This is a genomic window from Gardnerella swidsinskii (assembly GCF_023277705.1).
GTDB classification, from domain to species: Bacteria; Actinomycetota; Actinomycetes; order Actinomycetales; family Bifidobacteriaceae; genus Bifidobacterium; species Bifidobacterium swidsinskii.
Map to the genome: position 1 here is coordinate 1,383,868 of NZ_CP083176.1, position 115,343 is coordinate 1,499,210.

95 protein-coding genes and 4 pseudogenes (2 of these 99 only partly in view) are annotated in these 115,343 nt (G+C 38.3%); 78 read left to right on the forward strand and 21 right to left on the reverse strand.

Features of this window, described 5'->3' with window-relative positions; all coding sequences use genetic code 11:
• From K9E37_RS05595 to K9E37_RS05675, 17 genes are all read left to right on the forward strand, one after another.
• A protein-coding gene (locus K9E37_RS05595; protein ID WP_248893212.1) for a DUF3159 domain-containing protein crosses the window boundary here: on the forward strand, window positions 1–410 show its end. 454 nt of this gene lie to the left of the window's left edge; only the last 410 of its 864 coding nucleotides appear in the window; its start codon lies off the left edge, out of view; the stop codon is at window positions 408–410.
• Between the two features lie 42 nt (window positions 411–452).
• Entirely contained in the window at window positions 453–1,853 is a 1,401-nt protein-coding gene (locus tag K9E37_RS05600) for a class I SAM-dependent RNA methyltransferase (RefSeq protein WP_248893214.1), read from the forward strand.
• 403 nt (window positions 1,854–2,256) lie between these two features.
• The gene (locus K9E37_RS05605) at window positions 2,257–3,162 is read left to right on the forward strand and encodes a 3'-5' exonuclease (RefSeq protein WP_102703422.1); all 906 of its coding nucleotides are present in this window, start codon (window positions 2,257–2,259) and stop codon (window positions 3,160–3,162) included.
• 236 nt (window positions 3,163–3,398) lie between these two features.
• Window positions 3,399–4,871, forward strand: coding sequence for an RNA-binding domain-containing protein (locus K9E37_RS05610; RefSeq protein WP_248893216.1), 1,473 nt, complete (start codon window positions 3,399–3,401; stop codon window positions 4,869–4,871).
• Window positions 4,872–4,932: 61 nt separating this feature from the next.
• The gene (locus K9E37_RS05615; protein ID WP_158245254.1) at window positions 4,933–5,160 is read left to right on the forward strand and encodes a winged helix-turn-helix domain-containing protein; all 228 of its coding nucleotides are present in this window, start codon (window positions 4,933–4,935) and stop codon (window positions 5,158–5,160) included.
• A 280-nt stretch (window positions 5,161–5,440) separates the two neighbouring features.
• Complete coding sequence (locus K9E37_RS05620; RefSeq protein WP_102703424.1) at window positions 5,441–6,574, forward strand: zinc ribbon domain-containing protein; 1,134 nt, start codon at window positions 5,441–5,443, stop codon at window positions 6,572–6,574.
• Window positions 6,564–6,776, forward strand: a complete 213-nt coding sequence (locus K9E37_RS05625) for a hypothetical protein (RefSeq protein ID WP_101896516.1) — start codon at window positions 6,564–6,566, stop codon at window positions 6,774–6,776. Before K9E37_RS05620 ends, K9E37_RS05625 begins: the two co-directional genes overlap by 11 nt.
• Window positions 6,777–7,373: 597 nt before the next feature.
• Window positions 7,374–8,009, forward strand: coding sequence for a restriction endonuclease (locus K9E37_RS05630; RefSeq protein WP_248893219.1), 636 nt, complete (start codon window positions 7,374–7,376; stop codon window positions 8,007–8,009).
• 95 nt (window positions 8,010–8,104) lie between these two features.
• Window positions 8,105–10,681 (forward strand): AAA family ATPase, encoded by a 2,577-nt coding sequence (locus tag K9E37_RS05635; protein ID WP_102703425.1) that lies wholly within the window; start codon window positions 8,105–8,107, stop codon window positions 10,679–10,681.
• Between the two features lie 853 nt (window positions 10,682–11,534).
• Window positions 11,535–11,828, forward strand: coding sequence for a DUF2089 family protein (locus tag K9E37_RS05640; protein WP_004110367.1), 294 nt, complete (start codon window positions 11,535–11,537; stop codon window positions 11,826–11,828).
• Complete coding sequence (locus K9E37_RS05645; RefSeq protein ID WP_004110365.1) at window positions 11,825–11,998, forward strand: hypothetical protein; 174 nt, start codon at window positions 11,825–11,827, stop codon at window positions 11,996–11,998. Before K9E37_RS05640 ends, K9E37_RS05645 begins: the two co-directional genes overlap by 4 nt.
• A 279-nt stretch (window positions 11,999–12,277) precedes the next feature.
• On the forward strand, window positions 12,278–12,739 hold the full coding sequence (locus tag K9E37_RS05650; protein WP_004110362.1) for a hypothetical protein: 462 nt from the start codon (window positions 12,278–12,280) through the stop codon (window positions 12,737–12,739).
• 12 nt (window positions 12,740–12,751) lie between these two features.
• Complete coding sequence (locus K9E37_RS05655) at window positions 12,752–13,303, forward strand: hypothetical protein (protein WP_076002703.1); 552 nt, start codon at window positions 12,752–12,754, stop codon at window positions 13,301–13,303.
• A gap of 187 nt (window positions 13,304–13,490) precedes the next feature.
• Window positions 13,491–14,144 carry a response regulator transcription factor gene (locus tag K9E37_RS05660; RefSeq protein WP_004110353.1) on the forward strand — a complete coding sequence of 218 codons (654 nt, stop codon included), beginning with the start codon at window positions 13,491–13,493 and terminating at the stop codon, window positions 14,142–14,144.
• 34 nt (window positions 14,145–14,178) lie between these two features.
• Complete coding sequence (locus K9E37_RS05665; RefSeq protein ID WP_102703430.1) at window positions 14,179–15,351, forward strand: sensor histidine kinase; 1,173 nt, start codon at window positions 14,179–14,181, stop codon at window positions 15,349–15,351.
• A 302-nt stretch (window positions 15,352–15,653) separates the two neighbouring features.
• Window positions 15,654–15,923 (forward strand): type II toxin-antitoxin system RelB/DinJ family antitoxin, encoded by a 270-nt coding sequence (locus K9E37_RS05670; RefSeq protein WP_004110348.1) that lies wholly within the window; start codon window positions 15,654–15,656, stop codon window positions 15,921–15,923.
• Window positions 15,916–16,191, forward strand: a complete 276-nt coding sequence (locus K9E37_RS05675; RefSeq protein WP_012913985.1) for a type II toxin-antitoxin system RelE/ParE family toxin — start codon at window positions 15,916–15,918, stop codon at window positions 16,189–16,191. Before K9E37_RS05670 ends, K9E37_RS05675 begins: the two co-directional genes overlap by 8 nt.
• Window positions 16,192–16,311: 120 nt before the next feature.
• Here the strand turns inward: K9E37_RS05675 and K9E37_RS05680 are convergent, their stop codons facing one another.
• Window positions 16,312–17,217, reverse strand: coding sequence for an IS3 family transposase (locus K9E37_RS05680; RefSeq protein WP_248893221.1), 906 nt, complete (start codon window positions 17,215–17,217; stop codon window positions 16,312–16,314).
• A 597-nt stretch (window positions 17,218–17,814) separates the two neighbouring features.
• Here K9E37_RS05680 and K9E37_RS05685 point away from each other — a divergent pair.
• The 3 genes from K9E37_RS05685 to K9E37_RS05695 all read left to right on the forward strand — a co-directional run bounded on the left by K9E37_RS05685 (window position 17,815) and on the right by K9E37_RS05695 (window position 20,128).
• Entirely contained in the window at window positions 17,815–18,207 is a 393-nt protein-coding gene (locus K9E37_RS05685; RefSeq protein ID WP_248893223.1) for a hypothetical protein, read from the forward strand.
• Between the two features lie 292 nt (window positions 18,208–18,499).
• The gene (locus K9E37_RS05690; protein ID WP_076002746.1) at window positions 18,500–18,985 is read left to right on the forward strand and encodes an NUDIX hydrolase; all 486 of its coding nucleotides are present in this window, start codon (window positions 18,500–18,502) and stop codon (window positions 18,983–18,985) included.
• A 510-nt stretch (window positions 18,986–19,495) separates the two neighbouring features.
• Entirely contained in the window at window positions 19,496–20,128 is a 633-nt protein-coding gene (locus tag K9E37_RS05695) for a helix-turn-helix domain-containing protein (protein WP_012913988.1), read from the forward strand.
• A 736-nt stretch (window positions 20,129–20,864) separates the two neighbouring features.
• On the opposite strand, the gene K9E37_RS05700 is transcribed toward K9E37_RS05695, so the two are convergent.
• Window positions 20,865–21,119 carry a type II toxin-antitoxin system Phd/YefM family antitoxin gene (locus K9E37_RS05700; RefSeq protein ID WP_004110957.1) on the reverse strand — a complete coding sequence of 85 codons (255 nt, stop codon included), beginning with the start codon at window positions 21,117–21,119 and terminating at the stop codon, window positions 20,865–20,867.
• Window positions 21,120–21,429: 310 nt separating this feature from the next.
• Between K9E37_RS05700 and K9E37_RS05705 the strand changes: the two genes are divergently transcribed.
• Window positions 21,430–22,416 (forward strand): helix-turn-helix domain-containing protein, encoded by a 987-nt coding sequence (locus tag K9E37_RS05705; RefSeq protein ID WP_004110953.1) that lies wholly within the window; start codon window positions 21,430–21,432, stop codon window positions 22,414–22,416.
• A gap of 21 nt (window positions 22,417–22,437) precedes the next feature.
• Window positions 22,438–22,674: pseudogene (locus K9E37_RS05710) on the forward strand (DUF4097 family beta strand repeat-containing protein); the annotation flags it as partial.
• Window positions 22,675–22,922: 248 nt separating this feature from the next.
• Here the strand turns inward: K9E37_RS05710 and K9E37_RS05715 are convergent.
• On the reverse strand, window positions 22,923–23,324 hold the full coding sequence (locus K9E37_RS05715; protein WP_012913990.1) for a hypothetical protein: 402 nt from the start codon (window positions 23,322–23,324) through the stop codon (window positions 22,923–22,925).
• Window positions 23,321–23,524, reverse strand: coding sequence for a helix-turn-helix transcriptional regulator (locus K9E37_RS05720; protein ID WP_004110950.1), 204 nt, complete (start codon window positions 23,522–23,524; stop codon window positions 23,321–23,323). Before K9E37_RS05720 ends, K9E37_RS05715 begins: the two co-directional genes overlap by 4 nt.
• Window positions 23,525–23,723: 199 nt before the next feature.
• On the opposite strand from K9E37_RS05720, the gene K9E37_RS05725 reads away from it, so the two are divergent.
• The 18 genes from K9E37_RS05725 (at window position 23,724) to K9E37_RS05810 (ending at window position 40,420) form a co-directional block, all read left to right on the forward strand.
• Complete coding sequence (locus K9E37_RS05725) at window positions 23,724–24,020, forward strand: type II toxin-antitoxin system RelB/DinJ family antitoxin (RefSeq protein WP_004110949.1); 297 nt, start codon at window positions 23,724–23,726, stop codon at window positions 24,018–24,020.
• 423 nt (window positions 24,021–24,443) lie between these two features.
• Window positions 24,444–25,016, forward strand: a complete 573-nt coding sequence (locus K9E37_RS05730; protein WP_004110943.1) for a hypothetical protein — start codon at window positions 24,444–24,446, stop codon at window positions 25,014–25,016.
• Window positions 25,017–25,191: 175 nt separating this feature from the next.
• Window positions 25,192–25,332 (forward strand): hypothetical protein, encoded by a 141-nt coding sequence (locus K9E37_RS05735; protein WP_004110941.1) that lies wholly within the window; start codon window positions 25,192–25,194, stop codon window positions 25,330–25,332.
• Between the two features lie 239 nt (window positions 25,333–25,571).
• The gene (locus tag K9E37_RS05740; RefSeq protein WP_004110940.1) at window positions 25,572–26,021 is read left to right on the forward strand and encodes a hypothetical protein; all 450 of its coding nucleotides are present in this window, start codon (window positions 25,572–25,574) and stop codon (window positions 26,019–26,021) included.
• Window positions 26,022–26,436: 415 nt separating this feature from the next.
• Entirely contained in the window at window positions 26,437–27,543 is a 1,107-nt protein-coding gene (locus K9E37_RS05745; protein WP_076002750.1) for an ABC transporter ATP-binding protein, read from the forward strand.
• Window positions 27,544–27,553: 10 nt separating this feature from the next.
• Complete coding sequence (locus K9E37_RS05750) at window positions 27,554–28,333, forward strand: hypothetical protein (protein ID WP_004110937.1); 780 nt, start codon at window positions 27,554–27,556, stop codon at window positions 28,331–28,333.
• Complete coding sequence (locus tag K9E37_RS05755; RefSeq protein WP_076002751.1) at window positions 28,330–29,268, forward strand: ABC transporter permease; 939 nt, start codon at window positions 28,330–28,332, stop codon at window positions 29,266–29,268. The genes K9E37_RS05750 and K9E37_RS05755 overlap by 4 nt, the downstream gene beginning before the upstream one ends.
• Window positions 29,269–29,689: 421 nt before the next feature.
• Entirely contained in the window at window positions 29,690–30,196 is a 507-nt protein-coding gene (locus K9E37_RS05760) for a GNAT family N-acetyltransferase (RefSeq protein WP_004110930.1), read from the forward strand.
• 5 nt (window positions 30,197–30,201) lie between these two features.
• The gene (locus tag K9E37_RS05765) at window positions 30,202–30,477 is read left to right on the forward strand and encodes a type II toxin-antitoxin system RelB/DinJ family antitoxin (RefSeq protein WP_076002752.1); all 276 of its coding nucleotides are present in this window, start codon (window positions 30,202–30,204) and stop codon (window positions 30,475–30,477) included.
• Between the two features lie 66 nt (window positions 30,478–30,543).
• Window positions 30,544–31,071 (forward strand): recombinase family protein, encoded by a 528-nt coding sequence (locus K9E37_RS05770; protein ID WP_231130971.1) that lies wholly within the window; start codon window positions 30,544–30,546, stop codon window positions 31,069–31,071.
• 19 nt (window positions 31,072–31,090) lie between these two features.
• Complete coding sequence (locus K9E37_RS05775; protein WP_012913997.1) at window positions 31,091–31,720, forward strand: hypothetical protein; 630 nt, start codon at window positions 31,091–31,093, stop codon at window positions 31,718–31,720.
• Window positions 31,721–32,267: 547 nt separating this feature from the next.
• On the forward strand, window positions 32,268–33,566 hold the full coding sequence (locus K9E37_RS05780; RefSeq protein ID WP_248893225.1) for a hypothetical protein: 1,299 nt from the start codon (window positions 32,268–32,270) through the stop codon (window positions 33,564–33,566).
• A gap of 269 nt (window positions 33,567–33,835) precedes the next feature.
• Window positions 33,836–34,015, forward strand: a complete 180-nt coding sequence (locus tag K9E37_RS05785) for a hypothetical protein (protein ID WP_012913999.1) — start codon at window positions 33,836–33,838, stop codon at window positions 34,013–34,015.
• 1,055 nt (window positions 34,016–35,070) lie between these two features.
• A complete protein-coding gene (locus tag K9E37_RS05790) occupies window positions 35,071–35,256 on the forward strand; it encodes a helix-turn-helix domain-containing protein (protein WP_012914000.1) in 186 nt (61 codons plus the stop codon).
• Between the two features lie 26 nt (window positions 35,257–35,282).
• Window positions 35,283–36,002 (forward strand): DNA-methyltransferase, encoded by a 720-nt coding sequence (locus K9E37_RS05795; protein ID WP_004110918.1) that lies wholly within the window; start codon window positions 35,283–35,285, stop codon window positions 36,000–36,002.
• On the forward strand, window positions 36,003–37,076 hold the full coding sequence (locus tag K9E37_RS05800) for a DNA cytosine methyltransferase (protein WP_012914001.1): 1,074 nt from the start codon (window positions 36,003–36,005) through the stop codon (window positions 37,074–37,076). It abuts the gene before it with no gap.
• A complete protein-coding gene (locus K9E37_RS05805) occupies window positions 37,069–39,030 on the forward strand; it encodes an McrB family protein (protein ID WP_076002754.1) in 1,962 nt (653 codons plus the stop codon). The genes K9E37_RS05800 and K9E37_RS05805 overlap by 8 nt, the downstream gene beginning before the upstream one ends.
• Window positions 39,031–39,043: 13 nt before the next feature.
• Entirely contained in the window at window positions 39,044–40,420 is a 1,377-nt protein-coding gene (locus K9E37_RS05810) for an LlaJI family restriction endonuclease (RefSeq protein WP_248893615.1), read from the forward strand.
• 53 nt (window positions 40,421–40,473) lie between these two features.
• Here the strand turns inward: K9E37_RS05810 and K9E37_RS05815 are convergent, their stop codons facing one another.
• The gene (locus tag K9E37_RS05815) at window positions 40,474–40,908 is read right to left on the reverse strand and encodes a CGNR zinc finger domain-containing protein (RefSeq protein ID WP_033888673.1); all 435 of its coding nucleotides are present in this window, start codon (window positions 40,906–40,908) and stop codon (window positions 40,474–40,476) included.
• A 1,224-nt stretch (window positions 40,909–42,132) separates the two neighbouring features.
• Between K9E37_RS05815 and K9E37_RS05820 the strand changes: the two genes are divergently transcribed.
• From K9E37_RS05820 to K9E37_RS05850, 7 genes and pseudogenes are all read left to right on the forward strand, one after another.
• Entirely contained in the window at window positions 42,133–42,918 is a 786-nt protein-coding gene (locus K9E37_RS05820) for an S-adenosylmethionine synthetase N-terminal domain-containing protein (protein ID WP_248893227.1), read from the forward strand.
• A gap of 14 nt (window positions 42,919–42,932) precedes the next feature.
• Window positions 42,933–43,718 (forward strand): annotated as a pseudogene (locus K9E37_RS05825) (ParB N-terminal domain-containing protein); the annotation flags it as partial.
• 17 nt (window positions 43,719–43,735) lie between these two features.
• A complete protein-coding gene (locus tag K9E37_RS05830) occupies window positions 43,736–44,593 on the forward strand; it encodes a phage portal protein (protein ID WP_286061233.1) in 858 nt (285 codons plus the stop codon).
• A 340-nt stretch (window positions 44,594–44,933) separates the two neighbouring features.
• Window positions 44,934–45,413: a DUF7689 domain-containing protein gene (locus tag K9E37_RS05835; protein ID WP_102155302.1), complete on the forward strand. Its 480-nt coding sequence runs from the start codon at window positions 44,934–44,936 to the stop codon at window positions 45,411–45,413.
• A gap of 21 nt (window positions 45,414–45,434) precedes the next feature.
• Window positions 45,435–46,202 carry a hypothetical protein gene (locus K9E37_RS05840; protein WP_102155301.1) on the forward strand — a complete coding sequence of 256 codons (768 nt, stop codon included), beginning with the start codon at window positions 45,435–45,437 and terminating at the stop codon, window positions 46,200–46,202.
• Between the two features lie 407 nt (window positions 46,203–46,609).
• Window positions 46,610–46,936, forward strand: coding sequence for an abortive infection family protein (locus K9E37_RS05845; protein WP_004110896.1), 327 nt, complete (start codon window positions 46,610–46,612; stop codon window positions 46,934–46,936).
• Window positions 46,937–47,058: 122 nt separating this feature from the next.
• Window positions 47,059–49,596, forward strand: coding sequence for a DEAD/DEAH box helicase (locus K9E37_RS05850; protein WP_102155299.1), 2,538 nt, complete (start codon window positions 47,059–47,061; stop codon window positions 49,594–49,596).
• Here the strand turns inward: K9E37_RS05850 and K9E37_RS06485 are convergent.
• Both K9E37_RS06485 and K9E37_RS06490 read right to left on the reverse strand, forming a co-directional pair.
• Entirely contained in the window at window positions 49,585–49,953 is a 369-nt protein-coding gene (locus K9E37_RS06485) for a hypothetical protein (RefSeq protein WP_205727498.1), read from the reverse strand. The genes K9E37_RS05850 and K9E37_RS06485 overlap by 12 nt on opposite strands.
• A gap of 179 nt (window positions 49,954–50,132) precedes the next feature.
• A pseudogene (locus tag K9E37_RS06490) lies at window positions 50,133–50,800 on the reverse strand (relaxase/mobilization nuclease domain-containing protein).
• Between the two features lie 758 nt (window positions 50,801–51,558).
• Here K9E37_RS06490 and K9E37_RS05860 point away from each other — a divergent pair.
• The 4 genes from K9E37_RS05860 to sstT all read left to right on the forward strand — a co-directional run bounded on the left by K9E37_RS05860 (window position 51,559) and on the right by sstT (window position 62,108).
• A complete protein-coding gene (locus K9E37_RS05860) occupies window positions 51,559–52,800 on the forward strand; it encodes a YcaO-like family protein (RefSeq protein WP_248893229.1) in 1,242 nt (413 codons plus the stop codon).
• A 22-nt stretch (window positions 52,801–52,822) separates the two neighbouring features.
• Complete coding sequence (locus K9E37_RS05865; protein WP_102155295.1) at window positions 52,823–54,136, forward strand: MFS transporter; 1,314 nt, start codon at window positions 52,823–52,825, stop codon at window positions 54,134–54,136.
• Between the two features lie 184 nt (window positions 54,137–54,320).
• Complete coding sequence (locus K9E37_RS05870; protein WP_248893231.1) at window positions 54,321–60,425, forward strand: MiiA motif-containing surface protein; 6,105 nt, start codon at window positions 54,321–54,323, stop codon at window positions 60,423–60,425.
• Window positions 60,426–60,851: 426 nt separating this feature from the next.
• Window positions 60,852–62,108, forward strand: coding sequence for a serine/threonine transporter SstT (gene sstT / locus K9E37_RS05875; RefSeq protein WP_004110866.1), 1,257 nt, complete (start codon window positions 60,852–60,854; stop codon window positions 62,106–62,108).
• A 166-nt stretch (window positions 62,109–62,274) separates the two neighbouring features.
• On the opposite strand, the gene epsC is transcribed toward sstT, so the two are convergent.
• Both epsC and cysK read right to left on the reverse strand, forming a co-directional pair.
• Entirely contained in the window at window positions 62,275–63,114 is an 840-nt protein-coding gene (gene epsC / locus K9E37_RS05880) for a serine O-acetyltransferase EpsC (RefSeq protein WP_248893232.1), read from the reverse strand.
• Between the two features lie 127 nt (window positions 63,115–63,241).
• A pseudogene (cysK, locus tag K9E37_RS05885) lies at window positions 63,242–64,173 on the reverse strand (cysteine synthase A).
• 1,050 nt (window positions 64,174–65,223) lie between these two features.
• On the opposite strand from cysK, the gene K9E37_RS05890 reads away from it, so the two are divergent.
• The 9 genes from K9E37_RS05890 (at window position 65,224) to K9E37_RS05930 (ending at window position 74,373) form a co-directional block, all read left to right on the forward strand.
• Window positions 65,224–65,421 (forward strand): hypothetical protein, encoded by a 198-nt coding sequence (locus tag K9E37_RS05890; protein WP_248893234.1) that lies wholly within the window; start codon window positions 65,224–65,226, stop codon window positions 65,419–65,421.
• A gap of 21 nt (window positions 65,422–65,442) precedes the next feature.
• Window positions 65,443–66,813: an InlB B-repeat-containing protein gene (locus K9E37_RS05895; protein ID WP_248893236.1), complete on the forward strand. Its 1,371-nt coding sequence runs from the start codon at window positions 65,443–65,445 to the stop codon at window positions 66,811–66,813.
• Between the two features lie 490 nt (window positions 66,814–67,303).
• Window positions 67,304–67,726, forward strand: coding sequence for a GNAT family N-acetyltransferase (locus K9E37_RS05900; RefSeq protein WP_248893238.1), 423 nt, complete (start codon window positions 67,304–67,306; stop codon window positions 67,724–67,726).
• Window positions 67,727–67,855: 129 nt separating this feature from the next.
• Complete coding sequence (locus K9E37_RS05905) at window positions 67,856–68,665, forward strand: nucleoside phosphorylase (RefSeq protein WP_248893239.1); 810 nt, start codon at window positions 67,856–67,858, stop codon at window positions 68,663–68,665.
• Window positions 68,666–68,922: 257 nt separating this feature from the next.
• Window positions 68,923–70,689, forward strand: a complete 1,767-nt coding sequence (locus tag K9E37_RS05910) for an ABC transporter ATP-binding protein (protein ID WP_248893241.1) — start codon at window positions 68,923–68,925, stop codon at window positions 70,687–70,689.
• Between the two features lie 438 nt (window positions 70,690–71,127).
• Window positions 71,128–72,114 carry a DUF3137 domain-containing protein gene (locus K9E37_RS05915; RefSeq protein ID WP_102155285.1) on the forward strand — a complete coding sequence of 329 codons (987 nt, stop codon included), beginning with the start codon at window positions 71,128–71,130 and terminating at the stop codon, window positions 72,112–72,114.
• A 57-nt stretch (window positions 72,115–72,171) separates the two neighbouring features.
• Window positions 72,172–72,738, forward strand: a complete 567-nt coding sequence (locus tag K9E37_RS05920; protein ID WP_102155283.1) for a LemA family protein — start codon at window positions 72,172–72,174, stop codon at window positions 72,736–72,738.
• Window positions 72,739–72,928: 190 nt separating this feature from the next.
• A complete protein-coding gene (locus tag K9E37_RS05925) occupies window positions 72,929–73,519 on the forward strand; it encodes a type IV toxin-antitoxin system AbiEi family antitoxin domain-containing protein (protein ID WP_012914017.1) in 591 nt (196 codons plus the stop codon).
• Window positions 73,516–74,373 (forward strand): nucleotidyl transferase AbiEii/AbiGii toxin family protein, encoded by an 858-nt coding sequence (locus K9E37_RS05930; RefSeq protein WP_102155281.1) that lies wholly within the window; start codon window positions 73,516–73,518, stop codon window positions 74,371–74,373. Before K9E37_RS05925 ends, K9E37_RS05930 begins: the two co-directional genes overlap by 4 nt.
• A gap of 201 nt (window positions 74,374–74,574) precedes the next feature.
• Here the strand turns inward: K9E37_RS05930 and K9E37_RS05935 are convergent, their stop codons facing one another.
• On the reverse strand, window positions 74,575–76,506 hold the full coding sequence (locus K9E37_RS05935) for a hypothetical protein (protein ID WP_174182802.1): 1,932 nt from the start codon (window positions 76,504–76,506) through the stop codon (window positions 74,575–74,577).
• A gap of 674 nt (window positions 76,507–77,180) precedes the next feature.
• Window positions 77,181–78,521, reverse strand: a complete 1,341-nt coding sequence (locus tag K9E37_RS05940) for a Na+/H+ antiporter family protein (RefSeq protein ID WP_174182803.1) — start codon at window positions 78,519–78,521, stop codon at window positions 77,181–77,183.
• Between the two features lie 533 nt (window positions 78,522–79,054).
• On the opposite strand from K9E37_RS05940, the gene K9E37_RS05945 reads away from it, so the two are divergent.
• Window positions 79,055–79,831, forward strand: a complete 777-nt coding sequence (locus K9E37_RS05945; protein ID WP_004110838.1) for an ATP-binding cassette domain-containing protein — start codon at window positions 79,055–79,057, stop codon at window positions 79,829–79,831.
• A complete protein-coding gene (locus K9E37_RS05950; RefSeq protein WP_248893243.1) occupies window positions 79,821–81,899 on the forward strand; it encodes a YhgE/Pip domain-containing protein in 2,079 nt (692 codons plus the stop codon). The genes K9E37_RS05945 and K9E37_RS05950 overlap by 11 nt, the downstream gene beginning before the upstream one ends.
• Before the next feature lie 108 nt (window positions 81,900–82,007).
• Here the strand turns inward: K9E37_RS05950 and K9E37_RS05955 are convergent, their stop codons facing one another.
• Window positions 82,008–83,132, reverse strand: coding sequence for a 4-hydroxybutyrate dehydrogenase (locus K9E37_RS05955; protein WP_116431793.1), 1,125 nt, complete (start codon window positions 83,130–83,132; stop codon window positions 82,008–82,010).
• A 186-nt stretch (window positions 83,133–83,318) separates the two neighbouring features.
• Window positions 83,319–84,659 (reverse strand): H2O-forming NADH oxidase, encoded by a 1,341-nt coding sequence (gene nox, locus K9E37_RS05960; RefSeq protein WP_248893245.1) that lies wholly within the window; start codon window positions 84,657–84,659, stop codon window positions 83,319–83,321.
• A gap of 332 nt (window positions 84,660–84,991) precedes the next feature.
• On the opposite strand from nox, the gene K9E37_RS05965 reads away from it, so the two are divergent.
• Window positions 84,992–85,600, forward strand: a complete 609-nt coding sequence (locus tag K9E37_RS05965; RefSeq protein WP_116773780.1) for a pyroglutamyl-peptidase I — start codon at window positions 84,992–84,994, stop codon at window positions 85,598–85,600.
• Window positions 85,601–85,671: 71 nt separating this feature from the next.
• Here the strand turns inward: K9E37_RS05965 and K9E37_RS05970 are convergent, their stop codons facing one another.
• Window positions 85,672–86,115, reverse strand: coding sequence for a toxin-antitoxin system HicB family antitoxin (locus tag K9E37_RS05970; RefSeq protein WP_248893247.1), 444 nt, complete (start codon window positions 86,113–86,115; stop codon window positions 85,672–85,674).
• 705 nt (window positions 86,116–86,820) lie between these two features.
• Here K9E37_RS05970 and K9E37_RS05975 point away from each other — a divergent pair.
• The 6 genes from K9E37_RS05975 (at window position 86,821) to K9E37_RS06000 (ending at window position 94,087) form a co-directional block, all read left to right on the forward strand.
• Window positions 86,821–87,687, forward strand: coding sequence for a DUF2971 domain-containing protein (locus tag K9E37_RS05975; RefSeq protein WP_012914025.1), 867 nt, complete (start codon window positions 86,821–86,823; stop codon window positions 87,685–87,687).
• A gap of 227 nt (window positions 87,688–87,914) precedes the next feature.
• Entirely contained in the window at window positions 87,915–88,652 is a 738-nt protein-coding gene (locus K9E37_RS05980; protein WP_338085953.1) for a hypothetical protein, read from the forward strand.
• Window positions 88,642–91,242, forward strand: coding sequence for an HAD-IC family P-type ATPase (locus K9E37_RS05985; protein ID WP_248893251.1), 2,601 nt, complete (start codon window positions 88,642–88,644; stop codon window positions 91,240–91,242). Before K9E37_RS05980 ends, K9E37_RS05985 begins: the two co-directional genes overlap by 11 nt.
• Window positions 91,243–91,327: 85 nt before the next feature.
• Window positions 91,328–92,848, forward strand: coding sequence for an L-serine ammonia-lyase (locus K9E37_RS05990; protein ID WP_248893252.1), 1,521 nt, complete (start codon window positions 91,328–91,330; stop codon window positions 92,846–92,848).
• Window positions 92,849–93,128: 280 nt separating this feature from the next.
• Window positions 93,129–93,536 (forward strand): FKBP-type peptidyl-prolyl cis-trans isomerase, encoded by a 408-nt coding sequence (locus K9E37_RS05995; RefSeq protein ID WP_004107148.1) that lies wholly within the window; start codon window positions 93,129–93,131, stop codon window positions 93,534–93,536.
• Window positions 93,537–93,607: 71 nt separating this feature from the next.
• Entirely contained in the window at window positions 93,608–94,087 is a 480-nt protein-coding gene (locus K9E37_RS06000; protein ID WP_004110818.1) for a GreA/GreB family elongation factor, read from the forward strand.
• 198 nt (window positions 94,088–94,285) lie between these two features.
• Here the strand turns inward: K9E37_RS06000 and lexA are convergent, their stop codons facing one another.
• Window positions 94,286–94,960, reverse strand: a complete 675-nt coding sequence (gene lexA / locus K9E37_RS06005; protein WP_100066613.1) for a transcriptional repressor LexA — start codon at window positions 94,958–94,960, stop codon at window positions 94,286–94,288.
• A gap of 217 nt (window positions 94,961–95,177) precedes the next feature.
• Here lexA and K9E37_RS06010 point away from each other — a divergent pair, with 217 nt between their 5' ends.
• Complete coding sequence (locus tag K9E37_RS06010; protein WP_012914030.1) at window positions 95,178–95,555, forward strand: LysM peptidoglycan-binding domain-containing protein; 378 nt, start codon at window positions 95,178–95,180, stop codon at window positions 95,553–95,555.
• 232 nt (window positions 95,556–95,787) lie between these two features.
• Complete coding sequence (gene nrdR / locus K9E37_RS06015) at window positions 95,788–96,243, forward strand: transcriptional regulator NrdR (protein ID WP_012914031.1); 456 nt, start codon at window positions 95,788–95,790, stop codon at window positions 96,241–96,243.
• A gap of 61 nt (window positions 96,244–96,304) precedes the next feature.
• On the opposite strand, the gene K9E37_RS06020 is transcribed toward nrdR, so the two are convergent.
• Window positions 96,305–98,581, reverse strand: coding sequence for a HelD family protein (locus K9E37_RS06020; protein ID WP_076002773.1), 2,277 nt, complete (start codon window positions 98,579–98,581; stop codon window positions 96,305–96,307).
• A gap of 341 nt (window positions 98,582–98,922) precedes the next feature.
• Between K9E37_RS06020 and K9E37_RS06025 the strand changes: the two genes are divergently transcribed.
• Window positions 98,923–99,879, forward strand: coding sequence for a nucleoside hydrolase (locus K9E37_RS06025; RefSeq protein WP_012914033.1), 957 nt, complete (start codon window positions 98,923–98,925; stop codon window positions 99,877–99,879).
• 130 nt (window positions 99,880–100,009) lie between these two features.
• Window positions 100,010–101,413 carry an MFS transporter gene (locus K9E37_RS06030; RefSeq protein ID WP_012914034.1) on the forward strand — a complete coding sequence of 468 codons (1,404 nt, stop codon included), beginning with the start codon at window positions 100,010–100,012 and terminating at the stop codon, window positions 101,411–101,413.
• A 171-nt stretch (window positions 101,414–101,584) separates the two neighbouring features.
• On the opposite strand, the gene K9E37_RS06035 is transcribed toward K9E37_RS06030, so the two are convergent.
• Both K9E37_RS06035 and K9E37_RS06040 read right to left on the reverse strand, forming a co-directional pair.
• On the reverse strand, window positions 101,585–101,764 hold the full coding sequence (locus tag K9E37_RS06035; RefSeq protein WP_041160484.1) for a GIY-YIG nuclease family protein: 180 nt from the start codon (window positions 101,762–101,764) through the stop codon (window positions 101,585–101,587).
• Window positions 101,765–101,834: 70 nt separating this feature from the next.
• The gene (locus K9E37_RS06040) at window positions 101,835–102,761 is read right to left on the reverse strand and encodes a hypothetical protein (protein WP_012914035.1); all 927 of its coding nucleotides are present in this window, start codon (window positions 102,759–102,761) and stop codon (window positions 101,835–101,837) included.
• Between the two features lie 254 nt (window positions 102,762–103,015).
• On the opposite strand from K9E37_RS06040, the gene K9E37_RS06045 reads away from it, so the two are divergent.
• Window positions 103,016–104,458 (forward strand): MFS transporter, encoded by a 1,443-nt coding sequence (locus tag K9E37_RS06045; protein ID WP_174182805.1) that lies wholly within the window; start codon window positions 103,016–103,018, stop codon window positions 104,456–104,458.
• Window positions 104,459–104,612: 154 nt separating this feature from the next.
• Here K9E37_RS06045 and hrpA read toward each other — a convergent pair whose 3' ends face one another.
• Both hrpA and K9E37_RS06055 read right to left on the reverse strand, forming a co-directional pair.
• A complete protein-coding gene (hrpA, locus tag K9E37_RS06050) occupies window positions 104,613–108,698 on the reverse strand; it encodes an ATP-dependent RNA helicase HrpA (RefSeq protein WP_248893255.1) in 4,086 nt (1,361 codons plus the stop codon).
• Window positions 108,699–108,760: 62 nt separating this feature from the next.
• Window positions 108,761–109,459 carry a class I SAM-dependent methyltransferase gene (locus tag K9E37_RS06055; protein WP_248893257.1) on the reverse strand — a complete coding sequence of 233 codons (699 nt, stop codon included), beginning with the start codon at window positions 109,457–109,459 and terminating at the stop codon, window positions 108,761–108,763.
• A gap of 264 nt (window positions 109,460–109,723) precedes the next feature.
• Between K9E37_RS06055 and hflX the strand changes: the two genes are divergently transcribed.
• The 4 genes from hflX to K9E37_RS06075 all read left to right on the forward strand — a co-directional run bounded on the left by hflX (window position 109,724) and on the right by K9E37_RS06075 (window position 114,353).
• Entirely contained in the window at window positions 109,724–111,178 is a 1,455-nt protein-coding gene (gene hflX / locus K9E37_RS06060; protein ID WP_119522939.1) for a GTPase HflX, read from the forward strand.
• A gap of 143 nt (window positions 111,179–111,321) precedes the next feature.
• Window positions 111,322–112,284: an L-lactate dehydrogenase gene (locus K9E37_RS06065; protein WP_004107125.1), complete on the forward strand. Its 963-nt coding sequence runs from the start codon at window positions 111,322–111,324 to the stop codon at window positions 112,282–112,284.
• 125 nt (window positions 112,285–112,409) lie between these two features.
• Window positions 112,410–113,894 (forward strand): sensor histidine kinase, encoded by a 1,485-nt coding sequence (locus K9E37_RS06070; RefSeq protein ID WP_004110792.1) that lies wholly within the window; start codon window positions 112,410–112,412, stop codon window positions 113,892–113,894.
• A gap of 186 nt (window positions 113,895–114,080) precedes the next feature.
• Window positions 114,081–114,353, forward strand: coding sequence for a WhiB family transcriptional regulator (locus K9E37_RS06075; protein WP_004110789.1), 273 nt, complete (start codon window positions 114,081–114,083; stop codon window positions 114,351–114,353).
• A gap of 6 nt (window positions 114,354–114,359) precedes the next feature.
• Here K9E37_RS06075 and K9E37_RS06080 read toward each other — a convergent pair whose 3' ends face one another.
• On the reverse strand, window positions 114,360–115,343 hold the 3' portion of the coding sequence (locus K9E37_RS06080) for an FtsK/SpoIIIE domain-containing protein (protein WP_248893259.1). It continues 840 nt past the right edge of the window; only the last 984 of its 1,824 coding nucleotides appear in the window; the start codon falls outside the window, past its right edge; it ends in the stop codon at window positions 114,360–114,362.

The window sequence follows — 115,343 nt, forward strand, 5'->3', positions numbered from 1 at the left end:
TGCTTCTTGCTATTTCGCTGATTGTGCGCGTGCCTGCTTTAGGGCTTGTGATTGAGTCAATTCGCAAAATGCCTACGGAAAACTTTGGCTCGTGGCTTCACGAATGGCTCGATTATAAGCCGCTTAAGCGAGCGTATATGTATGTGACAGGATTGTGGATTGCTGTTTTTGTGCTGAGGCTTGTTTTGCAAGTGCCATTATATTTGACGAATCACGTTGTGTGGCTTGGCACTGTTCGATTGCTTATGGGATTGCCGTTCTGGGCGCTCGCAATTTGGGTTTCCTACTTGATTATTGCAACGCCGTTTATGCGTCTTCATCATAAAAATCGAGAAGTAGAGCAGAGCGAAGTAGAGCAGAGTGAAGTAAATTCTAGCGAAGCAAATTCTAGCGAAGTAAAATCAGCTTAACAAAAAATCAGCTTAACAAAACGCAAAACTAAGGGGTAGTCTATGCAAGTAACGATGCGAATCGAGCGATATGCAGATCAAGGCAGATGCGTAGGTCATCTCGAAGGACGCGTTGTATTCGTGCGATTTGCGCTCCCTGGTGAGCTGGTTGTTGTGCGCATGGATGAGCCGATGCGTGCAAAAGCGCACTTTTTTACTGGCGAAGTTGTAGAAGTTTTGGAGCCTAGCGCGGATCGTGTGGGGCCGCAATGGAAGCTTGCTGGTCCTTTGGCTCAGGGCGGCGGAGTTGGAGGAGCGGATTTAATTCATGTTTCTTTGCCTGGTCAGATTCGTTGGAAGGCTTCCGTTATTGCCAATCAATTCCAGCGATTAGCGCACATGGATGTTTCGGATAACGATGTTAACGTTGAGCGCATACCGGGGGATGAGGAGCTTAACGGATTTAATTGGCGTACGCGCATGGAGTTGGTTGCGGATGATGAAGGCCGATTGTCTATGCGTAAGCGCGAGTCGCATGAACGCATTGCGATTGATACTATGCCACTTGCGTCGCGCGCGGTTTTGGCTGTTGCGGATTCTTTGGACTTGTGGAATCGTTCTTTCTCGCCAAATGCGCAAATTCGTCTTGCTGTTCCAGAGCCTCGGGTTGAAGGTTTGGATTTTAATGACAAGGCTGCGCTTCTTGATGCGATTGGCGAAAATTATGCGCTTATAGTAAATGATGAGTTGGTTGCGGGTTCGGCTTTGTTGCGCGAGCGCGTGCGCGTTGCGGTTGCTGGCGATTCATCGCGTGCGCGTACTTTTGATTATGATGTTGACGCGCGCGGTTTTTGGCAGATTCATCGCGCAGCTCCAGAGCATTTGGTGAGCTACGTTTTGGGATTAGTTCGTTCTGCGCTTGGTGGTCGTAGTAAGAATACGGTTTTGTGGGATTTGTATTCTGGATCTGGTTTGTTTACGATTCCGCTTGCAACTTTGGCTAATGTTGGCGGAGATTCTTATGGTGTTGTGGGTGCTGCTGAACCAGCACGTGTACTTAGCATTGAGGGTGCGCCGATTGCTGTAAAGAATGCAAGGCGAAACATTGGGCGCGCAGGTCTTAGCAGGGATGTTGTTGAAGCGCTTGAAGGCGATGTTGCGCAAACGCTTGAATCGCAGGTGTTTAAGGCGAGTAAGTCATCTAAGATTGTGCGCCGATTTGCGCATCCAGATGTTGTTGTGTTAGATCCTCCGCGCGCTGGTGCTAAAGCTCAAGTTTGTAAGCAGATTGCGAAGTCTGGGGCAAGAGCTGTTGTGTATGTTGCTTGCGATCCGACCAGTCTTGCTCGCGATGTTGGTACGTTTAGGGAGCTTGGCTACAGTGTTCAGTCTTTGCGCGCGTTCGACATATATCCCAACACTCACCACGTCGAGACTGTCGTGTTGATGTCAAAGGCTGATTAGTCGGGTGCAAATTTGCCCTTGTGTAGCAGGGGTTTGCGAGAGTTATCGTTAAAAGGTTTAGTATGCGACGGCTTTAGGCTGGCTTGGCGCGGTTTTTGAGCGCAGTTTGGCTGTATGAGGGAACATGTCTACGCTTTAGGGTTGAGTGCACAGGATGTTAACGTTAAAAGGTGCACCCACTTTGCACCCACCCTGCACCCACCTGTTTATGTGCGGTTTGCTTGTAGTATGTTAGCGATTTTGGTATAGGGTGGGTTGAATATTTTTTGAAAAATTGTAGTTTTAAGTGATTTGGGAATATCGATAATATTGTTTCAAGAAAAATTGTGATATGAGTTGCTAGCGTAAAGTTCTTCTTTATAATTGGATTATAATAATCGGTTTTTGGGGTTGGGGGTATTTTATGTATAGTAGGAATACTAATTATACTAGGCAGATTATTGATGATTATTGTGTGCTAGATACCGAAACGACCGGCTTATCTGCGTATTACGATGAAATTATTGAAATTGGTATTTTAAGGGTCAGGAACAATGAGATAGTAGACCGTTATGATCAGCTGGTTAAGCCGAGTACCGGAGTAGATGGTTTTATTACAGCATTAACAGGAATAACTAATGAAATGTTGGCGAGTATGCCGTCTATCGCTGATGTGAAAACGGCTGTGCTTTCATTTATTGGTGAGGATATTATTCTTGGGCATAATACTTCTTTTGATATGCGTTTTTTGAATGAGGGTTTTAAGACTCAATTGTCTAATCAGTATATGGATACGATGCAATTTGCTCGTAAACTGTATCCTGAGTTGAAGCATCACAGACTCTCCAATTTAACTGATTATTTGGGTTTGCATAATAATGAACACCGTGCTTTAGCTGATTGTATTGCGACGAAAGAATTATATGATGCTGTTAAAACACGCATGGCTGAGAAGAATCTAGTCATTGAAGATTTATGGCCTGTTAGCGGAAGTCACGGTGGTAAAGGGATAGATATCAAAGCCATTAAGCCTGATGAAGTGGTTGTTGATAAAGATGGGTTTTTCTATAATCGGCACGTGGTTTTTACTGGTAAGCTTGAGAAAATGGTTCGCAAGGATGCGATGCAGATTGTAGTGAATCTCGGCGGCGTCTTAGATAATAGTGTGACTAAGCAAACTAACTATCTAATACTTGGGGATAATGATTATAATGCAATTCTTAAAGGTGAGAAGTCATCAAAGCATAAGAAAGCAGAAAAGCTCAAGCTTGAGGGGCAAGATATAGAAATTATTGATGAGCGTACTTTCTATGATTTGCTGGAAGTATAGTCTCAGATATAAGCCGTAAATAGTAAAAGGAATACCAAGCATTAGATTTAAAAGTGTTAGGTTAAAACTCAGAATGGAAAGTCAAAGTTTCAGAGTTCAAGGGCAAGGTTTCATTGTATCCAACACATAATGAAACTAAGATCACGCTGAGGATGGTTTATATTCCAGTACCAAAGGACGAGGATTAGTCCTATGAGCTTATGCTGTAGCCAGCACAAGTTATACGCATCAAAGATATGAAAGGGGTGAGTTATATGATACTCCCTGAAAATTTGATGAACTTGATTCGTCAGGGCGAGGGGCTGACAGTCGAATTCAAAAAATCAACAACAGATATTACGAAGGATGTCTACGATACTGTTTGCTCTTTTTCTAATCGGGATGGCGGTCATATTTTCTTTGGCGTGAAGGATAACGGGACGATTCTCGGTGTTGATAAAGACTGCGTTGAGCAGATGAAGAAAAATTTTGTTACGACGATCAACAATGAGAGAAAAATGTATCCGCCACTCTATTTGACTACAGAGGAATATGAGATCGATGGGCGTATTGTTCTTTATGTCTATGTCCCTGTTGGAAAAACCGTTTACCGCAATGCGGGCAGAATATTTGATCGCAATAATGAGTCGGACATCGATATTACAGATAATGCGGACATGGTTTTCAACCTTTATGCCCGTAAGCAAAGCACCTATTTTGTGAATAAGGTCTACCCTGCCATCCCGGTTTCAAGCCTTCGTCATGATCTTATGGATCGAGCAAGGAGAATGACGAGAGTGAATACTGAGCACCATCCGTGGATTGACATGACGGATGAGGAGATGCTCAGAAGCTGTGGGCTTATACTTGAGGATCCGGAAACGAACAAAGAAGGTATCACACTTGCGGCAGTCTTGCTCTTTGGCACGGATAACCGTATCATATCCGTGTTACCTCAGCATAAGACAGACGCTATTTTCAGAGTGTTTAATGTTGATCGTTATGATGACAGGGATGTGGTGATCACAAACTTGATTGAAAGTTATGATCGTCTGATGGAATTTGGAAAGAAGCATCTGAATGATGTTTTTACATTGGATGGTGTCCAGCGGATAAGCGCCAGAGATAAAATCCTGCGTGAGATTATTTCCAACCTGCTCATGCACCGTGATTTTTCCAGTGGATATGTACCGAAGCTTGTCATTGAACGGGATAAGATTACAACAGAGAATGCGAACCTTGCGCATGGGCACGGAAACTTGAATCTGGAAACATTTAGGCCATTTGCAAAGAATCCGCCGATAGCAAAAGTGTTCCGTGAGATCGGTCTTGCTGATGAGCTGGGAAGCGGTATGCGCAACAGCTATAAATACACGAAGATGTATTCTGGTGGAGAGCCTGTCTTTACAGAGGCAGATGTTTTTACGACAGTGATTCCCCTTTCTGAGGCTGCAACTGCCAAGGTCGGGCCGACTACCCAAGGCACTACCCAAGGCACTACCCAAGGTACTGTGCAAGGTACTATGCAAGCTGAACTGAGCGAAAGAGATAAGACGTTAGTTAATCTCTTACTGAAGCATCCGGACCATACACAAGCAAAGATTGCGAATGAATTAAACTGGGATGTTAATACTGTGAAATATTATATGAATAAGCTAAAGAAGAATTCCGTAATTCTACGCCATGGGACAAGTCAGAACGGCTATTGGGAAGTTATTTATAAGAATTGAGATATAATATATTCATCTGCATTTTAGGGCACTCCAAAGCGCACTTATAGATCAAGCCAAAGTGCCAAAACGCCAAGATGACGTTTTAAGTGGCGTTTTGAATGATGTTTTGGTGGATAAGATAATAGAAGTCATTCAAAATGATCCTAAGATTACGCAGGTAGAACTTGTAAAGATACTTAATATTCCATATCGTTCTTTACAAAGAAAAATGGATGAGATGAAAGACTCTGGCAGCATAGAACGCATTGGTGGCAAGCGTTATGGTCACTGGAAGATTAATGAGTGATGTAGATGTGTGAAGGATTGACTTTATGTATGGGCAGAAAATAACGGCGAGATTATATTTGATGAATCAAGATCCTTATAAAAAGTCCGATTCTGATAAGCGGGATAAGGGAACAAGATAAGGAGCAAGCCACGATACAAGATTTAATTCAATTTTGCTATGTTCCTCGCAGCCGGAAAGAAATGCAAGAATTTATGGGGCTGACCGGTAGAGGAAACTTTTCGCAAAAATTACAAGGCCTCTTATGAAACATCAAATAAAAAGGAAAGGTCGTGAATAAATGAGCAGAATACTATGCCCGGAATGCGGGACAAAAATATCAGATAAAGCTACGAATTGCCCGCATTGTGGATTTCAAAGTGCCGATTCAAAGAGGCCAATCAGTGAGCAGGACAAATACGAGATGGTTCCGATCTTCGAATATAATATTGAAGAGTGGCAGCCGAATCGAGGAGAACTAAGCATTATCTCATATGAAGATAATAGAAGTCTTATTCAATATTTTGGTAAGTGGGAAAATATCAAGGTGAAGCTTCCTGCAATTGCAGAAGTAATAGGAGCTATGGCAAACAAGAATCGCATCATGGTTGCTAAGATGGATTCCTATGTGAAGGATTTAATAGATAAGGGAATCTATCGATTCACCATTGATAAACAGGGAGAAATACTACCAACAATTCGTGACGCAGATGGATTTGTTAAACAGGTGAGACTTGAGGACATGGCCTTGACACCTAATCTCATACAGTCCTTAAACAATTTATCGATGCACGCGGTAATGGCTCAGATTCTTGATGAAATAGAATATGTCGGTTATGCAATAAGAGAAATCCATGTAGAGCTTCAGAATGATCGTCTTGCTATGGCAGAAGGAGCAAGGGATAAACTAATGCAGGCAAGGCTGATTCAGGATGCAAAGCTGAGAGAAGCGGCTATGCTGGATGTTATACATAGTGCGACAGATGCAAAGCGAGTATTGATGCGGAACTTTTCTCAGAATATGTATTATATCACCGAACATTCCCAGAAGCCTGATTTTCAAATGATGCGTAAATTCAAAGAAGAAAAAGACGTCAGCAGGAAGGCAATTGACGCATTTCAGGCAATTGTTTACATTACTAACTCTGTGCAGACCGAGTGTGAAGGATACGCAATGTTGGGAGAATACGAACCGTGCAAGGAATGCTTAGAGGAATTCAAATCCTTCATAGTGGAAAATAAACTTAATGAGCGAGATACATTATTGTTGCTCAATGAGAATTCTTCTCAGAAGCGGATCGAAGTAGTTGATCAGTTTACCGATATTGCAGCGAGGATTACAGCCTTTGATCCGAAGGCACAAATTGAGTATTCATTACATAATCTGTTGACAGTAGAAACAGAACATACCGAAGGTGATTATGATGAGCAATAATAAAGGTCCAGAAATTCGTTATTGCAAGAAGTGCGGATGTGAACTTGTAAGCACTAATAAGTACAAGTTATGTGATAATTGCAGACGCGAAAGGAGTGCAAATTTTAGAAAGGACGTATTAGGTGCGGTGGGTATGGTTGGCAGTATCGCACTATTTATTGTTGCCAAGGGAAAGCGTGGTGGCGGAGGAAATAAAGCCTGAGCAGAGTTGAGACGATGGGATTTCAGACATATTCCCTCAGAGCGAAGTCTTGAGGCGGTTGGTAAATCTGTGCGTTTGCATATTATTGGGCAGGAACATGGTCTTTGACCTGTTTCCGAGAACGGACAAGGGTAAAATCGGTGTGTTTTCCTCAAAAAATTCGCTTTGACCAATTCCCGCGAACGAACGTGAATTTGGCTACACACTCGACATTAATATGAAGCAGTCGTGCCACGTCGAGACTGTCGTATTGATGTCAAAGGCTGATTAGGTGGGTGCATTTTTGCCCTTGTGTAGCAGGGTTTAGCGAGGGCTATCGTTAAAAGGTTTAATGCGAAGTGGCTTTAAGCCGGGTTCTCGCGGTTTTTCAACGTGTTTTGGCTGTATGAGGGAACATGTCTACGCTTTAGGGTCGAGTGCACAGGATGGATAACGTTAAAAAGTGCACCCACTTTGCACCCACCCTGTGAAGTGGGGATATACAGTATTACAAGCATAATATAGTAAGAAATAATATGATGCTCTAAATCAAAGTTTCAGAGTACAGAGCAATAGTTTCAGAGTTCAAAAGCAAAGCTTCATTGTATCCAACACGTAATGAAACTAGAGTACGAAAAAGGAAGAGGTGCTTCATTTGTCAGAGAATCAAGCGGTACATATAACTTGAAACATGCTGAGACAAGTAAAGTGAAATACGATCTTGTTGGAAAAGTTGCAGAAGGCACTACCCTGAGAAGAAAGACAGTAGGGGCAATTCTTGCTGGTCTTCGCATTGATAGGCTTTATATGTTCAGGAATAATCTGGAAGAATTTATTACTAAGGTGGTTCGACTGATTAATGAACAGAAAGTAGCGATGATCGTTGAGCATATTTCATATGATTCTATCGAGGGCAAATATGATAGCTCAATCTTTACGGCAGAAAAAGATACCCAGAGCTTCGATAAGGCATTCTTGGTGAAGAGGTCCATCCAAGATTATGTATTTACGGATGGATCAGCAGAAAAGAGCATGGAGCGTTGTTTCACAGAGGATTTGGATGCAGCAGAAGAGGTATGTGTATATGCAAAGCTTCCAAGAACATTCCAGATACCTACACCGGTAGGAAACTATTCTCCAGACTGGGAAATTGCTTTCTATGAAGGAAAGGTAAAGCATATTTTCTCTGTGGCAGAGACCAAAGGAACCATGGATAGCTTGAATCTGCGTCCAATTGAGCAGGTCAAGATTTAACGAAATGTCCGCAAGTAATGTCAGATATCACGACGTTGATATATACCAGAGCTTGCTAGATGTGATGAAGACAATGAGTTAGGACGGTGGAGCTAATGACTAAAAAAGTATCAGATAATACTAATGATGCATATGAACAATTTGGAAAATGGCTTATCAAGCAACCTTTTTGGCTTCAAGATGCTACATATAGAATCTATACAGGAAAAACAATCGATGAAAAACAAATAGATCGGTATGCGGATATGTGTATTGATCAGCATAGGCAGCAAGATCTTCAATATGAGCATCTTTCTGTAGAAACAATAAGAGCAGAAAAAGAGAATAAAAATATATCAGTTTTATCTTTATCAGAAATCAAGAGTGTTAATGCATTGGCAGAAGATACCTCGTTAGAGTTTTCTGAGAGCGGTGTTACTGTAATATATGGATTGAATGGTACAGGGAAGTCTGGCTATATGAGAATCTTCAAAGAATTAAGCGGATCTCCATATGAAGAAGCAATACAGCCGAATGTGTATAAAAAAACTAAAGGTAGTACACCTTCCTGCAAGGTTAGAATAAAAAATGAAGGCAAAGAAATAGAAGAAGCATATGATTTATCAAGAGGAATTCAGTCTTCTATTTTATCCGCATGCGATGTTTTTGATACACGAATTTCGAATGCATATATTACTTCATCTAATAAGGTGTCGTATCAACCTTTCATATTTACAGTTTTATCGAAACTGGCTATTGTAGCAGATAAAATATCTAAAAGGATTGATGAACGTGAAAGCCATGTTCTTGATAGAACAATTACTATTCCAGATGATATAAAAAATCATAAATGCATGTCGTGGTTAAAGGAAATAAATAAAGATTCTAAAGTTCCGGAAGATTTCATTGAGTGGACTGAAGACGATCAAAAGCAACTTGAGGAGATACCAAGACTTTTAGACAGGGAAAAGGTTAAACAGCAAGTTGAAATTATTGAAAGTAGGGTAAAGTTAATCACTCAGGTTCTTAGGGATTTAGAAGAGGCAAATCGTAAACAGGATGCTGCATCCTTGGGAGAAATGGTTTCTGCCTGGAGTGAAACAAAAGAAAAATACGATTTATCTCGAAAACTGTTTTCAGAAAAAGCAGATATTCAAGATAGTGTAAGCGTAAATGTAAAAGCATGGAAAGACCTTTGGAAATCAGCAAAAGATTACTATGAATCATTTATTTTCGAAGATAACAAAAATCATTTTGGAGAGGAAGGATCAATTTGTCCACTTTGCCATCAGTCGATTTATGGGAAAACTCAGGAACGAATAAGTAGTGTTAATGAATTTATTAATGGTAGTTGTTTGAGTGATCTGGAAAAGACGAAAAAAGAGCTAATAAGCTATAGAGATTCGATTTGTAAAAGACAATATAGTAGCGATGTAGTTCAGCAATTATTAGAAGATATGGACAAGAAAAATCTTCAAAGTATAGTTGATACATATAAGCGAATTGAAGAAATAAAACTATTGTCTGATGTGACAGAGTTATCATTGAAATTATCTGAAGTAGGCTTGGAAAAAGCTATTACAAGTTTGAAATCCATTCTTTCAGCGCTAGAAGAAGGGAAGAAACCGCTAGTTAGCGCCCTCGAAATAGAAGGAAAAGAAGAGTTAATAAATAGTTTACAGGTGTTAAAATGCAAAAAATGGTGTGTAGACAACTTATCGACGATACAACGAGTTATTACAAATCTGAAAAAAATTGATGATTTGCAGTGTTCAAAGCAGTTTACCACCACTAACAAAATCACGAAACAATCAAATGTGTTGGCAGATTTATTGATAACACAAGCTTACATCGATCGTTTTACTAAGGAATTAAATATTCTTGCCCCACATGTTAAAGTCAAGTTAAGCAAAGGAACATCACAGAAAGGGAATTCGCCTTATAAGGTGAGTATTGATTCTGACAGTGGGATAAAATGTAAGCCAGAGGATATTCTTAGTGAAGGTGAACAAAGGATTGTTGCATTGGCGGCTTTCTTTGCAGATGCAACAGGTAGGGTCGATAGTATTCCTATTATTATTGACGATCCTATTTCATCACTTGACTTGAATTATGAAGAAGCGGCAACAAGAAGGATTGTAGAATTGGCATCATCTCGACAGGTAATAGTTTTTACACATCGTATTTCTTTACTTGTCGGTATAGGAGAGGTCTGCAAAGCGAATAATGTACAAATGCAAGAGGCACATATTCGAAGTGCTAATCGTGGAAAAGGTATACCGGAGTCTGAAGAAGTTTATCATGGGAAAATCAAAGCTCAGCTAAATGCATTAAAGGCAAAAGTTGTTAGAACAAGAAATATCGATTCTGATTTGCCAGAATATGATGATGCTGTAAGTAGGATATGCCAACAGTTCAGAATTTACGTTGAAAGATCTGTGGAAGATGTACTTTTATTGGGAATGGTGCATAGATTCCATAGAAGAATCATGACAAACAATAAAGTAATGAAGATATCACAGATTAAAGATTCTGATTGTCAGATGATAGATGATATGATGACCAAATATTCTTTTACAGAGCATTCTCAGCCAATGGACAGTATGCCTGTTCAGCTCAATTTGGATGAAATTTACAAGGATATAGATTCATTCATATCATGGGTAGTTGAATTCACAAAGCGAGTTGGCTGAAAATCTAGAAGGTTAACGGACTGATTTCTAACGTATAACTTATTCAGAGGGAGCAATTCATGGGGAAAAACAAAGCTGATTTGCAATCGATTCAAAAAGAAATAAAACCGTTCCCTTGTAAGGAGTGGTTTTAGAAAGCATATACTGATCCTGCAGATATGGCTCCTGTTTGTAGGCTTATACGAAGAAAGCATGACAAGGTAGATATTGCCCCAAGACCAAGAGATGATGGGAAACCATATCTTGTAATCAAGGTACATGGATTTCTTTCGGGTGGAGAAGTAAAGATTAGAGGTTCCAAACAGGGGAGGTGATTAGCATTGCGGATGCTATCATGGATAGAATATTCTCAAAATTTTAAATCATGGGCAGAGAGTACCAGAGAAAGTTACGTAAATAGGATTGATGATTTCACCGATGCTAATCACGTCGAGAGTGTCGTATTGATGTCTAGGGCTGATTAGGTGGGTGCATTTTTGCCATTGTGTAGCAGGGGTTTGCGAGGGCTATCGTTAAAAGGTTTAATGCGAAGCAGCTTTAGGCTGTGTTCTCGTGATGTTTGAGTGCGATTTTTCTGTATGAGGGAACATGTCAACGCTTTAGAGTCGAGTGCACAGGATGTTAACGTACTTCGCTCGCGTTGAAAGCACACTGTGCTTTCAACTTTGAGCAAGCTCAGCGAATCGAAGGCGTAAAACAAAAATAAGGATTGGAGTTATAGGTTAAAATTGTCCTAAGCCCCCTTTACGTCATATCTCTCATGCTCATTCTTGACAAACCCATACAACAACTTTAATATTTTTAATAAAAATTTAATTTAATTAAAGTTTTATAGGTTGAAGAAAGGGGTGATATGGATCATATTCCAAAATGGATGGCTAATCTCACAGATGAAGATATGTCGTTTATAAAGAACTTTGTATTATCGTCTGGATCGTTAAAAGAAATGTCGCAAATGTATCAAGTCTCTTACCCAACGATGAGAATCAGACTTAACAGGCTCATTGAAAAACTGCGCATAAGCGACAATGAACCAGAAGATCCGTTCGTTCTTTTGGTAAAGAGTCTTGCTATTGACGATAAATACGATGTTGACACAGCTCGAACACTCATAAACGAATATAGAAAAAGGAAGGATGAATCATGAGCTATGCATTATTTGGTCCGATAATTGACATTCTTATCGCACTTGCTATATGTGCTTTAGTGTTCTTTATTGCAAGAAGTCTTATTCGATATGCGCATTCTCTTAAGAAAGACGATAAGTCATCTAAGCAGTCTGCAGAAGATAAAAGAATTGCATTACAGGATTTATAAAACACAAAAATAACAAGTTATCGTGGCAGAAATTGCAAAATTAGCAAAAACTGCCACGATAGCTCCATAAATATGTCTTTATTTAAGAATGGTTCCAAAATGTAAATATTTTTAAATGTTGGTTGTTAGGAACATACAAACTACTAATAGTAAAAGTTTTTTTAAAAAGTTTTCTAAAAGCACTATCGTTAAAAATAGGTACACCTATTTGTGTAGATAAAATCTGCACGTTAGTATGTTGGTAATTTACGAAACGAGAATCACGAGGAGGTGCTTATTATGACTAATCCTTTGCGCGGTATACGAGAAGAAGATATCGTCAAGTATTTTAAAGATCACAATCTTTCAGTTGATAAGACGTATGTATTTACAATGAAATACGACCCTTGGTGGAAAGATTTAATCAAACTATTTTTGTTACCTAAATTATTCTATGTAGCGCAAGGCGTTGATGCGCGTATTGTCGCTGCCACTAATAATGAGTTTATTGTGGTTAATCCGAATGCCATTTTAGGCTCGGGTAATCTAGCTAAATTAGACGATAAGCATCTTCGTCGCATTCCGTGGAATCAACTCACTAATTTTGAAGTTATAAATAAGCCAACAACTCAAATAATTCGCTTTACTGTCAATAGTAAAACCGAAGAATGGAGTGTACCAACGGAAAGTGCTAGCGTATGGCACTTTAATGTGTACAATCTTGATAATTTGAGAAAAACAATACAATCGCACATTAAGTAAGGAGATACGGTCATGTTAAAGGTAAAAAAGATTGTAACATCACTGATTGTGACTGTTTTGTCTTTCGGATTCTTGTCAACAACAATTCCAGCTGCGGAAGCGACTGAAAATAAGTCTACAGCTATTGTACAACAGGATGTTAAGAAAATTGAACAAGAAGTTCGTTTTATTTTTGAAGAAGCTAGCAGTTATAAGAATGGCGTGGTTTCTGTTAAAGATGAGCTCCTTAAGATGAAATATGGAAAAGTAATGGCCGCATACATTGCTGAAGGTATTCGACAAGTATATACAAATGATAACCTGTTGGACGCAATCCGCGCGAATAGCCAAGATAAGGATTTTTGGTCTTGCATGGGCGGCGAACTTATAGGTTTAATTCCTGGGATGGATATTGCTCAACTGCTTTCCAGTGGTGATTTTAAAGCTTATATTGAAGGGCATGCTTGGGATAAGCTTGCTAAATTCCTTGCAAAACAAATCGCTAAATTTGGATTGAAGGTGAATGTTGCAGGTATCGTAGCATCAATCGCAATTGGCGCTGGGAAATGTCTCATTTTTGGATGAAATAGTAATAAATTGTTCACTTTTGTCATAGATTTATGATGCATGTATTGCAATTTTGTATTGCAAAATATGAAAATAATGCTTTGGCTTTATCGCACAATTACTTTGCGACAGAGCCGAAGCATTTTAATCATCATTCTAAACATCTATTGACAAGCAAATTCCAAAACAAGATATCATATATTGTATGAACACTACTTATGCAATTGTTGATAATGACACGTTTGTATTGCGATATATGCAACTTCTTTTAAAAAGTCGTTTGCCTGAAAACTTTGTTTGTGCATGGATGTGTTCTTCTGCAAAACAAGCTATTCATCGTTGCGTTACAGAAAATACTCCTGACGTACTTTTAGTAGATATGTCAATGAGAGAAATGAGTGGTGTTGATGTAATTAAAGCAATTCGCGAGCGCAATAGCAATATTGTTTTAATTGGCATTACTTCCTACATGCTGGATGAATACGTATTGCAAGTTGCTAAGTCGGGTGGTCAAGCGCTAGTGCATAAAGACAATTTAGCAGACGTAGTTGCAGCTATCCAATCGCGCGCAACGAGCTACGGGTGTCCAGAATTGCCACAATATATTGACTATTTTCACACTCCGCAAGAATCATTTAATATGATTTCTCAACTTCCGAAGACTTCAGTTTTGTCTCCTCAAGAATCGGAAATTATGCGCTTGTGTAAACAGGGGTATTCGTCAAAAGAGATTGCAGATCAGCTTAATGTGAAAGTTTCAACAGTCAACACGCATTTACGGCGTATTTATGGAAAACTTCAAGTTAAAAGTCGCATGCAGGCGCTTGCTGTGCTCGCAAAATATTCACATGACATATAACGTGTAAGAAATTAACGTGTAAAAGTAGGTAGTTATGAAATTATTAACGCGTATGATCAATTTTTTGCCGCATGATGCCTGGCAGAAAATTGGAATTGGTGTAATCATAAGTTGTACTTTGATTCTTGAGATTTGTTCCTATAATAATCTTCATTACTACTCTAATTGGCATGCAATTACAGTTGAAATAGTATGGATTGTAATCTGCTTATGCATTGCAATATGGCCACGTAAAGCATCTTTTATTGTACTTATTTGGATGCCGTTGGTAATTATTGCGCCAAATATCAACTACTCATCTATGATGCTTACCATATTGATTTGTTTGGCAATTGCTGTAATTACTCAACCTTGGTACACCGTGCTTTCTTCTTGCGGAGTATCTTCATGGTTCTTTATTATCTGCGATTTTCAAAACGCTTATGTGTTAGCGTGGTGGCTTCTTATCACTCTTATTTCTAGTGCAATCGTAAAATACTATATTTCTACTATTCACCAACAGCAGGAACAGTTATTTGCGCAGCGTTACAACGTTTTTCAAAAATATGCCACTATTGCCGCAATTCGCATGCACGATGAAGTAACTAATGAGCTTTCCAGCATTATGATGATGGCTCAACAATCTATTGAACCTCAAACAACTCATGAGCAAGAGCATGAAAATTCGCGAGAGATTCTTCAACGTGCTACTACAACTGTTCATAGAGCACGTAATATCATTTCTCTTCTTGACAATGCTACAACTGCAAGCACTGGCGATGTTATGCAATCGACTACATGTTATAAAGATTTTTGTACAGGCTTACGCGTTTTATTTGACTGTGAACAAAAGTCATTTGAAAAGCTTGGCTATATTGGTTCCATTGACTTGAGTAGTGATTTAGCTACTGAAGATTCTCAATCAATCCATTTGCCTTTTGAAGAATGTGCTCAAATTGAGTATATTTGCCGAGAACTGCTTGCGAACGTAAAAAAGCATGCTGCAAAGCCTAAAGAATACGCCATGAATGTAATGCTTAATGACCATGAATGTCATATTACGTGTATAAATAGTGCGCAACGAGGTATTCTTGCTAACTTGCAATTAGGATATGGACTGCGTTTTCATAAGATGCTTGCGGAACGCGTTGGTGGAACTTTTAAAGTTATTGAAGATGACGATTCGTGGATTATTAATGTACATGTTCCGCTTCATGCAGAGAAATAGCCATTGCGCAAGATGCTTATTGTGCTTTCTTGCGCTTCAATCGAGTATTTGGACGAACCTTTGTGCAGCAGATGCAAGTAGGTGGTTAATTTGCAATGCAGAATGCTGCTTCGTTGCTATGTTATACCAGTTATCGTGGCAGTTTTTGCTAATTTTGCAATTTTTGCCACGATAACGCGCGATTTAGTAATAATTGTGTGCACAATGGTGCTACTTTGGTATTACGTTGGGTGCTGTAGGTCTGTTATAATAAAGCAAAGCATGAATAACAAATTCATGATTTTGAGCTTAAAGGAAACGACATGACTTCTACAAAAACAGCTAGAACAGGCAGATTAAGTGTAAGAGTTAATCCAGAAATACGGGATAGCGCATCGCAAGTTCTTGAACATTATGGTCTTGATATGAGTTCAGCAGTCAACCTATTTTTATATCAGATTGTAAATACGCAACGTTTCCCATTTTCACTTGAAAGTTCTCCATATGAGCATGCTATTGATGAAGCTATGAAAGAAAAACCAATAGCTGCAGGTACTGTAGACGATTTTGCTGAGCTGATGCGCAATGCCTAAACCGCCATTTTATAGTCCAATCTATCTGCGAGATGTTAAGAAATATAAGCAGAAGCATTACGATATTGAGCAAGTAATCAATATTGTAAGACTTATTTGCAATGGTGCAGATTCTCGCGAACTTGCAACTTATAGAGATCATATTCTTAAAGGCTCATATAAAGGCGTGCATGAATTGCATGTGTCTGCAGATGTTCTACTGTTGTATCAAGTTAAAGAAGATTGCATTATATTTCTACGCTTAGGATCTCACGACGACTTATTCTAGCTAGCAAAATCTACCACGATAACTTGCTTAAAAATATAGTTATACAAAAGGAATCACATTTTCAAGCGTACTTGATGAAATTATAAACTTATTGAACGTTCTTAACTCTAAGCAAAATGACTAAATTTTGTATCCATTGGCGACAAAGCAACAATTTTGGCGACATAAAAATGTCGCTTGGGGCTTAGGACAATTTTTAGACATTTTGTGCAACCATAGCACGATGTTCCATAATTGTCTTTTAATCCCCATTTTAATTCTGTGATTGTTGTAAAAATCAATATAAGTATGAATAGCTTGACGTAATTCTTCTGTACTATCCCAGTTAAGTGGATAATACATTTCTGTTTTCATTTGTCCAAAAAAGCCTTCACAGGCAGCATTATCTCCACTATTTCCTTTTCTTGACATGGAGCGTGTAATACCAAGACCTTCTAATCTCTCAATCCACCTGCCACCTCTATAGTGACCTCCTCTATCTGTATGAATAGCTAAGCTTTTACATTCTGTAATCTTAAGGGTAGTTAAAGCCCCTTCTAACATTTCATCTACAAGACACTGATCTGGGTGGTTTGAAAGAGCGTAAGAGACCACTTTACCATCAAAACAGTCAATCATAGGGCTTAAATAGAGTTTTGACTCTTTTACTGAAAACTCAGTAATGTCTGTAAGCCAAATCTTATTAGGTGAATCTGCATGAAAATTATTGTTAACAATGTTATTACATGCAGGAGTAATTTCTCCTATATAGCTTGAATAGCGTCTTTTACGCCTGGCATATCTAACCTCAATTAACTCTTCTTTCATGAGCCGTCTTACTACTTTTTCAGATACTTTAATACCTTCAGTTCTCAACACTAACCATATTCTAGAAGAGCCATAAGTAAAGAAGTTTTCTTCTGCAATCTCGTGTATGCAACCTCGTATATGTGCGTATTTGTCAGGTTTTTGAAGAGCATTTTTAGCATAGTAATAACTTGAACGTTTTATCTGAAGTGTTTTAATCAGAAGCTCTAACGGTAACACTAAAAGTAGTTAGGCCTATAACACTTTTTGCGGAGTGAGGCTTTCTGATATTAATACGGTTGGGATTATATTAGATTTGTTGGGATTGTATTAAATACAGTTGGGACTTTATTAGCCACGGTTGGGACTCTATTAGAGCGTGGCTAATGCTCGTTTTGTTTTCTAAAACGAGTGTTGTTTAACGAGAAGGGGGGTGAAAACATTGTTAACGCTTAAACCTCAAAGCACGTAGCTTTCAAGGCAAGTGTGGTTTTTACATGTCAAACTGTTATAAAAACGAGATTATTCCACTCTTTTTTACACTCATGATACGGGTTTTAAGAAAGAGCGGGTAAATGTTATAAGAATTTTTGGAACAATTAACAAGATTGTGGTTAATGATTAATCAATAAGACACTACTAATAAACAGTTAAAGCCTGATTAGCTATAGGGCGATGAGATACGTCAATAGGATCCTCATGGTTTTTTCATGACTCCTATGAAGTACCTCTATTCTACTATGGCTGTTTTTCAGGTATTAGAGTCGGTACTTCATAAAGTATCGGCTCTTTTTTGTATGTGTCTTCACCCTACCGCTGCAGGCGGGAAGGGTGAGCATGAGGACTCGTAAAACTAATAGCAACGATCGAGCAACATATAAGTATACAAGTTGTGTTCGTAATGAAGATGGTAGTTATAGTGAAGAAACTATCGAGATTAAACCAGGCGAAAATGGTGTAACCGTTGCGGATATTAAGATGCTTCACTCAATGGATGACAGTGAGGTTTACTACAACAATAAGAACCTGCGTCCAACTAGAACTGCTGAAGAAAAAGCTGAGATTAAGGCGTGGAAAGAAGAATATATCCAGCATTTTAATCTTAAGCATGGTTATGAGCCTAACAAGGATGATGTGGAGTATGCTACTGAAGAGCATTTTCCACGTAACTATAATCTTTCACTTGACTGTGATGCACGTCGAGAGTGTCGTATTGATGTCAAAAGCTGATTAGGTGGGTGCAAGTTTGCCCTTGTGTAGCAGGGCTTAGCGAGGGCTATCGTTAAAAGGTTTAATGCGAAGCGGCTTTAAGCTGGGTTCTCGCGGTTTTTGAGTGCGATTTTGCTGTATGAGGGAAGATATCAACGCTCTAGGGTCGAGTGCAATAAGTTCAATGATTGTTGCTTGTGCACAGTGTGATATACAAATGTATCAATCACTTGGATTTTCAATTCAGATTGGGAACTTGTTTGCATTTGAACCATAAGTCACAGTCATTAGATAAAAAATAAAGGAGTAAACTATGGAACATAATTGCGGATTTATTAACGATAAAAAAGCATTTAGATATAGAGCAGCAGCCATCATAGTAGAAGAAGGTTGTGTGCTATTTGCAGGAAATGATGAGGACGACTATTACTACTCAGTTGGCGGAGCGGTTCACATGGGCGAGACATCAGAAGAAGCCGTTAAGAGAGAAGTATTTGAAGAGACAGGTCTTAATTATGAAGTAGATCACCTTGCTGTCATACACGAGAACTTATTCATCGGCAGCTCTGGCTTGAAAGGAGTAGACTTCCATGAGCTGACATTCTACTACATGATGAAGCCCATGGGCAAAAGAGATTTTACGAGCCAAAGCACTACAGAGTCAGATGCTAAAGAGACAATGCATTGGTTACCTATAGATGAGCTTGATAAGTTCAAGGCTTACCCGACATTTATGAAAGAATATCTTAAATCGGAGCATAGTGGAATAGAGCATATAATTTCAGATGAAAGATATTAATGAATTCCGCTATTATGGCAAGAGATCGTTACATAAACATTAGTTCTAGTTTCTTAACTCTTGTATGCAATGAAACTTTTCCTTTTATACTCTGAAACTGTTGCTTTCTATGTTATATATCTCAGCATGCTCTTGACAACAAACTTATGTTTCTGTTGCCTTATTCCGTACGTTTGTTGTTGGGGATTGGCATGAATGAGAGCAGAGCAATGAGGTGGATATCGGTCTTCGGCGCGTTGTGTTGTATGGCTCGTGCACCTTGGATTTTGTACATTCTCTGTTAGTTTTGTATAAATTTCTTTTGAAACAGCTATTTTCACATAATTATGTGCGCGTGTGCTAAGAAAATGCCATGTTACGATTCGTAACGCTTGTGTTCTAGTTAGTTCCTTTTCTATTCATATGTTGCTCGTTAGCATGTAATTACGCAGTGCGGTTATTAATTGCATTACGAGCAAAACAAATAATCGTTAAGAACGAAAGCTCATAGCCAATGAAAGGAGTTATACGATGTTGTTGGGAGAAAAAATCAGAAATGCGCGCGTGGAAGCGGGTTTAACTCAGGAAGAACTTGCTGAAATGATTATGGTTTCGCGTGCTGCGGTAGCGAAGTGGGAAGGTGGTCGCGGTCTGCCGGATGTTGCAAATTTGAAGGTGATTGCGGATGCGCTGGGTGTTACTGTCGACCATTTGTTGGATAAAGACAATGCTATTGATTTGTCAATCATTAAGAAGCCTATTGATTTAGCGAAGTATGGTCTTAATGAAAAATTGAGTGTTCGTAAGAAAATCAAGATGAAGGAACAAATTATTCGTGATGAATATGCAGACGCTGAAATTATTATGCTCACGGTGACGAAGTTTATTCCAAATTCGTCTGAAAAGTTTATGGATAATTTTATCGGGTGTATTACTACTTTGTTCGGTGATATTCCTTTGTTTGATACGTTTGCATTCGGTAAAGCGGTAGAGAGTATTGGCAGTGAACAGTATTACTTGGTGAATAAAAAAGAAAAGCAATTTTTTGTGCTGATAACGGATGAGTATATTATTAGCAGAATGATGCGAGTAAAGTTCACTGATAAGAAGATGTGTGTTGGGGATAAGGAATTTACGCAAGTTGGTAAGTTGCGTGATAAGTAAGAACCGGGAACCGGTAGTTGGTTGGGAATTGGTCAGAAGAATGTGTTTTTCAGTTTTGATTTCCGCATTCTTCTGATTTTTAGTTTCCGGGTTTTGTACATGCTTTTAGTGTTTTACATGACAGTTGATCATAAGAAATGAAATTCGATTTTTGCACACATATAAAAATGCATATTCTTTGCATCTGGCTAGTCTACTGAAATTATTTGACCTGTGCGTCAAAAAAGTTCATTGGCACCAAGTCATGATTTTGACTATATAAAACGTTACATTGGGCTTTTAGAAAGATATGTCACATATTGTCGAATTTCCATTATTTGTTGTTGATAATATTTTCAATGTTTCTGCCTGTATAAAAGATACGAACAATCGTCACGCTACATTTATCTTCATCTAAGAGGTAAAAAGCTGTGTAGCTATCTATGGGAACCCTGTGTATTTCCATAGAACACCAAGGCTCCCAGCCAACAATCTAGTATTGCATGGGCATGGTGTTAGTAGAATGGATATCATGCCTGAAATCAGGCTATAAAGTCAATTCTAAACCTTTAACGATAGCTTTTTTAATAACCGTTAGCATAATAATGATTGTTATTAGGAATAGTTATTCCAGTAGTGCGTCAATATTTCGTTTTGAGTATAGAAGTCTTCGCACTTCCATAGTGTCGTCGATGACAACGTAAAAAATAGAAAAGTTGCGTACACTAATCCTGTAGTAAGGGTGTTCTCGTGTTGATTAATCCCTTCTCCTTACACTATCAAAGACGTCGTCTTTAGAAAGACGCGTAGAAGTATTTGCGGCAAAAGTATCTGCTTCGTCGAGTTTTCTTTCGATGTCGTCAGTGAGAGCAGAGTATTGTTTGATGCTCATGAGAACCATAGTTCCATAACCGTTTTTTGTAAGGAATACTGGTGTATTTGAATTTATAACTGTTTCTTCTACTTCTGGGAATTTATTTCTTAAATCGGAAACTGGGCGAATATTGATCATAGTATCAACCTCCTTTTATCAAAAAAGTATCATAATATTATCAAGATTACAATAGTTAGCGCGCTATCGAACTTTTATTCCGACGTTTGGCGAGATATTATTCCAATGTTTGGCGGCATCAGTGAAGATGATTGGAAAGTGCGGTGCAAACATGAGAGAAAACGAATTGGCGGTCGGTTGCGCTCATTTGTCGGCAGAAATTGCGCTTTTAACGGTAATTGTCAATCGCACTTGCTACTACGCAACTGCTGTTTCAGCTATAATTTCACCATAATCATGATGAATTCTAGTTTGAAATGGAGATGTTTTTATGATTTTAGCAGATAAAATATTGGAACTGCGTAAACAAAACGGTTGGTCGCAGGAAGAATTGGCGGACAAATTGGGCGTCAGTCGCCAAGCTGTTTCCAAATGGGAAGGCGCACAAAGTATCCCGGATATGGAACGGATAATTGCATTGAGCCGTTTGTTTGGTGTTAGTACAGATCTTCTGGTAAAAGATGAAATTGATGTTATGGGGAAGAACGTCAACGCAGGTGAAAATGCCTGCCAGGAAGAAGCCGGCGTTCGCATGCGGGTAATTGAGCTGGAAGAAGCCTCCGCTTATATTGCTCACAGAATATCATTTGCCGCCTATGTTGCTCTAGGCGTTCTTCTTTGTATTCTGGCGGCAATACCGTTGGTCGGCAGTGATCTTTTGCTTTCTCACACAGTAAATGCACAAGTCGGTAAAACTATGGGCTTAGCATTCAGTGTTGCGATTATTACCGTAGCTGTAGCTATTTTTATTATTCAGAGTTTCCACGGAAAGCGTTATCAATATTTGGAAAAAGAGGACTTTGAAACGGCTTACGGCGTTGACAGTGTGCTCAAAGAACGCTTGGAACGGTTCATGCCGTCGTATGTGCTGCGGACGGTCAGCGGTGTCGTTTTATGTATGGTTGCCTTTATTTTTCTTATAATTTCGGATATAGCACCGAAATTTTATCAACTTTCATCCGGCTTTTTTGTAGTTATCGCTATTGCCCTGGTGGCAGCAGCTGTCTATTTATTCGTACAGGCGAATATTGTCCGCTCGTCCTATTGCCGTTTGCTGCAACCGAAGAAAAAAACTGTCTATCCTGCAAAGATTAGCTTATTCCTCCAAGCTTACTGGCTTATAATTATCTGCATTTATTTAGCCTACAGTTTCATCACGTCCGATTGGGGAAAAAGTTGGATTGTTTGGCCGTTGGCCGCATTGACTTACGGAGTAATAGAAGTAGTGCTCAAAGCGTGGAGGCTCGGAAAGAAATAAGTGACTTTCGGAGCCGATTTTGTGGCGAATAATGTTAAGGCTGTTGCTTCTTGCATGGTGGATACGTTAAATGGTACGAGTGTTTTAGAAGGAGAAATACCTAAGGATGTATGTCTTGAAGTAGTTTGTGAAAATGGTATTAGCGAGGTTTCTGATAAGAATAAGGTCAATCTTAGTTGTAATAATTTTGGGCGCAAAACAGATGGATGTGCTCACTATGCTGTGCATTGCTTGAATGGGAAAGCTGTAGTGAAGTAATACTGTTGCGGTGTTTTATGTCTGTCACTGTGACTAGTCGCACGAAATATAGTTTGGCATATTCTAAAAATGCTTAGGAATGTTGGAGTATTAGGCTTGGTGGTTTTTTAATCCAAGTGTAAAGGTCATTTTCATTTGCCTTGCCTGATGCAACTTTGAGAATAAAAAAGTTTCGTATTAGGGATAAGGAATTTATGAAGGTTGGTCAGCCTTGTAATAAGTAGTAAATGAGCGGGTTATGTCTGGTTTTAATATTTTTTCTCATAATATTTGTTGATAAAAAACATGATTAATGGAGAAAAGGCAATCGAAATAGCTAAAAGAGCAGCTGGCAAATATGCTTTCGTGATAAATGCAATTATGGCAATTATTCCCATTAGGTGCATCAGTATGAATGCCATTGTTGCATTTACTTTATCTTTGATTTTCTCATTTCTTTCATCGTTCACATTTATTTTGTAGTTGTGGTCTTTTTCTATCATCTTATAGTGCATGATTTTTACGTGTGAAAGTGAGATAATTGCAACAAAAACAACTGACAGTACAATTCCTACGGATTCGTTCAGTTTAAGAGTCAGCGCAAGAATTAGTCCGCAAATTCCTATTACATAACCTATGTACCAAAAATTCTGTGTTTTTTGTTTTTTCATTTTTTATCTTCCTCGTAGATAAATATTTCTTCGATTGTTAAATTAAAGTACTTAGCAATTTTGTATGCCAATATGATTGATGGATTGTATCTTCCATTTTCCAAAGAACCGACTGTCTGTCTTGATACTTCAAGTGCATCTGCAAGTTCTTCTTGTGTTATGCCTTTTTCTCTTCTAATTTGTTCAAGTCTATTTTTCACATTACATTCTCCTTCCTAATGGAAAGCTAGCTTTACATATAAGATAATTATTTCGAAAGCAAATTTCAAGTTAGCTTTCCAGTGTATTTAATAAAGATGTGGTGGAGCACCTGCCGTGAGTTTTGCTTTGCTAATGCTGATGTTAATGCAATGCCAATGCAATGTCATATAATCATTGTAAGAAACAAGGGGTGATTGTATGGCGAAAACAGCTAACTTGTATACTCGTATTGATCCAGAGTTAAAAGAGCAGGCAGAGTATATATTGAATTCTTTGGGTCTTCCTCCTTCGAGTGCTATTACCATGTTTTATAAGCAGGTTGTTTTGCAGCAGGGGCTTCCTTTTGATGTGAAATTGGGTTATAGAGAGCCGCGTGATGTGAGTTCTATGACTCAAGGTGAGTTGAATGATGAGTTGGAAAAGGGTTATAAGTCAGTTTTATCTGGTGATGTGAAGCCTGCGGATAAGGTTTTTGAGTCCTTGCATAAGGCATAGGGTTCGTGTCGTGTGATAATTTTCTTATTTTTTATTTTGTTTTTGAAGAAAAGTATGAAGTTGTGGTTTCTCGTGTGCTTTATGGGAAAAGAGATATTGAGAAAGTTATAAATGGCAATTAAACCTTTTGCAATATCTCGCTTCTATCGTTAAAGCGTGTACTCATTTTGCCACACATTTGTTTATGTATGGAAATAAAATCCTGTAGATTATCGGATGATTTTTAGCTATAGTTATTTTGTAGGCTGTATATCTGCATTCTTTGTCCATAATTTACATCCCGTCAGTTTTATTAAACTCAAAGATGATTTGTACTCCGAGATGAATAAATATTTGGCAGATGATGGTGAAGAACAAAGTGAAGATTGAACATGAGAATCGTAGCTGCAATTAGGTAAAGATTAAGTTGTAGAGGAGGCATAAATGAAGAATATCAAGCATTATGCTTTTTTGACTATGGTAGTTTGCCTTATGTCACTTATTTCAGGTTGTAAGAGTCAGAATAATTTTAGTGATAATAATAGAGAAGTAAAAACAGAAAATCAAAAGTCTGCAAGGAATGAAAGACACTCAGAAAATAATGAAGATGTTGACTGGAAAGAGGTAAGTAAAAATGGTGTTGATGAAACTTTGCTCATAAAAAACATAGATGAAAAGGTTCTCACGTATGTTGCTAAACAGTTACAAAATCTATGCGACGAGATTGGTGAAAAGGGGGTCAAAGATAAATACTATCGGCTGACAGGGTGGTATAACGATGTAGTATATTCTAAGCAATACAAGAGTGTTGTGTCGTTGGGTAAAAAAGCAATGAAACCATTGTTCCTAATAATATATAAAAGCAAAGAGGCTGGAATGTATGAATGGGTTTGTAGTAAAGCGTTAGATGAAATATCTGGTTTTGATTTCTCGGGATTAAACAATGGCGCAGGCTGGAGTAATTCTAGAGAATTTTTAAAGGCATTTACCGATAAAATTATTGAACAAAAAAATTAACAACTCTCTGTTTACAATTGTCTTGGATGTTTACACTCCTACAATATTCCCAATATTAACTTCCATTCTGCAATGAGCATTAAGACTATTTTGCTGTCGAGTGATTATTAATTTAGTTGTTTATGTTTTGGGGATCAAATCGGTTAAATAATTGTAAAAAAGTTCCCTACACTGTTTGATTTCTCATGGTAATGGCTTGTTGGTTATTCCAGAAAATAGGGTTCCTGAGTTTAAGAAGTTGCTTGTTGGGTATTATGAAGGTGAAGATTTGCAGGTAATTGCTTCGTTTATGAGGGAATATTGTTGGAAGCATTAAACGCTCACAATTATGTTGGTTCCTCTGGCTCTGCGAATCTTGCTGTTTATAAAAATTATAGTTTGCTAGTAAATGAAGAGATTAGTGTCAATAATCTAGACAAATTAATAAAAAAAAATAATATATTTATTAAGATTATTACAGTAATCAGAGCGAATGGTAGATCTTGTTTACTTAATAATCTGTTTTATGATCATTTGATACAGAGTCGTGTTAACGAAAAGGAGGCTAGTAGTGTTATGAGAAGTAAAACTATTTTTTGTAAAACCATTTTTCAAAGTTGTCTTGTTATGCTTCTGCTGCTAGGTACTCTCTTTTCTCTTGCGGGATGTGCCGACGATGATGAGAAGGCGGAGCTTGCGTCGTATCATTGGGAGACGGTGGCGGTGTCTCAAGAAGAGTTTCGTATACCAGAAAACTATATAAATAAGGATGAATTGTATCTCTTTGTGTCACGAGACATTCTTGATTCTCACTATGATTTGTCTAAAGTTACTCTTGGAGATAAGCGTATTAAGTTAGTTGACTCATCGTTCAATTTACCTGGTCCAGGACTTAAAGCTTTATTTTTAGTTGGAAAATTTGATTTAAAAGACAAGCCAGGCTCTTGTAAGTCAAGCTCTTGTGTTCTTAAAGTACCAGGGCTTAATAAAGCAGGTAATGTTGCTATAGGTTATAAGAAGAAATAGTAATATTTTGCACATGTTAAACAAATGTTTTGTGATTGCTTATATTTGAGTTTTTTGCGGAATGCTAATATAATTTTCCACGTAAAGCACATTTAAGTTTATGAGGTGTTGCGCTATGACTGCCCAAATGATCGCTAGTCTTAAGAACGGTTTGAAAGGCATATAAAAGCACATAAAACAGCTTAAGATACATATTCTTTAGCAGTATTAAACACGCATTGCACATGGTGTTTTGTTTCATTATGTTTGCGCATGCGCGTTGGTTTTTGTACGTTTTTTTTTGCATGTTTTTGCGCGTTCTTATCGTTCTTGTAAGCAAGCGTTATCTCTTTATCTAATTAATTTTCATTGTTGAAATTTATTCAATAACAGTAAAAATTAAGCTTTAATAACACGTAAGAACGAAGTAATAATAATGAATAATAATATAGAAAACGCAACTGATAGTCGCGATAACAATAATAAGCAGTCAGCTAGCAACTTAATATTGCGTATTGATAATATAACAAGATCTTATTCTCGTGGATTTGGTCGTAAGAAGACAACTCGCCAAGTTTTACATAACGTATCTTTTGATATTCATTCTGGTGAAATATTTTGCTTGCTTGGCCCTAATGGTGCAGGTAAAACAACTACCGTAAAAATTGTTGGTACGTTGTTAGCTCCTGATAGTGGTAGTGTTCGTATTGCCAATATTGATGCTGTGAGTAATCCTCGAGAAGCGCGTAAGCATGTGTCGTTACTTCTTGGAGGTGAGCGAGGATTTTATCAAAAGTTAAGTGCATTAGATAATCTTCGTTATTTTGCGGATCTTTCTGCTGTTCCATATAGGGAGCAAGGAAAGTGTATTCACGATGCTCTTGAGCAAGTTGATTTACTTGATAAAGCTCATGATGCTGTTCAAACTTTTTCAAGGGGAATGTGGCAGCGGTTGCATATTGCTCGATCGCTGGTTGCTAGAACGGATCTTATGCTTTTAGATGAGCCTACCACTGGTTTGGATCCTGAAAATGCTAGGAAAGTACGTGAAATTATTCATGCTTTACGAGATCAAGGAATAGCGATTTTGTTAACTACGCATGAGATGAGTGAGGCTGAGAAATTAGCTGATACTGTTGCTGTAATAAATCACGGTAATATTATTGCTCAGGGAAGTGTTCAGCAGTTGGCTTCTTTGCAGCATATTGATCATGTAACAATGTACGCGTATGAAGGTGAAACATCAAGTGGAACTCCTAGTGTTAAGGAAGAATTGCAAAAACTTGATGGAGTGTTGTGGTGTGATGTTTTTGAATCGCATGGAGTGTTAAATATTACTATCGCGTGGAGCAAAGCATTATCTCAAGAACGAAATGTTAAAATTCCTGTTGATGGGATTACACGTTTAGGTGATCGCGCTGCAAGTTTGGAAGAAACGTATCTTGCTATTGTGCAAAATGATAATATTTCTGCATCAAATACTTCTACTTCTTCTGCTGCTACGTCGTCTTCTTCGTCTTCTTCACTTTCATTGAGTAAGTAGGAGGCTTAATATGAATACTTCTACTCGTTCATGCGCTTCTGTGATTCGTGGCATGTGGTTTCAGCTTAAAAGCTTAGCGAAAACAACGTTTTTCTTGCAAAATGCGATACTTGCTCCAGTATGTTTTGCGTTGATGAAAATTGTTGCATACTATGGTTTTTCTCATAATTGTGCCAACTTCCTTAATAATATTTGGGTTGATTCTTCTATAGCTGGATTATGGTCTGCTACAACTACTGCTGTTGGAATTATTGGATACCAGCGTTATTTAGGAACATTACAATATTTAACTTTAAGTGTTATCTCACCTTCTGAAGTGTTTCTTCCTATTGTAGGATCCGCAGCTTTACTTGGGTGCATTGGTATGCCGCTTGCGATTATTACCGTTGCTGTTTTCTGCCATGGTTTCTTTATGATAACATTCACGCAGTTAGTTGGATACTTACTTTCTATGCTTGCTTGCGTAGCTTCTGCTGCATTATTATCTGGAATTTTTGTATTATGCCGTAAAGCTACAGTTTATGAAGGTTTGATTTTAATTCCTGTATGGATGCTTTGTGGAATAGTGATACCTGTAGAATCAATGCCATTGCCTGCTCGCATTATTGCGTTTATTCATCCGCTCACGTCTGCAGTGTGGGTGGTTCATGCGCAATCGTTTAATACTACTACTGTGTTAGCAATTGTGTTATGCGTTGTATTATCCAGCGTTCTGCTTGTTATTGCAGGTTTTATGTTACGTCATGCTATTCGACTTGCAACGCTTAATGGAAGTTTGAACATAATATGATACGAAATAATAATCAGGTTGAAACTATGCAAAATAAAATTATTAAAAATAGTAAGTACGCTGAATTGCATCAATATAATCAATATTCTCAGTATGGTCACGTGAGCGTGTTATCTAGTATACGAACTGGCGCAAGAGTGAGTATACAGAGTATACCTAGCTTAAATAGTTGGAATACTGCTGTTATTCGTATGATTATTGAGCCTCTTTTATCCACGTTCTTATACGTTTTTCTAGCTGGGGCTGTAAGTGGAGGATTCAATGGAGCAGCTAGTGCTGCAACTAGCGCTGGTTTTAATCATAGTTTGATTGCTTCAACTCTTGCTGCTGTGATGTGTGCATGTTCTATTTCCACAAGTATGACTGTGTCAGAAGCACTAGCATGGGATCGTTTTGAAGGAACAACACCATTCGTGCTTACAAGCGCGAAAGTTGCATTACCATTATGGTTCGGCCGTATTGTTGCGCTCGTGACTATTTCTTTAGTGAGTGATGCTGTGACTTTGTTTATAACAATGCTTGTAGTAAGCCCGAGTGCTTTCTTGATGATTAATATGAGTGCGTTGATGCTGTTGTTCCTTATTGTTCCTGTTGCTTCTACGGGATTTGGTATTGCTGTAGCTGCTATAAGCATGATGATGAATGATGTTTATACTATTTCTAACGCGCTTAGTGCAATACTTCCTATTGTTTGTGGTGTGATTGCTCCAATTAGCGTATTTCCTAAGATGATGCAATACGTGTTATATGCGATTCCAGTAACTCATGTTACTCAAGCATCTCGTAGTATAGTTGATGGTTCTGTAAATGTTGGCGTATCGCTACTTGTGATTCTTGTTGTTGGCATGTTATGGGCAATTGTTGGCGTGATTATATGGAATGTTGGTGTGGCGGTTCAACAGCGTAAAGGTACTTTAACAAATATAGGGTTTTAGGTAATAAATATGGGATTTAGTTAATTATATAAAGATTAAATTCGCGTATGGAGAGTGGGTGTAATGCTAGTGGCATGTTGATTATTGCGTAAGATTGTTCAGCAAGCTATTAAGCAGGTCTTAAACCTTTTTGCGATATTTCCTATCGTTTAAAAGTGCACCCACTTTTTGTTTGTATATTTGGCTGTATCATACATTATTTTTCTAGTAGAAGCTGTGCTTTATGGAAAAGAAAAATTTTATGGATTTGAAAAGCTCGCACTAATTGAAAGAAAAAATAAAAAAATTTTTCTTTAATAAAGCTTGTATGTGTGGTTTTTTTAAACAGTAATACTATTAAAGCTAAACAGACTATTATGGACTCTAATTTTAATAGAATTGTATTCTTATTAGAATCACATATTAAGAATAAGGAGAACTTATGAAATTAATTAGACCAGATAGTAAATATATCCAAGGTTATATAGAAGCAAATGAAGAAGATGAAATTTTTAGGCCGAATGCAGAAAGACGTTTTATAAACCCCGAAACAATTATAGAGAGTTCTTATAATATTGAACATGGTATAAATTTGCCTGAAAATTATGTTAGAGCTACTACGTTTTGGCTGATAGATAATGAAAAATTTATTGGTGAAATTAATATTAGGCATGAATTAAATTCTTTTTTAATTAACTATGGTGGTCACATAGGATACGAAATTAGACAATCTGAATGCATGAAGGGCTATGGAACAAAAATGCTTTCTATGGCACTTACATATTGTAAAGAGACTTTGAATCTGCATAAGGTTTTGATTACGTGTGATGATGACAATATCGGATCGATAAAAGTTATAGAAAATAATGGTGGAATTTTAGAAAACAAAGTGAAAAATAACTTATCAAGAGGAAACGTTACAACAAGAAGGTATTGGATTAATATATAGGAAAAATATTAAAAACAGCGAATGTGAATGTGAGAATACAAGAAAATATTAAGCAGCAGGCAGATCGAATTTTGGAAACGATTGGAGTCCCTAGAGCTATGGCTATTGACATGTTTTATCGTCAAATCATTCTTAATAATGGTATTCTGTTTTCGCTTACTATTCCAAAGTCTCTTACAGCACAAGATGCTATGGATGAGAAAACGTTTAATGCGTTGATGGTTAAAGGATATGATCAGGCGGTTCGTGGTGATAGCTATCTGATAGATGATGTTTTTTGAAGAGCTTGAATGCTGATTGGCAGTCGTGATGTGAGATTGGTTTTAGAAAATTAAACCTTTTTGTGATTGCTCGCTTCTATCGTTAAAAAGTGCACCCACCCTGTGAAGGTTGGTTCATCAAGATCTGAATTTAATCGAATGATTGATGAGTGTGAGAAAGGTAATCTTGATATTATTCTTACTAAAAGTGTGAGTCGTTTTGGTCGTGATACGAAAGAAGGCTTAGAGGCTATTAGAAAGATTCGATCATGTGGTACAAGGATTATCTTTGAGACCGATAAGATTGATACGGAAACTGTCGATGATGAACTTTTAATCAGTGTGGTTCAAGCGTGCTGTCAGGCTGAAAATGATTGGCGTAGCGAGAATATTGTTTGGGGATTAAGGCGTAGAGCAGAAGATGGCACGTCGGGTCTTTATAGTAGGGCTTGTTATGGTTATAAGAAAGATAAGCATGGCATGCTGAATGCAGGCATTATTTCTAAAGAGAAGTTTGAAGCCGTTGAGCTTGAGATGGCGGTTCGTAGTAATGTGGAAGTTGGAGAGGACGGAACGGTCAAACGCAAGTCTAAGAAATATAGTTCGAAAAGATGAAGATCATAGGAGAATGTATATGAAAGATAAATTTTCTAAATCAAATATTAACACCGTTTCAGGGAATGTTTTTAATGGACCCACTAATATTGTTTCCGGAAACAATACAGATTTTAATGGGAATTCATCGGGAAAAACTGCGACATATACGCCTGAACCTGTTTGGAGAAGCCCTATAACAATGGCAATTCTATCATGGATGGGAATCTTTATTTCCCTGATAGGAATTTTCCCGTTTTATAAACTATTTGAACCTTTAATTAATTTATTTACCAATAAAAGTATTCAAATAAATGCAAACAATAATATTATATATTGGGGAATCTTAGCTATAGTAATAATTATACTTTTGGCAATTATTGTATGGTTAAGAGATATTACTAAAAGAGAAACTAGGCATCCGTTATTCTTTAATTATGCAATTAGTGGTCTTGGAAGAAAACTTACGATAGAAAAAATTCATATTGAAAAATGCCCTATATGTGGTGGCACAATGAAATATTTCAATAAGGCTGTAGAATGGAGAGATACAACATATCCTAATGGAAAAACAAAACGTGAGGTTACAAAAAAAGTGCCTGCTTTGCAATGTAAGCGAAACCCAGATCATTTCTGTGAAGTTGATCCAGCTGCAGATAAAATAAATTAGGTTTAATGAAAATAAGTATACTGTTATTGTAAAGTTGCAACTCTATGCAAATTAAAAAATTGCAGATGATGCTGGACAAATATTTCGAGCGATAAATCTCTAAAAAAGATTAATAGTTTATATAATATATACATTAGTCTAATCAAAACTTATATGCTCGAAACAACAGAAATCTTATAGTTTTTATAAAATCAAATGGGTTTTGCAGAGATATTTAATTTTTCAAAATAGCCTAATAATCTTACATGGAGAGTGTTGTTTTGATGTTGAGAGTGACAGAAAATAGCCGCAAAAGCTCGGTAATGCTGCGGTTTTCTGGCAATCTGGGGACTTCGGAATTGGGCAGACAAAACACTCTGCAGAAATTTATCCAAAGGAGAACCAACCAAAAGTGTGATGGTAGAGTTGCCAAGATAGATGTCAATAAATGGAGTTGCCGGGTTAGATGTCGGGTAGTTGTGGTTGTGAGATAGATATCAAGATTGGTGAGGCTTGATTTATTCGCAAAATTTACTATTCCTATTATAGAACGTTAAAAGGAGGAACTTTGAATATAGAGTATGTTGTAGTTGGCATATGTATTGTGGCAGTGGTGATGATTGCTGCTTTCCTAATTAATAGGCTAAAGAAAACAAATATTCCCGAAGACGAGAATAGCTCTGATTTGAATAATAGTGCGATGATAGTAAAGAAAACAAGTAAATTATCTCAGCCAAATCAAAAGCTCGATGAACTTGTCATTCAGATGGAAATGCTTCCGGTAGAAGCAATATCTGATGATAGTAAGCTGGTGGAGATAACTGATAGTAAAATTCTGGGGCGTGTGAACAATTTGTTTTCCGGATTGGTGCAGGCTAGTATAGCAGGTTCCAATGCAGTCCAAATTGCAAAAGCGGGAAGCGAGGTTTTGTATCGCGCTATAATCCCGGCTGGTGCTAAACTTACCAATTCTAAGGCTATGAAAGGAGCGGTTCGAGGACTCTATTTTGGTGCTAATGGAATCAAGGGTCATGCAAACCTTGTAGCGGTTAAAGCTAAAAATGTAGTAGCGAATAATGTGGGTGTAGCCATGGGATTGGCATCAATTGTTGTTGGGCAGTATTACATGACGCAGATAAATGCAGAGCTTGGATCAATCCGTGATGGAATTTCAAAAATATCTGATTTTCAAGATAATGAATTTCGAAGTCGGGTTTTTTCACTTGTTGCTCATGTTAAGAAAATTGCCGACTTTCAAGTAGAGATCCTTGAGAATGATGAATTGAGACTGTCAAAGATTGCGCAGCTCGATAATATAGAAGAAGAATGTACTCAGTTACTTGGTCAGGTTAATTTAACTTTGGCGGGCTTTACAAAGAAAAATGACCTGGATTATGCATCTTATGAAAAGGAATTAAAAGAAGCGCAAAACTGGTATACATACCAAAAAGCATTGCTTGATGTGCTGTATAAGATTTCCGACTTGAGGTATACGCTTCATCTGGGGGCTGTCTCAAGAAAGCAGTGCCTAGCGCTTTTGCCGACATACACAAAGCAGGTGGAAGATACTCAAGCATTATTGACTGGCTGGCATCAGACATCCGTAAATCGTTTAAGCATTGATACAGATGAGATCAAGCGTAAAAGAGATGGAATCGATCGCGTCATTCATTTTATTCCTGGATTATTTGATGATGACCTTAATTTTAGGGCGATTAACAAAAAAACAGTAGATATGATAACGGCTCAAGCATCAGTCAAATCCATTAAACATCCGCAGGACACCTCTGACCTGTATGCCGAGGATGTGCAATTGATTTCTAAAGACGGTAAAATCTACTACTTACCAATGGGTAAGGCAGAATGAATGTGAAAAAAGAAGAATGATAAGGTGACAGATACGTTGTAACAAAAAGTATGACAGTATTCGTCCTCTTGACATGAATGGTGCCACCGTCACTCAGAATGCCATTCACGCCAACTATGATAATTTGTTAATTAGTGAGAGAGGTACTTTAGCACCGTTAGTTTCAAATAGTTGAATTTCATCAGTGGACGTTAGCATTATTGTTATATTATCGTCCACTTGAGACCCTGGTGATTCTAAATGCACCAGCTTACTAGGAAGGCATCTAAATGAGTAAATGTTCAAACTGTCGTAAGCAAATGCAGCTAGTTTCTATTCTAATAAGCGTAATGGTTCCAGTTATTGCAGCTTTCGCTATTATGGAGTTATATCATCTGCTTGGAGTAGCCATTGCAATGGAACTGATTCTTATCGCTTGGACAGTCGTGCTTATTAAGTCAAGCAAGTAAAACAATTCTCCGACTAGACAGCGAGACTAATTAAATGGATGACATCATGCAAGTACGTGTTTTGCAACTCCTAAGTGGAGTGGACGCGATGTATTTATTCTAAAGAGTGTCCACGGCTAGCTTGGGTGAGGTCAGAGACTTTTTGCGATAGATTTCTAAATAGCGTTGAGTTCCATGAGCTTATTCTTCATAATGTATTTAGATTAAATTCCGAAATGGAAATAATTCTAAATAGGAAGAGGCGTACGTTTACGAGATGTTGTTCACAGATATAATATACGTTTAATGTTAATAATAAAGGCATCAAGAAACAGTTAGAAGTTGATTTCATAGCTAATCTTGGAAGTAAAAGATATTATATTCAATCTGCCTATAGTCTTCCTTCAATCGAAAAGATACATCAAGAAAAAGCGTCCTTGTTATATATTGATGATTCATTTAAGAAAAATAATTATCGTAAAAGATAGAATAAAACCTTTTTTGGATGAGCATGGAATACTTACTATTAGTTTATTCGACTTCCTATTGGATAGGAATAGTTTAGATTTGTAGTGAATAGCTTAACGTATTAGTTATGCTTATATTCCCACACATATTCCCGAGCACGAGCTTTTGAAAACTATTAACTTTTATTCATTTCATATTTGTCTCTCAATCCACGTGGAGACTGTTGTATTGATGTCAAGAGCTGATTAACTGGGCAAATTTTGTCTTTGTGTAGCAGGGGTTTACAGGGTCTATCGTTAAAAGGTTTAATGAGTGGCGGCTGTAAGCTGGCTCGGCGTGCTTTTTGAGTGCAGTTTGGCTGTTTGAGGGAAGATATCAATGCTCTAGGGTCGAGTGCACAGGATGGTAACGGTAAAAAGTACACACGACTTGCTCACAGGCTACAGCGTCAAAGATAGGCAATTTCTTATAATGTAAAATATCTAGTAATATATACAAATATAATGAAATATATCCAAATACAACCAAATACATTGACCTTTTATAAAAAGCAGATATAATGGTAGTTGGGTCTGTAGTGATGAAAATTTAGAGGTGGTATAACACAGATGAAAAATGAAGAAGGCTATATCAGCATTGATGAAGCGGCAGAATACTTGGGGATAAAAACTGTCACTCTGAGAACCTGGATAAGAAAAAAACCAGATATGCCAGTATATAAAATAGGAAAACTTTGGAAATTTAAACGCTCGGAATTAGATAAATGGATTGCCAGTGGAGAAAGTGCAGAGTAGCTGTTAAGTTAGGAGAGTGATTCATATTGTCTAAAATAGAACTTTACAACGATGACTGTATTGTTGCTATGGATAATCTTAGGGCAAAATCAATAGATTTAATTGTTACAGATCCGCCATATAATCTTGGTAGTTTTATGAAAACTAGAGATACTAATCTAAAAAAGATGAGAGACAATTTTTTTGCTGCCGCAGGTTGGGATGACATGGGTTTTGAGGAATGGAAGAAATCCATGGAGTCTTTTTTTGAACTATCTTCTAGAGTCATGAAAAAGGGTGGCTCTATGATTGTGTTTATGGCTATTATAAAAGTTGAAACGATTATAAAGTTAGCTGAGGAATATGGATTTTACTATAAGACAACAGGGATTTGGCATAAAACTAACCCTATGCCCAGAAATATGAATTTACATTTTGTAAATTCTACAGAAGCATGGGTGTATTTCACTTATAAAACAAAGACTGGAACATTTAACAATGGTGGAGCTATGTTTCATGATTTTATAGAAACATCCGTCACTCCGAATAGCGAAAGAAAATATGGAAAACATCCAACGCAAAAGCCAGAAAGTTTGATGCAGCACTTTGTAGAAATACTTTCCAACCCTGGTGATAATATTCTAGATCCATTTATGGGCTCTGGAACAACGGGAGTTGTTTCAAAACGAGCTGGTCGCAATTTTATAGGTATAGAATTAAACTCAGAATACTACAACATTGCTAAATCTAGGATAGAGGGCAAATAAATGCAACCAACGGTAATAGATTTATTTTCAGGCGTAGGAGGATTATCGTTAGGCTTTGAAGAAGAAGGATTCAGTGTTCTTTTAGCTAATGAGTATGATGAATCCATTGCAAACGCTTATATGAAAAATCATAAAACAACAAAAATGGTCGTTGGTGATATTACCTCTCTTGATTTGGATGCTGTTTTTGGAACATATAAAAATAAGATTGACGTCATTATAGGAGGGCCACCTTGCCAAGGCTTTTCGCAAAAAGGTCAGCGGAAAACAATCTACGATAAAAGAAATTTTTTATTTGAATATTATGTAAAGGTAGTTGAGCTTGTAAAACCTAAGTATTTTGTAATGGAGAATGTCCCAAACCTGCTTACTGCTGAAAAAGGTTATTTTTTTAATGAAATTGAGACGCTATTTAATGCTATGGGGTACTTTTTGCAGCATGGAGTACTTAATGCCGCGGATTTTGGAGTACCACAAAATAGAAAAAGAGCAGTTATTATTGGCAAAATGAATGGGGTTGCTCCGTCTTTACCATCCTCGCTGAATGAGAAAGTAACTATATGGGACGCAATTAGCGACTTGGCATTTTTAGAATCAGGAGAAGGTGATGAGGTGCAAGAATACAGATATGCGCCTCAAAGCGAGTATGAAAAAAAATTACGTGGACATGCTAACCTTTTGTATAATCATAAGGCAACAAAACACTCTCCACTTTCATTAAAAAGATTGAGAATGATTCCTCCTAATGCCGGTAAAGAAGTTTTACCAAAAGAGCATCTAACTAAATCCATATATAGTGGTACGTGGACCAGGATGAAAAAAGATGATATATCCGTCACGATAACAACAAGATTTGATACACCTTCTTCAGGCAAATTTACTCATCCTTTTTTAAATCGGGCAATAACAGTAAGAGAAGCGGCCAGGATACAGTCATTCCCAGATGAATTCATATTCATTGGTAGTAAGAGTTCTCAAATGAGACAAGTTGGTAATGCTGTTCCGCCACTATTGGCATCAGCAATCGCTAGAGTAATTAAAAATGATATTATGGAGGGAAACATTGATGAATAGACCAGATAATATGTCCGCTTATAGTGCATTGGATTTAAAGCTTGGTATTAAATCTTCGCTCCCACATGTTAAGAGTGCTGTCGCGCTAATACTTTTGTTTTGGGAGTGCTCTATTAAGTCTGCTGAGCTTCAGTATTCCGTGCAAAGTGGAGACAAAATAGTAATTAATCCAAATTTGAAAACTGCTATTAAAAATAAACTAGCACAAATTTGTAAACAAGATGGTATTAACATTGATACAGTAATAGATGCTATAAATAATAATTCACTATTTAAGTCTCAAATGGAATCGCTAATAGTAGCCTTTGAGCTAATTTGGAAGTTAGCAAAAATCAGCTTTATTGATGAAGATAAAACTGCTGGTGCAGAAAGGACAGGTGGAATAAGGTATCCCAAAAAATTAATCTATACGGTCAATGCTGACATTATCGATACTCTAATTGACAATGATTGGGATGCTTATGTACGTATTTTGATTTTGTGGATTGGTGTTGATATTAATTATGATAAGCAGATAGAGACTCGATTGAGTCGCTTGTTAACTGCAATATCTGAAGGCGCAATCTTTAAATTAGTTGATGGTACTAATGATGTTATTTTTAATCAAAACGACGTGTATAAGAAACTAATGCAAACTAAAAATAATGTAGACTTAAATGGAGATGAAGAAGCTAAAGGTTCTTTAAGAATACTTAAATCTCTGCTTTCGGATGGACTAAACCCATACCTTGAGGGCCATAATGGAGATGTTCAGATATTAAAAGGTCAGTTTAATAATCTAGAGGAATATCAAAAAAGGGTAGAAACCTTTCTGCAGCTATCAGCCACAAAAATAATAGGCTTCAAGGATGCAAATATAGATAAAGAGACCGATAGACAAGATTCGCTTGAAAATAATCGCGTTGTAAGTGGGCGTAATATTCTTCTATATGGTGTTCCGGGTTCTGGTAAGAGTTGGACTATTGAGCATGAATATTGCAAACCTGGAAGTGTTGTAGAAAGACTTGTATTTCATCCTGACTACACTTATTCAGATTTCATTGGACAGATTCTTCCAGCAGTTTCAGATGATGGACAGGTAAGTTATAAGTTTACTCCTGGACCTTTTACGAATATCCTTCGTGAATCATATAACAATCCGAGCAAGGAATACATCCTTATTATTGAGGAAATTAATCGTGGTAACGCTCCTGCTATCTTCGGAGAAGTGTTCCAGTTGCTTGACCGTAAAGTAGAAATTCGTGATATTGATGACAACGGATATCCCATCGGTACAAGTGAGTACGGTATTACAAATATGAATATTGCTGAGGAGATGTACGGCAAGGATAGAAAAACAGAAAAGGTTCGTATTCCTTCAAACCTTTCCATCATAGGTACGATGAACACATCAGATCAAAATGTTTTCACGTTAGATACAGCTTTTCAGCGCAGATGGGATATGCGTCTTATCGAGAACGATTTTGCCAGTGTCGACAGTTCGCTTGCTGATGCAGAAATCCTTGACACTGGAATAACATGGAAAAATTTCTGTGTTGAAATCAATAAGATTGTTGTTGGGAATAGTACAAGGATGACTTCTGCGGAGGATAAGAGACTTGGAGCATATTTTGTTCATGTTCATGACCTTAAATACGATGACACTATGGGAGATCTGAAAGAATACGATGCTCTTCGTGTGAAAGAAACCAGTGGTTCCCTTACAGATGATGAGAAGTCCAGAATTGCAGTGATTCGTGATGCAATGCGACAAAATAGGAAGTTCCCTGAAAAGGTAATAAAATATCTTTGGGATGATGCATTTAAATTCAACCGTGAAATTATTTTTGATGTTGATAAATATCAAAGTCTTGAACAAGTAATACATGCTTTTATGTATGCCAATGGTACTGAGCGCTTTAAGGTGTTTAAAGATAATGTCAGGGATGCATTTGCTAATGTAGAAGAAGATTAAGTCGGTGATTTATATGGATTTAGACTCAGCATCAAATTCAATCAAGGAATTTGATATTAAAAAACACTGCCATGTTAACACAAATGAAGATGTTGATCGTTTTGTTGGTATCAAAGCTGATTCTGATAATGCTATGGTCTATTTTCCAATCGGATATGAGTTGCCAAAAACCGATGCTGAAATCAGAACAGACATAAAGCATTTAATACAAGTGTTATCTGAATTTACAACAAAAGATGACAGATTATTGGCAATTAATAAGTTTACAGCACCACAATTGGTAGGCTTCCCTATCAATGCGTATAAAAATGTTATAGAATATTATTTTTCAATTGGTGGCGCCTATTATGTTGAGAAAGAGCAAGTATATACTACTGCTTCAACTGGTAAGCAGGATTGGGCAAGAACTGCACGAAAGCAAATGCCTCTTGTTCAAAGCAGAAATGGTGTGAGTTCTTTTGTATTTACACAGTTTGAAGTTCGATCTTCAACTCCAAATGACACGAAAGAAATAACGCAGATTAATAGATTCTGTGTGTATGAAGCGTTTAAGAGACTTGGATGGCTGTATGTTCCCTATATGCCAGAGGAATCAGGGTCACATCCGGATATTAAGACGTCAATAAGAATTGTCCAAAACAAGCTTGCTACTACAAATGACGATAGGAAGAAATCCTTATTTCGTAGCATGAATGACATGCTTGAGTATATGGATGAGAAGACTTCCGATAAGCAATTCTACTTTGGTACAGATGACTTTGATCACGTGTGGGAAAAATTAATTGATCGAGCATTTGGAGAGAAGGACAAAAATAAATATTTTCCTCGTTCAAGATGGTTGCTTGACTACGGCAAATACAAAGAAAAGAGGCCTTTGATACCGGATACAATCATGATATATAACGATAAATATTACGTTCTTGACGCTAAGTACTATAAATACGGTTTGACTGGGATTCCTGACCATCTGCCTAACGGTTCGTCAATCAATAAGCAAATTACATATGGCGAATATTTGGAAAAGAATAAGAATGTAGATGCGAAATCTCTATTTAATGCTTTCATCATGCCGTACAATATGGCAAAGAACTATTTTAGTCTGACGTCTTTTGTTGGAAACATTGGTGAGGCAATTGGCGACTGGAGACGCAACAAAAAATACTATGAACGAATCCAAGGAATTGTGATTGATACAAGATATCTAATGTACCATTATTCAGGTAAACCGATAAAGGAAAAGGCTGCACTTGCAGAATCTATAGAGTCTGTTCTGAGCAGGAAGGAAATAAAATTTACAAAGGAATCATCTCTTTCTAAAATAGTATCTTATGCGCGTAAGCCTACTGATTCTATGGTTGCCGAAGACCGTGGCACGTACGATATAGATTAAATATAAAAAATACTATTGCAGAATCTCTGTTTGTAGTACTACAGACAGAGACTTTATTTTATAGTTCTTCTTTTTCCTTTTCTTTTCCTATATCGGTCTTGTGTAACTCTGTTGCAGCATTCTTTGCTACAGAAACGTTTCCTTGTTGATGTGGTATTTACAAGGAAATACCGACCACATCTAGGATTATCACAGGGGCGATATAACTCAAGATCTGGTTTCAAGTAAAATATGGAGAAATATACAGCACTAAGAAGTGAATCTACTTTCCAGGAAGGAGTCATGGTTTCTGGATCATAAACAGGATGTATATCTTTAATATTGTAATTAATTTCTTCCTTAATTAGAAACTTAGCGATTTCAATTACTGCTACTTTCATTATTTCAGAGAAATTATTGGAGCTATCTCCATTCATGTCATAAAAGAAGTGAAATAGGAAATCGGAAATTTTCTTAGCTGTATCTTGTTTCTCATAATTAACAAACATCAAAGTTACTTTAATATATAGCTCGTTTTGAAATCCTTGAACAGATTTATAACCTCCAATACTATCGTTATAATCATTGATGCTCAGATTATATGTGCCATATAAAGAGTCTGCAATAGTGTAGGTATCTCCATCAAATTTTTCCTATTTTCTTTTAGGAGATAATTCAGATGGAGAGTTGTTAATCGTTTCAAGATAAGAATTGTGGCAGCTTGAATAAGGTTTATTCATAAAATCTGTATTTATAGAAATATCCTTACGGAGGAGTAAAGAGATAACCAATTCGCAAATCTTTTTATAATTCTTTCTAATTTCACTACAGCAGTCATTAACTCAACTGTCGCTTTCAATCGGTTGATTATTTCATACAAAATTTTTTCATCGAATCCAGTATAGGAAGTTTCTGATACAGGAAATAAGAAACCATTGCTTTTAAAGAAAGAAAAAAGTTCTTTAGTTAGTTTGTTAGATAATGAAATTAATTTACCAAGTATATTTCGATCCTCTGTGCTTACATTAGATGCAATCCGAAATAAACCACCTTTGGCAGTGTAACCAAATTTCAGGTATTGCTTGTAATTTTAATCTGATTGTAGGCTCTTTCCCTGGAGATGTGTGTTCTATATCTTCAACGCAGTCACAACTACAGCTTTCAAACATAAATAAAAAATTTTCAAAATTATTTACGGAATTTTTTCTTTGATCAAGGGCATTTTGAATCCTTTCTATTGTAATAAAGTCATGGATTATAGCATGGCTTTATTTTTTGGTTGCAAAAAGTAATGTCAATTTATTTGGAATATATCGCTTATATACTTTAATGACGAGTAATGTAAATAATTTAGCATTACTTTTCCATTAAAGTTATGCTATTTTTTACTATCTTCTATTACTTTCTTTACTTGATTATATTTAATTCAGAGTTAATCAATAACTCTGATGTGATTTCAACTAATGAAATGAATATCGTTGCATAGGTTGAGAACATCAAATTTAAATCACAAAGCCTGATTAGCTATAGGGCGATGAGATACATCGTAGAGTCTCTACGGGTTTATTCCGTGGGGTGCTATGTGAAGTACCTCTATTTTCCTATGGTTATTTTCAGTTAAGAAAGCCGGTACTTCACCTAGAGTACCGGCTCTTTTTGTATGTTCTCTCCATCGCTCCGACCGCTACAGGACGCCTGCTTATTACACGTAAAAACATATAAGGAGAAAAATTATGATAGAAAAAGTAAACCCGTCACATGTCGACAAGATTGCGGATCGTATTGCTGGAGCAATTGTTGATCTTGCTTACAAGCTGGATGAGAATCCGAAGATTGCTGTTGAAGTGATGCTCGGGCATGGTAAGTGTGCCGTGTGTATTGAAAGCACGGTGATGTTTAAGTTTAAGGATATTAAAAATATTATCCACCGTTTAAGCCCTGGGAAAGTAAAGATTGATATTACGGTTGTGCCGCAGGATAAGCATTTAAGCCAAAACCAGGATGGTATGGTTCGCTGCGCTGATAACGGGATTTTTAAAGGCATGCCACTAACAGGCGAGCAGAAGAAACTCTCGGCTATTGCTCGAAAGGTTTATGAAAAGTATCCGTATGACGGCAAGTATGTTCTTGATGGTGAAAAGCTTATCATCTGCCAGTCTCACGCTAAACGAGAAGACTTATTGAAAGACTATCCGAATGCGTTTGTTAATCCTTTAGGCGACTGGACGGGTGGTATCAGCGTGGATACGGGAGCGGTTAACCGAAAACTCGGGTCAGACATGGCTTATGCTGTTACGGGCGGCGGACTTCATGGTAAGGATCTTACGAAAGCTGACGTGTCGGTTAACATTTACGCGTTTTTGAAAGCGCAGGAAACCGGCCGGGTGGTTGAGTTTTCTTGTGCTATCGGGGATGAAATGGTTGATGGTAAACCGTATTCGCAGATTGTGAAAATTGCGAAAGATTATATTGACTCGGTGGGTGGTTTTGAAAAGCTGGCTTGCTGGGGTCTTTTCTAACGGGAGGAAAGCTTATGGAAAAAGAAATGCAGTATTATCTGGCTGACGTAAGTGAGCTTATCCCGTATGTGAGAAACGCTCGCACTCACTCTGAGGCACAAGTATCTCAGATAGCGGCAAGTATTCGCGAGTTTGGTTTTCTATCCCCAATTCTAGTGGCGGAAGATAATACGATTCTCGCAGGCCACGGCAGGCTTGCCGCGGCATTAAAACTGGGCCTTAAAAAAGTTCCGTGCGTGAAAGAAAACCATTTAACTGAAACACAAAAACGTGCTTATATTATCGCGGATAATAAGCTTTCACTTAACGCCGGCTGGGACAATGAGCTATTAGCTGTTGAATTGTCGGAGATTGAAGGAGCTGATTTTAACCTTGATCTTCTCGGATTTGACGAGGCGGAGCTTTCCAGTATTTTTGATGCCGATAAAGACGTAAACGAAGACGATTTTGATGTTGAAAAAGAATTGGAAGAACCATGCTTTTCTAAAACAGGTGACATTTGGACGCTTGGCAGGCATCGTGTTATTTGCGGTGATGCTACTAAGTTAGAAACATATAAGACGCTTCTTGAGAATACTAAAGTGAATCTGGTGGTTACTGATCCGCCTTATAACGTGAACTATGAGGGTGCTGCTGGGAAAATTAAAAACGATAATATGGAGGATGATAAGTTTTACCAGTTTCTTTTCAACTCGTTCGTGAACATGGAGCAGGCGATGGCGGATGATGCGTCTATCTACGTGTTTCATGCTGACACGGAGGGATTGAATTTTAGAAAAGCATTCCAGGACGCGAGGTTTTAGGCTTATACCCTTTAATGCCTGATCGTATGAGAGTTGACCGGGATGAGAGTGGTCAAATTTTTTACGAGTATACGTTAAGTGATAGTGATGTTTTAGCGGGTAAAGAAACGAGTGTGAAACTTAAACCTTTTGACGTGCTTCATATTCCCGGTCTTGGTTTTGACGGGCTTGTTGGCTATTCGCCTATTGCGATGGCAAAAAACGCTATCGGTATGGCGATAGCTACGGAAGAGTATGGTGCATCGTTTTTCGCTAACGGTGCTACACCAAGCGGCATCTTGGAATACCCCGGTACAGTAAAAGATCCGTCTGGTATGAGGGATAGTTGGAATAAGGGGTTCTCGGGTTCTAATTCGCATAAGATAGCGATTTTAGAGGAAGGCATGAAGTATACGCCTATTTCTATTTCGCCTAACGAAGCACAGTTTCTTGAAACTCGTAAGTTTCAGATTAACGAGATCGCTCGTATTTTTAGAGTCCCACCACACATGGTTGGTGATTTAGAAAAATCGAGTTTTTCTAATATTGAACAGCAGTCGCTTGAGTTTGTGAAATACACGCTTGATCCTTGGGTGGCGCGTTTTGAACAGTCTATTACGAGACGGCTTTTTACTGATAAGGAGAAAGAAACTTATTATGTGAAGTTTAACGTGGATGGTCTTCTTCGAGGAGACTATCAGAGTCGTATGAATGGTTATGCTACCGCTCGTCAAAACGGTTGGATGAGCGCAAACGATATTAGACAGCTAGAAAACCTGGATAAGATTCCAGCCTGTGAGGGTGGTGACTTGTATTTGATTAACGGCAACATGCTCCCACTTAACCGTGCGGGAGCGTTCACTGTAATTGGCAGAAATAAGTTAGGTGATTAAGATGAATTTGTGTCTTGATAATATTAATATAACATGTTAAATTAATATTGTTATAGTATAACTGTTTAGACAGTGGATGAATCATTTAGGCAACGAAGACATAACGAATTATCTTAACGTTAAGCGAAAAATAGAATTTAATCTCTATGGATACTTAACTAAGATAATATCCTACACTATGAGAGTATACAACAAATTAAGAGTAGCAGAAAGGGTGGAATAATTTATGTGACATTATAAAAATCATAAAATGTACAAGAATAATGATTATTCGAGATAAAAGCTGATTAATCTCAATCTTACTTAGTCAAAGATGTTGTTTTTAAGGAGGTGCTTACAAATGGTTAGAAAAAGAAAGATGTTATCAGCAATAACCGCTTATGTAATGGTTGTTGGAATGTTGTTTTTTACATCCAATTCTGTTGCTTATGCGTATACTTTATCTCAACCAAAATCGTTTTATGATAGTATTTCATGGACATGGTTTTATAGTGATAAGGCTACGCCAGCATATAATTGTCTAGGATTTGCAACTGGTAGTATGACGTACGAATGGCCTAGTGACTTTGGTGATGCTGCTACTAAAGCGCAATTGGATAATTATCTGGCAAAGAAAGGTTATAGACCTTATAAATATGATCCATTTATTCTAGCGTATGGTCATTCTCCTGATAAAATTGTTCATTTTGCAAAGGTTACTGGTCTTAAGTGGTGCCGTGCTAAATGGGGACAATTGGAGCTGTTTAACCATGGTAGTCATGATCCTTATTACCCTAATTCTGTTTATGGTTCTTTGCAACACAAATACACTGCGAATTAGAATTCTAGGAGGTGTAATACTATGTCTAAGAAAAAAATGTATATTTCGCTAGGAACTTTACTTTTATTGGTTCTATTTGTATCTACTGGAATTTTTATTATTGGAAATAATCAAGCATCAAAGAATAGTGGGAATATAGCTCATAAATTGATGCCAGTAAACGTAGCTTATGCTGAAACGTTAGATGATATAAAGGGATCCATGAATAAGTTGATGGTGGAATTAGAAACTGAGACGAAGACTAATCCACAAGTGGCTATGCAGGCACATCCAGGAAAGTTTATTAGGAATTCTAAAAACTATCAAAGAATATTGAAACTGGGACTGAAGGCAATTAAACCTCTTTACGATGCTATTTATGATAGTAGAGATGCTGGATGCTATGAGTATATTCTAGCTATGGCTATTGAAGACATAACTGGTGAAAAGTTTGTTTACAATTCTGACTATGGTTGGAAAAATTCGTTAGAGTTTAGGATGGCTTATGACGAAAAAGTAAACAATACAAGGTTTAATGTTGAAAGAATCAGTAATAATGAAACTTTGAATGATCATGACCGAACTCAGAAATTCAAGGAATTAGGGATTTTTGCAGTTTCTGATTTAATTAAAGAGTATAGGAAAAGTGATTCCAAAGTTTCTAAACCATCGATATTAGAAGCTGTTAAGGGAATTACTAGTAAGTATAAAGAACTTGCAATAACGGAAAGAACTCCAACTGAGAGTATTCTAGATGAAATACAATTATTTGATTCTCTAGTTTCCTTAAATGGAAGAGCATACAAGTAAGGTGGATTATCTAACTGTAAAGCTAGTTCTTTAGGTATTATATGAGTGTTATACAAACATGAAGCGACCAAGGTTTTCTTGGTCGCTTCTTTATATAAGAGAGGAGGAAAAGGTAATGAGGAAGTTTTGGCAGTGGAAAAACCAGAAGGAAAATCAGGAGTCAAATGAAATATTGGAGAGGACACTGTTTCTTAACGGTACGATTGCTGAAGAATCATGATTTACTGGAATATTATGAAGTGCAATATTCCTTAGAAATAGAATCAGATGATAAAGCTTATAACGGAAGCACATACAAATCTCTTTATAATTAATAAGTGTAAGGAAATTATTGAAAGAGAAAAGCAATATTCTAAGAAATTTTCTACAGTATCAGAAGAGTTAAAGAAAAAATTTCTAGTAAATATATGAATCAGCAAATAGATTTGATGGTAGCAATGTGTAATGAAAATCCGACAGAAGCAATAGGAAAGTCAAAAGAATTACTAGAAAGTTGTTGTAAAACAATCATTGAAAGCAACGGTGAAATTATAAAAGATTCAATAAATATGGGACAACTTGTAAAACAAACTCTAAGTTCATTGAATATTCCCAATAAAGGCGTGGCAATGGATTTAGAAGAAGAAATTGTGAAACAAATTACAGGGAGTCTTAATGGTTTAAGTAGTGGAATAATTGAATTAAGAAATCATTATGGAAGTGGGCATGGTCGTTCTGCAAAATTAATGGATTAACAAAACGACATGCAGAATTATCTGTTGGGGCAGGTATAACTCTTGTCTGCTATTTGTGGGATATATTTTTATTAATAAATGCAAATAAATGAGAATGATAAAATTAAATGGAGATACTAAAAATGGTAGATTTTAAGAAAAGAATTGCTTTAAAAAGTAAATCGAAAATTACCAATCCTATTGATTTATATAAAACGCTTGATAGAAAGAGTATCGCAGGTCCTTTAAGACCTGTTCAAAAATATGCTTTGGAAGAGTGGTATAACAATAGAAAAGATGAAAGAGATCTCATTGTAAAGCTTCATACTGGAGAAGGGAAAACTTTAATTGGTTTACTAATGCTACAATCAGTACTTAATTTAGGAGAGGGTCCATGCATATATGTTTGTCCTAATATTTATTTAGTCAAACAGGTTTGTTGGGAAGCTGAAAAATTTGGTATTCCATTTTGTGCAATTGATAATAATAATGAAATTCCTAATGAGTTTTTATCAGGTGAAAAAATACTAATAACTCATGCACATAAAATATTTAATGGGAAATCAATTTTTGGAATAGGTAATAATTGTACAAAAGCAGGAACAATTGTTTTGGACGATTCTCATGCTTGTATAGATGTATTAAAGAATTCGTTTACTGTAACTATAAGCAGGGAAAACAATGAAACCATTTATAATAAGATACTAACGTTATTCTCAGATGATTTAATAGAGCAAGGTGAGGGGAGCTATTTAGATATTAAATCTGGAGAATACGAAACTTTCATGATGGTTCCATACTGGGCATGGAATAGTAAAAAGGCTGAACTTTTATCTATTCTATCTGATTTTACCAATATGGATGAAATTAAGTTTGTGTGGCCATTGATGAAGGATAAAATAATAGAATATTCTTGTTTTATTTCAGGAAGTAAGATTGAGATTGCTCCATATAACATTAACGTAGAACAATTTGGGACATTCTCAAAAGCTAAGAGAAGAATTTTAATGTCTGCAACAACTCAAGAAGATATTTTCTTTGTCAAAGGATTAAATTTTTCAAGTGATGCAGTAGCTAATCCAATTGTGTATCCACAATTAAGATGGTCTGGTGAAAAGATGATATTGATGCCATCACTAATATGTGAGACCTGTGATAGAGACTTAGTTGCAACTAAATTTGCATCGGTGAATACTAAGAATTTTGGAATTGTTGCTATTGTTCCAAATACAAAAAGAGCTATCTATTACAGTAAATTAGGTTCAAAACTTCCACAAAATAATCAAGAATTATTTTCTGTGATAGACGATCTAAGAAAAAGTAATTTTGGAAAAACCGTTGTGATAAATAATAGATATGATGGGATTGATTTGCCAGATGAAAGCTGCAGAGTTTTGATAATGGATTCAATGCCATTTCTAAACAACTTCTCTGATAGATATGAAGAAAAGTGTTGCCCTAATAGTGAAATTATAAATAAAAAAATAGCACAAAAGATTGAACAAGGATTAGGAAGGGCTGTTCGTGGAGAAAAAGATTATTGCGCTATTCTTGTAATAGGATCTGATATAGAAAAATTTATGAGAGGCGTGTTAACAAGAAAATATTTTTCTGCCCAGACACAGAAACAAATAGAGATTGGGTTTGAAGTCGCAAAAATGGCAAAAGAAGAAATTAGTGAAGAAGATCAGCCTATGAAGCAGATTATTTCACTAATAAGTCAAATTCTCAAAAGGGATGAAGGGTGGAAAGAGTATTACACTGGTGAAATGAATGCAATTGTTCAAGATAACGTAGAAAATAAAATTTATGACAGATACGCAGAAGAAAATGAATTAGAAAAATTATTTTCACAGGGAGAATATGAACTTGCTGTAGAAAGGACACAAAAATTCATTGATAAGTTTATCAAGGATGATTTAGAAAAAGGCTGGTATTTAGAGCAGATGGCAAGATATGCCTATATGTATTCAGAGGAAAAATCAGAAAAACTTCAAAAGTCCGCATTTAAAAAGAATCCTCAATTATTAAAGCCTAAAGAGGGAATTGCATATTCAAAAATCTCTTTCCTGAATGAAAATAGAATAAATAGATTCAAAAGAAATATTGGCAAATATGACAGTTTTAATGAATTTAATCTTTATATAAATGAACTGATAGAAAATCTTTCTTTTGGCATTGCGGCTGAAAAATTTGAATCTGCATTAAAAAACTTAGGTGAAATTCTAGGCTATGTTAGTCAACGACCAGATAAAGAAATTAGAAAGGGTCCAGATAATTTGTGGTGTGTTTCAAATAAAAAATATGTATTTTTTGAGTGTAAAGATGAAGTGGACGAAAATAGAAATGCTATAAAAAAATCAGAAGCAGGTCAATTTAATAACCATTGTGGATGGTTTAAGGAAGAGTATGGGGAACTTGTAGATGTTTTGCGCATAATGATAATTCCTACTAAGCAGTTAGCACATGATGCGGATTTTAATGAGAAAGTTTTCGTGATGAGAAGGAATGGTTTAAAAAAGCTAAAAGATAATCTAAAAAAGTTTGTAAAAGAAATCGAAAAATACGAATTAGATTCATTATCTGATGAAAAAATCCAAGGGTATTTAAATATGTACAAATTAAATATTGAGAATTTTCCAGGAAATTATATTGAAGATATATATCATTTAAAAAAATAAAATAGTTAATAGAGATGGAGAGACGCTATCTCTCCATCTCCTTACCCATATAAATTCCATAGTTCTTTCGTATTTGATAAAGCTCGTCCATTGTAGATTTTGCAGAAGAATGCTCTTGCATAATGGTATTCTTTTTCCTTGCAATTTATCAAGTTTATCTAAAATATCCTTTGAATTAGGCGACTTTGAATAGGACTTTTTTTTAAGTTTTGTAAGAGCTTTTTCGTAGCGTGTGATTTCAGCCTTATACTCCTCGAAAAATGCCTTATTAGAAGGACTTGCTTTATATTCTTTGTAGTAGGCTCGATACTTTTTAACAGTATGAACTTGTTCCATCGTATCAGAAAGCAGCTGCATATCCTTATCAATTTCTTTGATTTTATCTTATAAGTTCTGTCTTTCTTCAGCACTTTTCTTTATGTATTCATCAAGTTGCTTAACGGATTTAATACCTTGTTCTCTGAGAAAGATAACAGAGTCAGCCATTATATTAAGGTTATATTTGGTTGCCCAATATTCATAGCCTTTGCTTCCTTTCACCTTTCTTCAGTATAATCTTCTCCGATTGTTTTAGATCTTGTAAATCTCGGCTTATCTTTCGGTTTAAAAGCAATGTGTTTGCTATACTTAATTTCATAGCCAAGATTAGCCATTTTCTTTAAAAAATCATCCCAATCCTTAAACTGTTTTACCATTCTGTCAATATCAAATTGCAGCCTGCTTTTCCAAGAAGTACCACGCTTTGTCTGTTTATTCTCATACCAAGATTTACCGTTAGTCTTATATTTCTTCTTGTAACTTTCGTAAAACTCATCAATGACAGGTAGGTTGTTTTCTTTGCATAACTTGTCGCTTTGATACCTGATTTGATGACAGCTTTTCTTATTAGACTGGTGGCATCTACCCGTTATCATATTTACATTGTTGAAGATGATGTGATTGTGGATATGCCCTTATCTACGTAAGTAGATAAGACAAATTCGTACTTGTCTTTAAGTATATTCTTATACAGCTTTATACCAATCTGGTGAGCCATTTCAGGACTTGTTTCTCCCGGTAAAAATGATTGAATGAGATGTCTTGCAAAAACGGTTTTTTGCTCTCGCGTCTTTCGTGTCCTTAAAAACTGAGTGTGGGCAGTTGATTCGTGGCATTTATGAGTGCGTAGTAAAAGTTGCTTGTTGAATATTATGAAGGCAAAGATTTGCAGGTAATTGCTTCGTTTATGAGGGAATATTGTTGGCGACATTAAATGCGCATGATGGTGTTGTCTGCTTTTGCGGTTGTTGCCGCTGCTACTTCTGTGTATGAAAAGTATAGTTTTACTGCTACCTTGTCTTGTGTTGTTTCCAGAACACTAGAAGCGTCACCACAGCACCGGCCAAAATTGTAGCGACGGTATTAATCTGTGTTCCAGGACTCCAAGCATAGCTAATAAAGTGCAAATTAGACACATATGGCTACTATCTCCTTACGATCTTAGGTAAAACCATTCATAATTAAGCGGTCAAAACATGCAAAAAAGACTACTTAAAACCTACGCAAGACATGTGGGCACACAAAGTTCGCTAGAAACGATTAGGCAAGATATACAGTATTACAAGAATAGTATACAATAATTTACTATAAGTCTTTCTTAAAATAATTAATAAAATTTATTATTTGTTACTGTTTTGTATTCATGACTTATAACTGTATTGTATTTTTTTGTAAGAAGTAATAGCATCTCCTATTAAAGTTCTTAAATGAACTTAAAAGGAAATTAAATGAGTTATTATTTTTTATTGAAAGGTGAATGTTATGGGACGTACTAGAACTGAACACAGCACTCCACATCTTACTAGTATGAGTGATTTCTTTGTTGGTGAAATACCAGACGATGATGAAAATTGAAATAAACATGCTGGCGGTTTTGTTATTTTGTAATAAAATTGCCAGCATTATTTTGTGAAAAGATATGTTATGGTTAATTTTGTTTCACCTGAACGAGAATTTACATTGATGGATTCTTTGTCATCAATTATTGAGGTATTTGCCTTAAAGAAGTGGCAATGGAGTGTTGAAGTATCAGCATTAGACACTACTTGTATTTTGGATTCGTGTGTTTATTTAGATGAGGCTGATTGTGCAGATATTGTTTTAGAATCCGCTAGAGGTAAAGGTCTTGGGCTTGAATCTCTAACTAGCGGTTTATATGAATTATTGGAACATATAGTATATTCGAATCAGTCTGTTTTGTATTCTTGTTCATCATCTCTTCGAATAAAAGGAGATGCGATTCTTAATCTTTCTAATTCAGCAAGCAAAAATACTGATTATACTTTTTATAGTATGAGTGATAATGCTATTGCTTCGTTACCACCAGAATACTGCGGTGGAAAGTCTACTGGTGAGTTTTCTTCTATTGATGAAAATTTAATTCGTTGCTACTATACAAATAATGGATGGGCCGCAGGTGCTTCTATCCAAGAAGCGACTTTGCATGCGCTTAATGAACTTATTGAACGAGATGCAACATCTAATATTCTTCTTTCTAATATATTTGATGATGTATGCGTAGAGTTTTTAATTCCTAATTGTGAATTATTGAAAGAAATAAAACAGGCTATTGAGAGCGCAACTGGTAACAAGGTGTATATTGTATCGATTCCAGCTTTGTCTGGCTCAGTGGTGCTATCTATATGTTATAAGACAGATAGAGAAGAAATTCCTACTTTTGGATGCGGCGCATCGCAATTTTTAGGATACGCAACATATCGTTCGTTTCTTGAGTTATGGCAAGAGTTATGTGCAGATAAAGATTATTCTAATCCTGAAGAACGTGATAGATCCAAAAGACTAAAACATCTTGTACATTCATATCCAAATATTAAGAAAGCTTTATTCTTAGAAAAAATTAGACAGGATAGTGGGAAATTTTCACAAAAATTAGTGTCATATGATATACGTGACACTTTATCTATTCCTAACATAGAAATTCAGATAAATAATATAGTAAATGATCTTCATAAGTACGGAATAGATATATGGAAACGTGACGCATTCCACTATGAGCGTAAATCGATGAAATGCAATCCTAGTGTTGTGCAAATTGTCGCACCAGGATTGGAACGTTTTCATGTTATTCGTCATGGTTTTCCTGCTGAACTTATAGGTCGTCTAAGAAAACGTAAATCAATAATGTCGATTCGTCAACACAATTAATGTAATTTATAAGGGGCTTATTATGAAGGCTATTGGTAAGCGGAATAATATTTTTATTCGTATGAGATCTATTAGTCCAGCATTGCGATGGGCTTTGGTTGGCTTCTGTTTTTCTATGCTTGGTAATCAAGCGTATGAAGGATCGGTTTTGCCTTCTATTATTATTGTGGGTTTGCCAGCTTGGGTGATTGGTTTTCGTAAGACTTTTATGACGGTTGCCGATTTTCTTTCGCCATGCTCTGGTTGGATTGTTGATAAGCTTGGCGGTTTTCGCGCTCTTGCTATGACTGAGGGCGTAGAAGGCGTGCTCGGTTTGCTGCCGCTTCTTATGTTTGGCTCTCCTGCGTGGAAGTGGTCGCTTGTAGCTCTTTCTTGTGCATTGTTGATTACAGGTCAAGTGATTGATATTGCTAGCGAAGTTTTCGAGGTTGATGCTGCAGGCGGCGACGACAGCATGATTGTAAACTACAGCGGCATTGTGAGCATTTTGGCAAGTATTACAGGAACATTACTTGGCTCTCCATTAGGATCGTGGATTGCGAGCTGGTCGATTCCTGCGGTTTTGATTTTCTCGTCCGTGACTTCTTTTGCGGCTTGTGCTACGCGATTTATTATGAAACAAGACATTGCGCAAGCGTCTTGCGCAGAAGAGGAAGCGTTGCAAGATGTAGAGAATGAATCGCAAGCGATTAGTGAAGAAGGAGAAGTATCGCAAGTATCGCAAGTATCGCAAGAAAATGACGTTGCCAATAAATCTGCAGCTAAGCAATCTGCGAATCCGTCACTCAAGAGTAAAATCATGCTTCTTGCAGGATCTCTTTTGGTTGCTTTTATTCCTGCATGCTCTGTTTCTTATATTCTTCTCGGTATCGGTAAACAATATAGCTCTCAATCTTTAACAATACTGTATATTTTCACTGGTGTAGGAAGCGTGCTCGCATCCGTTTTATATGCGCACTCTTCTCAAAAACTCGGTTTAAGAAAAGTTGCGATTTTAGGTATTGCTGTGAGCTTGCTTGCTTATTGCCTTATGTTTATTAATCTTTTGCCAATGATGTGCTTCGCATTCTTCCTTCAAGCGATTGGTGGAATGTTACTAGTAGAGCCGATTATTGTTGCGCGTCAGATTCTGTTTAAAGGAAGTGCGCTCGCTAAGTTTTCTGGTTGGGCACGACTCGCGTTTGCGATTGGTGCTACTACTGGTTCTTGGATTGGATTTGCATTCTCATCTACGTGCCAATGGCAGCTTTTGCCTATACTCGCGCTGATTTTTACCGCCGGTTTGATTGTTGTTTTGCCGCAGTTGCCAAACACTAGCTATGCGGCGCTCGCATGATTATTTGTAATATTTAATATTGAATATAGTTGTTACCTTAATCGCATGGTAGTTTTTGCCTATATTACTTGAATTATTACGCGGGGGGGGGGTATCCTTTGCTCTATTAACAAGCTCTTTTACAAGATGTGAGTTTACGTCTGCAGAGCGAGTTGAAGAGAAAATATATAAGTGAGGACTGTTAATGGTTAAGAAAACACAAGCTGCTAAAAATGCTTTACATGTGTCTAAGAATTACGCGTATTTGAAGCCGAGTACACTTCGTTCAATGGCGAAAGAGATAAGTGGAACTCGTTTAGAAGCATGTAAGTCGTATGCGGTTTCACGTTTACCGAAAATTGCTGTGACTGCAACATTGGCAAGCTTGCTTGCTTGTGGTGCTGGTTTGCCAACTCATCAAGCTTGGGCTAATGGTTTTAATCTTCCTGATGGTAGCTATAGGTATGCGAATCGTGATTCTTCTGCGAAGGTGCAGAAATACGTAGATATTAACGCAGTTCCTTGTGATAAGAATAAGGAAACTGATAAAGACAAGGCTGATAGGGCAACATTCGGTCAGTACTATAAGGTTGAGTATCAGTTTAATTCTCATGGTGAATGGTGGGGCGGTCGACCATTCTGGTGGGCGAGCGTGCCTAAGGACGTCACGATTGTAGACGATAGCATTACTTTGTATAAGGACGAAGAGTTGACCGGTGGTTCGGCTTCTCAAAAAACAGGTACACAATATACAAAGGCTGCTTGGGATCAGTCTGTAAGCCGTTTCTGGTTTGATAATAATAAAGCGCAAGGTGCTGAATTTAAGAGTAACTGGGAAAGAATGACCGGTGAAGCCGGCGGTTATGATAAATCTGGTGATACTCTCGATACTTCTAGGGAGTATAAGAATGCTACTAGCGCTTTGATTATTAACTGGGAGAGTAGAGGCAATAGAAGATCTAAGATTAGCTTCGTTATTAAACTGAATAATAAAACGGAGCCTTTGAAGTTTGCTGCAGGTGTGTATCAGGTACTGGGTAACTGGCATTACACTGTTGGTAAGGTTGCGCTTGCGCCGACGTTGCCAGAGTATTCCAAGGAATTAGAACTTGCTTATCCTAAAGATAAAGTAGAGGTTGATTCTTCGAAATATGGCAAGAATCTTTCAGAAGATGCGAAGAAGTCTGTTCTTACAAAGCTGTGGGAAGCTAATAAGAATAATGCTGATGTACTGAAAAAGCTTAACGGTATGCCGGAAGTTCCTACTGAAGCGGCTTTCAAAAAGGCTGTAAAAGTCAATGACGATGGTAGCGCAACGGTAACGTATAAAGATAACTCTACGGATACTATTTTTAAGGAGAATCTGACTAAACGCTACGTGCCATTGTCAGAGCGCACAAAAATTACGTATCCAGCTTTGACTTCTGTGAAGAATCCAACTGCTCTTGATCAGTCAGAGAAGAAGCAAGTTGAAAATGCTATTAAGAAGGCTAATGATAAGATTAAGAATCTTATAGAAAAGGTTGATGTTGCCGCTAATGGTGATGCAACAATCACATTCAAGGATGCAACTGGTACTCATTCAACTAAAAAGCTTGAAGGCAAGTATCTTGTAAAGAAGCAGCGTTCACTTGCGGATAAGTTTACCCCTTACTATCCAGTTCCAATGGCAGTTGGAAAACCACAAGAGTTGACTCAAGGTGAGCAAACGGAACTTGTGAAGAAAGTTTATGAAGCGAATAAAACTAAAGCTGACTTCATAGATGCAATTGGTAAGCCTAACAATCTAGAAGAAGCTAAGAAATCTATTACAGTAGATAATAAAGGCAACGTGACTATCACTTATACTGATAAGTCTACTGATAAGCTCGATGGCAGCAAGCTGGTGTATCAAGCGAAGAAGCTTAATGAGACTACTTACATTACGCTTCCAGCTCGTACACCTGTACAAGATGCTAAGAAGATTCAAGAAAAAGAACGGTCAACTATTAGGCAAGCTATCTTAACAGCCAATAATGAGCTTCAAAGCAAGCTAAAAGGCAGTAATGAAAATAGTGCTATCACATTTGATGATAATACGCATACTATGACTGTTAAGTTTAATGATGATTCAACGTCTACCTTCGACTATTCTGAGTTGGTATACACCAAGGGTAATCCAGAGAATCCAACAACTGAAACAAAAAATAATAATGGGTACAAGTACAACATTACTAAGATTGCTGTTGCTGATAAAAACAAATTAACTCAAGATGATTGGCATAAGTTTGTTAGGAAGTTTATTCAAGATAACTGGAAAGCAAAAGCTGGAAAATCTGAGATAAACGATCAATATATAAATAGTACGAATGGTCTTCTCAATCAACTTCATGCGCCTGACTCTAATACGGGTGGTGGTATGACGTTGTATAAATTCTTTAGCGATTGGGATGTAACGTCTGGATCTACACTAAAACTCGGTGATAATAGAAGTAATAAAGGTATTGTTTCTTTATATCAACATGATGATGAGGTTGAGATAAAAGCATTACAGGGTTGGAATCCGAATACGGTTATTACTCTTACCAAGAACGACTGCTTTGTATCTAATGCTGCTGCTCCTAAGCCTGAAGAACTTAAGAATGAAGCTAATGATCTTATTGACAAGATTCTTAAGAAAAATGGCTTGAATGATCAAGAGATTAAGAAGTTCAAGGAAGATCATCAAGGTGAAATCAACAATATTACTAAGCCAGAAGATGTAGACAAGATTATTAAGTCTGCTGATAAGCATGGTAAAGATGAGAAGAAAAAGAAAGATGCTCAACAGCAGATTAATGATGCTAAGAATAATCTTGGTTTGACTCCTGAGCAAAAGACTGAACTTGATAAGAAGATTGGTACTGAGACTGATCCTGAAAAGATCCGTGAGAAGATAAACGAGTTCCAAAAGGATCAGGATCAAAAGAAACAGGAAGAGCATAATAAGCAGCAGCAACAAGCTGATCAGCAGGCTGAGCAGGAGAAGCAACAGCAGCAGCAGAAAGATGATGCGAAGGTTGATACTGATATACAAACTCAGAATCAGCAAGAACAGCAAGACACAGGCAAGGCTGAAGAAGCTAAGAAGACAGCTGAACTTGAGAAGCAAAAGCAGGCTGCTATTGATGAAATTAACGGGAATGATAAACTCAAGCCTGGGGACAAAGAGCAGTTTATTAAGCAAGTTAATGATGCTCAGGATACTAATGGTGTAAACAAAGCCAAGAATGATGCTACGTTAAAAGGCAATCAGAATCAGACTGCTGCTGATAGCAGTAATAACAATGGTCTTGATGCTGCTAAGACTGATGCTAAAGATAAGATTGGCAAGTTGAAGAATCTCAGCGAACAAGATAAGAAGAAGTATCAAAACGAAGTAGGTACTGCAGATAGTCTTGATAAAGTTGCAGAGATTCTCAACAAAGCTGAGTTTGAGGATGCTAAAACTGCAGCTAAGAAGAAGATTGCTGATCTGCAGAAGAATGGTGATCTTACGCAAGATGAGGCTGAAGGTTTCAATAAGCGTTTAGACGATTCTTCTACCGACTCTATACAAGACATTGATTCCATTCTTCAGGAAGCTGAGCTTGCAAAGACTAGAAAAGATGCGAATACTGCAATAGATAATCTTAAGAATCTTAATTATGCACAGAAGAAGGCTCTTAAGGAAGAAGTTGCGAATCCAGAAACTGATCCTCAGAGTAATTTAGACACTATCGAAAAAGTGAAAGCCGCTATCACTGCTGTTGTTACTAAGGCTAAAGAGCTTGACGGCAAGATGAAGTCGCTCAAGGATCTTGTGACTCTTGTTAATGGCCAGAAGTCTACTCTTACAGCAAAGCCTGATTATAAAGATAATAAGAAGACTGCTTTTGATAGTGCGTTCACGAATGCATCTACTCTTGTTGATGCAACTAAGGGTATGAATGCTGATGGTGCCAAGGTTGATGAGATTAAGAAGGCATTAGAAAAGGCTGTTCAGGATCTCGGTGGCAAAACTGTTGATAAGTCTGCGCTGCAAACACTTATTAACAATGATGCTGATTTCAAGAAGACGATTGCTTATATTAATGCAGATCAGACTAAGAAAATTACTTACAATGAAGCTATTGCTGATGGTAATGCAGTGCTTACTGATGCTAATGCAACTGCTGAGAAAGTAGCTCAAGCTGTTGATGCTATCAATTCTGCTAAAGCTGCTCTTGATGGCAAAGTTAATACAACTGAACTTGAGCAGAAAGTTGCTGAGGCTAAGAAGCTGAAGAAGTCGACTAACCCTCAATCTGCTGGCGATGCTAAGTATGAGAATGCTTCTGAAGCAAAGAAGCAAGCTGTTGATTCGGCTTTGCAACAGGCTGAGTCTGCTCTTGCTGATGCTAAATCTACAGCAACTCAAAAACCTGGTGAGGCTGCTAAGACTCCTGAGCAGAAGCAGCAAGCTGTTAATGATGCGTTGACTGCGCTTACTAAGGCTGTTCAAAATCTTGACGGTAATGACGTGAGTAAGTTGCAGACTGCTATCGCCAATGCAAAAGCTAAGCAGCAAGAAGTTGTTTACAAGAATGGTACTGCTGTGAAGAAAAAGGCTCTTGATGATGCTTTGAAGACTGCCGAAGATCTTGTTAAGACTCCTCACGGTCACACTGATTCTGAAATCAGCACAGCTTTGAATAACTTGAATACTGCAATAAGCGGTCTTGATGGAATGGTTAATACAGCTGAGCTTCAGACGGCTGTTGATAATGCTAAGAAGTTGACCGGTGTTACTACTCCTAAGTCTCAGGACGCATATAAGTATGAGAATGCTTCTGAAGCAAAGAAGTCTGCGTTTGATAAGGCTTTGCAACAGGCTGAGTCTGCTATTACTGAAGCTAAGAATGCTAAGTCTACTAAGACTCCTGAGCAGAAGCAGCAAGCTGTTAATACTGCGTTGACTGCGCTTACTAAGGCTGTTAATGAACTTGACGGTAACGACAAGTCTCAATTGGTAGCAAAGCTCGCAGAAGCAAAAGGTAAGAAGAATGATGCTTCTTATAAGAATGCTTCTGCTGCTAAGCAAGCTGCTCTTGACAATGCTATAACCTCTGCAGAAAGCATTGTAAAGAAAGCTGGTGCAACAGAGAAAGAAATTTCTGATGCTACTTCTGCGCTTAATAATGCTGTTACTGGTTTGGATGGTCACGATACCTCTGCTTTGCAGGCGGCTGTGACTGCTGCTGAGTCGAAGAAGAAGACTGTTGCTTACATGAATGCTTCTGATACTAAGAAGACTGCGTTTGATAATGCTGTGGCTGCTGCTCAAGCTATTCTTGATTCGCCTAAGGGCAAGACTGAGCAAGAAATCAGCGATGCTAAGACTCAGCTTGAAACTGCTTCTAACGCTCTTGATGGAACTGTAGATACGTCTAAGTTGCAGGTTGAAGTTAACAAAGCTGATTCTTTGAAGAAGTCCGTACAGTATACGAATGCTGTTCAGGATAAGAAATCTGCGTATGATACTGCTCTTACGGCTGCTGAGTCTGCTCTTGCTGATGCGAAGAATGCTCAATCAGCGAATACTCCTGAGCAGAAGCAGATTGCTGTCAATGGTGCGCTGCTTCAACTTCAAACCGCAGCTGCTGCACTAAATGGTGTTGATATTGCTGATTTGCAAGCTGAGATTGCTCTTGAGAATAGTGTGAAAGAATCTGTAAAGTACGTGTATGATACTGCTGAAAAGCAGCAAGCATATAATAAGGCTTTGCAAGATGCGAAGGAGCTTATATCTAAGCTAGCTGATCCTGCTGGTCAGGGTGTGGAAGTTGCTACTAAGTCTCAAGCAGATCGTCAAGCTCTTGTTAATACTGCGTTAAAGAGTCTTAAGAATGCTAAAGATGCTTTGAATGGTGTTAATAAGACGGTATTGCAAGCTGAAGTTGATGATGATTCTCACTTTAGCAAGTCGTTTGCCTACTTGCTTGGTGAAGCTCCTGATTTGGATGTGTATAAGAAGGCATTGGCTGAAGCTAAACGTGTGCTTGCTGATCCGAATGCTACCCAGGCTCAGGTTGATGCTGCGGTTAAGAATCTTTCTGCTGCTCGTAAGGCTTTGGCGTCTGCTAAGGCTCATGCGGCTGAGGTTCGTGCTTCTGTGCGCGCTCAGGTGTTGAAGAGTGGTAGTGTTGCTCAGCTTAGTAAGACTGGTAGTGACGTGTCTGTGTTTGGCTTGTTTGCTGCAACTCTTAGTGCTGCTGGTGCTGCGCTTTTCTCAGCTAAGCGTCGTGGTACTTCTCGTCACAGTAGTAAGTAAAATATTTGCTAGCTGGTCTGGTTATTGCAGATCAGCTAGTTTTAGAACTGCTTAATGTTTGCTTAATTGTATTCAGTAAGTTTGCTGAGTATTGAGTTAATCAGCATAATGAAGTTAATGTAAAAGTGTCTCACTTTGCGTCTTTCTTTACTACGCAAAGTGAGGCATTTTGCTATTTTAATTTGCGATTACACTGGAAGTTATTGTTGCTTACTATATTTTAAGAGTTATCTTGCTTACAAAGCACTTATTGAAGCGTTTAGTCACTGAGTTGCTAAGTTATTGAAACAGCGAAACATTAAACCTTAACGATTTGCATATATATGCATCCTTATGTATAATCTTTAAAAAATAAAATCTTGCAAGTGCTAATACACGTAAAAGAGTATAAAACATTCTGCACAAATTACTATACAGGAGACTCTCATGCACAAGATTGTTCAAAAATGGAATAACATTGACCTTATTTTACGTATTGTAATTGGTCTTTTTCTCGGTGCTGTGCTTGGTATTTTTGTGCCAGCTCACGTCTATGTGCTAGATCTTATGGGGAAGCTTTTTGTCAGTGCGCTTAAATCTGTTGCGCCAATTTTGGTATTTTGCCTAGTTATTGGTGCACTTGCGCAAGCAAAAAGTGTTGGCAACATGAAAGTGGTAATAGGGCTGTACGCGCTATCTACGTTTACTGCAAGCCTTGTAGCTGTATGCGCGGCTATGATTTTCCCTGTTGATTTTACTTTTGCTCATGTTGCAGCAGCGTCTTCGCCGTCTCCTCAAGGAATTGGTGAGGTGCTTAATTCACTTGTGCTAAATATTGTTGTTAATCCTGTAGATGCTCTCGTTAAAGGTAACTTTATTGGTATCCTTTTCTGGGCGATTGCTTTCGGTGTTGCGTTACGCTTGGCTGAGCCTTCTACCAAAGCATTTTTCGATAACGTTTCGTCTGCTATTGGAAAAATTGTCCACTGGATTATTAACGCAGCACCTTTTGGCATTATGGGTCTTGTTTATACAACAGTTGCAAGTAATGGTCTTCGTATTTTTAGTGAGTATGGTTTCGTTATTGCTTTGTTAGTAGGTACTATGGCTGTTGTTGCTTTGATTCTTAATCCTATTTTGGTTTTCGTGCTTACACGTAAGAATCCGTATCCTCTTGTTTTTAGAACTTTGCGCGATTCGGGTGTTACAGCGTTCTTCATGCGTTCTTCTGCTGCAAATATTCCTGTGAATATGAATTTGTGTGAAAAACTTGGCTTTAACAAAGATAATTACTCTGTTTCAATACCGCTTGGCTCAACTATTAATATGAGCGGAGCTGCTATAACTATTTCTATCATGTCTTTGTGCGCTGCTCACACGCTTGGTATTCGCGTTGATATTCCAACGGCTGTGATTCTTTCTGTGCTTTCTGCAGTTTCTGCTGCAGGAGCATCTGGTGTAGCTGGTGGTTCGCTTTTGCTTATACCTCTTGCATGCTCGTCGTTTGGTATTTCAAATGATATCGCTATGCAAGTAGTTGCTATTGGTCTTATTATTGGCGTTATTCAGGATTCTTGCGAAACTGCACTTAACTCTTCCACGGATGTTCTCTTTACTGCGGTTGGCGAATATCGCATGTGGCAGCGTGCAGGTATTGAATTCAAAATGGGCAAGGATCACGAGACTGTGCAACTTAAAAAGTAGATGTTCTGCTGTTGCTAGTTTTTGCTAAGTATTCTTGCTAGTGCGCGTTCTTCCGTTTTTACGTTTTAGATCGCGCACTTTTATTATATTTGGATGTTTATTGTAAATGAATCTAGCAGATGTTCAAATAAAATAGTAGAAGTGGAATCGGTATTTTTAGCGCGCATTAGGCTTTAGGGAAGTGGTAGGTTGTGTTTGCAGGAATACTGCGGTTTATCCACGCGTTTGCTGCGATTATACTTCCGCTTCCGATTGTTGTTTCGCCGCCAAGAATAGTAGCATTTGCGTAAATTACTACGTTGTCTCCAATATTCGGGTGTCGCTTTCCGCCTTTTACAGGATTTCCATCCTCGTCTAGCGCAAAGCTTTTCGCACCAAGCGTTACTCCTTGGTAAAGCTTAACATGCTCGCCGATTATAGTTGTTTCGCCGATTACAATGCCAGTTCCGTGATCAATGCAAAAATATGCACCAATTTTTGCTCCTGGATGAATGTCAATTCCGGTTTTTCTGTGAGCATATTCGCTCATAAGTCTAGGAATTAGTGGCACGTTAAGCTCGTAGAGTGCGTGAGCTGTGCGGTGAATAAGCATTGCGTAAAAACCAGGGTATGCGAGCGTGACTTCTACTTTGCTTGTGCAAGCAGGATCGCCTTCATATATTGCTTGAATATCTGTTAAAAGTAACTTTTTAATTGCAGGAAGTTTATGTATGAATTGATTGCAAGTTTCTTGAATTTTAATTGAGTTGCTTGTATAGGATTGAAGTTCGTGGAATATAATGCGTTCTATAGTGTCTAACGCGTTTGAAGTAACGGTATTCAAAGTGGCATTGAGTTGCGCAGTATCGTTACTTACATTGCGTGCATGCAACTCAGGCAAAAGTAACACCTGAGTTGCATGTATGAGCGCAATAATATTGTGATAGTTAGGTATGAATGTAGCTTGCCTTATGTCAGAATCATGAATTGAGTTGAGTTTGTTTATAAGGTCAAGATGCTCATTCATACATTAATCTCCAGTATTTTCCTTGTCTTCTTTATTTTCTTTATTTTCTCGTTTTAATTACTAATTAATATTTGCACATATTATTTAATCAAAACTTGCGTATTTAAAGTAGTACTCCTAAATGTATTTAGTCTTCAAATAATGCGGTAGACAAGTATCGATCTCCTGAATCTGGCAGTATTGCAACTATGGTTTTGCCACTATTTTCTTCTCTTTTTGCTTCTTGGATTGCTGTCCAAATCGCAGCTCCGGAAGAAATACCAACGAGGACGCCTTCTTTTTGCTTATAAGCTTGCCGTTTTCGATTGCGTCTTCATTTGTTACGTGAACAATGCGATTATAAATGTTTTTGTTGAGCACATCTGGCACGAATCCTGCGCCGATTCCTTGAATCTTGTGCGCTCCTGGTTTTCCGCCTGCGAGCACAGGGGAGTCGGCTGGTTCTACTGCGATTACTTCAAGATGCGGATTTTGCTCTTTTAAGTATGTGCCAGTACCAGTGATTGTGCCGCCTGTTCCAACGCCTGCAATAAGCATATCCACGTTTCCGTCAGTGTCTTGCCAAATTTCTGGACCAGTTGTGTTGTAGTGCGCGTGCACATTTGCTTGATTGGTAAACTGTCCTGGAGTCCACGCATTTGGCGTGCTTTCAACGATTTCCTTCGCTTTGGCAATTGCGCCTTTCATTCCTTCTGCAGCAGGTGTGAGCACGAGTTCGGAGCCGTAAGCTTTCATGAGTTTTCGACGTTCAATAGACATGCTTTCTGGCATTACAATAATGCTTTTGTATCCTTTTGTTTGCGCAATCATTGAAAGACCAATGCCAGTATTTCCAGAAGTTGGCTCAACAATTACTGAGCCTTGTTTAATCGTGCCTGCGGCTTCTGCTTCTTCAATCATCTGCTTTGCGATGCGGTCTTTTACGGAACCTGCTGGGTTGAAGTATTCGAGTTTTACGAGGATTTTTGCTTGAAGATTGTACTCTTTTTCAATGTGAGTAAGCTCCAGAAGTGGAGTGTGGCCTACGAGTTCTTGCACGGACTTGTAGATGTTGGACATAATATTTCCCCTTACTTGTTTGTTTTACTTGTTTGTTTTGTTTAATTTAATTTGTTTAATTTTGTTTATTTTTAATTTTTAAAAAATAATTTTTTATTAATAAAGAGATTGTTGTTTATTAGTTGTTTCTAAAAATGCCATTTATCTGTTTAATATCTAATCCGTATTAAATTGTTATCTTTTCAACGTTTTATATTCGAATTTTGGCATAAAAAAAAGAAACAGCGCGCTGTTTCTTAAATCGTAATTTGCTGTGTTCTAACGTAAATGCTTTTAACACAGGCTAGATGTTATGCATATTTAGTGCTTGCAAACATCATTTCGATTAAGAAATGCGCAACAGCATACGTCACAACAACAGTTTGTCATCATATTTGTATGATACATGTGCACTCCTTTACTCGTCGAAATGGTGATAGGCGATGACTATAGCGAATGGATTTGCGTTTGTCAAACTTAATTTAAGTTCGCTAATCTTAATTTGTGCTTTATGATCCTATTTTATGTTTGCCAAACTTAATTTTAAGAAATTATATGTTACTTTCATGTATCTTCGTTATTGTTGCTTTTGAGAGTTGGTTGTTTAGCAGATTTGATAGTTTATTTGTGAGTTATCTTATACTGGAATTTGCTAAGTTTGTTTGTTATAATTGGCGTGTTAATTCGGTACGGAAGTTGACAAACTGAGATCATGAAAAATATAATCCTCGACAGACAGACAGACAGACAGACAGACAGACAGACAGACAGACAGACAGACAGACAGACAGACAGACAGACAGACAGACAGACAGACAGACAGACAGACAGACAGACAGACAGACAGACAGACAGACAGACAGACAGACAGACAGACAGCGTGATGCTGTCTTTTTCGTAACATAATTTTTATCGTCTCACCACTCTATACATTGTTTATTTTGTATTGAAATAGGTTAGTGGTTCTGCATATTTACACGCATTTTTGGTTTTGCGTTTGCACTATATAAATTTTCGAAATTTAATAAAAATTATTGTTACGATAATAGTTAGTTTGGCTGGAAATAAAAAATGAATAATAAAATAATAAAAAAAGTTATTAGTCTAGCAGTTGCTTTTGTAGCTACGATTGGACTTTTTGCTGGAACAGTGACTGCACAGGCTGCTGATAAGGGAACTGCAGAAGTCAAGAAATATCCGCTTTCACTCGATATGGATATCGCTTTGGACCCTGGGTATGGCCACACGCATCCAGGTGGTAAAGGATAGATTGACAAAAACATTGAAAGCATGTGGGAAAATCTTCCAATAACCGTTGAGGATGAAAACGGAAAGAAAATTGATGTTAAGAAGAATCTGCAATCTAACTTTCAGCGGTTTGTTGGCGATTTTGCGATAGGAGAAAAATTAACAATAACGATTGATACTGATAAAATTCCCGTGGGTTATCATCTTTCTCATGATACGGATCGCACATATATTCCAGCAAAGGGCTACTCTAAATTCACCGTTACGTATAAACTCGACGATGGTAAGCCCATACCTCTGCGAATTTCGTTTGGAAAATTGAACGTGAAATTCGATCTTAAGGGCGGAAATATTGAAGGTAAGACGGATCCAATCGTCAATACTGTAAAAACGGATAATACGGTTGATTTCCCAGCTGACCCTGCAAAAAAGAATTTGGTGTTTGGCGGATGGTATACCGAGCTTCCTGATATTGAATATTATCAGAATCATAACATGGCAGGCAAACGCTACTACTGGAATAAGAAGTCACTATTTTCGGATACCAGTTGTGACGTGCCGCAGTGGAATGATGAGAAATTAGATCCTCGGGGCGACTATCAATTTTTACTTCGCGCACAGTGGAATGCGAAAGTTTCGTTTAATGCTAATGGTGGCACTTTTATTGACGGTAAAGCTGAGAAAAGTGGTGCAATACGACAAGGTAAGAGTATTAAAATGTTAGCTGCTCCTACGCGCGAAGATTATCAGTTCTTAAACTGGGTAGATGCTGCTGGTAAAACTTACAAGCCTGGTGAAGAATATACTTTGAATGCTAATACTGTGTTTACTGCCAAGTGGAAGCAGATTCGAAGCACGGTTACTTTCAAGAACGGCGATAAGACTCAAACGGTAAAGGTGGAAACTGGTAAGGCTATTGATACGGATGCGTTAAAAGATCAGTCAATGCCTAAGAATCCAACTAAAGATGGCTACACGTTTAAAGAGTGGAATACTAAGGCGGATGGTAAAGGTAAAGCATTTACTGGAACAACGCTTGTAAATAGTGATTTGACTGTGTATGCCATTTTTACGAAGAATCTGAAACCAGCACCTACTCCAGATCCAATTTTGCCTGCACCTTTTGAGCCTGAATCAGGGATGGAGAATCCATTGTCAGTTCCTGAATCTCAAACTCCGGAGACTAAACAAGAGCTATCTCATGCACCTAAGTCGGAGCATGAACATAATACAGCGCATGAATATGTGAAATCTCCTATTGTTGAGCATAAGACTGAAAAGCATGTTCCAGATATGCCTAAGACTGGTGAGTCAGCTTCAGTTGTTGCGTTGATTTCTGCTTTAGGTTTTGCTATTGCTGGTTTCGCTGTTGTGCGATTGAGGAGAGTGTTTGAAGCAAAATCCGTAAGATAACTAGTGTTTACTTGCGTAAGTTGAAGTTTTACGCGCTTTTATAAGGCTTCGTAAAGTCTTATAAAGTAAATGAGGCGGCCTTGACTAGTTGATAGTTAAGGCCGTTTTGTTTACTGACGCTTGTTTTTGTTTACTTATATGGCTGATAAGTAAACAAATTCGGGGAAGTGCTCTTGTTTTTGTTTACTTGTGTACCCTCTAAGTAAACAAATTCGGTGAGAATCTCGCTAGTTAAATCTCTTACGAAACTCACGTTGGAAGTTCACAGTACTTCCAATCCAAGTGAGTTTTTGCATCGAAGGAAATTGAAATTCCAATGGTTTCAATCTCGGTCAAAGCGCTATAGTGGTACACAAATGCACAGGTTGTCTTTAGCGCATTAAAGGCCTATGTTAAAAGAAGAGATAGGCGACTTGATATACTGAGCGATTACGCTAGAAAATTTAGGGTTTCAACGTTGATTGCACAATATTTGGAGGCGTTGTTGTAAATGAATTTAACAGACGTGCAAATAAAAGAGTACAAAAAGTATAATAGCGAAGATATTCCAAAGCTGTATGATTCCGTTGGTTGGTCTGCGTACACAGATGATTTAGCTGCTTTGGAAAATGGTTTTAACAATTCGCTCAAGATTTTAGCTGCTTATAAAAATGATGAGCTAGTTGGCATTATTAGGGCTGTTGGTGACGGGTACACGGTTGTTTTTATTCAAGATATTCTCGTTTTGCCTGAGTATCAAAGGCAGGGGATAGGGTCTGCTTTGTTAAAGGCGATTGTGGATTGTTATCCTAATGTTCGTCAAATTCAATTGACTACGGATTGTACTGAAAAAACTATTGCTTTTTATAAGTCAGCTGGTTTTATTGAGTTAGCAGAAATCGATTGCTGCGGTTTTATAAAAGACAGGACATGATGCAGAAAATATGATTCTCTAGTGGCCATTAAGTGCGAATTTGCAGCAATTGACCATTTTGTGATCTTTGCGTATTAATGTGTGTATTTGTATATAGGATTGAATGGCTTGTAGGATGGAGTTGATTATATGACAGAATATAATTTACCAATTTTAGAGTATGATTCCGATAAAAGTGCAGTTTTAATGCCAAAACACGATAATATTTCTGTTCAGCTTCCATCTAAAGCGGTTTTTGCTTTCTTAGGCGATGAAATTGATCAGTATGCTTTAAGTAGGAAAGCTACGATTGTAGCAAATTTTGAATCTGCAACTAAAAAATATCCGATATATGTTTTGGAAGAAAAAGTAGGAGATACAGTAAAAGAAAATACAAACAGCGAAGTAGAAGAAGAAACACAAAAAATCTGCTTAGTACAGGCCCCAGTTGGCGCTCCTGCCGCTGTTCAGATCTTAGATTGGTTGATTTCTTACGGAGTTAGTGAAGTTGTTAGTGCTGGTTCTTGCGGATCGCTAGTTGATTATGCGGAAAACGTTTTTCTGGTTCCGTATAAAGCTTTAAGGGATGAGGGGACTTCTTATCATTATTTGCCTCCAAGTCGTTATGTTGATGTTTCAGAGCGTTCGAGGCATGCTATTTTGCAAACTTTGCAGGCGCATAATTTGCCTTATCATGAAGTTAAGACGTGGACTACGGATGGATTTTTCCGTGAAACTAAGACGAAAGTTGCTAATCGTAAGCAGGAGGGATGCGCGGTTGTTGAAATGGAGTGTTCTGCTTTAGCGGCTTGTGCGCAAATGCGTGAGATTGTTTGGGGTGAGATTCTTTACACTGCAGATACTTTGCACGATGTTGAAAATTATGATGAGCGCAATTGGGGCGGGGATTCTAAAGCGTATGCGCTTGAGCTTTGTGTTGAAGCGGTGTTGCGTATTTAATTTGATTTTTTTTTTAACTCTATGCTTATTATTTCTAGTAAGCATTACGTATAAGTGTGTTTAAGCATTTATAGGTGTTATCAAGCAGATAAGCATGACCAATCAGGATAAGTATGATAGTGTGTCTTTCAATACTTAGTAGAGAGTGGATTAGCAATTCGAAAGCGAAAATGCTAGCTGCGAAAATGCTATTAGCGAAAAATAGCAAAAATAGCAAGAATAGCAAATAGATATAAAGGAAGTGAGAGGTAGCGAGAATGAACAAAACTGACAATACAGCAAATCAGCAATCGCCCGCGAATCAGCAATCATCCAAACTACATCCCGACGTAAAAAATTACGTAAAACTATTTTTCAAGGAAAACAAGCTTGTAGCTTTTCTTTCGATGATAGTTTTTATTTCCTTGTCTATGATTTACACTGCTATTTCTTGGATTTTGCAAATTATTTTCGACTATATGGCAGGTAAAGGAGCTTTCTCTTTAACTACTATTTTGCTGCTTGTTGTTTCCTTTATGCTGGCAATCTCCCTGATTTTCGCGTTGAAGCGCAGCTCGTACCCTCGCTTTCTTGAAAAAGCAATGAATCAGTATAAAGAGTCTGTTATCAAGAAGCTTTTACAGAAGAGTTATAGTGATTTTTCGCTCGCGAATTCCGGCACGTATCTTTCTGTACTTACTAATGATTGTGAGCGTATTCAAGAAAAGTATTTGAAGAAGATTTTTGATTTTGTTCAAGACGTTCTTATGCTTGTAAGCTCTCTGGCTCTTATGATTTATTATAGTCCATTGCTCACTGTTATTGCTCTTATTATTTCTGTGCTTCCAATGGCGTGCTCGATTCTTACAGCTAACGGAATTGCCACTCGCGAGGAGCAGGTTTCCAAGTCGAACGAGTCTTATACAGCCTTAACGAAGGATGTTTTGAACGGCGTTTCGGTTATTAAGAGTTTTAAGGCGGAGCAAGAGGTTATTAACCGTTATCAGAATCAGTCGATGGAGCTTGAGCATACGAAGAATCTTCGCGAAAAAACGATGACTACTGTTTCTGCTCTTGGTACTATTTCAAGTCTTGGGACTCAGCTTGGCGTGATGCTTGTTGGCGCTTGGATGGTTAACGCTCATGTTGGCGTTATTACTGCTGGAATGGTGTTAGCTTTCACTAATTTGATGAACGGCGTGCTTCAGCCTATTGCAAGTCTTCCGCAAATGCTTGGCGAGATGAAGGGTGCTAAGAAGCTTATTAGCAAGATGGCTGATTATATGAGTAATGTTAAGGAAGATTCTGGCGAGATCATTGACGATTCTATTAAAAGCGTTGTTTTGCGCGATGTTTCGTACGCTTATGACCTGGATCATAAAGTCTTGAAAAATATAAATCTAACTTTGCAAGCTGGAAAATCTTATGCAATAGTAGGACCTTCTGGAGCTGGTAAGAGTAGTTTGATTAATCTGCTTATGGGATACTACAAGGATTATGAAGGTAGTGTGAAGCTGAATAATCACGAGCTTAGCAATGTAAGCAAGAGTTCGCTTTACGATAAGACTACTCTTATGCAGCAGTCTGTGTTTATGTTTGATGCTTCGATTTTAGATAATATTACGCTTTTTAAGCCGTTCCCGAATGCGGAAGTTAATCGCGTGATTCACTTGGCTGGTTTGGATGATTTGATTGCTGCTAAAGGCAAGGATTATCAGTGTGGCGAGAATGGTAGTCATCTTTCTGGCGGCGAAAAGCAGCGTATTGCTATTGCGCGAAGCTTGCTTAAAAAGTCCGAGATTCTGCTGGTTGATGAGGCAACGATCGCGTTAGATAACGAGACGAGCGCGAACGTAACGCAGTCTATTTTGGATTTGCAAGGAATTCTTCGACTTGTGGTAACTCACCGCTTGGATGCTAATTCGCTTAAGCAATATGATGAGATTCTTGTGATGAAAAGCGGCGAGCTTATTGAGCGCGGAAGCTTTGAGGAGCTTATGAATCAGAAGGCTTACTTCTACTCGCTTTACACTGTGTCTATGTGAGGCTGTGGAGCTGGTTTGCTTTCAATGCGCTGTGCAATTTAGCGCAATAGATTCTGAGCCCGTGTTAGTAGCCATTAAGTGCGAATTTGCAGCAATTGGCCACTTTCTCAGCAATGCAACCTGCTTTCGAGTTACATTTTAAGGAATTACGCTGTTACTTGCAGTGCTTTCTTTGCTTTAAAATTTTGCAAAATAAATTTTAGTCAAAATCTGTTTTTATTTAATGATCTTGTGTAATTTAGATTGTATAGAGTTAGAGAAAAGGCATATAAGGAACAGTTTAATCAGTATGACTAATGACCAGAGTAACTATGATTCAAGTAATCAGAATCAGACAAACCCAAACAATGATACTGTAAATTCAAATCCTACAACGTTGTGCATAGTGATTCGCAAAATATGTCAAAAATGACGAGTGATTTATAAAAGGGAGATGACATGAATGTAAAATATGGTAGCGTATTTACAAATCCAGAAGTTTTAAACAGACTCGCACAAATAGAACAATCTCCCCAAATACAAGGAAAATTAAGTGCTTTAAAAGAAGACGTAAAAAATAACTCTTTTGATCCAATTCGTTTAATTCCATTAATACCGGTAGTAATGGTTTTAGGCACTTTGTATAACTATTTTCCAAATATTGATTACTCTCGTTACAAATATTATTTGCTAATAGTAGGTGTTTTTGTTGTTTGCTTTGCAGGTAAGTTTTTTGTAAATAATAAGGTTGATGTAGACGCGCTATATGCGGATAATGTTTTAACGCCGATTTTAAATGTGATTCTGCCTGGAACAGTATTAAACAATTCCGAAGGAATTGACAGCAGCATTTTTGATAATCTTCTGCCAATATCTAGTAAGTATTATTCAAGTAAACACATAATTTTTGGCGATGAATTCAGAACAGAATTTTCAAATATGCAAGCAATACACTTTTCTAGAAGTGAAAGTGGAAAAAGTGTTAAAAAAACGGATTTTGTTGGGCAAGTCTTATTAATAAACGCAAAAACCAATATAAATGGTCATATTAGAATCGTTCCAGTTACTGGAAAGAACTTTATGGGGAAAAAATTAAATGGATACTATGGTAGAAAAACAAAAGAGGAGAGCGAAGTCCAAACAGAATCCATTGAATTTAACAACTCGTATTCAATCTTTTCTACAGACGATTTTTATACAAAACTGGTATTAGATCCAAGTTTTATAGAACTAATGAATAATTTGCAAAAAAGAATGAGAGTTTGCATATATCTAGATAGCGAGCACATTATTGCAGCCTTTGACTCTGGCTGGTATTTATTCGGCGCTCCAGGAAAATCTGGAGTAGAAAACCTATCTTTAACAAGAGAATATGCAAGATTTAGAGATGTTTTGGCTGAGTATTACGAAATAATTAACGTAATTAGAGAAAAATTGCAAAAGTAGAAATTGCAATACTAGCGAATTGCAAAATTAGAAAATACTAGAACTAAAGGAGACGTTATGAGTGACGTTATGGATAAGAACACTGTGCTAATTTGTGTTGCAATAGTGCTTATAGCGCTTATTGCTTGGTTTATAGGCACGTTAAATAGGCTAAGAAAATATAGGGTGATTATAGAAGAGTCGCGGAAAAACGTTGATATTGCGCTCGCTAAAAGATATGATACGATTTGCCAAATGCTTAAAGTTGCGCAGTCGTTTGCAAAGTACGAAAAAACAACCTTAGTGGATTTAGTGAGTTTAAGAGAAGGATTGGGATCAGCGGATTCTAGTTCGGTAATCAAAAATCAGAATCATGCAATAGGGAAGATTTTTGCTTTGGCGGAAGCTTATCCGGAATTAAAGTCTTCTGAGCAGTTTTTGAACTTGCAAGAGGAAATAAACGATGAAAATGAGCAGCTGGCGGCGGCAAAAAGAATCGTAAATAGTAACATTAGTACTCTTAATCAAAATATCGTTACCTTCCCAGTGTCGCTTATTGCAAGCTTAAGCGGAATAAAGCAGATGGCTTTTCTTGACGAAGATAATCTAATCAATAAGAAGAATATTGATAGCATACTGAGCTAGTGAAAATGTTTAGCTAGACGGTATATCTAATGTAGCCAATCGCCCGCGAATTTGCAGTGATTGGCTACTTTGTGATTTGGTTAAATGTGGTTTGGCTATTTGCACTTTACGATTTGCTTGCGCATTCGATACGTTTATGCTGATATAATATATTAAATCAGCGTAAACGTGTCATTAAGTAGGTGGGCAAATGTTAAAAGATCAATTGCGCAATTACATAGAGAAAAAGCAAGTTTTAAGCATTGATAGTGTCATCAAAGAACTTGGAATTAGCCCGTCTAGTGTTTATCGATTTATTAAAGATGAGAGCTTAGAGCGTGTATCAAAAGGCGTTTATGTTAACAGCAGTTTGTGGAATGATGAAATGAATTTATTGTCAAAGCGCACATCTGTTGCTGTTTTTTCACATGAGTCCGCACTTCTTTTACATAATTTGACTGATAGAGAGCCTTCTTCTTTAACAGTGACTGTTCCGTCAACTTATAATGCAAGTAGTCTAATTAAGACTGGTGTTAGAGTGTTTTATATAAGACCAGATTTTTTAGGAATTGGTAAGACGAATCTTATGTCGCTTGAAGGTAATCTTGTGCCTTCTTATGATTTAGAGCGCACAATTTGCGATATTTTGCGTTCTCGTTCTCAAATAGATGCACAGGTGGTATTTGGTGCGTTAAAAGCTTATGTTAAAAGAAAGGATAAGCGACTTGATATACTAAGCGATTACGCTAAAAAATTTAGGATTTCAAAGTTGATTTCACAATATTTGGGGGTGTTGTTATGAGAATGAAGGATGCTAATCAGCTTAAAGCAAAAATAAAGAATGTTGCACTCCAAAAGGGTGTAGATCCTCGCGTGCTAATGCGCGTATATATGATGGAGCGTTTTTTAGATCGTGTTTCCCGCTCGCGGTATAAAGACAATTTTGTTCTAAAAGGTGGAATGCTGATTTCTTATCTTGTTGGCGTAAATCTTCGTACAACAATGGATATTGATACAACTATGCAAAATATTTCTCTTAGTGAAGATGATGTGCGTATTTTTATATCAGATGTAATATCTATCAATATCGATGATGGTGTTAAATTTACGCTACAAACGCTTGATTCTATTATGCAAGAATCTGACTATCCAGGGGTTCGAGCTAGCCTAATTGCAGATTTTGATGGTACAAAAACTCCTGTCAAAATCGATATTTCAACTGGGCATGCTATTACTCCATCTGCTATGGAAGCAGAATTGCCTTTAATGTTCTCAAAATCTATCTCTTTATTGACTTATCCAATTGCAACGATTTTAGCAGAAAAGTTGCAAACAATTCTTGTGAGGGAAGAATTTAACACGAGAATGCGAGATTTTTATGATTTGCATGCTCTTAGAGTGTCTCAAGGAGATAATGTCTTTAAGAAAGAAGAGATTGCTAAAGCTTTTTACGCTACTTCTCAAACGAGAGACACCCTTTATTTACTGAGTAACGTGAATGAAATTTTCGATAGGATTAAAGATAGTGAAGTGATGAGAATAAAGTGGAAGGATTACCAAAGGAAAGCACCTTGGGCTAAAAGTCTTTCTTGGGAAGAAATAATGCAAGATATGAATTTCTTTTTGATGTTATTTCATAATGAGGTTGTAGCTTAAGTTATTTTATTATTTGAATGGCTTTTCTAAATCGTCGGGAATCTTGTCTTAGTGGTCAATCGTTATAAATTTGCAGCGATTGGCTACTTTGCGATTGGCTACTTTGCGATTGGTTGATTGGTATTTAAAAATAAACGCCAGGGAGTTTATTCAACTCGACTGGCGTTTATTAGTCATTTGTGTTATTCGCTAGTTGCGTTTTTACTTGCTGTGTTTGCCAATGCGCGTGCGTTTAAGCGAAAATGCGCCGAAGGCTGACAGCAAGAATGCTAATCCAGTACCTGCAATGGTTGAGGTTGCAGAACCGGTGCGTGCGAGCGGTTCGTGTGTTTGTGGAGCTGGTACTTCTTCCGTTGTCTCTTCTTGTTCTGGCTCTGGTTCTGTCACTGGCGTTGGCACTGGTTCCGGTTCCGAAATTATAGGCACTGGGATAGGCTCAGGCTTAGGCTCTGGAGTTGTAACAGGAGTTGGTTCTGGTTCCGGTTTTGGTGTTGATGGAACAACAGGTGGTTTTGGTGGTTCCGGTTTTGGCGGTTCCGGCTTTGGTCTCGTTACTGTCAAATACGTCACAGATATTCCCATAGTTTTCGTGTATGTATTCGGTACATGACAAGTCTCTACTCTATAAACAGGAATTGTGCGACTTGTTTCGCCTTCCTTCCAGTCTGTGATGGTAGGAGTGCCGATAACAGTTTTAGTTTCAAAATTGAACGTTAAGCCGCTTAAACCATCACCGCCAATCATTACTTCATGATAGTTTCCTGCCAGATCGCTATAAGTTGTTGAACCAATTGTAGTTTTGGTAACCGCGTTAAAAATTTCTTGATATTCTTTGTATTTGAAGAACCACGGGGTTTCTGTAATGTCCTTTACAACTTTAGGTTCCGTTTCGCCAGCCTTTAGTATTTTGAGCGTGATATTGGTATATTTCCTTGCAACAACGTTATGGTTGTTCTCAGCATTACTAAATGGGATAGTACACGGTTCTGCGATTAGCACGTTGTTATTGGGATCATATTTGAGATAGTTGCTATATGCCGCTGCTCGATACATATCGGTACTAGTCACTTGCCAGCGTATATATTGTCCACTCTTATCAGTGGCTAGTCCTTCAGCCAATTTATTAGTGCTATCAGTAAATTGTGGCGGCTGCGGTTTCGTAGGGTCTAGAACTGGAGTTGCTTGTGGATTACTCACTGGCCATTCAAACATGCTTAAGCTCATAGTTTCCGAGCCATCATCGCCCCTACGAATTGTTGCCATATAGATGGTAAGTGTACGAGTTGTTTCGCCTTCTTTCCAGTCTGTAATGGTAGGTGTACCAGTGATGCCTTGTTTTCCAAAGTCGTATTTCAGGCCAGTTAGCCCCTTGCCACCGATTCTTTGTTCAATGTTGGATCTCTTAAAATTATGCGAACCAATTGTCGTTTGATTAATTTCGTTCCAGATATTCGCATACTGCTGGTTCTTAAAAAACCACGGCGTTTCTTTAATACCGTCTACGGCCGTAGGTTCCGTTTCGCCAGCTTTCAAGGTCTTGAGGGTGATATTGTTGTATTTCCTTGCAACAACACCTTGCTTCTCATTCTTAAACGGCTCCGTGCTTGCAGTTGTAGTCAACACTTTTTTATCAGGATCATAATTGAGATAATCACTGTACGCAGTCATTTGTTCTGAGTTAGAGTTGGTGGAATTATTTATTGCTCGCCAGCGAACATATTCACCACTTGCATCGGTTGCGAGTGCTGCCGACAGCTCGTTCCTGTCAAACGCAAATGGCTTTGGCTCAGGCTTATGATTCTCCGAGCCTGCAGTCTTAAATGTTGGAACAATCTCTTCTTGGAGTTGCTTCCCGTTCTTGTCATACATACGAAGTCCTGTGACGCGGATGGTAGCGTTAGGATGTTCGCGAGCTGCGCTCGTGCGCCATTTGAACGTGTAGCTATAATCTTCAGAGCGCGTTATAGCACTGCCATACGCAAGTTCGTATTTGTCGCCGTTCTTATATTCGACGCGTATATACTCATAAGAATCTCGGCAAGGACCGTATTTCTTTGATTCAGCTAACGTAATCTCTTTATCGCCGCGCATGAACTTTGGCTTGATGGTAACCGCTACACCTGGTTCTGCCACTGTCATTTGTGGATATGAAACAGTTTCTTCCTGAGAGTCTGCTTTTTCTGTTGTAGCTTCTGTTTCCGTAGTCTTAGCAGTTGTAGTAGTTGTAGTAGATGGAGTTATACCGCGGTATTCTGCAATGCTGGCTTTATTTTCGCGAGATTTATTATCTTCTGTTTTATCGTTTCTAGTTTTATTTTCGTTAGCTTTATTATTGCTGGCTTTGGTGCTATTTTCTAAATCATTTTGATTAGTGAGATTGGCAGGGGGGGGGTAGTTGTTTTTATGTTATTTGTATCAGTACTAGCAGCGTAAGCTGTTTGGCTCATGCATACTGCGCAAGCTGCTGTGGCAATACCCATCATGGTTGAAGTCAGAATTATTTTCGCTGCCTTATTCATAAAACACCCAACTCTCTAATCAACTACCTAATCAGCTATCTAACTAGATACCTAAATAAATTTATTTTATTTTATTTCGAAATATACAATAAATATATTGTAAATTCGAAATTTGCATGTTACATTATAATGTTTTTGATAAAAAATAAAAGTGTTTATCGATAATTTTATCAATAAACACTTTTGCGTTTCGAAATACTTAATCTCTATTAAATATTCAACTAAATATTTAGCTAAATATTTAGCTAAATAATATGAGATATTTAGTATCTAATCTTAAGAAATCTGCTAAATAAACTGCGATATTACAATGCCTGCAACCATAAGCGGAATGTTGAAAATAAGGAATGTTGGAACGCAAGTATCCCAAATGTGACTGTGCTGTCCGTCCGCATTTAAGCCGGCAGTAGGCCCGAGCGTGGTGTCGGAAGCAGGGGAGCCTGCGTCTCCAAGAGCTGCAGCGGAAGACATAAGAAGAATCGTTGCAGGAGTGCTAAAACCAATGCTCTGGCAAAGAGGTACGAACAAAACAGCAAGAATAGGAACCGTGCCAAACGAAGTGCCAATGCCCATAGTCACAAGCAAACCAATAAGCGTAATAACAAATGCGGCAACAAGTTTGTTCTGTCCCATAGAAGCTACGCCAAAGTTTACAAGCTCCTCAACTCCTCCTGTCGCTTGGATCACGTTAGCATATCCGCCCGCAATGAGCATCACAAATGCAATAAGACCCATGAGTTTTACGCCGCCAGTAAGCTGATTGTCAATGTCATTCCACTTTATTGCTCCAAAAATAATCATGGTTGCAAGACCTGCAATAGACGAAAGCGAAAGATCTTTACTGATAACTTGCACTACTACAACAACAATAATTGCGAGAATGGTTACGTAGTGGCGTTTCTTAAGAGGTCCGACAACGGCGTCGGCTGCGCGAGTGTCAGTTTCTGTAGTTTTGTATTCGCGAGGTTTTCTGTAAAGCACAAATACAGCAAAAAGTAGTGATGCAAACATTGCAAGACCTAAATACCAGTTCACAGCACTAACGTCTGCAACACTAACCTTCATGCCATTTTTAGAAAGATTCGTAGCAATAACAGTTTGGAAAATAAGACCAAAGCCAAATGGAATAGCAATATACGGAACTTCAAGACCGAAAGCAGTGCAGCATGCTGCAGCTCGGCGGTCAAGCTTCATCTTATTCATAACTCTCAAAATAGGCGGAATAAGAATAGGAATATAAGCAATATGAACCGGCACAATATTTTGAGACATGCACGCAATTAGAGTTAGTACTGCAAGTAGAGCGTACTTTTTCATGCCAATAATTTTGCTAATTTTTTTAGAAATAATTTGAGCTAAGCCTGTTGCAGTAATTGCTTCCGCAAAAGTTCCAAGCAAAATGTAGGCGAGCGCAGTTTGTGAGTTGGTGGAGAAACCGTCGCAAAGCAAAGCCATAATTGTGTGATTTCCGTCACCAAAAAGAGGAAGATGACCGGCAATGCCACCTGCAATGCAAGCTACTATCATTGATAGCAAAACATTAAGTTTTGCAAGACTAAGTGCGCATAGCACTACAACCGACACAATAACCGGATTAAATATAATATTTAAAATTTGCAAACTTAGCATGCCGTTCACCCCTTTAAATGCTTGAATTTAATATATTGTTTGAAGCAATACGTTTTATTTCGTATTGCTTACGTCTGTATTTTTTGCATACGTATTCTTACATATGTATTTCTTACATTTAGTAATTAAAGACAATATAGCATGGAAGTGTTTACAACTTGTTTCTTGAGTGAATATAAAATATAAACAATTAAATAAAAAAATTAGTGTAACTCAACAATTGTTTGCACAAAAGAGTATTCTAAATGATTAGTGGTGAAGAATTGATAAATCACCAAATGTTCGGTTTTACACCGTTTTATTGCAGTATTGCAACGTGAGTTTACCGCTGAAAAGTGGCGATAAAGCAATGCGAAAATTAAAAATTGTTTTGCTAATTGTGAAGATCTAAAAATAAGCAGTAAACAATAAACAACAAACTGAAAAACTAAAAAACTGAAAATAAGTTATTTAGAGTATTTAGAGTAAGGAGGAATGCCTGGCGCTCTAAGTAAAAAGGATATTACGACATATCTTAATTACAAGCGTCAAACATGCAAATTATGAAAGATAGTAAAACACTTTTAGAAGCTAAAGAATTAGGCTTACAAATATTTAGAAGAACACCATTTTGGGACGTATCGTTAAAAGTAGAGCCTCATCAAATCGTTGCAATATCAGGTGAACACGGCTCTGGAAAATCAGCTTTGCTGCTTGCACTGTCTGGTTATATGAAATTTACGAACGGAACTCTTACTATTGCGGACTCAACTCTTCCTAACGATTTTAAAAAATCACGTAAATATGTGGGATTGGGATTATTCAACGGAATTAACGAATTCTACAAAATGCAAACAATAGAAGAAGCTTTGATGAGTGAGCTAAAACTCGCATCATCTTCGCCACTATTTCGCGAACAGTATAAAAATGATGTAAAAAATCGCGAAGCATTGCGCCAATACGCGTACAATCTTCTTGCTCAATGGAAAGTATTTTCTCCTCACAAAACAGCAATAGGAGAGTTGACTCCGTGCGAGCGCATGCGTTTGGCAATTGCGTTGGCATTATTAAAGCAACCGTGGCTGCTATTTGTTGATGGAATTGAGACGGAGCTTACTAGTGAGCAACGCGAATGCTTACTTTCCGATATTCGCGAATATGTTAGCAAAAACTACTGCTCCTGCCTTGTTGGAGTTTTGCAAAGTGAGTTAGAAAAGCAAGCGGATCAAGTCTTAAGACTTATGCCAAATAATGAGAAAACAGAAAATTCTCATACTGATTCTCAACTTGCTACAAGTGAAGCAAACGGTGGTGAAAACAATGCACGTTAGTACTATTGCTCTTGCATTTCGTGAGATTAACAATACGATGAAAGGAAAAGCTCGAAAGCTTGTTATTGGAACCGTAGCTTTGATTCCACTTTTATACGGATCGCTTTACTTATGGGCATTTACAAATCCTTATAAGACTTTGGATACTGTGCCTGTGGCTGTTGTTGTTGAAGACAATGGCGCTATGATTAACGGCAAAATGCGAAACATTGGAAACGAAATCAAAACTCGTTTAAAGAATCAAAAAGACGGTAGTGAAGGTTTCCAATGGAATTTTGTAAATAGTGCTGAAGCAAATAAGGGCCTTAAAAATGGCAACTATTTTATGGTAGCAACTATTCCAGCTTCCTTCAGTAAGTGCATTGCTTCCGCGCAATACGATACTCCAACTAAAGCAAAACTTCACGTAAAGTACGATCAAGCAAGCAATATGCTGGCTTCACAAATTGGTAAAACTGCTTTCCGCACTATGCGTACTGAGATTAGCGAGGCGATTGCTCAAGAGTATTGGGAGCACATGTTTGCGAAAGTTAATTCAGCTTCCGATTCTCTTGGTGCTGCTGCAAACGGTGCTGGAGCATTGCATGAAGGTTCAAAGTCTTTGCAAGGCGGAATAAATAAGCTTGCAGATGGGTCGAATAAACTTTCGCAATCTTTGCAAAAACTTCAAGGCGGATTAGGGGAGCTTCAAAAAGGCGCGAATACGCTAACTGAAGCCAATGCTCGCAGCAAAGAAGGAGCTCAATATCTTGCACAAAAAACGCAAGATTTAGCAAACGGAGCCCAACAGTTAAGCGAAGGAACGCAAAGGCTATCGGCAGCGACAAGCGAATTCTATGAAGGAGCTCAAAAGCTTGCAGCTTCAAGCAACGAATTAGAAGAACATGTTAAAGCTGGAAACGCTGAAACAAAAGCACAAATTACTGGTCTTCTTATGCAAGCGCAAAACCCAGCAGTAACAAAGGAAGACGTGCTTGCTAATTTGCAAAGATTGGCAGAAGGATTAGGTGAAAATTCTAATCTTCTAGAAACAAATCTTTCTGCTTTAAGCGCTGGAGCAGACAAGCTTTCTGCAGGAAGCTTGCAAATAAAGGGCGGTGCTGACGCTCTTATGCAAGGCATGGAGAAAGTTAATGTTGGTTCGAATAAGTTAGTTGCTGGCACAAACAAGCTTGCTGACGGTTTGGCTCAAGTAAGTAACGGTAGTGAGAAGCTAAATAGTGGCGTGAATGAAGCTGCACAAGGTTCTGCGAAAATAGTGAACGGTTCTAATCAGCTTAATTCCGGTGTTAAGAAACTATCTGATAACACTCCAAAGCTTGTTGATGGTGCTAAGAAATTGCATGACGGGCTTAAAGATGCTCAAAAGTCTGGAAAAGTAAACGGTATTGTTCAAAAAAGTAAGATGATGAGCGCACCAGTTTCCTTGGAGGAGCACGAGTATTCGCACGTTGAAAACTATGGAACTGGTTTTGCTCCTTACTTTATTTCCATCGCCCTTTGGGTTGGTGCTCTTATGGCAACATTCGTTTTGAGAGTTATGGATAGGCGAGCGATACTAAACGGCATGAATCCGCTTAAAAGCGCGCTTATTAGCTTGACGCCGTTTGTGATTATGGGCGTTTCGCAAGCGATTATTCTTATGGGCGTTGTTCAAGGAGCGTTGAAGTTCCAAATCGATAATGTTGTTGCATTCTACGCGCTGGGGATTCTAGCGTCAATAGTCTTTATGGCTATAATGCAAATGATTATGGTGGTGTTCCGCATGCCAGGGCGAATAGTTGCGATTGTGCTACTTATGTTGCAAATCACAAGCTCTGCAGGAACGTTCCCAGTACAAATGACGCCGGCATTCTTTAGAGCTGTTCACCCATATTTGCCAATGACGTACTCGATTATGGGGTTGCGTCAAGCAATGTCTGGAAAGAACAGTGGTGAAATAGTTTCAGGCATTGGAATGCTTGTGCTTTTCGGCGTTATTGCGATTGCCATAACAAGCATTGCCTTCCGCATGAAGCGTACTGTAAAAATGTTTGATTTGCATCCTGTAATAACGCTTGATGCATAAGCGTTCATGCAGGCGCGATAATTAAAATCCCCGCAGCTCTTGTTGGTTGCGGGGATTTTTTAGTGAATTTTGTTTAATTTAGTTACTTTATAAATACGTTATCCGACTTTAGAAAGTAGACGCGTAGACTTCGGCAATGGCGGCTTCGTCCATATGCATGTAGGAGTTCTTCAAAAGTCGCTGCTGCTCTTTGACAACGCTTGCAGCCCAACTTTGAATCATATCCTCGGTCATGCCATACTCGTGAAGCTTGTGCTTAGGAAGAATCGTGTTAAGAACTTCGTCAAGCTTATTTAATACGTCTGTTTTCTGGCATTCAAGAATATTTGCCATAAAGTCAAAAAGCTTAGAAAGCTCAGTGTTTTCTGCGTTATTCTCGTCGTGCTTAGCATAGTATCGCAAAACGCTTGTAAGAAGAGCTGCATTCGTTTCGCCGTGAGCCACGTGGAAAGTTCCACCAAGCGGATAAGCCATCGCGTGAACGCAACCGCAGCCAGCGTTACCAAACGCAATGCCAGCGTAAAGACTTGCCGAAACCAAGTCGCTTACAACTTTGCTTTTTGCGCTGCTGCCTTCTTTAACAACTCGCATATAACTTTGCAAAATAAGTCCGCAAGCCTTGTAACTAAACATTTTTGTAAGCTCGGTTGCAATAGGAGAAAGTGCGGACTCAATCGAATGCGTAAGAGCGTCAATAGAGCTGGTTGCAAAAACGTAATCAGGCAGGCTCTTTAACAATTCTGGAATAAGAACAGCGTCCGTAGCATAGCAAGCATCGTTCGCCAAACCCTTCTTGGTATTGCGCTTAGTAAGCGAGAACACCGCAACGTTCGTAACTTCGGAGCCAGTGCCGCAAGTAGTTGGAACAAGAATAAGATCCGCGCCTTTTTGTGCAGGAATCTTGCCGTCAACCAAGTCTTCAAGCGGGCTTGTTTGCTTCAATGCACAAACCTTCGAAATATCCAAAACAGTGCCGCCGCCAATGCCAATCACGCGCTTTGGAGTTGTGTGAATGTCACTAACGATTGCATCAACCATTGCGTCGCTCGGCTCACCCTTGCCGTATTTCTCTTGGAAAATCACGTCGCAATCAAGATTCAAATCGCCAAAATAAGGCTCCCAAATGTACTGGTTTGTAATAACCAAATCGCCCTTGCTGAGCTTGAATTCTTGCGCGAAGTCGCGTGCGTTCTCGAACTTATGAATAGTTGGTTTAATAGAAAGCTGCTTCATCCTAGACTCCTTTGTTTTAATCTGCATGTCTTATGCTAATAGTGCGCGTTTTGGTTCGCGATTTGTGCGCGGATGATTAAAAAACCAAGCAACTGCTCCATTATAGAACAGATTGCTTGGTTTAATAAATGCGATTTAAGCTAATCAGAAAAAGTGATTCAGCCTAAGCTAATCAGCAAAGTTTAATCATCCCTTCAACAAAGCCGTGTAAGCAGCCATCGTAATGTAGTTGTATGGCTGGTTGAAGTGAGGCATGAAGAAGATGTCGCACAAAGCAAGCTCCTTAATCGTGACTTTCTTTTGAATAGCTAGCGAGAACAGGTGAATTGCGGCAGACATATCGTAGTTAGAAGCCAATTGGCAACCAACAATAACCTTCGTATCCTTCTTGTAAACGATGCGAATCTTCACCTTTGGATTCTCAACTTCCATAAACGCAGGCTTTTGAGTATCCTCAAAATCAACGTAGTTAACGTCCATGCCCTCTTTTTGAGCGGCAGTCAAACTCAAGCCGGTGCAAACAAGCTTGTAGTCGTAGATCATCATTGCGCTAGAGCCTTGCACGCCCTCGGTTTCTACAGGAGTTCCGCAAATGTTGTGACCTGCAATCAAGCCGCTTCGAACTGCGTTAGTAGCGAGCGCAATGTAGTTTACGCGGTCTCGAGCGTTGTCGTAGATTGTAGCGCAGTCGCCGATTGCGTACACGTCTGGATCGGAAGTTTGCTGCTTCTTGTCAACTAGGAAAGCGCCATTTTCGTATTGCTTCAAATGATCTTTTCCAAGAGCAACATTTGGGTGGAATCCAATAGCGCAAATCACCATGTCGGCATCGTAAGTGCCCTTGCTTGTTTTAACAGCCTTAACTTCAGTATCTCCAACAATCTCTTCAACAGCTTGACCAAGCTCAAAGTGAATGCCCTTATCTTCCATAATTCTCTTCAAATTATCGGAAAACTCTGGGTCAAAGTAGCCGTTAAGAATATGGTCTTCCATGTCAATGAGAGTCACGTTCTTGCCAAGGCGCTTAAAAGCTTCCGCAAGCTCCACGCCAATGTAGCCGCCGCCAAGAACCACAACGTTATTAAAATCGCGCTCTTGAAGTTTAGCAATAACAGTTTGCGCGTTTTGGAAAAGCTTTACCATTTGCACGTTTTCCAAATCAATGCCCTTAATGCGTGGCTTGTTTGGAAGGCTGCCAGTAGCTAGAACGAGTTTATCGTAAGAATCGTGAATAACCGATCCGTCTTTAAGCTCGACTGTTACTTCTTTCTTTGCATAATCAATGTCTAGAACTTTGCTTTCCAGATTTACCTTAGCGCCCTTTTTAACGAAATCTTCTGGCTTCTGGTAGAACAGGCCATCGCTGCTTTTAATCTGCTTGCCAATCCACAAAGCCATACCGCAGCCAAGGAAGGAAATGTTGCTATTCTGATCGTAGATTGTAAGATCGTTTCCTGGGTAGCTCAAAATGGTGTTAGCGCAGGCAGTGCCAGCATGATTTGCGCCAATCTGAATGATCTTCGTCATCGGTAATCTCTTTTCGTCGTTGAATTCTGTTGAAATTATTGTATGTGCTTCAACTGCTTTGTTTAATTCACGCTGCGGCGCGAATGCACATCCAATGCACAATACTATTACACGAATGCGAGTCTTACCAATTTTGATTTTGTGCGTGTTGTGAGGGAGTTGTGTGGTTATTTCACAATCTGACTATCACTAATCTTTTTGCGAACATGAATTACGTAGTTGAATCCTGAAGTTTGTATACAGTTTATATACAGTGACATTCACATATGTACAGTTTTTTGTGATGCGTTTTAATGTTTTATAAAGTGATATTCGTATGAAGGGGTATTGTGATGCGTATTTTGATTACTGGTTTTACGCCGTTTAATAATGAGTCTATAAATCCGTCGTGGGAGATTGCGCAATCAGTGCATGCGCCTGAGGGTGTGGAACTTGTTCGTTTGCAGATTCCTACGGAATTTAGCAAGGGCGCGCAAAAAGTTATTGAGAAAATAGAGGAAGTTCACCCTAATGCTGTGCTTTCATTAGGGCAATTTGGTGGTTCTGCTTGTTTTAACGTTGAGTATGTTGGCATTAACTGTAGAGCTGCGCGTATACCGGATAATAGTGGGTATAAGCCTTGGTATGAGCCTGTTGTGCAGGATGGTGATGTGGCTTATAAAGCGACTTTGCCAGTTGTGAACATAGTTGATGCTTTAAATAAAGCAAAATTGCCGGCGTCTGTGTCTTTTTCTGCTGGCGCGTACGTGTGTAATGACGTGCTTTACAGTGTTTGTCATTATTGCCAGACTAAAAAATTGCCGATTAAGAGTGGTTTTATTCACGTTCCATATTTGCCTGAGCAGATTCTTGATAAGCCTACTACGAGTTCTATGAGTTTAGTTGATATGCTTCGAGGTATTGAAGTTGCGCTGCAAGTAATTGCGGATGATTGCAAGTGATTGCAGATTAATCGCCAGCAAATCTTTAATTTGTAAGTAATTGCTAATAATTAGTATGCAGTATTTATTCTCTACGCTCGCTCAAGAACGCGTTCAATAGCGTTATTTTGCGAAAGAAGATACACGCAATACTGGTTCATGCTTATGCCTTCTGCTTGAGATTGCTCAGCCAATTGCCTGTGTAATTCTTTAGGGAGACGCAGTTTGAATTGACCAGAATAGTCATTCAGCTCATGGTAAGACGGCTCTTTTATGTTGATTTTGCTTTCAAGAGCTGCTTCAATCCAAGCGTGTTTAGCGTCCTGTGCATTTGCTGCTGCTTCCTGTTCGGAGTCTCCCGAACTTATGCATCCTGGCAAATCAGGGTAGTAGGACACAAATCCGCCTTCATCTGGATCTTTTACAATCTCCAGCTTGTATGGGAGTGACATGTAGTAGCTGAGTCTTTTATTTGTTAGTGTTTTGGACTTATTTTTGTGAGAGATATTTTTGCTAGATTTATTTGTTTTAGTCATATTTGATTTTATATTCTGATAATTTTTTGAAAGTTTTATAAGAGTATAAGTGGTGTTACATGTGGTGTCAATGGTTGAGTTATTTTTGCTATACTTTAATTCTCTATACTCTAATTTTAATTAGTGGAATCTTAGTTTATAAGTCAAAGAGTCTATATATCTGAATTTAAGTGGAAGTCAATTGGTGAATTATATCAATGATTTACAAATATTTATGCTTCAGAGCTCTAGAAGAATTAAAAAATTAATTAACAAAAGTGTAGAAGATTATCATCTTATGCTAGATGAGCTTACAGAGAATAAACTATTTAAACAACATATGAGCAAATGAACAGGTGAAGCAACTAAGACATTTAATTGGGAAGTTTATAAGTTTATTCATCTAAATGCAGTAGTGAATTTTAAAGTATTTGGAACTAAAATCGTGCAACAGAAGAAATTAGTTTTATAAATTTAATTTGTTTATCAACCTATAGAAGAAGAATCTTTTTATTTGATAATACAACATAGATAAAATATAAAATCATAGATTATTTATAATACTATAAAAGTAAAAGAAAAATTCGTTGATATAAGAACAGTGTATTGAGTAATAGTGCGAAAATAAATTAAAATGAGATAATCTAATTCTAAAAGTGTAAGATGTGAATTAGATATGCTTGGCAAGATGAATAAACAAATGAATTTTATTAGAGGATAGTATATATGATAGGTTACTATTATTGTTCTTTAAGCACATTTTTGAATATTATTAAGAATAAATCTATTTATCTTTCAGATCCACTAAAAATGAATGATAATTTAGAAATAAAATGGTATATTGATAAACTAAATGATGAAAGAAACAATTCAAATGACGGATTTAAAGCATCAGGATCGCTTTACCATGGGATGACAAATCGTTCGTGTCTAGATTTTACATGCGAAGAATTAATGCAAATACTAGAATCTAAAGGACAGAACAGCGTATATATTTGCTGTTTTTCTGAAGAATCAGATATGTTAAGTCAGTGGAAAGGATATGCCGATGATGGAAAAGGAGTTTCAATAGGATTTAATTTAGAAAAATTGACAAAATTCGATAATTTATTGTTTAAAAAAGTAATTTATACGGATAGTGTGGTTCATGATGATATAGAAAGTGATGTTGAATGTGTAGCAGACACAATAAATACGGTGATTAGTGAGCAAAATATTACAAAGAGAGAAGAAAAAATAGAGGTGTTTTTACATGAATTAATTCCTGAACTTGTGAAATATAAAAATCCTGCTTTTGCTGAAGAAAAAGAAATACGCCTTATTTATTGTGACGATTTGAAATTTGAAAAGATAGTTAACAATCATGATGCTTTTACTGAAAGATTGTCTTTAAAATCATTAGAACATGATTTTAGAATTATTGGGAATGATAACATTACTGAGTTTGTTAAACTAAACTTTACTCCAGATATTATAGAAAAAATATGTATTGGTCCAAAATGTTTATTGAATAAGAGTGATGTTAGAAATATTACTAAGAAATTATTGGGAATAGAAATTAGCACTATAGAATCAAAATGTAGCTACAGATAACAAAATGGGAGGATTTAGTTTGTAGAGCCTGCGTATGCGTTGAACTGCATCTCTGAATTTGAACTAAAAGTACCAATTTGGGAGGTGTAGTTTCATTATGATTAAATACAGCAAGGAGACTCAGCAAAAGTAGCAGAACTACTTGAAAAGGGGTAGGATAATCGGTCGATAATGTTGAAACTTGCCAAACCACCACTTATGTTGAAGGTGTGGTATATAAAAGTCTTATGTTTTCTAAACGCGCTATTACTATTTTTGCGACTGCTGTCGTAACTGCTTTAGCACTGAGCACGTTGGGTGCTTGCGAGCCGCAGGGTAAAGCTGTTGGGAATACTGGTCGCGTTGGAGACATAATCCACGATGGTGTGGATATTGATGATATTCATCTTCTTGTGATTGGTTCAAAATTAGCTGCGCTTGATGACGAAGTTATGAAGCATTGTAAAACGTCAAAATTGAGTGCTTCTTATGTGCCACTATCAAATGTTATTAATCCCAACGAAGCGGCTCAGCAAGCTATTCGCGCTGCAAGCGAGCAACCTGTTTCATTAATACTTATAGACGCGCTCGACGTAACAGGCGTTGACGATCCGCATAACGCTAATAATCAATCAAATATAAAAGAGAATAACAAGCTTAATAACAGCACTCGCAATAAACAAAACGAAAGCAAAGCATGGATTTCTGCGCTGCAATACGCGCGTTACGCTGGAGTGCCAGTTGCGTTAATAAATCCTGTAAAAGCACCAAAAGACGCAACTTTATACGCAGCTACTTTGTATTTTGATAGCGATGGAAGTGGAATTGGAAAAAATATTCATGAATCTGATTTATCAAAAAATAGCGAATCTTTAAACAATAAAAGCAAGAAATCAAAATTTGAGCGTTCGTCTTTGCTAAGCATTGTTCGAGCAATAATTGACAATACGCCACACGGTAGGGAAGTGATTATAAATGACAAATAACGAACAAAACGCAATGGCATCTACAGAAATTAGCAAAAATAACGCTATTGCGGTGCTTCCTAAAGTAGAAGTTTCTGGTTTGAGCACAGAAGAAGTTGCGCAGGCAGTCTCTCGCGGAGATGTGAATATTACTTCTAAGCAGACTTCTCGCTCTTTAATGGATATTGTGCGCGCGAACGTGTTTACATTGTTTAACGCGATTATTTTCACAGCAATGGTTGTTGTGCTTGCCACTGGTTCGTGGAAGGATGCTGTTTTTGGTGTGGTAATTCTGGTAAATACTGGAATTGGCATTGTGACTGAATTAAAAGCAAAGTGCACTTTGGATAGGCTTTCTATACTTGTGGCGTCTTACGCAATGGTGCGTAGAGGTGGAAAAAATATTGAGATTCCGCACAAAGATATTGTGCTTGGGGATGTTTTGTGGCTCAGAGCTGGCGAGCAGGTTCCAGCGGATGTAGAAGTGTTGGAATCGTGGGGTTTGGAAATGGATGAGTCCATGCTCACGGGCGAGTCTGCTACAGTTCGAAAAGCAAAAGGTGATAACGTTTATTCCGGATCTACTGCAGTTTCTGGAATGGCTTTAACGCGTGTTACTGCCGTAGGAGAGCACAGTTATGCGGCAAAATTGGCGGCGCAAGCGAAAGTTTATACCAAAACAATTTCCGACTTAAGCCGTGGAATTAACACGATTTTGAAGTATATGACGATGGTTGTGGTGCCTTTGTGTGTGCTGCTTGTGTGGTCGCAAATGCACAAGGTTGGCGGATTTGTTGAAGCTTGGCAGACTGGTGCTTGGAGGGGAGCTGTTGTTTCTGCTGTTGCAGGCGTTGTTGGCATGATTCCAGAAGGATTGGTTCTTCTTACTTCGCTTAATTTTGCGGTGGCTGCTATGCGGCTTGCTCGTAAGCAAACGTTAGTTCAGGAGTTGGAATCTGTAGAAACTTTAGCGCGCGTAGACTGCTTGAATCTGGACAAAACTGGCACTATAACCGACGGTGGTATTGCATTCGTTGGCGTGGAAAATCTAGATAATAGTGGTGCCGAAATATCTTTGCAGACCAACTTGCAAACCAATCAAGCTTTATTCGACTTATCAAATGAAGAAAATCCGAACGCAACAGGTGTTGCGATTATGGAAGGGCTTGGCTCTAAAGGAGTTGCAGCTAGCCAGCATGTATCTAACCGTCTTCCATTCTCTTCTGCTAGAAAGTGGAGTGCTGTGCAATATGTACAAAGCAGTGGAGAGCGTGCAACTTGGTATATGGGTGCTCCGGAAGTGTTGCTCAGCGCGATTGATTATGCAAATACTAATGAACTTTTAGCGAAAGTTAATTCTTATGCGGAGCTTGGTGAGCGCGTGCTGCTGCTTGCAAAAGTAAGTAGCGATAGTAGCAGCGTAAGTAGCGTAACAGAAACAGATAAAACTTTTGGCGATTCTCCAACTATTTGCGTAAATGCTCATCCTATTGCTTTAGTTCGCTGCTCTGAGCGTATTCGTGATGATGCTCGCAAAACGCTTAAATGGTTCCGTGAGCAGGGTGTGCGTTGCCGCGTAATTTCGGGAGATAACCCTACAACAGTTGCGGCTGTTGCTGCAAAAGTTGGCTTAACAGGAGATCGCAAGCCTGCTGCAATGGACGCTAGAAAATTGCCAGAAGATATTAACGAATTGGCTAAAGTGCTTGAAAATGTGGATGTGCTTGGGCGCGTGCTTCCTCATCAAAAGAAAGCGATTGTTCAGGCGCTTCACACTCAAGGTCATGTTGTTGCTATGACTGGTGATGGCGTGAACGATACTTTGGCTCTTAAAGAAGCTGATTTGGGCGTTGCTATGGGCAATGCTGCTCCTGCTGCAAAAGCTGTAGCTCAAGTGGTTCTTGTTGATTCACGATTCTCGCATTTGCCGGATGTTGTGGCTCGCGGTAGGCAAGTGATGGCAAATATGGAACGTGTGGCTGGCTTATTCCTTGTAAAAACTGTTTATTCTGCGCTTATTTCTGCAGGAGTTGTGCTTCTAGCGTTGCACTTCCCGTATTTGCCTCGTCACATTACTTATATTGGTTCTTTAACTATTGGTATTCCAGCATTTTTGCTCGCTTTAGCACCTAATACTCGTCGATACATTCCAGGTTTCTTGAAGCGAGTTGTTCATTTTGCTGTTCCTAGCGGATTTGCTATAGCTGCTTCTGTGCTCGCTACTGCTGTTATAGCTCCGCGAGTTTTGGGATTAAATCTTGACGATGTTGTTGCAAATAATTTGATAGCATCTCGTTTTATTGTCTCAAACGTGCAAGCTTTGGCAACTACTCGCAGTATTTGTTCCGTAATCGTATTTGTTCTCGGCATACTCGTGCTTGCAAGCGTTGCCAAGCCGTTGCGCTCGTGGAGAGGAATTATGGTTGCGCTATTTGCTGCAGCTGGAGTTGCTGGAGCTTTTATACCGTTTACTGCAAAATTCTTCGAAATTCACGTGCCGACTGCAGGAAGCGCGTTTACTGTAATGCTTATAGCTGTTGTTTTAGCTGTAATCTTATGGTTTGTGTGCGTGAGTTTAGCAAACTTGTTATCTAAACAAAGTAAGAAGTGAACAATCTAACATATTTCTCATGTAATTAGTGTGTCGACGTGAGCTTAATGATGCTTACAATAGATACGTGTTTAGTATTTTAGAGATGTTTTCAGTAGGCGTTGGTCCTAGTTCATCACATACAGTAGGTCCTATGCGAGCTGCGTGTTCGTTTGTTTCATCGCTTAAAAAAAGTGGTAGTCTTGCAAACGTTGCGCACGTAAGTGTGACTCTTTACGGATCACTGTCTTTAACAGGTCTTGGTCATGGCACTGATCGCGCTTGCGTTGCAGGTCTTGAAGGAAATCTTCCAGATAATGTAGACACTGATCATATGCTTACTATTCGTCAGGAATGCAAAAAAACTGGCACTTTAACGCTTGCAGGTGAACATACTATTGCTTTTGATTACGATAAGGACGTAATTTTTGAAAAATGGATGCGAATGGTTGTTCATCCTAATGGAATGCGTTTTGTTGCAATTGATTCTGACGGAAATAAAATCGATGAGCAAGTTTGGTATTCAATTGGCGGCGGATTTATTCGTCAAGGGTGTGCAGATGATGCAATGGTTGGCTTGCATGAGCGTGTTACTGAGCAAGATGAAAATAATGCCAATAAGAATGGTGTAAGCGAGAATAATAGCGAAAGTAATAGCGAAAGTAATAACGGAAATAGTAGTGATAATGCTGCAAGCTCCTCAAATCAAACAAAAGATTCCACTGTACCTTATCCTTTTACTTCATGCGACGAGCTTATAAATATTTGCCGAGAAAAGTATATGTCAATAAGCGATGTTGTGTGGCAAAACGAGCTTGCATTGCATGAAGGTGATGCTGACTACGTGCGCAACTATTTGCTGCATGTTTGGAAAGTTATGAGTAAATGTGTAGAAAACGGATGCAACTCAAAGCAACCGATTTTGCCAGGAGGTCTTGATGTGCCTCGCAGAGCTCCTCACATGTATGAGCGTTTAGCTGCAAATTCAGACATGCTTCGTAACAATCGTCGTCGTTCGGATGCTGCTTTAGAAAGTTCAGACTCTGCGTGGGTTAATCTTTTTGCGCTCGCTGTTAGTGAAGAGAATGCTGGTGGTGGGCGTATTGTTACTGCTCCAACGAATGGTTCTGCAGGAATTATCCCTGCAGTATTGCAGTATTATTGGCGATTTGTTGATTCTGCTGATGAAGATGGAATTGTACGTTTCTTGCTTGCTGCAGGTGCTGTTGGTTACTTATTTAAGCGAAATGCTTCAATTTCTGGAGCTGAAGTTGGTTGTCAAGGAGAGGTTGGTTCTGCTTGTTCGATGGCTGCTGCAGGATTGTGCGAAGTGTTGGGAGGGACCCCGGAACAGGTTGAAAATGCTGCAGAAATCGGTATAGAACACCATTTGGGATTAACTTGCGATCCTGTAGGCGGTTTGGTACAAATTCCTTGTATTGAGCGCAATGCTATGGCTGCAAATACAGCAATTAATGCTGTTCGAATGGCAATGCTTGGAGATGGCTCGCACATGGTAAGCCTTGACAAAGCGATTAAGACTATGAAAGAAACTGGTCATGACATGATGTCTAAATATCGCGAAACCTCAAAAGGTGGGCTAGCTGTAAACGTTGTTGAGTGCTAATTTGCTAATATTTTTGCATTAATTCGTTGATGTTTTGAGATTAATTTTTGCTAAGTTATACACAATGCGTATATTTCATGTACATACGTAACGTTTCAGTGCTAATCTAGGACAGGTTAATCTAGGAAGTGTTAGTCTAAACTGCATTTATTCGAATGTGCATTTACTTAAATGTACTATTTAAAATGCGCTGCTTTAGTAATGCAGGATGGTTAAAAGCTGTCTGTGTAGATGTTATACTGTTCAGATTATACTGTTTGGAGTTTGTAAAGGAGGAAATATGGCACAAGATATGCCAGAAGTGATTGCAGAATTTGGCACTACGCCAACGGTGACGTTCCCTGAATCTGAACCGCCAGCAGGCCTTAAAGTTGTTGAATTAGTTGAAGGTAATGGTCCTGTAGTTCGTGCAGGTGACACTGTAACTGTGAATTATCATGGTGTGGTTTGGGGTAGCGACAAGCCATTTGATTCAAGCTTTGCTCGTCATACTCCAGCTAGTTTTGGTATTGGTGTCGGTCAAGTGATTCAGGGCTGGGATCGTACTGTTCCAGGTCATAATGTTGGATCTCGTTTGTTGATTTCTATTCCTCCAGAGTATGGTTATGGCTCTCGTGGCATACCGCAAGCCGGTATTGGCGGCGGAGACACGTTGGTATTTGTTGTTGATATTATTTCAACTCGTTGATAGAAGAGCGTGAATTTTATTTACGAACGCATAGTTTTTATTTTTAGAGATTGTTGTATAAGGAGGTAGCAATGGCTGAAGAAAAAACTATTTTACTTACGCAGGAAGCGTATGACAAACTAAAAGAAGAGTTAGCACATCGTGAAGGTGAGTATCGAGAAGAAATCACTGAGCGTATTGCTGCAGCTCGTGCTGAAGGTGATTTGTCTGAAAATGGTGGTTATCAGGCTGCTCGTGAAGAGCAAGGAAAGAATGAAGGTCGCATTAATGAGCTTATTGTAAAGCTTCGTAATGCGAAGATTCTTGAAGCACCGAAGGATGGCACTGTTGGCAATGGTTCTTTGGTTACTCTTGAGCTTGCAGGTCGAGAAATGACTTATGTTCTTGGTTCTCGCGATATTGCTGTAGCTACGGATTATGACGTTATTAGCCCGGAATCTCCAATTGGGGCAGCTATTATGGGTGCTCATGCTGGTGATACTGTTAGCTATGCAGCTCCAAATGGACGTGAAATTTCAGTGACAATTAAGGATTCGCATCCACTTGCGTAAATAAGTATTAATCTCCCCACTTAGTTCGTTTGTGAATAGGTGGGGAGATTTTTTAGGGTTTGGGTTTTAAGTTTTGCGTTTTAGAACTTGTTTTTTATGATTTGCCATCTATGTTCTCTGCTGCTTTAACTCTATGAGTTAATAACAAATTGCAACTTGTTGTGTTAAATTCTATTGTTTGTTAAGCAGTTATATTTGTTAGATTTTTCGCAAAACTGTAACAACTTTTCCCATAATAGTTGCGTGTGATCCGTCAATAGGAGAGTAAGCCGGATTATGTGGAATAAGCCATACGTGACCGTGATCATTTCTGAAAGTTTTAACAGTTGCTTCGTTATCTAACAGTGCTGCAACAATGTCTCCATTTACAGCCTCATGCTGCTCTCTAACTACTACATAATCGCCATCGCAAATAGCGGCGTCAATCATCGAATCGCCGTGTACTTCAAGCATAAAAAGATTTCCTGTACCTGTAAGACGTTCTGGCAATCGCATTACATCTTCAATATGCTGTTCTGCTGTTATTGGAGCTCCTGCTGCGATTCTTCCCACTAGAGGAACATCTCTAGAATTTATAACAGAATCAGATTCGTATGCGCTAATATTGGCAACTCTTGAAGAATTTTTATTAATTTTGTTATTTGAATTGTTTTCAACAATTGAATTATCAAGAATTTCAATAGCGCGACCTTTATTTGCATTAATTCGCAAAATCCCTTTATCTTCAAGTGTTCGCAATTGATGTTTCACAGAAGATGGGCTTCTAAGTCCAACCGCTTCTCCGATTTCGCGGAAAGAAGGAGGGAATCCATGAATTTTTATATTGTTTTGGATGGCATTGATAATATTGCGTTGGCGGTCAGTAAGTGACATTGTGCTAATATCGCTAGCATTAATGCCATTGTTATCGTTATTTGTGCCATCGTTATTCATGGTGCTCCTTTCGCTTTTACTATTTTAACGCACTTTCTTAAAAAAATCAAACATCTGTTCGACACGCCGTTGCAACTATCGAACAGATGTGTCATTATTAATACATCTGTTCGATAGAACAAATGTTCAGTCGATTAAGGAAGGAGAAAGGATAATTATGAGTACGTCATTAATTAGAAGTGGCAGGGAAGTTAGAGTAGGTATGCAAGAAAATACTTATTTGATTCGTAAACGCTGCGTTTCTAATAAGCATGCGCGCAAAACTAGAGTTTTTCGTGTAACTGTACTTTTGATGACAGCAATAACATTCTGTACATTGTTTATGCCAAAGACTGCTGTTTCTGCAATACCTGAAAGAGTTGTTACATATACAGTTCGTCCTGGAGATACGTTATGGAATTATGCTGCTACTATTACTCCTAAAAACGGTGATATATCAGATAATGTAGAGCGTTTAATGGCTTTAAATCATCTTTCTTCTGAAGATTTGGTTATCGGACAGTCTATTAATGTTCCATTAAATGATGCTCAATAGTTGATTGAGTACAAATAGTATGAAAATGGGGGAAATATGAGAAGGGAAAATATTACTATATTTGAAATTGAAACTGATGAGCTAAGTTTTACTGAAAATGATGATGTAATATTCAGTGTGTTTTATGGAGTATTTCGGATTATGGACAATAAAATCGTATAATATTCGGAAATATTTGAATAAAGTGAATAATATTATGTAGTTTTTCGCTATTTTTTAGTATGCTGAATATATGCATTGTCCTTTTTGTAAGAATTCTGATACGAAAGTTATAGATACTCGTATCAGTGAAGATGGTTACTCTATTCGCCGTAGACGTGAATGCCAAGTTTGTGGTAATCGATTTACTACGGTGGAAACAACTCAGTTGCTTGTAATGAAGCGTTCAGGCTCTATTGAACCTTTTGATCGGGCAAAAGTTGTTGCCGGTGTTAGCAAAGCATGTCAAGGACGTCCCATTAATGCTGAAGCGTTAAAGACAATTGGTATGCGAGTAGAAGCTGATTTGCGAGCACGAGGTTTAGCGCAAGTTACATCTGAAGAAGTTGGCAAAGCTATTCTTAAGCCATTGCGTGAATTAGATGAAGTTGCATATCTTCGTTTTGCAAGTGTGTACCAAAACTTCGCAGGTCTTGAAGATTTTGAACATGCCATTGAAGATTTAAAGCGCAGTAAAACAGAAAAATAATAATTTTATCGATTATTGTTACAGAATATCTATTCCCTGCGCTTTTGCATTATTTTGAGTTCTATTTCTCAAAATTTGCGTCATCTGCAGTGCGTATTATATGCAATTTTTGAGTTGGTCTAGTCATTGCAACATATAGATTGGCTGCAGCAGTTAGTCTAGATGCTGCTTCCTGCTCAATTTGAGAAGGTTGCAACACTATGACAGCGTCATATTCAAGACCTTTTACTTCCTCAGCTGTGCAAACGCTGCATTGGCAATCATCGGCATTTTGTTTGTTTAACTGATTCCATAATTTTTCAGGTAATGCATGTTCTAATGCTTGATTTACAACCTTTTTAGCATGGCTAACCATACTGTTAGGAGTAATGATTGCAATACGACCACTACCATCATCAGAGACAAATTTTTCGAATAGTTTTGTACAAGATTCTGCAAGTGCAGTATCGAGTTCATCTTGTGATTCAACCGTTTGTGATACGAGTGAATCAGGTACTGAGCGAACTGCATGAACAGTAGAAATGTATAATCCTGAATCTGTTGCAACTTTGCTTGCTGCTTCAGAAACTTCACTAGGATTTCGATAATTAATTGTTAACTCGTAAAGATCCCAATTTGGTTCTCCAAATAGAGAATTCATATTCTTCTGCCATCTGTGAGTTCCTCCGAGCGCAGAAGTTTGTGCAACATCGCCAACAATAGTAAAGGAGCGTGAAGGACAACGACGAATAAGCATTCTCCAATCCATTGCTGTAAGCTCTTGAGCTTCATCGACAACTACGTGACCATATGTCCACTCGCGGTCAGAAGCTGCTTTACGGGCAAGCATTCCTGCATCGTCGCCTTGCAGATTATCAAGAAGCATATCGGCAGTTACTATGCCATTTCCAATACCAGCTTGTGCTAAAGTGTCAGCTGCAAATTGTTGTTCTTCAAGTTTTTTTGCTTGTGCTGCAGATCTTTGAGCGTCAAGTTTTGGATCAGGACCGAGCAATTCCATAGCTTCATCAAGTAATGGAATATCAGAACGAGTAAGCGGGCTGCCCTTTGGTCTAGTAAGTGAGTTAATGTCTTCGTCGCTTAACCAAGGTGCGTATGTGCGTAATTTGTCAGGTTTAGCAAAAAGTTGGTCAATGAGCCATTCTCCAGTCATAGGTAACCATGCAAGATTTAAAGTAATGCGCAGTTTATCGTCAAGACGAAGTTGAGAAGTTATATCGTTTAATTCAGCTTGATCTGGAACATAATCAAGTTTTTCCAAATAACGATTTTTCAATATGCTGAGCACGGTTTTTATAAAAGTATTTCGTGCCTGGTTATGCGGCTGGTGAGTCCGTTGAGCATCTGATTGAGCTATCTCAATATCTTCTTTTAGAAGAGGAATACTAAATCCTCCAACATGAATTGTTGGAAGATTTTTAGGAACGCGAATACGAGCGGCAATTGCATTCGCAATAACTGTTCGCATACGATACATTCCTTTTAATTTTGCTGCGTATGGAGAATCTTCATCTGTAGCACAAATTCCAGGAATTAAGTCGGAAATAGTTCTACTTACTACACCTGTTTCACCAAGAGAAGGGAGTACTTGATCAATATAACGCAAGAATGCCGAACTTGGACCAACAATAAGAACTCCTGAACGCTCAAGTTTGCGCCTGTGAGTGTATAACAAATAGGCTGCTCTGTGCAAAGCAACAGCTGTTTTTCCTGTGCCAGGACCTCCCTGTACAACAATAGTGTGATCAAGAGGAGCGCGAATAATTCGATCTTGTTCTGCTTGAATAGTGGCAACAATATCAGTCATTTTGCCGGTTCTGCGAGAACCTAAAGATGCGAGCAGTGCTCCTTCACCAGTAAGAGTACCTTGTTGTGAAGCTTTTCCTATTTCATCAGAATGTATGTCAAGTACTTCATCTTCAACACCAATAACGTCTCTGAAACGGAGTGTAATATGACGACGCATAACAATATCGCCATGATGCGAAGGGGTTGCCTCATAAAAAGGTCGTGCAGCTTCAGCGCGCCAATCTGTAAGAATAGGATCATGGTTTTCGCTAAGCAAACCAATGCGACCAATGTATCGCCTAATGCCTTCTGTGTTATCAAGTCTTCCAAAAACAAGACGATCTTCAACAGCTCGTAATTGTGTAAGACGATCTTCGTACATGGTTGCGAATGAGTCGCGCTCTGTGCGCTGTGTTGGTGAACCGTGCGAACCTGACGCGCGCACAGCGTCTAAGCGCGCGCGAATAGTATTACGCAAATCATCTAGACGGCTATAAGCTCGGTCAACAGCTTGTTGTTCTTCGCTAAGTTGTGAGGAATAGGTAGACATACGCTTCCATTCTTCGTAAAATCTGCAGCCAAATCAAAGCCAATTTTTAGGCATTTAAGTGTATCTCGAGGCATAAACCACTGATTTATTTCGTGTTGTAATCTAAATTAAAACAAGCTAAAAGCTTAGCGAATAATTGCGTTTTATTTTGCCGCAAAAATATAATCTAAACATATGTTTATAAGGGTTGATTTTGAATTATAGAGAGATAGAATTCTTGAGTTGTGAAGCATAAAACGATGAGGTTGACGCCTACTAGTTTGTTGCAACTTAGAAATAAACAGAATGGCTTACTGCATCACTGTTGATGTAGCGAGTTTGTAATCAGAAAGGTAGTTCACATGAAGAAGCTTATTCTTGATTTGGATACTGGTGTTGATGATACCTTAGCAATTTCTTATGCTCTTGGTAGCCCTGAGGTTGAGCTGATCGGTATTACTGGTACGTATGGCAACGTTTTAATGGAACAGGGCGTTCGTAATGCTCTTGCTATAACAGATTTATTTGGACATCCAGAAGTTAAAGTGTATCGTGGTTTGCCGCATGCGAGCAAGAAAGATTCGTTTGAAGTTCTGTCTATTTCTGCATTCATTCACGGTGACAATGGTATTGGCGATGTTGTTATTCCAGATTCAAAGCGTGAAGCTGAGTCTGAGCCAGCTGTTGATTTCATAATTGATTCAGTTAAGACTTATGGCAAGGATCTTATTTATGTTCCAACTGGTCCTATGACAAATATTGCTGCTGCATTGCATAAGGCTCCAGAAATCAAAGATGAAATTGGTAAGATTGTTCTTATGGGCGGTGCTCTTACAATTCATGGAAATGTAACTCCTTGGATGGAAGCAAATATTTCCCAAGATCCAGATGCAGCAGACGTCCTATTCCGTTCTGGCGCCCCTGTAACAATGGTCGGTTTGGATGTGACTTTGCAAACCTTGCTTACCTATAAGGAAACGCAACAGTGGCGTGACCTTGGTACAAAGGCTGGCAAGTTCCTTGCAGATATGACCGATTTTTACATTAAGGCATATGAAACAACGGCTCCACACCTTGGTGGCTGCGGTTTGCACGATCCGTTGGCTGTTGCAGTTGCTGTTGACCCAACGCTTGTTACAACTCTACCAATCAACATGCAGGTAGATGTTGAAGGCCCAACTCGTGGACGCACAATTGGTGATGTTACGCGCTTGAATGACCCTGTTAAAACAATGCAAGTTGCTGTTGGTGTTGATGTTCCACGATTCTTGAACGAGTTTATGACGCGCATTTCTGGCTTGGCAAAAATCGCTGGATGAGTGTGGATTTTACGAGTTTTAGCTCCGCTTTTTGTTGTTCGACACGCCGTAAATCGCAACATTTTCCGCAATATACGACGTGCCTTATTTACCAATGTAGAAACTAAAAATATTAATTGATTGGATTATTATGACTGAGATTGCAAAATTTAGCGCGGTAGACCCATACGAGGATCCAAAAACCCGCGACAAAGTGGCGATTTACTCGCTAATTTTACTTCTTATAACCTTTATTCTTGGAACATTGTGTTTGCAAGGATTTAATCTGGTATTCGATCAGATTGGTAAAGCTGTTGGTGCTCCTAATCAAGCTTCTCTTATTACGAGTTTGCCAATTATTGTTTTAGGCATTGTGTGCTTTATTTACGGTTCTTTGGGTGACTTTGTGTCGCTTCGTAGACTCATAACAATCGGACTTGTAACACTGTTTGTTGGATCCTTGTTCGGTTTTATTGCAAACTTCTTCTTCACTCCAAACTTGTGGACTGTTATTATTGCGCGTATTTTACAAACCGCTGGCGAGCAGGTAGCAGGTTCTTCCTTCCTTGTTATTGCAACTAAGTATTTGCGCAACGATCTTAAGGTAATTTTCTTTGGACTCTTTACTGCAGCTTATCAGCTTTCTGCTTCTATTGGCGTTTTTGCTGCTGGTGCTCTTAGCTCTATTGCTTGGCAGTATTTGTTCTTGATTCCTGCAATTACTATTCTGTTCTTGCCAGTTCTTGTTAAGTGCTTGCCTACAAAGAACGGTATTGGTGGGAAGATAGATAAGCTTGGCTTTACAGTGTTTGGTATTGCTGTTGCATTGCTGACTTTGTTCTTCTCGTACAAGGCATGGGGATTGTTGCTTGGATCCATCGTGCTGTTTGTTGTGTTTGCTGGCTATATTATGAAGGCAAAGAACCCGTTTGTAACTCCTGCATTCTTTAAGAATAAGCGTTGGCTTTCGGGCATTGTCTTAATATTCATCTTCTACTTTACTAACTATTGCATGCCTCCAATTTACAATGTGATTGGCGGTGCTTTGTATCATATGAGCACTGAGGCAGTTTCTTCCTACCTTGTATGGGCATTCGTTGTAGCAGCAGTGTTTGGAACATGCTCTGGGACAATTATCGGTTTTATTGGACGTAAAGCTGGCATTATTATAGCTGCTGTTCTTATGATTCTTGGATGGGTTGGAGCTGCTGTATTCATCAATTGCGGATTCCTTGTTCTAACTTTGTGCGCATGCGTTTACTACGCTGGTTGCGGACTTATGTATTCGCCAATCGTTTCAACGGTTCTTAGCGCATTGCCTGTTGAAGAATCGGGTCGTGGATGCGGTATGAATGATTTAGTTATGAATGTTACAGCATCAATCGGTATTTCCATTTTCAGCGGTTTCTTTGGCGGAAACTTGCTAAAAGGATTCTCTTTTGCTGGAATCCAAGGCTTAGGTGCAGGTTATTCTAACTTGCTTATGATGGGCGCTATTGTAGCCTTTATTGGCTTAGTAGTTTACATTGCTCGTAGTCTTATGGTTAAAGAGTAATTATTATTTACTCAATATGTTAGTGGCCACTAGCTTGCAGTCGTGTTGGGCTGATTGGTTAGTGGCCATTTTTGTATTACTTTGCTTGCACGCTATCAAATCTTTTTCATACGCTGAATACTAATCTTTTGATATTGTATTGGTGAAGCTTATTTCTAATGATTATTTAAATTAATTACCGTTATAGCCAAAATCCTCACTTTTTAATACTTCTTTCCACCATGATTCTCTGCCTAAAACAAAATCATCATCAACTTTCGCATTAAAAATTAAATCTGTAATAAGTGAGTCTTTGTTGTTTTTGTTAAATATAGAAGCAGTTAATTTGTAATCTTTAACCAATTGTGCCAAAAATTAGGCATTTAAGTATACCTCGAAGCTTATACACCGAGATTGTATTCCTATATTGATCTAACGAATATTATTTGCGAGGATCTCCGAACCATGCAGAATAAATCAATGAAAAATTGCGATTTCCATATGCTGAGCACGAATTTCCTTCGCCGTATCCAGCTTTTAACGATTCTATATTTGGCTGATAAGGAGTATAGATATAAAGTAATGCAGTAGCCTTATTTTCGATATAAACATTGCTAGATCCGCATGATTTATTTGGCGAATATTGAATTGTGTTAATCGTGTTAGGGTGGTAGTTATATTGATCGTTATGAAGAAGATAATATCTATATCTTCTTGCGGAACCAATTACTTGTTTAAAGAATCCTGCAAAACGTGGGTTGCAATGAGAATCATCTGGACAATCTAATCCCATAGCTGATTTGTATTGGAAATCGCTAGGATCAGTGTCTGTTACAAGATGTTGTTCTTTTTGCAGCATGGTAAGTAATACTCGTTGACTGATATGACATGCTTTTGCTGATTTGTATATTATGTCTGCAGAAGATTCTTTGCTTACACTTTGATACTTTGAGCATAGTGAATCGGCAGGAATAGTGTGAGTATTAAAGTACGCATTTTTTAAGCAATTTTTACCAGTGCATTTTGCTCCTTTTTTGCGTATAAAATTGCGTACTTCGTCTTTACTCATTGCGTTATCGTCAAAAAATTGAGAATCAGAAATAATATTGCCTGGATTAAAATCGAAGCGTGACACAAGTTGTTCTTGTTTGTTGCGAAGATTAGAAACAGTCTGTTCCCAACGTATCCACTGAACAACAGGAATGATAATAGCAATGCCTATGACAGCAATAATAATGTTTCGTAAAATTTTATTGGAGTAAAACTTATGCTTTAATGAACTGTTGTTTTTATTGTGATGAGCACCACTATTATGTCCACTATTTAGGTTGACATGAATAGAATCATGTTTCTTTCTTCTCTGCACCATGTTTCCTCCTACTTAGCTTGTTACATTATAAGTGATATGCGAATCATTTTATTATTGTGATTATTTTTTAAAATTGTTCCTAACTTTTATTGTTGATTGTAACTATCAAACTGTAGAATTATCCGATTGAGTAGCTACGCGCGAAGAATTTGTTGCGATTAACTTTAGATTGTTAGAGCAGATTGATTTATTTGCAGTAGTTTTCTGCATAAATATTTGGAATTATTAGGCTGTTGTAGGGGAGTAAGACGGTGATGATTGGGACTAAACGATTTGATTGTTCTTCTGTGGATCCTTATGATGACCCAGAAAAGCGCGATAAGGTTGCTGTTCGTGCGTTAATACTACTGCTTATTACATTTGTTATTAGCACCTTGTGCTTGCAAGGTTTCAATCTTGTTTATAAACAAGTTGGTATAGATGTGAAAGCTGTTGATCAAGCGCCTCTTATAACTGGTTTACCTGGCATTATTTTAGGAATTGTATGCTTTATTTACGGTTCTTTAGGCGACTTTGTGTCATTAAAAAAGCTAGTAACTATTGGATTAACATCTTTGTTTATAGGCTCAGTTTTTGGATTTGTAGCTAATTCTTGTTTTGAGCCAAATTTGTGGACAGTTATTGCTGCTCGTATTATGCAAACAACTGGTGAACAAGTAGCAGGTTCATCATTCTTAGTAATTGCAACAAAATATTTGCGAAATGATTTGAAAGTTATCTTCTTCGGATTATTTACAGCATCGTACCAGCTTTCTGCATGTATTGGAGTGTTTTCAGCGGGATTGTTAAGCTCTATTGCTTGGCAATATTTATTCTTAATTCCAGCATTAACTATTCTAATATTGCCGGCATTATTGCATTATTTACCAACAAAAAACGGCAATGGTAAAAAAATTGATGTTGTTGGTTTTACAGTCTTTGGATTTGCTGTTGCATCTCTTACATTGTTCATTTCATACAGAAACTTGTTGATGCTTATTTCAGCAATTATATTGTTTATAATTTTTGGTATTTACATTAGTAAAGCTAAAGAGCCGTTTGTTACACCAGCTTTCTTTAAAAATATTCGTTGGCTTTCTGGCATAATTTTGATGGGCATAATATACTTCACAAATTATTGCATAAGCCCACTGTTCAATAGAGTTGGAAAAACTTTGTATAACATGACTACTTCACAAGTAGCTTCTTATTTAGTTTGGGCTTTTATTGTTGCTGCAATATTCGGTTCATGCTCAGGCTTAATAATTAGTCGTATAGGAAGAAAAACAGGTTTATTATTAGCAATATTGTTTATACTTTGCGGATGGATTGGTATTGCAGTATTAATAAATTCTGGATTCTTAGCCATAGCTTTATGTGCATGCGTTTATTATGCAGGTTGTGGAATGGTGTATTCTCCACTGGCCTCAACAATTCTTTCGTCTCTTCCAGTTGAAGAATCTGGAAGAGGGTGCGGAATGAATGATTTAGCTATTAGTGTTTCTGCGTCTGTTGGTGTAGTAATTTTTGACGGAATATTAGATAAAAACATGCTGAGTGGAAATTCTATAACGGGTGCTTCTGGTATTTCGTCTGGATTTGCAAACATATCTCTTATGTGTGCTGCTGTTGCATTATTAGGAATTATCGTATTTACATTCAGAAACTTTATTACTAAAGAAAGCAATGCAATTGAAGTAAACGAAGATCAAGAATAAGACCAAAATAATAGTAAAAGCAAAAGCAATAAGAGACGATTTAGCAATAGCTTAGCAACTGTGCAAATAAAGTTTGTTTGCAACGTTATGAGCAATATTGTTTACAACATTGCAAGCGCTAAGAAAAAATATATGCATATATGCGAAACAGCTTTCACCTTCCGCCAATCATCTTTCGCATGCGTTGTATGCTAATCGGATATGCAGTTCCCAATTCTTGCGCCCAAAGAGATACATAGAATTCTTCGCACATCCAACGTAATTTCTCAGCGATTATTTGTGACTCGTCATGTGCTGGTCCTGATGGGATTTTCTGAGCGTCTTCTTGAGCTTTTACTACAAGCTTATGTGCTTCATCTGCCTGCCAAGCCCAACGTACGTCACGGTTTTTGTCTGCCTTAGCTTTAGTAAGACGAATCACGTCTGCATGCAAGTAGCGTTCAATACGAGGCAGAGAATCAGATGGAGTTTTGGCAATAAACCCTCCGTATACAAGACTTGCAGTGTGTTCGCGGATTGATTGCAACACTGAAAGCAACGGCAAATCAGCCTTGCCAGAAACAGCTTTACTAACTTCCGCATCACGCTTTAATATAGCAATCACATCGTGAGCTACATCGTATACCGTATCCTCGTATATTTCGGAAATGTTGGCAACAGTTTCGCGTAATAAATTGTCGTCAGTAATATTATCTGTGTTCGCAATTAGTCGTTTTACTGCAGCCATTTGCAAGTCTTCTGCTAAAGCGTTAGAAGTTGAATAAGGTGCAGCTGCGAGCATTAAAGATTCAGCGCCAAGCCAGCGAGAAGTAATACGCTTATTGTCTAAATGCAGCATATTCAATGCACTTTGCCAAACCATTTGTGCGCGCGAAAGATTTGTAGCACCAGATTTGTGTAATAAATCTGCTCGTTCAATTACATTTCCAGCTTGTGCAGCTTTATTTGCTTTGAAATTTACAACTTCTCGTGCAGATTCTTGTGCTTCTTTTGCAAAACGCTGTTGCAATGCAATTAATGATTTGTCGGTTCCAAGAATAGTAGGTTTTACGCGATTAGAGTACTTGTTACGACCTGCAGGTTTATTGCGATTTTCGTTAGCTTTTCTCTCTTCAACACTAAACGTCATGCGCAAGTATGGTGAGAGTTTGCTTATTTGCTCGTCGTCGAAAACTTCAGGATGTATTTGCGCTCCAACTACACAAATTGCAGCTTTAGTGAAAACTTCTCTAAAATCTTGCCATTCGCTTTTTATATTGCTTTCTGTTTCTCCAGTCCCAGGAAGCTCGTCGTAATGTTCGTCAATCCAAGAGCGAATTTTTTGAGCAGTATCAGGAGCTGGAACAAACTGTACTCGTAGAGCTTTAGGCAAAGATTTAATCATGCCAATAATAAGCTCATCTAATAAACCTGGAACATTCCAAGTAAATTCTTCAGGAGTTAAGCGCGAAAGTACGTAAAGCGGCACATGCACAGTTACGCCGTCCAAAGGATTAGCCGGATCATACACATAACTTAAACGCAACCTTATAATCTGACCATCTGTACCAACTGTATCCCAATGGTCAGGATAGTCAGCTAAATCAGTACTTTGCGTAGTTTGTAAACGTTCAACTTCATCGGGATTAAAGTCTAACTTGTGTGGATTTTCTTCGCGGTTATCTTTCCACCATTTTGCAAGAGCTGCAATAGTAGTTGCTTCTTGAGGAATGCGAGTGTCGTAAAAAGTAAATAAATCTTCGTCGTTTACAGTTTCGCTTATTTGACGAGTGCGATTTGCTTGATTATCTGCATCTTCAAGCACATTGTGATTATTTACAATAAACTCATCGTGTGCAAAACGCTGTTGCACATCTGCTTCAACTAAGCCTTGACGAATCATAATCATACGAGCTTCGTAAGGATTAACTCTAGTCCATTGAACTGTACGATCTTGAACAATAGGCAATCCGTATAGTAATACTTTAGATTTTGCTACAGCAGCACCTTTAGAAGCACTCCAATGAGCGTCAGAATACGTGATTCTAGTAAGATTTTTAGCAAGAGGCTCGGCCCAAGCAGGATCGACTTGTGCGCAATATCTTGCCCAAAGTCTAGATGTTTCAACTAATTGCGTACACATAACCCATGAAGGAGTTGTTTTCGAAACAGATGAAGCTGGGAATATTGCGAATCTTCCTCCGCGTGCGCCTTGATAGTCGTTTTTAGCCATTTTTTGAGCGCGTTTCATAGCTCGAATTTTTGCTGATCCATGCAAATTAGCAAAATCTGAAGCTTTTGGTTCACGCACTACTTGCATTCCCAACATAGAAAGCAATCCTGCAAGCATCGACGAGTGTATTCCTTGCGAATCCCAAGAGCAGCACAAGCTGTGAGCAGCCTGTTGATTATTAGGAAGCTGACGAATTTCCAAAGATACTCTTTTAGATGGAATAGGCTCGCCAACTTTATAATGCAACTCTTTACACAAGTCTTGAAGTTGATTAACTAAATCTTTCCACTGTTTTAAACGCAAAAAGTGGAAGAATTCCGCTTTACAAAGTTTGCGAAGAGCATTATTGCTCATATTTCCGTCTGCTTGGAAAATATAATCCCAAATATTTAAAGCAGTTAAGAAATCGCTTGTTTCATCCGCATAACGATTATGAAGTCTATCCGCTTCTTCACGCTGTTCTTCGGGGCGCTCGCGAGGATCTTGCAAACTCAAAAACGCAACAATTACCAGCACAGCTGCAAGAGTATTCGGAGTTGTTTTACGCGCCGCTTCAATAATCATGCGTCCTAAACGAATGTCAATCGGCAATTTAGAAAGCTCGCGGCCAATATGAGTTAAAGTGATGAAACCTGATTTTCTATTTATTGCGCCAAGCTCGTTAAGCTCATTAAAGCCGTCGCTTACTGCTTTCATATCAGGAGGGTCAATAAAACCGAAATTTGTAATATCTTCGCCAGTTTTAGCAACTCCTACTGAAAGCATGTGCAATACTACTGCTCCAAGCGAAGTGCGCAGAATCTCAGGATCGGTAAAACGAGGGCGAGTTTCGTAATCTTCGCGCGAGTAAAGTCTAATAGCAATTCCGTCCGCGATTCGTCCGCATCGCCCAGAACGCTGATCTGCGCTCGCTTGAGAAATTGGCTCTATAGGAAGTCTTTGCACTTTTGCAGACTTAGAATATCTGCTAATTCTCGCAAAACCAGGATCGACAACGTATCGAATCCCAGGAACAGTAAGCGAAGTTTCAGCAACGTTCGTAGCAATAACAATGCGTTGATGAGAGTGATGTTCAAATACGCGATGCTGATCTTTTGCAGAAAGACGCGCAAAAAGCGGCACTATTTCAATAGCATCCGCTCGTTTCATATCACTTGCTCGAGTGCCAAAATATGAGCGTAATCCTGCTTCAAACTCTCTAATATCGCGCTCGCTGGAAGCGAAAACCATAATGTCGCGCGCGCCTTGCTCGTGGCTTGAATGAATAACTAATTGAGCGCATGCGCGAGTTACTGCAGATGTCATATCTTCATCTGTAATATCGTCTCGATTGCTTTCGTTAGATTGGCTTTCTGCGACAGTTTCCTCATCCATTGTTATGTCTGCAAAGCCGGGGACATGTCGCATAAGTGAAGGCGCGGAGCCAAGCGGCTCATAAAGCACTCTCACAGGGTACGTGCGTCCAGAAACTTCAATAACAGGAACTTTTATGTGTAAAGCTTGCTCAAAATGTTCACGGAATTTTGCAGAATCTATTGTTGCTGAAGTAATAATCAGCTTCAAATCGCGTCTTTGCGGAAGTAAAGTCGTTAAATATCCTAGCAAAAAGTCAATGTTAAGACTGCGTTCGTGAGCTTCGTCAATAATAATCGTGTCGTATTTAGTAAGAAGAGGATCTCGCTGAATTTGCGCAAGTAAAATACCGTCAGTAACAATTCGAAGCTTTGTTTTAGGTGAACTTTCGTCGGTAAATCGCACTTGATAGCCGATTTCTTCGCCTAGTTTTACTTCCATTTCGTTTGCGATTCGCTCAGCAACAGTGCGTGCAGCTAAACGGCGAGGCTGAGTGTGCACGATTTGCTTACCTCTTCCGCCTCTTCCAAGCTCAAGCACCATTTTTGGGATTTGCGTAGTTTTACCGGAGCCAGTCTGTCCGGAAACAATCACGACTTGTGAAGACTTAATTGCTTCTATTATTTCGTCGTGTGCTGCGCAAATAGGAAGCTCAGCAGGGTAGTCGAATTTCATAGTGTATATTTCTTTTCGTAGATTTTTGCTTTTTAGTACTTCTTTAGTATTAGTACGTTTTATTATTTCGTTTTTATTACTTCTATAATTCGGTATCCTTTAGAACTTGCATATTTTTCAACGCTGTAGTTTTCGCCAAGATTTTCAGCAAGCCAAGGAATAAGTGAGTCTGAGCCAAGATTTTTTTGTACAACTAAGTAAGCTGCTCCTCCTACTTTTAAACGCGGAATCCAAGTCATCAAAATGTCGTGCAATATTTCTTTTCCAACGCGAATTGGGGGATTGGACCATATGAGATCAAAATTATTAAATTCCAAAGTATTATTTTCTTTTAAAGCGTCATCTACTAAAGAAGTGCGAATATGCTTTAAGCCAGCGTTTTTTGCGTTTAGTTCAGTAAGCTCTAGCGCTCGCTCATTTACATCTACAGCTACAATTTCAGCTTCTGGAGATTCTAAGCCCATTGCAATGCTTATAGGACCCCATCCGCATCCAATATCAAGGAATTTGCCATTTTCTGGTGGTTTTGGAGCATGTTTTAGTAGCACAGACGTGCCTAGATCAAGCTTAGAAGCACTAAATACTCCGTTTGAGACTTGTACAATAGTTTCATGATTTCTCAAAGTTACATGTAACGTTCTTCGCTCATCGCAAGATGATGGTGTTGCAGAAAAGTATTGTTCGCCACTGATTTTTTGCGTTTTTTCTGATTTTGGTGATTTGGTTTTATCGTATTGTTTAAATTGTTGATGACTGTCCATAATCTCGCTCAAAAATACCGTATTTCGCCTATAAATTTAGATTTATTAATATACTTTTTTCTATTGTATCTTTATTTACATATCATACATATATGTTGTGTTCATATATTGTCGTCTCAAGTTACCATAATAAGACAAACGTTGTAAAACGCTATTTACAATGAAATAGAGGAGGGACAGTTGGCGGATAGTAATGTGGCATCCGGGCGAGATGATGTGCTTAATTCAAACGATTTTTCCTCCCTCGAAAATGATTCTAATAATATGAATGAGCATAATCTCACCAATAATGCAGTGCTTTATGCTCATTCGGATGTGCTTCTAGACACTACTTCTGACAGTGAAAAGCATGATGAAGTTTGGCAGGAGCGTGAATCTCGTAATGCTTTAAAGCGAGTAGCTGGTCTTGGCGAATTACAAGATGTTACCGAAGTTGAGTATAGAAAGCTTCGTCTTGAGCGCGTTGTGCTGGTAGGAGTGTGGTCTAGCGCAAAAGGAACTCTTGCTCAAGCTGAAGAATCGTTGCGTGAGCTTGCAGCGTTGGCACAGACTGCTGGTGCTGTTGTTTGCGATGGCATGTTGCAACAAAGATATAGGCCGGATGCTGCAACTTATGTTGGTTCAGGTAAAGCGCGTGAGCTTGCAGCAGTAGTTGCTCAGCATGATGCGGATACGATTATTGTTGATGATGATTTACCTCCTAGCCAGCGTAGAGCTTTAGAAGATGCAACCAAAGTTAAGGTTGTCGATCGCACTGCTGTTATTTTGGATATTTTTGCTCAGCACGCTACAAGCCGTGAAGGTAAAGCTCAAGTTGAGCTTGCTCAATTGCAATATATGCTACCTAGGTTAAGAGGCTGGGGTGCTGCTCTTTCTAGGCAGGCTGGTGGTAGAGCTGCAGGAGATGCTGGTATTGGTTCTAGAGGTCCTGGCGAAACTAAAATCGAAATGGATCGTCGAGCTATTCGCAATCGTATTTCTAAACTTCGTCACGATATTGCGAATATGGCACCTGCGCGCGATGTAAAACGTGGTTCTCGTAGACGACAAGATATTCCAACTGTAGCTGTTGTTGGATATACGAATGCTGGCAAGTCGTCTATTATAAATCGCCTTACTGGTTCACAAGAATTAGTAGAAAATGCACTGTTTGCAACTCTTGATACTGCAGTACGTCGTTCTCAAACTCAAGATGGTAGAAGCTATACTTTGGTAGATACTGTTGGTTTTGTTCGCAGACTTCCAACTCAACTAGTTGAAGCATTTAAATCCACTTTGGAAGAAGTTGGACAAGCAGATGTTATTTTGCATGTAGTTGACGGTTCGCATCCAGATCCTATTTCGCAAATTAATGCAGTAAACGAAGTTCTCGCCAATATTTCTGGTGTAGGAGATATACCTCAAATTATGGCATTAAATAAATCAGACATGATGAGTGATGCTGCGCGAGAACGTTTTTCTTCTCTTTATCCTGATGCCGTTATTGTTTCTGCATTTAGTGGCGAAAATTTGCAAATATTGCGCAATCGTTTAGAAGAATTGTTACCGTCTCCTCGTGTTCGTGTAGATGTAACTTTGCCGTACGAGTTTGGTGGATTATTATCAAAAGTTCGTGAAAATGGTGTAGTTGAAAAAGCAGAATATGTAGATTCGGGGGTTGAACTTATTGCTTGGGTTGGACCATCGTTAGCTGCAAAACTTATGAAAGTAGCGTTGTAATAATAAATTCCGGTGGTGCGATTAGAGTAAAGGTGTTCATACCAAAAGCTCTTAATGTGAGAGCAGCCCTTAGTAATGCATAAATCGTGGTATTTTGTGTGCTTATAAGGGTGTGATAGGTTGTTGAAAAGAGGTTTTTGCTCATGGTGAGTTCGCAGGTTAAGCCAACTAAGCTTGCAATTATTGGTGCCGGCGCGGTCGGATCTACTCTCGCTTTCGCTGCTGCTCAGCGTGGTGTTGCGCGTGAGATTGTGCTTGAAGATATTGCTAAGGAACGTGTTGAAGCTGAAGTTTTGGATATGCAGCATGGTTCTAGCTTCTATCCTGCAGTTTCTATTGCCGGTTCTGACGATGTGGAAATTTGCCGTGATGCTGACATGGTTGTGATTACTGCTGGCGCTCGCCAGAAGCCAGGTCAGACTCGTTTGGAGCTTGCAGGTGCCACTATCAACATCATGAAGTCAATCATTCCGAACGTTGTGAAGGTTGCTCCTAACGCAATTTACATGTTGATTACTAATCCTGTTGATGTTGTTACGCACGTTTCTATGAAGCTTTCTGGTCTTCCAGCAAATCAAATGTTTGGTTCTGGTACCAACCTTGATTCCGCTCGTCTTCGTTTCTTGATTGCTCAGCACACTGGCGTTAATGTTAAGAACGTTCACGCATACATTGCTGGCGAACACGGTGACTCTGAAGTTCCACTGTGGGCTTCTGCAACCATTGGTGGTGTTCCAATGTGCGATTGGAACGCTCTTCCAGGTCATGAGCCACTTGATGCTGCTAAGCGCGAAGAAATCCATCAGGAAGTTGTTAACGCTGCTTACAAGATTATCAACGGTAAGGGTGCAACAAACTATGCTATTGCTATGTCTGGTGTAGATATTGTTGAGGCTGTTCTTCGCGATACTAACCGCATTCTTCCAGTGTCTTCTTTGCTCGATGACTTCCACGGCATTTCTGATGTGTGCATGTCTGTGCCAACATTGCTTAATCGCAATGGTGTAAACTCTCGTCTAAACACTCCAGTTTCTGATCGTGAGTTGGCTGCTTTGAAGCGTTCTGCTGAAACTTTGCGCGAAACTGCTGCTAAGTTTGGTTTCTAGTTTTAAAGAGTAATTTATAAATTATTAAACCGCTTCTTCTTTTAATTGAGGAGGAGCGGCTTTTCTTATTTAAAACAACAACATACCTCACAGAATTTTCTGTGAGTTCGATATATTATTACATTATGGCTGATTTTTCTAACATTCTTGCTACTCGTCCTGATTTTAATGACAGTGATCGTGAGTGGCTTCACCATTTGGTGGTCGATTGGCAGGTTATTGCAGATTTGAGTTTCGCAGATTTGCTGCTGATTATTCAAAATGGTGACGGTGATTATGTTGTTGCTGAACAATGTCGTCCTTCAACAGCTATTACTTTGCGTACTGATGATTTGTTAGGTAAAAAATTAGATGATTCTTTAGTACCTGAGCTTAATGAGGCGATGAAATCTGAGACAAGTTTCCACTCTTCGACCTTACGTTCTATTGGTAGAGCTACTGTATGCTACGTTTATGCTCCAGTTCGTCATAGGGGTAAAACTCTCGGATTGGTTATGCGCGAAACTAATTTGGCAACGCGTGAATCTAATGGTCGTTATGAAACTGAAAGTATTAATGCTGGTAAGACTTTATTTGACATGATTCCTCGTGAACAATTCCCATATCGTGAATCTGTATTAAATCAACGACATAATGCTCGAGTATCCGATGGTTTTATTGTGCTAGAAGACGATGGAATAGTTCGTTATGCTTCCCCTAATGCCATTAGTTGTTTCCGCAGACTTGGCGGATTAAACACTATGCAAGGTGAATATTTAAGCGAATTTGGCACTAGGTTGTTGCATACGAACGATAATGTTCCCGAAAGTTTACCTCTTGTATTAACTGGAAAAGCTGATGTAGATTGTGAACTTGAAGCGAACCATTCTATAGTTTCCATGCGCTCCTTGCCTCTGTGGGGTCCAAATAATCGTGTTGGAGCTGTAGTGTTATGCCGTGATGTTACTGAAGTTTTGCGGCGCGAACAAGAATTGCGTACTAAAAATGCCACTATTTCTGAAATACATCATCGCGTAAAAAACAATTTACAGGCTGTTTCTGCTCTTTTGCGTTTGCAAGCTCGTAAGACAAAATCTATTGAAGTTAGAAAAGAACTTGAGGAAGCTCAACGTCGTGTGCAAACTATAGCACTAGTTCATGAAGGCTTGAGCCAAACTGCTGACGAAATTGTTGATTTTGACAAAGTTATTTCGAGTTTGTTGAAGATGTCAATTGAGTTGGCGTCTCAGAATCAAAATATTGATATTGATTTTGTTGGAAAATTTGGCAGATTAGCAGCTCAGGATGCTACACCATTATCTCTTGTTTTAACTGAGCTAGTGACGAATGCAGTTGAACATGGTTTTGAAGGTCGTGAAAAAGGTCATATTCGTATTGCAGTTGGTAGGGGCGGAGACAATCTTAATATTGTCGTTGAAGATGATGGAGATGGTATAGATAGTGAGTCTTCTCATGGAATGGCTAAACCATCTGGCTCTGGCCTTGGAACGCAGATTATAAACACATTTGTCACTAACGATTTTGGTGGTACAGTTCGTTGGTCTCCTCGAAGAGAGGGCGGAACTAGGGTAGTGTTAGACATTAAATTGCGCGTATCTGGTATTGAGTAGCTTTAGTAAAAATTGTTTTCCAACGTGCATTAAATGTTATACATTTAGTGTAAAAAGTACAGGAACAATTAAAATTGCTAATAAAGATGCAAAATACCTTGAAAAAACTTTCTTTTCATGATTTCCTTACATTCAGGGGAACTTCTAAAGCTCACCGTTGTAGGTAAGAAATGAGGATAATAATTCATGAGCAACTCGTTTGATTGGCGCACAACAGCAGCATGTAGTGACAAAGATCCTGAACTGTTCTTTCCTCTTGGAAGTGCTGGTACAGCAGTTCAACAGCTTGAAGAAGCAAAAGCAGTATGTCGCTCATGTGATGTTGCAACAGAGTGTTTAAAATGCGCATTAGAAACTAACCAAGATTACGGTGTGTGGGGAGGATTAAGCGAGGATGAGCGTAGAACTCTAAAGCGTCGAGCAATGCGCGCACGTAAAAATCAAGATGCGTCACTATAGATAATTTTATTCTAGGTGCACTATTTGAGTTAAACTTGCTGATCCTGGAGTGATTAAAACGCATCGTCCTGGAAGTTGATAGTCTTCAATATCAAAACTTTTAGATAAAGCAGAAGGTATTCCAAGCATTGTATCTGTGCCCACATCTCCTGTTGGAAATATTATCCTTACTGGTGCTTGCTCAGGTAAACGTAAGTAGCGAGAAGTGCTAGTGCTCATAATAACTGGGCATTGTTTACTATTTAATCTTTTTTGAAAAGCAATAGCAGTTTGTTTAGTATTTAGCGGATCAAGCAATTCATCTGCATCGTCAATAATGATTGGCGTATTTTCGTTGTAAATGTTATTAATGTTTTGTTCATATAGTGATTTTCCTGAATATATTGGCAGGTTTAAAGTTTTAGAAATTATTTTTAATATTGTTGTTTTGCCTTGTTTCCTACTACCAATAACAGCTATATTTCCAAGGTGAATTGGTAATAGAGCAGGATATAAGTGTATGGTATCGTCTTGCAACCCAATAATAATATGCTTCGTATAAAATTCTTGAGTACGTAAACTTTGAGATATTTTTTGCTCCGAATTTTTGTATTTGTAATTATTTGAATACTCTGCAAGTTGTTTTGCTGAAAGAATCGACGGCAATGGTTTGCTAAATAATTCTGGAGAATGATCATGATGGCAGAATCTACCAGCTAACTGTATTGCTCGTACTAAATGTGCAGGATTGCTGCTTTGAGCACATCGCAAAGCTTCTACTCCTTCTCCAATATTGTAATATGCGGCTCCTGGCGTATTTGGGCTTATTCTAGCTGCATGCGCTGTTCCTAATAATTCTTGCGATTGCATTCCGTCTCTAACTCTCAAGCAAATATTAATAGAAATATTAGCTTTCATATCTGCGCTTACTTGTGCGAGTGGATTTTGAGTTCCAGCAATAATATGCATTCCCAAAGATCTGCCTACTGATGCAATTCGTATAAGACGAGG

Excerpts from the sequence above, each read along its gene's own strand:
- K9E37_RS05600 (WP_248893214.1), top strand. The coding sequence starts at position 453 with ATGCAAGTAACGATGCGAATCGAGCGATATGCAGATCAAGGCAGATGC.
- K9E37_RS05605 (WP_102703422.1), top strand. The coding sequence starts at position 2,257 with ATGTATAGTAGGAATACTAATTATACTAGGCAGATTATTGATGATTAT.
- K9E37_RS05610 (WP_248893216.1), top strand. The coding sequence starts at position 3,399 with ATGAAAGGGGTGAGTTATATGATACTCCCTGAAAATTTGATGAACTTG.
- K9E37_RS05620 (WP_102703424.1), top strand. The coding sequence starts at position 5,441 with ATGAGCAGAATACTATGCCCGGAATGCGGGACAAAAATATCAGATAAA.
- K9E37_RS05625 (WP_101896516.1), top strand. The coding sequence starts at position 6,564 with ATGAGCAATAATAAAGGTCCAGAAATTCGTTATTGCAAGAAGTGCGGA.
- K9E37_RS05630 (WP_248893219.1), top strand. The coding sequence starts at position 7,374 with ATGAAACTAGAGTACGAAAAAGGAAGAGGTGCTTCATTTGTCAGAGAA.
- K9E37_RS05635 (WP_102703425.1), top strand. The coding sequence starts at position 8,105 with ATGACTAAAAAAGTATCAGATAATACTAATGATGCATATGAACAATTT.
- K9E37_RS05640 (WP_004110367.1), top strand. The coding sequence starts at position 11,535 with ATGGATCATATTCCAAAATGGATGGCTAATCTCACAGATGAAGATATG.
- K9E37_RS05645 (WP_004110365.1), top strand. The coding sequence starts at position 11,825 with ATGAGCTATGCATTATTTGGTCCGATAATTGACATTCTTATCGCACTT.
- K9E37_RS05650 (WP_004110362.1), top strand. The coding sequence starts at position 12,278 with ATGACTAATCCTTTGCGCGGTATACGAGAAGAAGATATCGTCAAGTAT.
- K9E37_RS05655 (WP_076002703.1), top strand. The coding sequence starts at position 12,752 with ATGTTAAAGGTAAAAAAGATTGTAACATCACTGATTGTGACTGTTTTG.
- K9E37_RS05660 (WP_004110353.1), top strand. The coding sequence starts at position 13,491 with ATGAACACTACTTATGCAATTGTTGATAATGACACGTTTGTATTGCGA.
- K9E37_RS05665 (WP_102703430.1), top strand. The coding sequence starts at position 14,179 with ATGAAATTATTAACGCGTATGATCAATTTTTTGCCGCATGATGCCTGG.
- K9E37_RS05670 (WP_004110348.1), top strand. The coding sequence starts at position 15,654 with ATGACTTCTACAAAAACAGCTAGAACAGGCAGATTAAGTGTAAGAGTT.
- K9E37_RS05675 (WP_012913985.1), top strand. The coding sequence starts at position 15,916 with ATGCCTAAACCGCCATTTTATAGTCCAATCTATCTGCGAGATGTTAAG.
- K9E37_RS05685 (WP_248893223.1), top strand. The coding sequence starts at position 17,815 with ATGAGGACTCGTAAAACTAATAGCAACGATCGAGCAACATATAAGTAT.
- K9E37_RS05690 (WP_076002746.1), top strand. The coding sequence starts at position 18,500 with ATGGAACATAATTGCGGATTTATTAACGATAAAAAAGCATTTAGATAT.
- K9E37_RS05695 (WP_012913988.1), top strand. The coding sequence starts at position 19,496 with ATGTTGTTGGGAGAAAAAATCAGAAATGCGCGCGTGGAAGCGGGTTTA.
- K9E37_RS05700 (WP_004110957.1), bottom strand. The coding sequence starts at position 21,119 with ATGATCAATATTCGCCCAGTTTCCGATTTAAGAAATAAATTCCCAGAA.
- K9E37_RS05705 (WP_004110953.1), top strand. The coding sequence starts at position 21,430 with ATGATTTTAGCAGATAAAATATTGGAACTGCGTAAACAAAACGGTTGG.
- K9E37_RS05715 (WP_012913990.1), bottom strand. The coding sequence starts at position 23,324 with ATGAAAAAACAAAAAACACAGAATTTTTGGTACATAGGTTATGTAATA.
- K9E37_RS05725 (WP_004110949.1), top strand. The coding sequence starts at position 23,724 with ATGGCGAAAACAGCTAACTTGTATACTCGTATTGATCCAGAGTTAAAA.
- K9E37_RS05730 (WP_004110943.1), top strand. The coding sequence starts at position 24,444 with ATGAAGAATATCAAGCATTATGCTTTTTTGACTATGGTAGTTTGCCTT.
- K9E37_RS05740 (WP_004110940.1), top strand. The coding sequence starts at position 25,572 with ATGAGAAGTAAAACTATTTTTTGTAAAACCATTTTTCAAAGTTGTCTT.
- K9E37_RS05745 (WP_076002750.1), top strand. The coding sequence starts at position 26,437 with ATGAATAATAATATAGAAAACGCAACTGATAGTCGCGATAACAATAAT.
- K9E37_RS05750 (WP_004110937.1), top strand. The coding sequence starts at position 27,554 with ATGAATACTTCTACTCGTTCATGCGCTTCTGTGATTCGTGGCATGTGG.
- K9E37_RS05755 (WP_076002751.1), top strand. The coding sequence starts at position 28,330 with ATGATACGAAATAATAATCAGGTTGAAACTATGCAAAATAAAATTATT.
- K9E37_RS05760 (WP_004110930.1), top strand. The coding sequence starts at position 29,690 with ATGAAATTAATTAGACCAGATAGTAAATATATCCAAGGTTATATAGAA.
- K9E37_RS05775 (WP_012913997.1), top strand. The coding sequence starts at position 31,091 with ATGAAAGATAAATTTTCTAAATCAAATATTAACACCGTTTCAGGGAAT.
- K9E37_RS05785 (WP_012913999.1), top strand. The coding sequence starts at position 33,836 with ATGAGTAAATGTTCAAACTGTCGTAAGCAAATGCAGCTAGTTTCTATT.
- K9E37_RS05790 (WP_012914000.1), top strand. The coding sequence starts at position 35,071 with ATGAAAAATGAAGAAGGCTATATCAGCATTGATGAAGCGGCAGAATAC.
- K9E37_RS05800 (WP_012914001.1), top strand. The coding sequence starts at position 36,003 with ATGCAACCAACGGTAATAGATTTATTTTCAGGCGTAGGAGGATTATCG.
- K9E37_RS05805 (WP_076002754.1), top strand. The coding sequence starts at position 37,069 with ATGAATAGACCAGATAATATGTCCGCTTATAGTGCATTGGATTTAAAG.
- K9E37_RS05810 (WP_248893615.1), top strand. The coding sequence starts at position 39,044 with ATGGATTTAGACTCAGCATCAAATTCAATCAAGGAATTTGATATTAAA.
- K9E37_RS05815 (WP_033888673.1), bottom strand. The coding sequence starts at position 40,908 with ATGTTTGTTAATTATGAGAAACAAGATACAGCTAAGAAAATTTCCGAT.
- K9E37_RS05820 (WP_248893227.1), top strand. The coding sequence starts at position 42,133 with ATGATAGAAAAAGTAAACCCGTCACATGTCGACAAGATTGCGGATCGT.
- K9E37_RS05830 (WP_286061233.1), top strand. The coding sequence starts at position 43,736 with ATGCCTGATCGTATGAGAGTTGACCGGGATGAGAGTGGTCAAATTTTT.
- K9E37_RS05835 (WP_102155302.1), top strand. The coding sequence starts at position 44,934 with ATGGTTAGAAAAAGAAAGATGTTATCAGCAATAACCGCTTATGTAATG.
- K9E37_RS05840 (WP_102155301.1), top strand. The coding sequence starts at position 45,435 with ATGTCTAAGAAAAAAATGTATATTTCGCTAGGAACTTTACTTTTATTG.
- K9E37_RS05845 (WP_004110896.1), top strand. The coding sequence starts at position 46,610 with ATGAATCAGCAAATAGATTTGATGGTAGCAATGTGTAATGAAAATCCG.
- K9E37_RS05850 (WP_102155299.1), top strand. The coding sequence starts at position 47,059 with ATGGTAGATTTTAAGAAAAGAATTGCTTTAAAAAGTAAATCGAAAATT.
- K9E37_RS06485 (WP_205727498.1), bottom strand. The coding sequence starts at position 49,953 with ATGCAGCTGCTTTCTGATACGATGGAACAAGTTCATACTGTTAAAAAG.
- K9E37_RS05860 (WP_248893229.1), top strand. The coding sequence starts at position 51,559 with ATGGTTAATTTTGTTTCACCTGAACGAGAATTTACATTGATGGATTCT.
- K9E37_RS05865 (WP_102155295.1), top strand. The coding sequence starts at position 52,823 with ATGAAGGCTATTGGTAAGCGGAATAATATTTTTATTCGTATGAGATCT.
- K9E37_RS05870 (WP_248893231.1), top strand. The coding sequence starts at position 54,321 with ATGGTTAAGAAAACACAAGCTGCTAAAAATGCTTTACATGTGTCTAAG.
- sstT (WP_004110866.1), top strand. The coding sequence starts at position 60,852 with ATGCACAAGATTGTTCAAAAATGGAATAACATTGACCTTATTTTACGT.
- epsC (WP_248893232.1), bottom strand. The coding sequence starts at position 63,114 with ATGAATGAGCATCTTGACCTTATAAACAAACTCAACTCAATTCATGAT.
- K9E37_RS05890 (WP_248893234.1), top strand. The coding sequence starts at position 65,224 with ATGAATAATAAAATAATAAAAAAAGTTATTAGTCTAGCAGTTGCTTTT.
- K9E37_RS05895 (WP_248893236.1), top strand. The coding sequence starts at position 65,443 with ATGTGGGAAAATCTTCCAATAACCGTTGAGGATGAAAACGGAAAGAAA.
- K9E37_RS05900 (WP_248893238.1), top strand. The coding sequence starts at position 67,304 with ATGAATTTAACAGACGTGCAAATAAAAGAGTACAAAAAGTATAATAGC.
- K9E37_RS05905 (WP_248893239.1), top strand. The coding sequence starts at position 67,856 with ATGACAGAATATAATTTACCAATTTTAGAGTATGATTCCGATAAAAGT.
- K9E37_RS05910 (WP_248893241.1), top strand. The coding sequence starts at position 68,923 with ATGAACAAAACTGACAATACAGCAAATCAGCAATCGCCCGCGAATCAG.
- K9E37_RS05915 (WP_102155285.1), top strand. The coding sequence starts at position 71,128 with ATGAATGTAAAATATGGTAGCGTATTTACAAATCCAGAAGTTTTAAAC.
- K9E37_RS05920 (WP_102155283.1), top strand. The coding sequence starts at position 72,172 with ATGAGTGACGTTATGGATAAGAACACTGTGCTAATTTGTGTTGCAATA.
- K9E37_RS05925 (WP_012914017.1), top strand. The coding sequence starts at position 72,929 with ATGTTAAAAGATCAATTGCGCAATTACATAGAGAAAAAGCAAGTTTTA.
- K9E37_RS05930 (WP_102155281.1), top strand. The coding sequence starts at position 73,516 with ATGAGAATGAAGGATGCTAATCAGCTTAAAGCAAAAATAAAGAATGTT.
- K9E37_RS05940 (WP_174182803.1), bottom strand. The coding sequence starts at position 78,521 with ATGCTAAGTTTGCAAATTTTAAATATTATATTTAATCCGGTTATTGTG.
- K9E37_RS05945 (WP_004110838.1), top strand. The coding sequence starts at position 79,055 with ATGCAAATTATGAAAGATAGTAAAACACTTTTAGAAGCTAAAGAATTA.
- K9E37_RS05950 (WP_248893243.1), top strand. The coding sequence starts at position 79,821 with ATGCACGTTAGTACTATTGCTCTTGCATTTCGTGAGATTAACAATACG.
- K9E37_RS05955 (WP_116431793.1), bottom strand. The coding sequence starts at position 83,132 with ATGAAGCAGCTTTCTATTAAACCAACTATTCATAAGTTCGAGAACGCA.
- nox (WP_248893245.1), bottom strand. The coding sequence starts at position 84,659 with ATGACGAAGATCATTCAGATTGGCGCAAATCATGCTGGCACTGCCTGC.
- K9E37_RS05965 (WP_116773780.1), top strand. The coding sequence starts at position 84,992 with ATGCGTATTTTGATTACTGGTTTTACGCCGTTTAATAATGAGTCTATA.
- K9E37_RS05970 (WP_248893247.1), bottom strand. The coding sequence starts at position 86,115 with ATGACTAAAACAAATAAATCTAGCAAAAATATCTCTCACAAAAATAAG.
- K9E37_RS05975 (WP_012914025.1), top strand. The coding sequence starts at position 86,821 with ATGATAGGTTACTATTATTGTTCTTTAAGCACATTTTTGAATATTATT.
- K9E37_RS05980 (WP_338085953.1), top strand. The coding sequence starts at position 87,915 with ATGTTTTCTAAACGCGCTATTACTATTTTTGCGACTGCTGTCGTAACT.
- K9E37_RS05985 (WP_248893251.1), top strand. The coding sequence starts at position 88,642 with ATGACAAATAACGAACAAAACGCAATGGCATCTACAGAAATTAGCAAA.
- K9E37_RS05990 (WP_248893252.1), top strand. The coding sequence starts at position 91,328 with ATGTTTTCAGTAGGCGTTGGTCCTAGTTCATCACATACAGTAGGTCCT.
- K9E37_RS05995 (WP_004107148.1), top strand. The coding sequence starts at position 93,129 with ATGGCACAAGATATGCCAGAAGTGATTGCAGAATTTGGCACTACGCCA.
- K9E37_RS06000 (WP_004110818.1), top strand. The coding sequence starts at position 93,608 with ATGGCTGAAGAAAAAACTATTTTACTTACGCAGGAAGCGTATGACAAA.
- lexA (WP_100066613.1), bottom strand. The coding sequence starts at position 94,960 with ATGTCACTTACTGACCGCCAACGCAATATTATCAATGCCATCCAAAAC.
- K9E37_RS06010 (WP_012914030.1), top strand. The coding sequence starts at position 95,178 with ATGAGTACGTCATTAATTAGAAGTGGCAGGGAAGTTAGAGTAGGTATG.
- nrdR (WP_012914031.1), top strand. The coding sequence starts at position 95,788 with ATGCATTGTCCTTTTTGTAAGAATTCTGATACGAAAGTTATAGATACT.
- K9E37_RS06020 (WP_076002773.1), bottom strand. The coding sequence starts at position 98,581 with ATGTCTACCTATTCCTCACAACTTAGCGAAGAACAACAAGCTGTTGAC.
- K9E37_RS06025 (WP_012914033.1), top strand. The coding sequence starts at position 98,923 with ATGAAGAAGCTTATTCTTGATTTGGATACTGGTGTTGATGATACCTTA.
- K9E37_RS06030 (WP_012914034.1), top strand. The coding sequence starts at position 100,010 with ATGACTGAGATTGCAAAATTTAGCGCGGTAGACCCATACGAGGATCCA.
- K9E37_RS06040 (WP_012914035.1), bottom strand. The coding sequence starts at position 102,761 with ATGGTGCAGAGAAGAAAGAAACATGATTCTATTCATGTCAACCTAAAT.
- K9E37_RS06045 (WP_174182805.1), top strand. The coding sequence starts at position 103,016 with ATGATTGGGACTAAACGATTTGATTGTTCTTCTGTGGATCCTTATGAT.
- hrpA (WP_248893255.1), bottom strand. The coding sequence starts at position 108,698 with ATGAAATTCGACTACCCTGCTGAGCTTCCTATTTGCGCAGCACACGAC.
- K9E37_RS06055 (WP_248893257.1), bottom strand. The coding sequence starts at position 109,459 with ATGGACAGTCATCAACAATTTAAACAATACGATAAAACCAAATCACCA.
- hflX (WP_119522939.1), top strand. The coding sequence starts at position 109,724 with ATGAATGAGCATAATCTCACCAATAATGCAGTGCTTTATGCTCATTCG.
- K9E37_RS06065 (WP_004107125.1), top strand. The coding sequence starts at position 111,322 with ATGGTGAGTTCGCAGGTTAAGCCAACTAAGCTTGCAATTATTGGTGCC.
- K9E37_RS06070 (WP_004110792.1), top strand. The coding sequence starts at position 112,410 with ATGGCTGATTTTTCTAACATTCTTGCTACTCGTCCTGATTTTAATGAC.
- K9E37_RS06075 (WP_004110789.1), top strand. The coding sequence starts at position 114,081 with ATGAGCAACTCGTTTGATTGGCGCACAACAGCAGCATGTAGTGACAAA.